The organism is Anaerotignum propionicum (assembly GCF_024461735.1).
Taxonomy (GTDB): Bacteria; Bacillota; Clostridia; order Lachnospirales; family Anaerotignaceae; genus Chakrabartyella.
Genome location: NZ_JANGAD010000001.1, coordinates 403,008 through 507,397, shown reverse-complemented (window position 1 = coordinate 507,397; position 104,390 = coordinate 403,008). Strand labels below are relative to the sequence as shown.

Annotated in this window: 95 protein-coding genes, 1 tRNA gene, 1 pseudogene, 1 riboswitch and 1 other annotated feature (1 of these 99 only partly in view); of the genes and pseudogenes, 26 read left to right on the top strand and 71 right to left on the bottom strand. The window is 37.5% G+C overall.

Going from position 1 to position 104,390, the window contains the following annotated elements:
• Nucleotides 1-2,248 (bottom strand): S-layer homology domain-containing protein (locus tag NE558_RS02580; protein ID WP_256148347.1); only part of this gene is annotated, 2,248 nt, incomplete at its 3' end.
• A gap of 609 nt (nucleotides 2,249-2,857) precedes the next feature.
• Nucleotides 2,858-4,222, bottom strand: coding sequence for a class II fumarate hydratase (gene fumC / locus NE558_RS02575; protein ID WP_256148346.1), 1,365 nt, complete (start codon nucleotides 4,220-4,222; stop codon nucleotides 2,858-2,860).
• Nucleotides 4,223-4,380: 158 nt separating this feature from the next.
• Between fumC and NE558_RS02570 the strand changes: the two genes are divergently transcribed.
• Nucleotides 4,381-4,674 carry a thiamine-binding protein gene (locus tag NE558_RS02570; RefSeq protein ID WP_256148345.1) on the top strand — a complete coding sequence of 98 codons (294 nt, stop codon included), beginning with the start codon at nucleotides 4,381-4,383 and terminating at the stop codon, nucleotides 4,672-4,674.
• Between the two features lie 13 nt (nucleotides 4,675-4,687).
• On the top strand, nucleotides 4,688-5,320 hold the full coding sequence (locus NE558_RS02565; RefSeq protein WP_256148344.1) for an HAD family hydrolase: 633 nt from the start codon (nucleotides 4,688-4,690) through the stop codon (nucleotides 5,318-5,320).
• A gap of 154 nt (nucleotides 5,321-5,474) precedes the next feature.
• Here NE558_RS02565 and NE558_RS02560 read toward each other — a convergent pair whose 3' ends face one another.
• Complete coding sequence (locus NE558_RS02560; RefSeq protein WP_256148343.1) at nucleotides 5,475-6,389, bottom strand: hypothetical protein; 915 nt, start codon at nucleotides 6,387-6,389, stop codon at nucleotides 5,475-5,477.
• Nucleotides 6,390-6,570: 181 nt separating this feature from the next.
• Between NE558_RS02560 and NE558_RS02555 the strand changes: the two genes are divergently transcribed.
• From NE558_RS02555 to NE558_RS02545, 3 genes are read left to right on the top strand one after another with little or no spacing between them, the layout of a single operon-like run.
• Complete coding sequence (locus NE558_RS02555) at nucleotides 6,571-6,786, top strand: helix-turn-helix domain-containing protein (RefSeq protein ID WP_256148342.1); 216 nt, start codon at nucleotides 6,571-6,573, stop codon at nucleotides 6,784-6,786.
• A 56-nt stretch (nucleotides 6,787-6,842) separates the two neighbouring features.
• Entirely contained in the window at nucleotides 6,843-7,184 is a 342-nt protein-coding gene (locus NE558_RS02550) for a GIY-YIG nuclease family protein (RefSeq protein ID WP_256148341.1), read from the top strand.
• 2 nt (nucleotides 7,185-7,186) lie between these two features.
• Nucleotides 7,187-7,474, top strand: coding sequence for a DUF2087 domain-containing protein (locus tag NE558_RS02545; RefSeq protein ID WP_256148340.1), 288 nt, complete (start codon nucleotides 7,187-7,189; stop codon nucleotides 7,472-7,474).
• Nucleotides 7,475-7,918: 444 nt separating this feature from the next.
• Here the strand turns inward: NE558_RS02545 and NE558_RS02540 are convergent, their stop codons facing one another.
• The 7 genes from NE558_RS02540 to prdC all read right to left on the bottom strand — a co-directional run bounded on the left by NE558_RS02540 (nucleotide 7,919) and on the right by prdC (nucleotide 15,844).
• Nucleotides 7,919-8,818, bottom strand: a complete 900-nt coding sequence (locus tag NE558_RS02540; RefSeq protein WP_256148339.1) for a TSUP family transporter — start codon at nucleotides 8,816-8,818, stop codon at nucleotides 7,919-7,921.
• 72 nt (nucleotides 8,819-8,890) lie between these two features.
• Entirely contained in the window at nucleotides 8,891-9,898 is a 1,008-nt protein-coding gene (locus tag NE558_RS02535) for a proline racemase (RefSeq protein WP_256148338.1), read from the bottom strand.
• A 212-nt stretch (nucleotides 9,899-10,110) separates the two neighbouring features.
• Nucleotides 10,111-11,355, bottom strand: a complete 1,245-nt coding sequence (locus NE558_RS02530; RefSeq protein WP_256148337.1) for a glycine/sarcosine/betaine reductase component B subunit — start codon at nucleotides 11,353-11,355, stop codon at nucleotides 10,111-10,113.
• Nucleotides 11,356-11,440: 85 nt separating this feature from the next.
• Complete coding sequence (gene prdB, locus NE558_RS02525; protein ID WP_256148336.1) at nucleotides 11,441-12,166, bottom strand: D-proline reductase (dithiol) protein PrdB; 726 nt, start codon at nucleotides 12,164-12,166, stop codon at nucleotides 11,441-11,443.
• A 54-nt stretch (nucleotides 12,167-12,220) separates the two neighbouring features.
• Complete coding sequence (locus NE558_RS02520) at nucleotides 12,221-12,670, bottom strand: CBO2463/CBO2479 domain-containing protein (protein WP_256148335.1); 450 nt, start codon at nucleotides 12,668-12,670, stop codon at nucleotides 12,221-12,223.
• The gene (prdA, locus tag NE558_RS02515) at nucleotides 12,670-14,445 is read right to left on the bottom strand and encodes a D-proline reductase (dithiol) proprotein PrdA (RefSeq protein WP_256148334.1); all 1,776 of its coding nucleotides are present in this window, start codon (nucleotides 14,443-14,445) and stop codon (nucleotides 12,670-12,672) included. The genes NE558_RS02520 and prdA overlap by 1 nt, the downstream gene beginning before the upstream one ends.
• Nucleotides 14,446-14,548: 103 nt before the next feature.
• Nucleotides 14,549-15,844 (bottom strand): proline reductase-associated electron transfer protein PrdC, encoded by a 1,296-nt coding sequence (prdC, locus tag NE558_RS02510; protein ID WP_256148333.1) that lies wholly within the window; start codon nucleotides 15,842-15,844, stop codon nucleotides 14,549-14,551.
• A gap of 836 nt (nucleotides 15,845-16,680) precedes the next feature.
• On the opposite strand from prdC, the gene NE558_RS02505 reads away from it, so the two are divergent.
• Entirely contained in the window at nucleotides 16,681-17,568 is an 888-nt protein-coding gene (locus tag NE558_RS02505) for a LysR family transcriptional regulator (RefSeq protein ID WP_256148332.1), read from the top strand.
• 107 nt (nucleotides 17,569-17,675) lie between these two features.
• Here the strand turns inward: NE558_RS02505 and lpdA (NE558_RS02500) are convergent, their stop codons facing one another.
• The 17 genes from lpdA (NE558_RS02500) to NE558_RS02420 form a co-directional block, all read right to left on the bottom strand.
• Complete coding sequence (gene lpdA / locus NE558_RS02500; RefSeq protein ID WP_256148331.1) at nucleotides 17,676-19,085, bottom strand: dihydrolipoyl dehydrogenase; 1,410 nt, start codon at nucleotides 19,083-19,085, stop codon at nucleotides 17,676-17,678.
• A 71-nt stretch (nucleotides 19,086-19,156) separates the two neighbouring features.
• On the bottom strand, nucleotides 19,157-20,605 hold the full coding sequence (gcvPB, locus tag NE558_RS02495; protein ID WP_256148330.1) for an aminomethyl-transferring glycine dehydrogenase subunit GcvPB: 1,449 nt from the start codon (nucleotides 20,603-20,605) through the stop codon (nucleotides 19,157-19,159).
• A 3-nt stretch (nucleotides 20,606-20,608) separates the two neighbouring features.
• Nucleotides 20,609-21,928: an aminomethyl-transferring glycine dehydrogenase subunit GcvPA gene (gcvPA, locus tag NE558_RS02490; RefSeq protein WP_256148329.1), complete on the bottom strand. Its 1,320-nt coding sequence runs from the start codon at nucleotides 21,926-21,928 to the stop codon at nucleotides 20,609-20,611.
• Nucleotides 21,929-21,943: 15 nt separating this feature from the next.
• Nucleotides 21,944-22,330, bottom strand: coding sequence for a glycine cleavage system protein GcvH (gene gcvH / locus NE558_RS02485; protein WP_256148328.1), 387 nt, complete (start codon nucleotides 22,328-22,330; stop codon nucleotides 21,944-21,946).
• Between the two features lie 15 nt (nucleotides 22,331-22,345).
• On the bottom strand, nucleotides 22,346-23,434 hold the full coding sequence (gene gcvT, locus NE558_RS02480; RefSeq protein ID WP_256148327.1) for a glycine cleavage system aminomethyltransferase GcvT: 1,089 nt from the start codon (nucleotides 23,432-23,434) through the stop codon (nucleotides 22,346-22,348).
• Between the two features lie 208 nt (nucleotides 23,435-23,642).
• Nucleotides 23,643-23,717: riboswitch (glycine riboswitch) on the bottom strand.
• Between the two features lie 140 nt (nucleotides 23,718-23,857).
• Nucleotides 23,858-24,577: an SAM-dependent methyltransferase gene (locus NE558_RS02475; protein ID WP_256148326.1), complete on the bottom strand. Its 720-nt coding sequence runs from the start codon at nucleotides 24,575-24,577 to the stop codon at nucleotides 23,858-23,860.
• A 138-nt stretch (nucleotides 24,578-24,715) separates the two neighbouring features.
• Complete coding sequence (locus NE558_RS02470) at nucleotides 24,716-24,991, bottom strand: CD3324 family protein (protein WP_256148325.1); 276 nt, start codon at nucleotides 24,989-24,991, stop codon at nucleotides 24,716-24,718.
• 353 nt (nucleotides 24,992-25,344) lie between these two features.
• On the bottom strand, nucleotides 25,345-26,076 hold the full coding sequence (locus tag NE558_RS02465; RefSeq protein ID WP_334303596.1) for a M15 family metallopeptidase: 732 nt from the start codon (nucleotides 26,074-26,076) through the stop codon (nucleotides 25,345-25,347).
• 136 nt (nucleotides 26,077-26,212) lie between these two features.
• Entirely contained in the window at nucleotides 26,213-27,328 is a 1,116-nt protein-coding gene (locus tag NE558_RS14720; protein WP_420314580.1) for a sensor histidine kinase, read from the bottom strand.
• The gene (gene vanR, locus NE558_RS02455) at nucleotides 27,309-28,010 is read right to left on the bottom strand and encodes a VanR-ABDEGLN family response regulator transcription factor (protein WP_256148324.1); all 702 of its coding nucleotides are present in this window, start codon (nucleotides 28,008-28,010) and stop codon (nucleotides 27,309-27,311) included. The genes NE558_RS14720 and vanR overlap by 20 nt, the downstream gene beginning before the upstream one ends.
• A gap of 186 nt (nucleotides 28,011-28,196) precedes the next feature.
• Entirely contained in the window at nucleotides 28,197-30,173 is a 1,977-nt protein-coding gene (locus tag NE558_RS02450) for an ABC transporter permease (RefSeq protein WP_256148323.1), read from the bottom strand.
• Entirely contained in the window at nucleotides 30,166-30,936 is a 771-nt protein-coding gene (locus tag NE558_RS02445) for an ABC transporter ATP-binding protein (protein WP_256148322.1), read from the bottom strand. The genes NE558_RS02450 and NE558_RS02445 overlap by 8 nt, the downstream gene beginning before the upstream one ends.
• A 137-nt stretch (nucleotides 30,937-31,073) precedes the next feature.
• Entirely contained in the window at nucleotides 31,074-32,159 is a 1,086-nt protein-coding gene (locus NE558_RS02440; protein ID WP_256148321.1) for a sensor histidine kinase, read from the bottom strand.
• 5 nt (nucleotides 32,160-32,164) lie between these two features.
• Nucleotides 32,165-32,842 carry a response regulator transcription factor gene (locus NE558_RS02435; protein ID WP_330643372.1) on the bottom strand — a complete coding sequence of 226 codons (678 nt, stop codon included), beginning with the start codon at nucleotides 32,840-32,842 and terminating at the stop codon, nucleotides 32,165-32,167.
• A 393-nt stretch (nucleotides 32,843-33,235) separates the two neighbouring features.
• Nucleotides 33,236-34,930, bottom strand: coding sequence for a DUF2207 family protein (locus NE558_RS02430; RefSeq protein ID WP_256148319.1), 1,695 nt, complete (start codon nucleotides 34,928-34,930; stop codon nucleotides 33,236-33,238).
• 8 nt (nucleotides 34,931-34,938) lie between these two features.
• Entirely contained in the window at nucleotides 34,939-35,493 is a 555-nt protein-coding gene (locus NE558_RS02425; protein ID WP_256148318.1) for a LemA family protein, read from the bottom strand.
• A 507-nt stretch (nucleotides 35,494-36,000) separates the two neighbouring features.
• A complete protein-coding gene (locus NE558_RS02420; protein WP_256148317.1) occupies nucleotides 36,001-36,618 on the bottom strand; it encodes a cyclic nucleotide-binding domain-containing protein in 618 nt (205 codons plus the stop codon).
• A gap of 107 nt (nucleotides 36,619-36,725) precedes the next feature.
• Between NE558_RS02420 and NE558_RS02415 the strand changes: the two genes are divergently transcribed.
• Both NE558_RS02415 and NE558_RS02410 read left to right on the top strand, forming a co-directional pair.
• On the top strand, nucleotides 36,726-37,358 hold the full coding sequence (locus NE558_RS02415) for a YczE/YyaS/YitT family protein (protein WP_256148316.1): 633 nt from the start codon (nucleotides 36,726-36,728) through the stop codon (nucleotides 37,356-37,358).
• Nucleotides 37,359-37,361: 3 nt separating this feature from the next.
• A complete protein-coding gene (locus NE558_RS02410; protein ID WP_256148315.1) occupies nucleotides 37,362-38,036 on the top strand; it encodes a YjjG family noncanonical pyrimidine nucleotidase in 675 nt (224 codons plus the stop codon).
• A 93-nt stretch (nucleotides 38,037-38,129) separates the two neighbouring features.
• On the opposite strand, the gene NE558_RS02405 is transcribed toward NE558_RS02410, so the two are convergent.
• The 6 genes from NE558_RS02405 to NE558_RS02380 all read right to left on the bottom strand — a co-directional run bounded on the left by NE558_RS02405 (nucleotide 38,130) and on the right by NE558_RS02380 (nucleotide 45,351).
• Nucleotides 38,130-39,965: an ABC transporter ATP-binding protein gene (locus tag NE558_RS02405; protein ID WP_256148314.1), complete on the bottom strand. Its 1,836-nt coding sequence runs from the start codon at nucleotides 39,963-39,965 to the stop codon at nucleotides 38,130-38,132.
• Nucleotides 39,958-41,688: an ABC transporter ATP-binding protein gene (locus NE558_RS02400; protein ID WP_256148313.1), complete on the bottom strand. Its 1,731-nt coding sequence runs from the start codon at nucleotides 41,686-41,688 to the stop codon at nucleotides 39,958-39,960. The genes NE558_RS02405 and NE558_RS02400 overlap by 8 nt, the downstream gene beginning before the upstream one ends.
• Entirely contained in the window at nucleotides 41,672-42,142 is a 471-nt protein-coding gene (locus NE558_RS02395; protein ID WP_256148312.1) for a MarR family winged helix-turn-helix transcriptional regulator, read from the bottom strand. Before NE558_RS02395 ends, NE558_RS02400 begins: the two co-directional genes overlap by 17 nt.
• A 184-nt stretch (nucleotides 42,143-42,326) precedes the next feature.
• Nucleotides 42,327-43,211 carry a hypothetical protein gene (locus NE558_RS02390; protein ID WP_256148311.1) on the bottom strand — a complete coding sequence of 295 codons (885 nt, stop codon included), beginning with the start codon at nucleotides 43,209-43,211 and terminating at the stop codon, nucleotides 42,327-42,329.
• A 95-nt stretch (nucleotides 43,212-43,306) separates the two neighbouring features.
• Nucleotides 43,307-44,701 (bottom strand): sensor histidine kinase, encoded by a 1,395-nt coding sequence (locus tag NE558_RS02385; RefSeq protein ID WP_256148310.1) that lies wholly within the window; start codon nucleotides 44,699-44,701, stop codon nucleotides 43,307-43,309.
• The gene (locus NE558_RS02380) at nucleotides 44,698-45,351 is read right to left on the bottom strand and encodes a response regulator transcription factor (protein ID WP_256148309.1); all 654 of its coding nucleotides are present in this window, start codon (nucleotides 45,349-45,351) and stop codon (nucleotides 44,698-44,700) included. The genes NE558_RS02385 and NE558_RS02380 overlap by 4 nt, the downstream gene beginning before the upstream one ends.
• Nucleotides 45,352-45,950: 599 nt before the next feature.
• Here NE558_RS02380 and NE558_RS02375 point away from each other — a divergent pair.
• Nucleotides 45,951-46,598 (top strand): hypothetical protein, encoded by a 648-nt coding sequence (locus tag NE558_RS02375; protein WP_256148308.1) that lies wholly within the window; start codon nucleotides 45,951-45,953, stop codon nucleotides 46,596-46,598.
• Nucleotides 46,599-46,639: 41 nt separating this feature from the next.
• On the opposite strand, the gene NE558_RS02370 is transcribed toward NE558_RS02375, so the two are convergent.
• The 9 genes and pseudogenes from NE558_RS02370 to NE558_RS02330 form a co-directional block, all read right to left on the bottom strand.
• Entirely contained in the window at nucleotides 46,640-47,284 is a 645-nt protein-coding gene (locus tag NE558_RS02370) for a flavodoxin family protein (protein ID WP_256148307.1), read from the bottom strand.
• Between the two features lie 102 nt (nucleotides 47,285-47,386).
• A complete protein-coding gene (locus tag NE558_RS02365; protein WP_330643371.1) occupies nucleotides 47,387-47,767 on the bottom strand; it encodes a hypothetical protein in 381 nt (126 codons plus the stop codon).
• A 22-nt stretch (nucleotides 47,768-47,789) separates the two neighbouring features.
• A complete protein-coding gene (locus NE558_RS02360; RefSeq protein ID WP_256148306.1) occupies nucleotides 47,790-48,260 on the bottom strand; it encodes a putative immunity protein in 471 nt (156 codons plus the stop codon).
• Between the two features lie 376 nt (nucleotides 48,261-48,636).
• On the bottom strand, nucleotides 48,637-49,521 hold the full coding sequence (locus tag NE558_RS02355; protein WP_256148305.1) for an AraC family transcriptional regulator: 885 nt from the start codon (nucleotides 49,519-49,521) through the stop codon (nucleotides 48,637-48,639).
• A gap of 87 nt (nucleotides 49,522-49,608) precedes the next feature.
• Complete coding sequence (gene arr / locus NE558_RS02350; protein ID WP_256148356.1) at nucleotides 49,609-50,019, bottom strand: NAD(+)--rifampin ADP-ribosyltransferase; 411 nt, start codon at nucleotides 50,017-50,019, stop codon at nucleotides 49,609-49,611.
• A gap of 21 nt (nucleotides 50,020-50,040) precedes the next feature.
• Nucleotides 50,041-50,649 (bottom strand): annotated as a pseudogene (locus tag NE558_RS02345) (Vat family streptogramin A O-acetyltransferase); the annotation flags it as partial.
• Between the two features lie 238 nt (nucleotides 50,650-50,887).
• Nucleotides 50,888-51,718, bottom strand: a complete 831-nt coding sequence (locus NE558_RS02340) for a class I SAM-dependent DNA methyltransferase (RefSeq protein WP_256148304.1) — start codon at nucleotides 51,716-51,718, stop codon at nucleotides 50,888-50,890.
• A gap of 337 nt (nucleotides 51,719-52,055) precedes the next feature.
• Nucleotides 52,056-52,418, bottom strand: coding sequence for a DUF4180 domain-containing protein (locus tag NE558_RS02335; RefSeq protein ID WP_256148303.1), 363 nt, complete (start codon nucleotides 52,416-52,418; stop codon nucleotides 52,056-52,058).
• A gap of 230 nt (nucleotides 52,419-52,648) precedes the next feature.
• Nucleotides 52,649-53,149 (bottom strand): helix-turn-helix domain-containing protein, encoded by a 501-nt coding sequence (locus tag NE558_RS02330; protein WP_256148355.1) that lies wholly within the window; start codon nucleotides 53,147-53,149, stop codon nucleotides 52,649-52,651.
• Nucleotides 53,150-53,372: 223 nt separating this feature from the next.
• Between NE558_RS02330 and NE558_RS02325 the strand changes: the two genes are divergently transcribed.
• The 7 genes from NE558_RS02325 to NE558_RS02295 all read left to right on the top strand — a co-directional run bounded on the left by NE558_RS02325 (nucleotide 53,373) and on the right by NE558_RS02295 (nucleotide 58,322).
• Nucleotides 53,373-53,690 carry a hypothetical protein gene (locus NE558_RS02325; protein ID WP_330643370.1) on the top strand — a complete coding sequence of 106 codons (318 nt, stop codon included), beginning with the start codon at nucleotides 53,373-53,375 and terminating at the stop codon, nucleotides 53,688-53,690.
• 218 nt (nucleotides 53,691-53,908) lie between these two features.
• Nucleotides 53,909-54,778 carry an AraC family transcriptional regulator gene (locus NE558_RS02320; RefSeq protein WP_256148302.1) on the top strand — a complete coding sequence of 290 codons (870 nt, stop codon included), beginning with the start codon at nucleotides 53,909-53,911 and terminating at the stop codon, nucleotides 54,776-54,778.
• Nucleotides 54,779-54,921: 143 nt separating this feature from the next.
• Nucleotides 54,922-55,461 (top strand): DUF1697 domain-containing protein, encoded by a 540-nt coding sequence (locus NE558_RS02315; RefSeq protein WP_256148301.1) that lies wholly within the window; start codon nucleotides 54,922-54,924, stop codon nucleotides 55,459-55,461.
• A gap of 183 nt (nucleotides 55,462-55,644) precedes the next feature.
• Entirely contained in the window at nucleotides 55,645-56,118 is a 474-nt protein-coding gene (locus tag NE558_RS02310; protein ID WP_256148300.1) for a GNAT family N-acetyltransferase, read from the top strand.
• 174 nt (nucleotides 56,119-56,292) lie between these two features.
• Complete coding sequence (locus tag NE558_RS02305; protein WP_256148299.1) at nucleotides 56,293-56,703, top strand: 3'-5' exonuclease; 411 nt, start codon at nucleotides 56,293-56,295, stop codon at nucleotides 56,701-56,703.
• Nucleotides 56,704-56,999: 296 nt separating this feature from the next.
• The gene (locus tag NE558_RS02300) at nucleotides 57,000-57,671 is read left to right on the top strand and encodes a flavodoxin family protein (RefSeq protein ID WP_256148298.1); all 672 of its coding nucleotides are present in this window, start codon (nucleotides 57,000-57,002) and stop codon (nucleotides 57,669-57,671) included.
• A gap of 300 nt (nucleotides 57,672-57,971) precedes the next feature.
• Complete coding sequence (locus tag NE558_RS02295) at nucleotides 57,972-58,322, top strand: VOC family protein (RefSeq protein WP_256148297.1); 351 nt, start codon at nucleotides 57,972-57,974, stop codon at nucleotides 58,320-58,322.
• Between the two features lie 252 nt (nucleotides 58,323-58,574).
• On the opposite strand, the gene NE558_RS02290 is transcribed toward NE558_RS02295, so the two are convergent.
• From NE558_RS02290 to NE558_RS02255, 8 genes are all read right to left on the bottom strand, one after another.
• The gene (locus NE558_RS02290; RefSeq protein WP_256148296.1) at nucleotides 58,575-58,790 is read right to left on the bottom strand and encodes a hypothetical protein; all 216 of its coding nucleotides are present in this window, start codon (nucleotides 58,788-58,790) and stop codon (nucleotides 58,575-58,577) included.
• Nucleotides 58,791-58,933: 143 nt separating this feature from the next.
• Nucleotides 58,934-59,902, bottom strand: a complete 969-nt coding sequence (locus NE558_RS02285; protein WP_256148295.1) for a lipoate--protein ligase — start codon at nucleotides 59,900-59,902, stop codon at nucleotides 58,934-58,936.
• The gene (lpdA, locus tag NE558_RS02280; RefSeq protein WP_256148294.1) at nucleotides 59,895-61,586 is read right to left on the bottom strand and encodes a dihydrolipoyl dehydrogenase; all 1,692 of its coding nucleotides are present in this window, start codon (nucleotides 61,584-61,586) and stop codon (nucleotides 59,895-59,897) included. Before lpdA (NE558_RS02280) ends, NE558_RS02285 begins: the two co-directional genes overlap by 8 nt.
• 59 nt (nucleotides 61,587-61,645) lie before the next feature.
• Nucleotides 61,646-61,999: a carboxymuconolactone decarboxylase family protein gene (locus NE558_RS02275; protein ID WP_256148293.1), complete on the bottom strand. Its 354-nt coding sequence runs from the start codon at nucleotides 61,997-61,999 to the stop codon at nucleotides 61,646-61,648.
• Nucleotides 62,000-62,213: 214 nt separating this feature from the next.
• Nucleotides 62,214-62,651 (bottom strand): MarR family winged helix-turn-helix transcriptional regulator, encoded by a 438-nt coding sequence (locus NE558_RS02270; RefSeq protein WP_256148292.1) that lies wholly within the window; start codon nucleotides 62,649-62,651, stop codon nucleotides 62,214-62,216.
• Nucleotides 62,652-63,314: 663 nt separating this feature from the next.
• Nucleotides 63,315-63,506 (bottom strand): hypothetical protein, encoded by a 192-nt coding sequence (locus NE558_RS02265; protein ID WP_256148291.1) that lies wholly within the window; start codon nucleotides 63,504-63,506, stop codon nucleotides 63,315-63,317.
• Between the two features lie 24 nt (nucleotides 63,507-63,530).
• Entirely contained in the window at nucleotides 63,531-63,788 is a 258-nt protein-coding gene (locus NE558_RS02260) for a YdeI/OmpD-associated family protein (protein WP_256148290.1), read from the bottom strand.
• 336 nt (nucleotides 63,789-64,124) lie between these two features.
• Nucleotides 64,125-64,820: an MBL fold metallo-hydrolase gene (locus tag NE558_RS02255; protein WP_256148289.1), complete on the bottom strand. Its 696-nt coding sequence runs from the start codon at nucleotides 64,818-64,820 to the stop codon at nucleotides 64,125-64,127.
• A 186-nt stretch (nucleotides 64,821-65,006) separates the two neighbouring features.
• Here NE558_RS02255 and NE558_RS02250 point away from each other — a divergent pair, with 186 nt between their 5' ends.
• A complete protein-coding gene (locus tag NE558_RS02250; protein WP_256148288.1) occupies nucleotides 65,007-65,441 on the top strand; it encodes a MarR family winged helix-turn-helix transcriptional regulator in 435 nt (144 codons plus the stop codon).
• Between the two features lie 468 nt (nucleotides 65,442-65,909).
• Here the strand turns inward: NE558_RS02250 and NE558_RS02245 are convergent, their stop codons facing one another.
• The 6 genes from NE558_RS02245 to NE558_RS02220 all read right to left on the bottom strand — a co-directional run bounded on the left by NE558_RS02245 (nucleotide 65,910) and on the right by NE558_RS02220 (nucleotide 70,240).
• Nucleotides 65,910-67,196 carry an ATP-binding protein gene (locus tag NE558_RS02245; RefSeq protein ID WP_256148287.1) on the bottom strand — a complete coding sequence of 429 codons (1,287 nt, stop codon included), beginning with the start codon at nucleotides 67,194-67,196 and terminating at the stop codon, nucleotides 65,910-65,912.
• Nucleotides 67,193-67,930: a LytR/AlgR family response regulator transcription factor gene (locus NE558_RS02240; protein WP_256148286.1), complete on the bottom strand. Its 738-nt coding sequence runs from the start codon at nucleotides 67,928-67,930 to the stop codon at nucleotides 67,193-67,195. The genes NE558_RS02245 and NE558_RS02240 overlap by 4 nt, the downstream gene beginning before the upstream one ends.
• 246 nt (nucleotides 67,931-68,176) lie before the next feature.
• Nucleotides 68,177-68,698, bottom strand: a complete 522-nt coding sequence (locus NE558_RS02235; RefSeq protein WP_256148285.1) for a YbhB/YbcL family Raf kinase inhibitor-like protein — start codon at nucleotides 68,696-68,698, stop codon at nucleotides 68,177-68,179.
• 228 nt (nucleotides 68,699-68,926) lie between these two features.
• A complete protein-coding gene (locus NE558_RS02230) occupies nucleotides 68,927-69,376 on the bottom strand; it encodes a hypothetical protein (protein WP_256148284.1) in 450 nt (149 codons plus the stop codon).
• 251 nt (nucleotides 69,377-69,627) lie between these two features.
• Entirely contained in the window at nucleotides 69,628-70,041 is a 414-nt protein-coding gene (locus NE558_RS02225; protein WP_256148283.1) for a hypothetical protein, read from the bottom strand.
• A gap of 108 nt (nucleotides 70,042-70,149) precedes the next feature.
• Nucleotides 70,150-70,240, bottom strand: a tRNA-Ser gene (locus NE558_RS02220).
• A 291-nt stretch (nucleotides 70,241-70,531) separates the two neighbouring features.
• Here NE558_RS02220 and NE558_RS02215 point away from each other — a divergent pair.
• A complete protein-coding gene (locus NE558_RS02215; protein WP_256148282.1) occupies nucleotides 70,532-72,508 on the top strand; it encodes a DNA gyrase/topoisomerase IV subunit B in 1,977 nt (658 codons plus the stop codon).
• A 17-nt stretch (nucleotides 72,509-72,525) separates the two neighbouring features.
• Entirely contained in the window at nucleotides 72,526-74,757 is a 2,232-nt protein-coding gene (locus NE558_RS02210; RefSeq protein ID WP_256148281.1) for a DNA gyrase subunit A, read from the top strand.
• A gap of 163 nt (nucleotides 74,758-74,920) precedes the next feature.
• Here the strand turns inward: NE558_RS02210 and NE558_RS02205 are convergent, their stop codons facing one another.
• The 9 genes from NE558_RS02205 to NE558_RS02165 form a co-directional block, all read right to left on the bottom strand.
• Nucleotides 74,921-76,396, bottom strand: a complete 1,476-nt coding sequence (locus NE558_RS02205; protein ID WP_256148280.1) for an RDD family protein — start codon at nucleotides 76,394-76,396, stop codon at nucleotides 74,921-74,923.
• A 622-nt stretch (nucleotides 76,397-77,018) separates the two neighbouring features.
• Nucleotides 77,019-78,293 carry a serine dehydratase subunit alpha family protein gene (locus NE558_RS02200; RefSeq protein WP_256148279.1) on the bottom strand — a complete coding sequence of 425 codons (1,275 nt, stop codon included), beginning with the start codon at nucleotides 78,291-78,293 and terminating at the stop codon, nucleotides 77,019-77,021.
• A 392-nt stretch (nucleotides 78,294-78,685) separates the two neighbouring features.
• Nucleotides 78,686-80,110: a sigma 54-interacting transcriptional regulator gene (locus NE558_RS02195; protein WP_256148278.1), complete on the bottom strand. Its 1,425-nt coding sequence runs from the start codon at nucleotides 80,108-80,110 to the stop codon at nucleotides 78,686-78,688.
• Between the two features lie 306 nt (nucleotides 80,111-80,416).
• Nucleotides 80,417-81,757 (bottom strand): TolC family protein, encoded by a 1,341-nt coding sequence (locus NE558_RS02190; protein WP_256148277.1) that lies wholly within the window; start codon nucleotides 81,755-81,757, stop codon nucleotides 80,417-80,419.
• A 21-nt stretch (nucleotides 81,758-81,778) separates the two neighbouring features.
• A complete protein-coding gene (locus tag NE558_RS02185; RefSeq protein ID WP_256148276.1) occupies nucleotides 81,779-82,984 on the bottom strand; it encodes an ABC transporter permease in 1,206 nt (401 codons plus the stop codon).
• Nucleotides 82,981-84,183, bottom strand: a complete 1,203-nt coding sequence (locus tag NE558_RS02180) for an ABC transporter permease (protein ID WP_256148275.1) — start codon at nucleotides 84,181-84,183, stop codon at nucleotides 82,981-82,983. The genes NE558_RS02185 and NE558_RS02180 overlap by 4 nt, the downstream gene beginning before the upstream one ends.
• The gene (locus NE558_RS02175) at nucleotides 84,180-85,082 is read right to left on the bottom strand and encodes an HlyD family secretion protein (protein WP_256148274.1); all 903 of its coding nucleotides are present in this window, start codon (nucleotides 85,080-85,082) and stop codon (nucleotides 84,180-84,182) included. The genes NE558_RS02180 and NE558_RS02175 overlap by 4 nt, the downstream gene beginning before the upstream one ends.
• Before the next feature lie 54 nt (nucleotides 85,083-85,136).
• A complete protein-coding gene (locus NE558_RS02170) occupies nucleotides 85,137-85,718 on the bottom strand; it encodes a TetR/AcrR family transcriptional regulator (protein ID WP_256148273.1) in 582 nt (193 codons plus the stop codon).
• 307 nt (nucleotides 85,719-86,025) lie between these two features.
• Nucleotides 86,026-88,791, bottom strand: a complete 2,766-nt coding sequence (locus tag NE558_RS02165) for a transporter substrate-binding domain-containing protein (protein WP_256148272.1) — start codon at nucleotides 88,789-88,791, stop codon at nucleotides 86,026-86,028.
• Between the two features lie 515 nt (nucleotides 88,792-89,306).
• Here NE558_RS02165 and NE558_RS02160 point away from each other — a divergent pair.
• On the top strand, nucleotides 89,307-89,864 hold the full coding sequence (locus NE558_RS02160) for an N-acetylmuramoyl-L-alanine amidase family protein (RefSeq protein ID WP_256148271.1): 558 nt from the start codon (nucleotides 89,307-89,309) through the stop codon (nucleotides 89,862-89,864).
• Between the two features lie 201 nt (nucleotides 89,865-90,065).
• Nucleotides 90,066-91,082 carry a hypothetical protein gene (locus NE558_RS02155; RefSeq protein ID WP_256148270.1) on the top strand — a complete coding sequence of 339 codons (1,017 nt, stop codon included), beginning with the start codon at nucleotides 90,066-90,068 and terminating at the stop codon, nucleotides 91,080-91,082.
• Nucleotides 91,083-91,196: 114 nt separating this feature from the next.
• On the opposite strand, the gene NE558_RS02150 is transcribed toward NE558_RS02155, so the two are convergent.
• The 4 genes from NE558_RS02150 to ilvD form a co-directional block, all read right to left on the bottom strand.
• A complete protein-coding gene (locus tag NE558_RS02150) occupies nucleotides 91,197-92,459 on the bottom strand; it encodes a TRAP transporter large permease (RefSeq protein ID WP_256148269.1) in 1,263 nt (420 codons plus the stop codon).
• Nucleotides 92,456-92,950 carry a TRAP transporter small permease gene (locus tag NE558_RS02145; protein ID WP_256148268.1) on the bottom strand — a complete coding sequence of 165 codons (495 nt, stop codon included), beginning with the start codon at nucleotides 92,948-92,950 and terminating at the stop codon, nucleotides 92,456-92,458. Before NE558_RS02145 ends, NE558_RS02150 begins: the two co-directional genes overlap by 4 nt.
• 32 nt (nucleotides 92,951-92,982) lie before the next feature.
• Complete coding sequence (locus NE558_RS02140; RefSeq protein WP_256148267.1) at nucleotides 92,983-94,008, bottom strand: TRAP transporter substrate-binding protein; 1,026 nt, start codon at nucleotides 94,006-94,008, stop codon at nucleotides 92,983-92,985.
• 135 nt (nucleotides 94,009-94,143) lie between these two features.
• Nucleotides 94,144-95,805 (bottom strand): dihydroxy-acid dehydratase, encoded by a 1,662-nt coding sequence (gene ilvD, locus NE558_RS02135; RefSeq protein ID WP_256148266.1) that lies wholly within the window; start codon nucleotides 95,803-95,805, stop codon nucleotides 94,144-94,146.
• 474 nt (nucleotides 95,806-96,279) lie between these two features.
• Between ilvD and NE558_RS02130 the strand changes: the two genes are divergently transcribed.
• The 5 genes from NE558_RS02130 (at nucleotide 96,280) to leuB (ending at nucleotide 102,299) form a co-directional block, all read left to right on the top strand.
• Complete coding sequence (locus tag NE558_RS02130; RefSeq protein ID WP_256148265.1) at nucleotides 96,280-96,987, top strand: FadR/GntR family transcriptional regulator; 708 nt, start codon at nucleotides 96,280-96,282, stop codon at nucleotides 96,985-96,987.
• Nucleotides 96,988-97,166: 179 nt separating this feature from the next.
• Nucleotides 97,167-97,411: a binding site (T-box leader), on the top strand.
• A 139-nt stretch (nucleotides 97,412-97,550) separates the two neighbouring features.
• On the top strand, nucleotides 97,551-99,215 hold the full coding sequence (gene leuA / locus NE558_RS02125) for a 2-isopropylmalate synthase (RefSeq protein ID WP_256148264.1): 1,665 nt from the start codon (nucleotides 97,551-97,553) through the stop codon (nucleotides 99,213-99,215).
• 239 nt (nucleotides 99,216-99,454) lie between these two features.
• Nucleotides 99,455-100,729, top strand: coding sequence for a 3-isopropylmalate dehydratase large subunit (leuC, locus tag NE558_RS02120; protein WP_256148263.1), 1,275 nt, complete (start codon nucleotides 99,455-99,457; stop codon nucleotides 100,727-100,729).
• Nucleotides 100,726-101,220 carry a 3-isopropylmalate dehydratase small subunit gene (leuD, locus tag NE558_RS02115; protein ID WP_256148262.1) on the top strand — a complete coding sequence of 165 codons (495 nt, stop codon included), beginning with the start codon at nucleotides 100,726-100,728 and terminating at the stop codon, nucleotides 101,218-101,220. The genes leuC and leuD overlap by 4 nt, the downstream gene beginning before the upstream one ends.
• Before the next feature lie 5 nt (nucleotides 101,221-101,225).
• A complete protein-coding gene (gene leuB, locus NE558_RS02110) occupies nucleotides 101,226-102,299 on the top strand; it encodes a 3-isopropylmalate dehydrogenase (RefSeq protein WP_256148261.1) in 1,074 nt (357 codons plus the stop codon).
• A 94-nt stretch (nucleotides 102,300-102,393) separates the two neighbouring features.
• On the opposite strand, the gene NE558_RS02105 is transcribed toward leuB, so the two are convergent.
• Both NE558_RS02105 and NE558_RS02100 read right to left on the bottom strand, forming a co-directional pair.
• The gene (locus NE558_RS02105; protein ID WP_256148260.1) at nucleotides 102,394-103,992 is read right to left on the bottom strand and encodes a potassium/proton antiporter; all 1,599 of its coding nucleotides are present in this window, start codon (nucleotides 103,990-103,992) and stop codon (nucleotides 102,394-102,396) included.
• A gap of 336 nt (nucleotides 103,993-104,328) precedes the next feature.
• A protein-coding gene (locus NE558_RS02100) for a hypothetical protein (RefSeq protein WP_256148259.1) crosses the window boundary here: on the bottom strand, nucleotides 104,329-104,390 show its end. The gene runs 325 nt beyond the window's last position; the window shows 62 of its 387 coding nt (coding positions 326-387); its start codon lies off the right edge, out of view; the stop codon is at nucleotides 104,329-104,331.

Genomic DNA, 104,390 nt, shown 5'->3' with positions numbered 1-104,390 from the left:
TTGATGTAAACTTCACTGTTGCTGCTGTGTCACTTGTTCTGTTCGCAACACCTGGAGTTACTACAGGTGCTGTGGTATCAGGTGCTGCTGTCTGAACTACATCAACATCAACTGCGATAGTTACGCTAATTGGTGCTACTGCATCTACATATCCTGCTGGCATTGTCCACACTGCTGTTAATGTCTTTGGTCCTGTTGCTGTTCCATCAAATGTTCCTGTCCAGTCTGTAATTGTTGCATCAACCGGTGTTGTCCCATCTGTTACAGTTACTTTTGTTGGAAGCTTCCCGCTTGCTTTTAATACTGCCAAGTTAACCAAATGCTCATCTGCATCAAGTGTTACTTTTGTTAATGCTGTAAATCCTGTGATTTCTTTTGGTGCTACATATGCTGCAACTGCAATTTTCACTGGAGTGCTTACATTGCCTGCCGCATCCTTAACAACTACGTATACGTCTTTATCTCCTGCTGTCAAAGTCACACTTACTGTTGTTTCTGCTGTAGTGCAGGCTGTTCCAACTCCTGTTGTATTAATCGTAGGTGCTGTTGCATCTTTATCCACTACTGCTGTGTAATACTTACCAGCTTCGTTTGATGTAAACTTCACTGTTGCTGCTGTGTCACTTGTTCTGTTCGCAACACCTAGGGTTACTACAGGTGCTGTTGTGTCAACTACAATCTTAGCTGTTGCTGTACTGATTTGTGTTCCCTTATATTTACCTGAAGCAGAGAAAACAACTCTTAAATACTTACCTCCATCGCCACTTGCAATTGTGTATGTGCTTGCTGTGGCACCAGTAATATTTGTGTATGTTCCGTTTACTGTATCACATCTTTGCCACTGATATGTGCCAGTAGCTGCTGTTGGTGTTGTTGTTGCAGTTAGTTTTGCGCCAACTACCGCAGTACCAGTAACCACAATTGCACTTACACTCTTTTTGCTAGAAGAGGAAGAATCAGAAGATGACCCACCACCAGTTCCGTTTTTGTTTGTTTTTTCAGGTTTATCAACACCCTTGGCTGTTTCTGTTTTGGTAATTGTAATGTCTGAAGCATATGTAATACCATCAACATTAGCCTCCAATGTGGAAACCTTACCTTTACCGTTCAATGAAATTTTTCCATCTGCCGCAAGGGTTGATACTTTACTGTTGCTGCCAACCTCAATTTTTGTTCCGGCAGCATCTTTTTCAACAACTACTTGGTCAATGTCTTTTGTAATATAGAGATCTGCTTTGCTTTCAACGTACAGCTTCTCTGCTGCCACACCAATTGTTGTTTTATCAGAAATGGAAGATGTAATGCTAATTCTTTTTACTTCTCCGGAGAAATTGCTAGCAGTTAGGTTACATGCTTTTTTAATTTCTACATTAGGAAGCTTTGTTTTTCCGGAAAGCTCAAGACGAACATTCTTTTTATCCATAACTGTCTTACCTTCAACAGTTGTGTTGTCTAAGTAAACGGAGTTTTCTCCGCCACCTTGGATAATCAAATCACCCTTAATTTCGACATTGCTTAAAGTAACTTTACCATTACCAACTTTATCAGAAATGGTTAAGTTTCCTTCAATAGTCTGGTCTTTCAGCTTTGTACCGCTCTGATCAATTACAACGTCTTTCTCTACTTTCTTTGTTTCTTCCTCTACAGGTTTTACACCCATAATTCTATTTAAGGTAGAAACAGCCTCTGCTCTGGTTAAAACAGCATTTGGTCTGAATGTTCCATCAGGATAGCCGCTCATATAACCTTTTTCAACAATTCCGCCAACTGCACCCTGTGCCCACGCTGGGATACTGGATGCGTCATTAAAGGATGCCAAGGAACCTCCAGATGCTCCAAGCGCCTTTGCAATGAAAACTGCTGCCTGTGCTCTGGTTATAATTTCATTGGGTTTAAAGGTACCGTCGGGATAACCCGCTGTATACTGCTCTCCCATTGCAATGGCTACATCATTATAGTACCAATCACTGCTGGAAACATCGGAAAAAGATACATTTCCTTTATGATTCAAGCCCAATGCTTGGTTCATAATACGAGCAAACTCAGCTCTTGTCGCAGGCTTATCCGGCTTAAAGGTACCATCTTGGTAGCCACCGATTAACCCTTTATCTTTCCATTGTGTAATTGTTCTCTCAGCCCAATGACCACGAACGTCATTTGAAGCAGCGAAGGCGTTTACAGGCGCAATCGCCAAAGCCGCAGCTAACGCCATAGATAAAGCCTTTTTGTTTTGTACTAAATGTTTCACGTTATGTATTCCCCCTTTTCATTACGTTACTCTAAAATGTATGAATCAAACGTTTCAGATTTTCTTAATCACACCCCCGATTCCTTTCATTTCATAGGGCATTTCAACTCTTAATAACATACCCATGATATCATTATAGCATTGTTCGTTAATTATTACATGGATTCAATTGGAAAATATTGTATAGAAATTGACAGTTTTAATATACATCTTTCACTATACATTTGTTTTTGTATACACAGTTTTTAATCAAAATTGTGGCTTTTACACAATAATCCCAAAAGAAAAAATAACAATTATTGTAAGTTACATTCATTGGTTACATTTTTCTATCTCGTTTTATAACTATTTTAATTAAGAGAAAAAGGAATTTAATTGTAATTTTTGAGGGAAAATCAGTTTTGTAGTTTTAACAATAAAGCAGACTACTGAAATTTCCCTAGATTTTACATTTGTTAAAAAATCCTTCAGACCCAGTAAAATAATCTTACATCAGTTTGAAGGATTATATTTTAAAAATTACTTAAATTAAAGGAACTTTTTCTTAAATTTTATTCTCAACCAGCAAAAAGAGCACTTTGGAGCTATGGCAATTCAAATATTCAATGATTAAACCATACTTTCAGGGCGGAACACCTCATCAAATTTTTCTTCTGTTAAAAACCCTAAGGCTACACAAGCTTCTCGTAAAGAGATATTTTCACCGTAAGCTTTCTTCGCTGTCTTTGCTGCATTTTCATATCCGATATAAGGATTTAAACAAGTAACCAACATCAGGGAGCGGTGCAGATTTTCATGCATCTTTTCCTTATCCGCCTGAATGCCTGAAACACAATTGATGCGGAAGGATTCCAAACCATCTGCCAAAAGCCGAACAGACTGCAAAAAATTATAAATACAGACAGGCATGTAAACATTCAGCTCAAAATTTCCTTGAGATGCACAAATACCAACGGCAGTATCATTAGCCATAACCTGAACAGCCACCATTGTAATGGCCTCACATTGGGTTGGATTTACCTTTCCAGGCATAATAGAACTTCCCGGTTCATTTTCAGGTATTAATATTTCACCTAAACCGCATCGGGGTCCGCTAGAAAGCCAGCGCACGTCATTGGCAATTTTCATTAAATTCGCTGCCAATGCTTTCAATGCCCCATGGGCAAAAACTAACTCATCCTTTGCAGTTAAAGCGTGAAACTTATTTTCCGCAGTAATAAAATGTGTACCTGTTAAATTGGATACTTCTTCTGCTGCAGCCTCTGCAAAACCTTTTGGCGCATTCAATCCTGTTCCTACCGCCGTGCCACCTAATGCCAGCTCCTGCACCCCTGAAAGGCTAGTTTCAATCATTGCCTTTGTTTTTTCCAGCATATTCCGCCAACCGCTGATTTCTTGAGAAAAGGTAATTGGTGTTGCATCCTGCAAATGGGTTCTGCCTGTTTTCACAATTCCCAAATTATCTCTTTCCAAGCGTTCCAGCTCAGAAATCATCCTCTCAACGGCAGGAAGAAGCTGTTTTTTCGTTTCCAAAACTGCCGCAATATGCATTGCCGTGGGAAAGGTATCATTTGAACTTTGAGACATATTCACATGATCATTGGGATGCAAAAGTTTTTCCCCTGCAATTTCATTTCCACGATTGGCAATCACCTCATTAACGTTCATATTGGACTGTGTACCACTGCCTGTTTGCCACACAGCCAATGGAAACTGATCATCAAGCTTCTTTTCCAGAATTTCATCACAAACCTGACCAATCAATGCACATCTTTTATCATCCAACTTACCCAAACGGTTATTTGCTTTGGCAACTGCTTTTTTCAGAATTGCAAAAGCATAGATTATCTCCATAGGGATTTTTTCGGTGCTGATTTTAAAATTTTCAAAGCTTCTTTGGGTTTGGGCTCCCCAGTACACGCCAACCGGAACCTTAACTTCACCCATAGAGTCTCTTTCAATACGATATTCCATGACAAATCTCCTTATATGCTTAAATTTACTTAGATTGTTCTAGCATAGATTATAGCAAAAATTTACCTAAAAATATATCGCTTCATGAGAAAAAATCCGGAACAATTCTTGAGTTTTTATATAAAAAATGGTACACTGCTCAAAAAGGGGGAATGAAAATGTATACAACAAGCATTGCTATTCAAGTATTGCCCGATATTACAGAAATCGATAAAATCTGTGCCATTGTGGATCATGTGATTGAATACATCGACTCCACAGGCTGCAATTATATGGTCGGCCCATTTGAAACCACTATAGAAGGTGATTTTGAGACCTTAATGTCTATTATAAAGCGTTGTCAGGAAATCCCTGTGGAGCTAGGCGCACCATCCACCAAGTCCTATGTGAAAATTTTTCATAATCCCAGTGGCGTTTTAACTATCGCTGAAAAAACAGATAAATTTAAATAACAAAGGAGTACTTATGAAGCGTATTATTTTTGACCTTGACGGAACTTTAATTGATTCTATGCCAATATGGAAAGACACAGGGCGTAATTTCTTATTAAAGCATGGTTTTGCTGTCCCCGAAAATTTACATAGTGTTGTAAAAGCGCAAACAATTGGCCAAACAGCTGAATATTTTCGTTCTCATTTAGGCGTAACCCATAGTCAGGAAGAAATCATTCAGGAGATTATTTATTATGTAGAAGATGCATATAAGAATACAATTCCTCTTAAGCCATATGCCAGAGATTTTTTAGATAGAGAATTGGCCAATGGCACTAAAATGTGCGTTTTAACTGCATCAGAGGCAAGTTATATTCGTCCAGCTTTAGAGCGCCTTGATCTCTTAAAATATTTTCAATTTATTTTAACATGCAGTGAAACCGGGCACTTTAAAAGCGAGCCTGATGTCTTTCGCATTGCCATGGAAAAACTGGGTGGCTCTTTGGAAAATACCATTGTTTTTGAGGATGCCCTTTATGCTGTGCAGGGTGCAAAAAAAGGTGGATTTACCGTTTATGCCATTGCTGACCCCGTTACAGAAGCGGACAGCAGTGAAATATGCTCTTATGCTGATAAATACATAAAAAGCTATAAAGAGTTATTATAATTAATAAAATCCGCTATAACAACTGTTTATTTCTTATAAAAAGGAGATACGTTGTATTATGCTGACTACGTATCTCCTTACTTTTATTATCAGGGGTTTGCCTTTGATTATGTATTGCTTCAAGAGTTTTCCCAGCGCAATCGCTAATATAATATCAGTCAACTGCAAAGACTTGAATATTTAAGTTTATCTCGTAATTTTTGCCGCCATAGCTATCAAAAATCAATTCACTTGTACCCTTTGGTAAATCAATTTCTTGAGTAAAACTATTCTTCCATCGATAGCCACCCATGGCAAATTCATTTGTCTTATATTTCAAAACATCGATTGTATTATCCTCTTCTGTTTTATATTTTAAACTAAAACCACTAAAGGATAAATTATCTTTATTATCTATATTATTGACACCAGCATCAACTAAAACTTTGATTTTTGTATCTTTATCAAGAGAAGTATTTAATATAGTAGAACTGTCATCTTTATCTGTGAAAGATACTGTAATCTCATCTAGCAATTTATCACTGTCCTTTTTATTGTTATCTTTATCTTCAAAATCAAGACTCTCCATTTCATCATCAATAAAATTTTCTTCTTCTAACTCATCTTCTTCTTTTTCAGCACTGAAATACTCAATTTTATCCTTATCTATGTTGAAAAACGACAGGTTAAATTTAAAAGTGGATTTCTTCCCTCTAAATTCAATGCGGCTATCCCCTTTCTCCAAGCTAATAGTCGTATTCAGTTGCAATTTGCCCTTTTTCCCATTTTTATTGCTGTCAGATATAACCGTCTCCTTATTATCCGAATTGATATAAACTATCTTAACATCATCGGATATTCCCTTTAATTCACCAGACAAATCCACAGTATTATCCTCAAAAGAAGAAATATATACAATATTCAAAGTATTCACAACCAGACATTTTCCCGATATTTCGTAATTATCGTTTTTTTCCATGGCTGTATAATTACTATAGAAGCTGGTTGAGCTATTAGCAAAGTCACTTCCACAAGCCACAAGAACTAAACTTAGAATCAAACAGCACATACCAATTAGTGTTTGTTTCAAAACAAATTCCTCCTTTACTTTTCTCTTTTTTATTCTTATCTAAGTATTTTAACACTTTTTATAATTTTTTCCATTCAATTAAGGAAATCTTTATAAATAGACATTAAACCATTGGACTCTACGGAGCGTTTATTTTAAAATTTTATGTTATGCGTTACAATTGGTTTATGGAGGGGAAATCATGCAAAATAAACAAATCGGCTCTATCATTCGTAAAGCACGCTTGGAACAGAAAATGACCCAAAAACAACTTGCTGACAAAATAGACATCAGCGATAAAGCAATCTCAAAATGGGAATGCGGATTGGGTAAGCCAGATATCCGCCTCATTCTAAAGCTTTCAAATATCTTAGAAATTGATGTTCGAGATTTGTTAAAGCTATATGAAAAACCATGATAACTCTTTTCTTTGCAATATAGACAAACAGATAAATGATAAGGATGGTGAAACAAATGGATAAGCTTTCGAAAAAAGCTTTAAAGGAGCAATATAAAAATCGAATACTCGTGGGAGGCGTCTTCCGCATTTTGTGTAGTGGAAATGGGGCATTTTGGGTTCGAGCAGCAACAGATTTACAAGGCTCGAAAAACCGATTTCAATTTTCTTTATCCATGGATTCCAGCCCAGAACCATGTATGGCTGAAGCATGGAATCAATTTGGAAAATCCTCTTTTTCCTATGAAATTTTAGAGGAACTTGAAAAAAAAGAACTGCAAACAGAAAGTGAATTTACAGAGGATATCAACACTCTGTTAGAAATATGGATTGATAAATTATCGGAAGGAGGACAATAATTTTGGAACAAAAAAATATTATAAATAGGTTTCTAGATGAAACGGGAAAAATCAAACAATTGCCGGAGAAGAATACCTATAGAATTGAAGTTTTAGGCTATTTGGCGGAAAAATTTGAATCCAATCGCAATTATACCGAGAAAGAGGTAAATAGCCTTTGCGATGAATGGCACACTTTTTCTGATTATTTCATTCTCAGGCGAGAGCTTGTTGATAACGGATTATTATGCCGCGAACCAAGTGGTTCTCGTTATTGGAAACCATTGCAGGCAGAGAGCAACCACTTGTAAATTGTGATTTATTATTTAAACTTAAAATATAGGGGTAGGGCAGAGCTGATTTTATTGCTTCTGTCCTTTCCTGTATTTTTATCTTTATAAAACACCATTGCAAAATCAAAACAGTTATTGCCTTTTTAATCATAACATGGTAAGTGTTCAAAACTCATCCAAGTTATAAAGTTCATAATTAAAGATTCATTCGCTTACTGCACAATAAAAAAAGCCCCTATGATTATATATCTTATCACAGAAGACCTACCGACAACTTTTTATAGAAAACTTAAATAGCTTATGAGGAAACTCTCTAATTAGGTTTTAGAATGCAAACATGAGCAAGAACCAAATAGGGTCTTGCCCAAAATAACTATATTTTTTAAGTTATATTTTGAGTTTACAAGAAGATATAAACTTTATTTTTTCGTTGCTTGTTACCATGTCTTAATATGTAACATCCTATAACTCTTCATTCGTTGTGATATCCTCTGGAATTTCCGTTTTCTTCACGGCAGATTTAAACATAACAAATGATGTGTATAGAATTACCCCGATTACCAGCCATTTTAGTGTGTTTAATGGCATTGACTTCACAATATATGCCGCTACTAACACACCAACTGCACCAAAAACCGTTATAGCTATGGATGCTTTTTTATCATAAGCTCCTTCTTTTACAAATTTCACAGCAGCTGCCGGCATAAGGAACGCACAAGACCCCATCATAATGGGAAAAGCAACTTTAGGGCTAAGTCCTAACGCATACACAAGTGCCATACAAGGTGCATATAATCCAATACCCAAAGTCATAAGTGCACCTAAAATGAAATTTGCAACAATGCCGATGATTAATTTTGCCCCTGTAAGGCCAATAGCCTCTCCACCCACAGGAAAAATACCCGCTTGGCTAAACAACATAATCACCGCAACAATCAACAGTGCGACTCCCATACCCATCTGAACCTTTTTCTCATCAAGTTTTGATACAACCCCTGCCCCAAGAACAGCTCCAATTGCCGCTGCACCAAGCATACTAAATAAGGTAACCGCCTCCACTTGGATCACCGTAAGAAAAATAAAAGCTTCAAGCACAACAGGAATTGTCATGGATACATTTAAAGTTCCCGGTAAATTCTTATCCTTTGATAAATGAAAAAACTTAAATAATGCTGTTGTTGGTGCAAAGCTTCCTATCCCTAATGTGTCAAAAAAATTCGTAACAAACCCAACGGCTCCGAGGGCAAAAAAATTCGTTTTTTCAAGTTCCCCCGCTTTTTTTACTTTCAAAAAATCTTTCATAAAGACTATTGTAAAATACAATGTAATCGCAAAGAGCAGTCCTAGAACGATTTGCAGCACGTTTTATTCCTCCCTCATTTTTAGTAATGAAAATAGCGCTTCCCCTCCAGTAATCACAACAAAACGATTAAATCAATCCACCACAAAGCCATATTTTAATGGGTCATCGGGGTCAATCAGAAACTCGTTAATACCCGTTATAAAGGCTTTACCACTAATTTCGGGAATCACCGCTTTAAATTCCCCTACTTGTGTTTCCCCTATAATTCTTGCTTGAAACATCGTTCCAGTGATGCTTTCATAAACAAATTCTTCATTGACACCAATGCGTCCTTTGCTATATAGTGTTGCAATTTTTGCACTGGTTCCTGTTCCACATGGTGATCGGTCAAACTGTCCATCCCCAAAAACAACAACATTTTGTGCGGAAGCGCCCTCACTTTTTGCAGGTCCATAAAATTCAACTAAGTCTGCGGAATGAATATGCGTCAGTGTTGGGTGTTTAATTTCTATGGTTTTATTTACAATATCTCTAATCAACATTCCCAAGGCGCAGATTTTCTGAGCATTGGATGGACTGATTTCAATATTCACATCCTCTGCTTTCACAAGAATGAAGAAGCTCCCCCCAAAAGCAATATCAATGGCAACTTTTCCAATCTGAGGAACATCAATTTCTACATTCTCTTTATATAAAAACGATGGAACATTTGTAATTGTTGTTTCTTGGGCCCTCCCATCCTCCACTCTTACCTTCGCCTTAATTAAACCGGCGGGAGCTTCAAGGGTTACGTAGGTATAAGGTTCTTCAATAGGAACCATGCCCGTTTCAACAGCAACTGTTGCCGCACCAATTGAGCCATGACCGCACATATTTAGGTATCCACCTGCATCCATAAAGATAATGCCTAAATCTGCATCTGCCGATATGGGCTGGGTAATGATTGAGCCAAACATATCTTTGTGTCCCCTTGGTTCATGCATAATACTTGTGCGTAAATAATCTAAGTTTTCGTCTAAATATGCCTTTTTCTCCGACATTGTTTTTCCCGGTATCACCGGAACTCCACCTATTACAATTCTTGTAGGTTCGCCCATAGTATGAGAATCAATTGCATGAATTGCTCTAATGGCTTTCATAATCCCTCTTCTTCCTCTCTTATTCTAAGTCTGGAAAAACTGCAATCTTTTTACCATTTGTTTTATTGGAATCTTCAATTGGTTTGGCCTCATCTTCATTTACGACCAGTGGGACAATAGATGCCCATTGATTTATTTGGATTTATTTGGATTAGTTCTGTCTACCATTCTTGGCAAATTCCCATTTTATACATTCATAGCTTTGCTCTACCCTAAATCAGAGAATGAATCCCTCCGTCCAAACATTGATTTGGTGTTATTACTACAGGAATGTTTCTCATATCAATCAAATTTCTGGCACCTATATATCCACAGGGCTGATTGGGAAACACTGCAGTTTCATACATATTGCCAAGACCGGAAACAATCTTTACTAGGAGCACTCTGCTGGCATTTGGCCTAATCACATCATAGAATACATCGGTTGCATAGGGCTTATCTTCAATATTGTTCATTCCCATCCTTATCTCTTCCAAAACTCTATCCGCCATTTGATGAGCCGCTCGAATTCCCGTTGTGGTACGCCCCTCTCCATTCCGAAACAAAAAATCTATGTGGAGGATAATATGATTTTCTTCTGGCGTCCCCGCCTGATTATATCGAATACAATGATCCATATAGCCTTCTGATGATCCAATATTCGATGGTTGAAAACCGCTTACTTCCTCAATTCCAGTCAGCATAGCCGTTACGCCCGTTAAAAGACGAGTTTCACCATCCCCTAAATTTCCGCTTTTCTTACAAGCTATAGGCATGAAATCCAAATTCGAATGAATAAACTGATGATGCTCATTAGGTTTAATTATTCGGATATCCATCTCTTTTATTGGAGATTCATAGTGTATGAAGTTTTCTGCAATGTCTTTTCTAATTGTCAAAACGCCCCGTGAGATTTCTGTTTTTCTGCCAAATTGAATGTCTTGGATGGGGTAATTCTTACGTATTAACCGCCCTACCCTTTTCTCTTCTATTTCTATATCCTTACGGAGCTTGCCCATTTTTTCCAACTTGCGCTTAAGTAAAGCCACTGCCTTCATAGCATCATACTCATTTAAATTGTTGTCCCCTATAATGCAGGATTCATATCCAGAAGCATTTTTGTTAAAATCAATAATGGTTTCAACAAATTGGTTGGTACACACCAGACGTCCCTGTTGCCCTATGTAACTCATACCAACTGAGGGTATCCCTCTGATTCCTAACTGTTCAATCACATTTACAAAATCAATAAGGTGATTCCCCCATCCATCTATTGCTACAATTGCCCCATCAACCTTCATACAACTGGCAATATCTGCGGTTCTCTGTGCGGTGAACACTTTATCGTCATATCCTTCAGATACACCATTGACAATGATTCCACAAAAATCCAGTTGCTTATCCCCTCGCAACTGTTTCGTTATTGGGCAGTTAAAGTGATGCAGCGTGGTCATTTTTGTACTTGGCCCTAATCCCATAACACATCCCCTTGTACTTGCATTGATTATGAATAGAGTACAAATTTCCATCCGTACTCTATTCATTCATTACAAACGCAAATCGTTATACGTTATGTCTATACTCATAAGGGAGCACTTTTAAACCGTTGTAGCTAGGGCAATCCCTTACCCACTCCAAGGATTCCTTCAAAATGGCTGTCTGCATTGGAATGTTGTTAGGTGCACCTGCATTGGAACCAATGGGAACATGAGGCGCCGTAATCCTTGGTGCACCTTGCTGACGTGCGATAGGAGGCAGTGCGGCAATTACCACACAACTCATTCCCTCTGCTTCACAACAACGGGTAATAATGGTAGCGGAACGATGGCAAGTTCCGCAGCCACCTGTGCATACCACAATATCAACACCTTGCGCCGCTAATTTTTTCGCAATTTCGGGCCCGGTTTCATTACTGAATTTTTCAACATTTCCACCACCGCCCATGAAGGTGTATGTCTCTTTGGGAAGTGAGCCGATGAAGCCTTCTTCTAACAATTCATGAAGACGATCAATAGGAAACATGGCATTTATATCCTTGTTAATATCTGAATTGTCAAACCCACCATGGGTTACCATTAATTCTGAGGATGGTGTATCAAATTCAATGGTACGATAGGAGAAATCTCCAGAGGTATTAAATGGAGTCTGACTTTTTTTATGAATTCCTCCTGCAGTGATAAATGCCACTTTGCACTCATTAATTGGTTTCTTCAATTCAGTAAAAACGGGTTTTGGTGTCACCGGAACAAAGATTTCGGATTGCATTCCTTCAAGTGTTGTTAATTTCATGAAATTCTCCTCCTGTTATAACTTAAAATATTGTGTTTGTTATCAGCCACTTTGCTATATAAACGATACAGGAAGTTCTCTTTTCCCAATTACGTCCATACAGCTGAGATAAAACTCAACATCCTGCCCCACTTGCAGAAAAAGGGGTGTAAAAAACCAACGACGTGGAACGGCTACTGTGCCAAATCCATTTGTCATCTCAACTTTTCCTGCGGTGTCATTTACTTCGATCAGTTTTCCATTTATAAAACATGGTCTAATACAGTGATTTGTATTTAAATCAGAATGGTCATACTCAAATACATCCTCAACGACTTTGATATAGCTAAAATAGAATTGTAGTTCAAGACCAGCCTCTATTTCTGTTTCTCCTACAATCATGCTTTGGGGGACTTCCAATACACCAAGCCGTCCGTGCAAATGAATTTTGACCAAATTATTAGTTACCTCTTTTACCAATCCACCCATTAATACAGGATTGATTTGATATGTAGCGCTGCCCATTAGTGTAAAGTCCCATTATCGAGTAATTCTGTTTCAGGAAGCCCCATTAACTTGTTATTACTGTTAATGACATCGTTGCTCCATTTCTTTGGAGCAGGAAGAACCTCGACCCCTGCCATTTTATTTTTGAGCATCTGAATCGCCCGTACTGCCACCTCTTTTGTTACACAAGAGCAACCAGCAACGTTGTTCTCAAATCCGCCCATGTCCATATTTTCTTCAACCATAGCTGTTGCATACTCATTACCAACCACTAACTGCCCTTGATACGCACAGAAGGATACGCCTACCACTGGAATTCCACGCTTACCCGCCTGACCAATATGCTGAATAAAGTCAATATGGTTATTGCCGAAGCCTTCAGTGGTGATAATGCATCCATCAATATCTAGGCCTTCCAATAAAGAGCCGAGCCTCTCAGATACCCATAACTTTTCATCATTAACCTGAGGGGAACCAATGCAAACAACACCAATCAAATCTAATTCTTCATCCATTGCCAAGCCTTCTACCAAAGGTTCACGGATGTAATGACGTGTCATTTCTTTTGTTGCAGGCCCGATGCAAGTAAGTGCATGAATAGATCCATCTCTTACTTGGTTTGGTGTTAAGATGATAGGAACATTCCCACAGTCAACATTTTTCTGCCCGCCTTGAACACCACATGGTTCCATAGGGCACAGTACGTTATCATGCATAGCCCCTTGACCCATAATTTCTTTCACAAGTACCACACGAGGATTCCCTTTTCTTCTTACATCTTCGCAAACTTCTTCTCTTAAAACCTCACCATCATATTTCTTTAATTCATCTCGAATGGCCTGAATGATATAATCCTGGCATTTATGAGCGGCAAACGGACCCGGTCTGGTCATACCTGAAAGTCTCTTGATTACTGCATGACAACGAATGATAATATCATTCTCATCCGCACAACCCGGATGTCCAAAGTACATCTTCTCATCAAGAAATCCTTCAGAAGAGCCGAATTCATGCACTTGAACGCCATCCTCATCAACCCCTGTAAGCATAAATACCACGCCATCTGCCACTTTTGTAATGCCTTCCCCCAGCTCTCCCTCAATCTTTGTTGCAATAGGGCACACATCCATAATTGTTTCTGTATAAATGTGACGTTCCTCTGGTCTAATTACATCCAATTTCAGGCTGACGCATAATGGATCTTCTTCTGCTGCTTTTTTCACGATATTTTCGTCAATTGTGATCTTCCCATCTTTTATCGATGTTGTATTCCCTATTTCTGCATCAACAATTTTAATATGCTTTTTAATAAGTTTTCTGATTACATGCTTTTCGCCCTTGTTCTCTTGAACTGCCACAGTTGGCGGTACCTGCACCCCACCTGCAAGTGCTACACCCACAGGAATATCCAGAGACAAACCTTCTAACTTATCAATACTTACATGAATCATATCCGTTCCTCCTACATATGTACTTGAAGTCATTGTCCGTTCCTTTTCCTCTTTCACTGTTGCTGTAGGCACAGGCACTGTTTCAACCTGATTTACCTTATCCAACACAACCTTGGTGATGGGTGTCAGCGCCTCTACATCTGTTAATAATGTGCTTCCTAAAACCTGCTCAATGGTAAGTGCATTTTCACTTAACGTGAGCAACCCTGCATCAATCATATCCTCGAATAGTCCCGGATCCTCCAAATCCGCCGCTCCGATAACCGTTCCCTTCTCCCTACGACAACAAAAGATTGCCGGATCTTTTAAATGATGTTTTAATGTTTCCTGAGTAATTGACATTTGTTATCACACCCCTTTTTTATTTTTTTATCCTCTCAACTCATTCATAGAGTTGTAAAGTATCGTCCTTTATACTTCCAATCAAACGCCTACCAATTACAGCTTATACTTTTATTTTTCGAACCAACTTCATGTTCACCGCCCGCAAGGCACCATCGGTACAATGATAAACGGGTAGTTTTAACTGTGGTGCACAGGACATAACCGTATTAGAACAATCTGTACAATTACTAATCAGCAAAGCTTGCGCTCCATCTTTTTTTAATTTCAATACTTTTTCAACCTGACCTGGACATTTTCCGGGATTTTCGCACTTTCTTGTCCCGTTTTTGATTTCTATTGCTTGTTTGCAATACGCAACACCTACAACCTTTGAACCCATGCTTGCTGCAATTTCTTCTAACCGTTCTTTATTCCCGCCGCATGCACAAACCAAGAGTCCTATTTTCTCAGGCCCCTTCCAAAATTCCTCTGTTGCAATCAAACCACCTGTGGTTTTGATTATGGGGTCTGTGAGGTTTACTCTCTTTCCTGTAAATGGGCCGCCCATGATAATTTCTCCGTATTCCAAACCAATTCCACCAGCTTTTTTGAATACATCTCCTACGGACATACCAAGGGGTATATCCAGCATGACCTGGGTTAGTGCTCCCTTCAACTTCCCCCCAACGGTCATGTCTTTGTCTATCAGTGGTTTCTTATCCTCTACTGCCTCTCGAATACGCAATACTGTTTCCGCATTTATAACAATTGCTTTCCCTGCCATAGGAAGCTGATCTACCTCCAAAAGTATTCCTAGTACCTCCCTCACGATTGCTCTTTCTTCCCCCATGGGATACATATTGGGAAGGGTTGCAACAGCAATATTTGATTCGTTGATTGACATCTTTAAATCCTCAATTTCTTCTGTGTGAATGTCTTTTATTGCGATGATTCCTTTGTTTGCATTAACTATTTCCATTACAATTTTGAGCCCTTTAATTAAGTTATCTGCTTCTGTTGCGATGCGACGCATGTTATGGTCCAAAATCGGCTCACACTCAGCCGCATTTACAATAATCGTTCCGCCATTGTCAAATGGTTTTTGAAGCTTTGCATATGTAGGAAATCCTGCTCCACCAAGTCCCACCAAACCTGATTCCCGAATCAAATCCAAAGGAGCTTTTGACGTAAGCTTTACATACTCCTTCGATTGTGTTTCATCGGCTATAATACAGATAAGCTGTTCAGTAACTTCTCTCACTACTCCTGACACACTGGTAAAAACATTTGCCCCAAGTTGGTTTTCTGCTGCCTCTGCAATCAGCTGCCCCCGCAAAACTTTGTCTCCCTTTTGTACAATCGGTTTTGAAGGACCACCAATATGTTGTTTCAGTGGATATGTGTATACCCCTTCCATCCTCATCGCTCCCCCGCTTTTTGCATTTTTAAGTCGAAATATGATATGCTTTTCCCTTTGCGTCTGAAAAGCTATTCACGTATATTTAGAGTATATTTATAAAATAAATTTTTGTATAACGATTGTTCTTTCATTCAGTTAGTACAAACTTTCATACTTGACCGGATTGAAACATCCCACTACTTTTTGGTAAAATATAACTAGCGATTACGGATATTCCTACTTATAAAGGGACGATCCCTAAGCGCCTAACGAAAAGAAAAAGTTCTCCGCCTCTATCCGGAAGAGGAATGGATAAAAAAACATACACGATGTATAACACCTAGGATAAAATACCACTGACAATTCAGGAAAAGAAAATACCATGATTTTAAAACAACTCTCAAACTCTTTAAAATCAAAGCAAAGTGAAACACTGAAAAGGACTTATCTGTAAATTCTTAGATTTAAAGTCTATATTCTTTCATCTCTAAATCCTCAAAAAAAGAAATGTAAATAACTTAAAAAGGGTACCGCATTTTCTGAATAATGAAATCAAAAAATGCAGTACCCTGACTATGAAATTGAAATATTACATTGGTAATAATCAAGATTCCTCCCTTCTTGGAGACACAAGATAACGGGAATTCTGGTACGCTACAAAATTTATACAAAACATGAGTCATATAAATGTCCATATGATATTGCCGATTCCTTTGCTCATGTTTCGAACCAGCTGGGGGAAATCTTTGCGTTGGTTTAATAGATTCAATTATGCAAAGCCTCATTCTAAATTTATATCCTAGTGTTATGATTTTATCTGATTAGGCCAACCTCTTTTAGAAAGGTGTGTATTCATGGATCTCAATACTTATAAATTATTCAATATCGTAGCCGAGCACGAAAATATTTCTTACGCTGCTAATTTAACAAAATATACACAGTCTAGTGTAAGCCATACCATGAAAAGATTAGAAGAAGAATTGGGATTAAAGCTGTTTACAAGAGATAGATACGGTGTTCATTTGACAGCAGTTGGACATGAGCTGATTCCTAAGGTCAGAGAACTGCTAGCCACCCATGCACAGCTAGAGCAAATAATAAATGATATTAAAGGAATAGAATTCGGTACCATAAACATTGGAACCTTTTCAAGCATTGCCATCCACTGGTTGCCTAAAATATTAGAGGCTTACCATAATGAACACCCACAAATACAAATTCTCATAAAAGAAGGGGGTATCGAAGAGCTGTACTCTTGGGTGACGAACCGAGATGTAGATTTCTCTTTTTATAATTATTCACCAAGCCATACTATTGATTTTATACCAATTCAAAAAGATGATTATGTAGCGATTTTTCCAAAAGATTATCCCTTAGACAAAAATCTTGAGTCTTACCCTATAGACAACTTCAATGGAAAACCGTTTATTTTGTTTGACCCAAGTATTGAGCAAAACATACAAAAACTATTGGTGGAACAAAACGTATCCCCATGCATCCTTTGCTCCTCCAGAGAAGACTTTACCATTATGTCTATGGTTGAACATCATTTAGGTTTGAGCATCCTACCACGCCTAATTGTGGAACAAAGAAAAGAGCATCTACAAATACTTCCCTTATATCCTTCCTATCAAAGAATTCTAGGAATTGGAATTAAATCGTATAAGGATGCTTCTCCAGCTACAAGGAAATTTATTGATTTTGTAATGCATTATTTTAATAAAAATATATCCTTTCAGTAATGCTAGATTAGATGATTCCCGTACCTATTCTACATAATAAAAAAGAGTGGCAAGAAAATTTGTGAAGCTAAATTCTTGTCACTCTTTTTATGATTCTTTTTGTTTCGTTATAATCGTTTTCTTTTTGGCAATACATGAATTCCTTGACCCTCTACCTCCTCCAATGCTTCCGTTATGGCCTCATTATATGTTGGATGGGGTCTCACTGTCTTAAGCATATCATTCACTGTTAGCTTATTGGTAATCGCTATTGTAAACTCCCCCACCATATCCGTTGCTCTTGCACACATAAGCTGTGCACCCAAAATGACACCACTTTCTCCATGGCTGATGACTTTTATAAAGCCTCTCTCATCTTTAGAAATAAGGGTTTTGCCATTTCCGCTCATAATAAATTTGCCCACTTTTACCGGGATTTCCCCATTCTTTGCCTCCTCCTCCGTAATTCCTACTGAGGCTATTTCAGGGTTTGTATAAATACAACTGGGAATAACACTTAAATCTTCCGTTGAATTGCCACCACCCAGCCTATTGGCAATCCGAACGCCCTGGGCAATTGCATTGTGTGCCAGTTGTATATCACTAGATAAATCTCCAATTGCATATACACCTTTTATGCTTGTTTCAAAACCATCATCAACAGCAATCTTTTTTCCTGCCATTTCAATCGAAACACCCTCACCAAATAAACCACGGGTATTTGGTTCACGTCCCACGGCAAAAAGTACATACTGAGCTGAAACTTCCTTATTTTCACCATTTTCCTCAAAAAAGCATTTTAACCCCTCTTTCTCTTTTTCAATACTTTGTAAAAGAGAGGATGTAAAAACTTCAACACCCTGCTTTTTCAGTGTCATTTTTAAACTCTGAGCTATTTCCTTATCAAATTTGGAAATCAGTCTTGGTGCCGCTTCAATCAAAGTTATCTTTGTATGAAAAGAACTAAATACCTTAGCCATCTCCACACCAATGACACCACCGCCCACAATGACAAGGCTTTGGGGAACATCCGTAAGAAGAAACAAATCCTCGCTGTTTAATAGTCCGTCAATTTGACTTCCTTTTACTGGAATTTTAGATGGAACAGCCCCAGTGGCTAATATGATGCTTTTGGCTTGATATGTTTCAACCATATCATCTTGAGTAACGGTGACAGCTTTATCTTTTTCAAGCGTAGCTTTCCCCGTTATCATCGTCACACCGTTAGCTTTCAAAAGACTTGTAATTCCTTCCCGAAGTTTGAAACAAGTCTCCTCTTTGTATTCCATGATTTTGGAATAATCAAAAGATACATTCTCAGCAAAAATTCCAAATCTTTCTGCCTCTTTGATTTCTTTGTATAGATTAGCCCCATGAAGCATCGCCTTTGTAGGAATACAGCCTCGGTTTAAACAGGTTCCACCCACCTCCTTACATTCAACTATGGCGGTACGAAGACCAAGCTTTGCCCCTTGGATTGCAGCAACATAACCGCCGGGGCCCGCACCAATTACAATTAAATCAAATGTTTTTTCCATATGCATTCACCACCTTATTTTTAGCATTCATCAAAAGGATATCAGCTTATTATTATCAATCAATTACAGGATTAAATATCGCCTTTCTCATTAGGCCAATCATACTTAAGAATTGGATTTCTCGCCGCTTCAACCTCATTCAGCCTTGCAACAGGAGTTGAAATCGGTGCGGAATGAAATTGTTCTGGAGTTGTATGGGCTTCCTCGTATAAATCCCTCAGAATTTCAATCATATCATCCATAGTTTCCTTTGATTCCGTTTCCGTGGGTTCAAACATCAAGGCTTCATGAACAATAAGAGGGAAATACATAGTGGGCGGATGAATCCCTTTGTCAATCATCCCCTTTGCAATATCCAACGCAGACACGCCTGTTTCTTTTTTTAGCTTTTCTAAGCTTAAAACAAATTCATGCATACAGGTTTTATTGTAGGCAGGTGTGTACAAATCCTTGAGCTTTTGAAGCATATAATTGGCATTTAGCACTGCATTTTCACTGGCTTGCAAAACACCTTCTTTTCCCATGGTCATAAGATAAGTAAGGGCTCTCACCACTATCAAAAAATTTCCATAAAAGCTTTTCATTTCTCCGATGGAGCTTGCTGCTTTTACCAAGCGGAATCTTCCGTCCTTTTCTTCGCTGCGCACTGATGGCAAAAATTCCGAAAGAAATTTTTTGCAGCCAACGGGGCCACTTCCCGGACCACCGCCACCATGGGGAGTGGAAAAAGTCTTATGTAAATTTACATGAATTACATCAAACCCCATATCACCGGGTCTTGCAATTCCCATAATTGCATTTAGGTTTGCACCATCATAATAATTGATTCCTCCGCAATTATGTATGATTTCAGTTATCTCTAAGATATTCTTATCGAACAAGCCCAATGTATTGGGATTTGTCAGCATAAGCCCTGCAGTATCGCTTCCCACTGCCTCTTTCAGTTTCTCGACATCAACACCGCCGTCTTTATTGGATGGAACGGTTATCGTCTCAAAGCCTGCCATTGTTGCACTTGCCGGATTTGTTCCATGGGCAGAATCGGGAACAATAATCTTGGTTCTTTTTGTATCCCCATGTTTTTGGTGATACGCCTTCATCATCAAAAGTCCCGTTAGCTCTCCATGGGCACCGGCCCCAGGCTGCATGGTAAAGTGAGTCATCCCGGTTATTTCGCAGAGATATTTCTCCAGCAAATTCATCACTTCGAGACAGCCCTGCACCGTTTCTTCTGTCTGTAACGGATGAATTTCACTAAATCCACTGAGACCTGCCATTTCCTCATTTATTTTGGGGTTATACTTCATGGTACACGAGCCCAATGGATAAGCTCCATGATTTACGCCATATGCTTTCTCCCCAAGCTCACTATAATGCCTATTTAAATCAGTCTCTGCTATTTCAGGTAGCTGCAGCGGAAGTTTTCTTTGAAATTGTGGTGAGGGTAATACTTCAGGCACGTCGCATATAGGCAAAAAACTTGTTCCTCGTCCTTCTCTGCTTTTTTCAAAAACCAACATCTCTCACACCTCCTGCAATATAGCAATTAATTCGTCAATATCTTTTTTGCTGTTCATTTCCGTACAGCACCATAGAATGTTTCCTTCATTTTCTCCCCTCAATGGATATCCTCCTAATATTCCTTTGGATTCCAGAAGCAGCATTACCTCACTGACAGGTTTTGGGGATTCCGTCACAAACTCATTGAAAAACTCCTCTTTATTGACTAATTTATATCCTAATTCACTGAGTCTTTCTGCCAGATAATCCGCCTTTGACATACTCTGAACTGCCACCTCTCGAAGGCCTTTCTTGCCCATGGCAGAAAGATATGCTCCAGCAGCAAGAGCACATAATGCCTCATTAGAACAAATATTGCTGGATGACTTTTCCCTTCTGATGTGCTGTTCCCTTGCCTGCAATGTGAGCACATATCCTATTTTTCCATTAGAATCTTTTGTCTGCCCAACAATCCTACCGGGAAGCTTTCTCTTCATAGAATCCACTGTTGCCATAAACCCGAGATATGGGCCTCCGAAGCTCAGGGGTATCCCCAAAGGCTGACCTTCTCCTACAGCAATATCTGCGCCGTATTCTCTGGGTGTTTTTGCAATTCCAAGGGAAATGGGATTTACACCCATTATGTATTTTGCTCCCGCATTATGAGCCAGTTCACCTATTTTTTCTCCATCTTCAAAGCTTCCATAAAAATTGGGCTGTTGAATATACACACATGCGGTAGATGAGTCAATTTTCTTTTCTATAAATGATATATCTGTCACGCCATTTTTTTCAGGAACAATGATTAGCTCTATTTTTTTACCGTAGCAATAGGTATGAACGGTTTCCAATACAAATGGATTTACGGTTTTTGAAATAAAGACCTTTGACCGTTTTCTTTCCTGGCACATCATGATGCTCTCGGCGGCCGCTGTAGCTCCATCATACACCGATGCATTGGAAGCATCCATCCCCGTCAAATCGCAAATCATTGTTTGATATTCAAAGATGGACTGCAAAATTCCCTGGCTGAGCTCAGGCTGATAGGGGGTATATGCCGTTAAAAGGCTCTCTTTAGAAATAACGCTTTTTACAATTGCAGGAATAAAATGTCTATATGACCCTGCCCCTCTGAAAATAGAGGTAAAAACTTTATTTTTATTTGCAAGGCCCATCATGTTTCTGCGTACTTCCAGTTCCGACATACCCTTGGGTAAACAAAGTTCCTCTTTCAGCCTTACCTGCTGGGGTATATCTTCAAAAAGCTCTTTTACAGAATGCAAGCCAAACGTCGACAGCATTTCTCGCCTTTCCAAATCTGTTGAAGGAACATAGCTTCCCATTGTTGCACCTCCATTCTACGCTTCTTCTTGAATGCTTTCCACAAATGCCTTATATTCTTCGGCACTCAAAAGCTCACCTTTTTCCGTAATTTTGTCAAATTTTACCAACCACGCATCATAAGCATCTTGGTTTATTTTCTCCGGTGCATCTAAAAGTTCTTCATTGATTGCACTTACCCTGCCACCCACAGGGGTATAAATGTCGGAGACTGCCTTGACAGATTCTACATCTGCGAAAGAGCCGTCAACCCCCACCTCATCACCAATCTCGGGCAGATTGACAAAAACAATATCCCCTAACGCTGACTGGGCGTAGTCTGTTAGCCCCACTACCGCACTTTCCCCATCAAATTTAATCCATTCATGAAATTTTGAATAAAATAAATCGTTTAATATTTTCATTCTCTCTCCTCCTTATTATGCTTCAGTGGTTCGCTTATAAAATGGCAGGGCAACAACCTCCGCTTTTATTTTTCCATTTCTTGTCATGACCTCCACAACCGTTCCAATGGCGCACTTTTGATTCAATAGTGCTATAGCACCGGAATAACCCAAAAAAGGAAAATGAGTTCCTGATGTTGTCTGCCCAATCTCCGTATCATCCAAATAAACAGAAGCATTTTCACGAATAATACCTCTGCTAATAGCCTTAAGACCTACCCGAACCCTACTGTTTTCTTCATTATGTAGCATAGCAGTTTTTCCGATAAAGTCCTCTTTCGCCATCTTAACGGCAAAACGGAGACCACATTCTAATGGCGAAGTTTCGCTGTTCAGTTCATGCCCATACAGTGGCATTGCAGCCTCAAGACGCAGTGTATCTCTCGCACCCAGTCCACAAGGAATCAACCCATCCTCCTTTCCCGTTTCCAATAACAAATTCCACAGTTTTTCTGCATCATCCCCATCAAGATAAACTTCTACACCATCTTCCCCTGTATATCCTGTTCTTGAAATAACACAATTAATACCAGAGATATTTCCATCAAACACAGCAGTATAATATTTCTCAGGAATACTTTTGCTGTCTGCCACCCTCCTTAAAATATCAATAGATTTGGGGCCTTGAAGAGCGATCTGCGCCACTTTATCCGAAATGTCAGTAAAAGCAACATCTCCAAATTGATGTGCAAGCATCCATTCATAATCCTTATCCTTATTTGCGGCATTCACCACGATAAAATAATCGTTTTCGCCTCTCTTATAGACGATTAAATCATCCACCGTCCCGCCGTTTTCGTTGCACATTGGGCTGTATCTTGCCTGACCATCAGTCATATTAGAAAAATCATTTGTAAGCATATACTGAAGATTGGCAAGGGCATCCTTGCCAGTACACAGTATTTCTCCCATGTGGGAGACATCGAAAAGACCCGCCTTTGTACGAACTGCCATGTGTTCCGCAATGACACCGCAATACTGAACAGGTAGGGTAAAGTTCGCAAAATCAACCATTTTGCCCTTTGCATTCATATGTGCATGATATAGAGGTGTTTTTTTTCCCATTTGCGATTCTCCTTTACAAATTATTTTTTACTTCTACATTTTTCTTTTTTTCTTTTTGTAAAAAAAAAAGAGACTATTGCAAATATTCCTTTTGAATACTTACATTAGTCTCTGTCCTTTTTAACCTGAAAGATTAGTACCGAAAACGCTTTCACAATCTTCGGTAATTACTTCTTCGGTACAACTCAATTGTTGTTCTCCAGAGTATCGTCAAAATTCAATCCTTTTACCTGAGAGTTTTTCCCCTTCGGTGCTGCATAACAGTCTCTCTTGAATTCATCATCCATTTTTTATTAAATTTTCTATATAATACCATTTATTTCAATATAATGCAATACTTTTTCTAAAAAGTATATGACTTTTTATTAATACATTTAAATTATTTGAATTACCTGAACTTTAAATGAAAAAGTAGCAATTACATCATTTTTTCTGCAACACAAAAGCAATAAAATTCAGATATTTACCACCGCCAGCTTCCATCGTCTTACGGTCATTCACTGCAATCGCATTTTCTTGATTCAGCCAATCTCCCCAAAGCTCATCGTTATCACCCTTCATTTCATAAATTGAAACAACATCTGCATCCTGACTATGGCTCAATATTTCCCTCCAATAAGTAATATCGTGCAGGTACGCAAGCTGCTCCGGTGTCCATGAAAGGAGCAATTCCTTTGGTAGATTATCATGACAATCCTTTTTCATGCCGGGAACACATACGTAAAGATAACCACCGCTTTTAACAAATGGTAGCAGCTTTGCATCTAAATATTCCTGGTCACGCCCCCAGAAATTGTAGGAATCTGTACTTACCACTGCATCGAAAAATTCCTTCTCAAAAGGCAAGGCAGTTGCATCAGCCTTAACAGGGGTGATTTGTTCAGGGGTTACCCCCATTTCATAAAAAAATTTACAGTTTTCATGAGGTTCACTCCACAAATCAGCAGCGTAAACCTTGAACCCATAATCCTTTGCTAACATAACGCTTGTAAGTCCTTGCCCGCTGCCCAAGTCACAAACTACACTGCCAGCAGGAATTTTATGGTCTTCCAGCATTTCTTCTTGGAGCTTAAATGGGTTAGGTCCCATGATTTTAGCCAGTAATTGTGGGGTGTTATAATTTTGGCTCTTTGGATATCCCATCGTTATCTCTCCTTCTCTACATTTCTTATAATATAATATACTTTCATTATATATCCCTATTTTTATAAAAGCTCCCTACAAAACAGTTCAGAAATAAAAAAGCGACATGGTCCATTTATACCATGTCACTTTTGCAAACTAAATATTATTTTTCATAATAGACAATATTTTATAGACGGTTTTTGGGGATAAAAAATATTTATTGGCTATCGTTTTAACCGTCATGCCACATTTATATTCTTTAAAAATATCAGCGTTTCGCTGAATATATTGTTGTTTGCTATGTTTTAGCTCTCCCCACGCCTTTTTATTCTCGTCTTTCCTTGGAATATAAAGGTATTCACCATCTATATGTTGCTGAATTGCCGCAATTAAATTTTCCGGTAATACGCAACTTGCATTTTTATAGCCCATTTATGCACCCTCCTAAATCGTTTCATAGGATTTGGCAAGGACTATCCATATTTGAATTATGCGACAGCCCTCGCTACGCACAATGCCGACTCCAATGCTCCTCTGATAAGACAATGCCCCTTTCATAATATCTATTGTTATTATCTAATATAAGTATATCAATTGCCCTATTTCCTGTCAAGACAGCGGCATCTTATATCTCTGCCATTATTGACAATTTATGCAGACTGAATTGGAATGTTTCCCTTCTAGTTGCAATCCCCGGAATTCTCAAAATATTTCCCCAAAAATAGTAATGAGAATCTTTAAATAAAGGCATCGTCTTTTTTCTATTCATAATTAATTTTTGTTATTTAACCATTATCTTTATTCATATAACTAATGTATTCTTCAAGACAGATGTTTTGATTATATATTTCAGTTGCCACCTTTTCACCCACATAGCGATAGTGCCATGGTTCTTGGGATACTCCTGTTATATCAGTTTTCTTTGCAGGATAACGCTGAATAAATCCGTAACGATGGGCATTCTTGGCAAGCCAATCATAAACATCACTGCCCTTTGAATAAATACCATCTGCATTAATATCCACTGCAATTCCCAATTCATGCTCACTGGTACCGGGTATGGCCACCCAAAGCTCTGCTTCTTTTTTGGCTTCTTTGGAGGATAGCCCCTGTGCCTTAAAGACTGAAATTTTTTCATTATAGATACTTTGTTGCGCCTCTTGGGTTCGATATCCCGATGCAACAATGGGATATATTCCTTTTTTTCTTGCATCATCAAACATTGCTTGCAAATATGGATATATGCGTTCATCTACAAACTGTCCCTTTCCAACTTCAGTAAGTTCCATCTTCGGTTGCTTGAGAATAGGATTCCATTTGTTAACCAAAACCAAGCTCCAAGCTTCCTCAGTTCTGTTTACCGCTTCAACTTGAAATAGCCTATGGTAGGTATTTACTACATTTCGTCTGTTGAATTCCGTGTGGCCGATTAGGCCAATATAAATAAAAAATAAGAGCATAAAAATGAGCCTTAGCCTATTCTTTCTCTTTTGATTTCGTCTTGATTTTCTTTTCACAGAAATCCCTCCTTGATTTATTACAAAATAAAGCACTCCTGTTTAACACAAAAATTGTATCTTAAACAAGGGTGCTGATTTTTTGTTCTATCAAAAGAATTTCTGATTTTTATATACGTAAATCCTTACAAATTACCTACGAAAGAGGCAGTGTAACTACAAATTCCACTAATTCATCTTTACTATATGCAGTAATTGATCCTCGATGTAGGGAAATAATTTCTTTTGCAATAGCCAGTCCCAAACCTGCACCTCCATTATTGGTGCCTCTGGCTGTATCAAGCCGATAAAACTGTTCAAAAACCCTATCAAGCTTTTCTTTTTCAATGGTATTTCCATGATTCAAAAACGCAATCATTGTTTCGGTGCTGTTCTGAGTTACAGTAATTTCAATTGTAGTATTGGCAAAACTATAAAACACAGCATTTCTAAGCAAATTATCAAATACTCGTTGTAGTTTGTTTGCATCACATTTTGTATGAACAGTTGTAGAGACGTTTAATTTGCATTCCAAATTCTTATCCGAAAGCATTGGCTTAAATTCAAATACAAGTTGCTCTAGCAATCGAGTCAAATTCACATTGCTATATTGTAGTTCAATATTGGAAAGGTTAAATCTTGTGATTTCAAAAAATTCATTGATTAATTCCTCCAAGCGCTCTGCTTTATTCAAAGAAATTGACAGATATTTTTCTCTAAGCTTATCAGAAATTTGATTTTCATCAAGAAGCAGTGTAAGGTAACCAATGACTGAGGTAAGGGGTGTTTTCAAATCATGGGCTAAATAAACAATCAAGTCATTTTTTCTTTGCTCTGCTTCTTTTGCAAGCTGTGCATTACGCAGTGCCATTTCTCTCACCTGATTCAGCTCATCTTGAACACTTTTTAAGTCATTGGGTAGAATTATTTGCTGGTCGGTGGGTGAAGCTAGTTTTTCGGATGCTGCAATCATATGATCCAGATAGTAAAGTGGTTTTTTCACAAAGTGATAGGTGATAAAAACCCAGCTTGCAATAATGGGTATTCCCAAAAAAATATAGCGGTAGCTTTCTATGAATTTTAAAAAAATATAAAGAGGGTCATCTTGAACCCATAGAAAGCCTTTAAGCAGATCATAAGCGATAAATGCAACAAAAAGAAAACCGATCACAATTGCGGCAAATGATACAAAACATTGGAATGCAATTTTTCTACTAAGTTGGCTTTTATAATTTGATTGTGAACTTGGCGTATTATTCAATGGTGTAGCCAACCCCCCATACAGTTTTAATGAATTTTGGATTTTTAGCAGGTTCTTTTAATTTTTCTCTTAGTCTTCCAATATGCGCCATGACCGTATTGTTATTATCCAGATATTTTTCTCCCCAGACTGCTTCAAAAAGTTCCTCAGAAGAGATCACCTTGCCTCGATTTTCACATAGATACCAAAGAATAGAAAACTCAATTGGAGTTAAAGAAACTTCTTTATTAAACAACCTACACCTATGGGTACTTTTATTAATCATCAATCCGTTAAAATCAAACTCATCATTTACTATATCCGAATTCCCTTTGGTGTTACCATTATATTTGACGTAACGGCGTAACTGTGTTTTTACCCTTGCTACAACCTCCAACGGATTAAATGGCTTTGTGATATAATCATCCGCCCCTATGGTAAGCCCCATAATTTTATCAGTATCTTCAACCTTTGCTGTCAGCATAATAATTGGATAAAAATATTTTTGTCTTATTTTCTGGCATATACGAAATCCATCTATATCAGGAAGCATAACATCCAAAACAGCTAAGTCAAGTTTTGTAGCCTCAATACACTTCAGAGCTTCTAGCCCATTATAATATTTATATACGGTATAACCATCATTTTTAAGATAAACCTCAAGCAAGTCAGCTATTTCCTTTTCATCATCTACAATTAAAATTGTTTCTTTCATATAAGTTTTTATACCCCCTTCATAACTAGACGCTGCCTGCATCATATTTTAAAACCATAGTTATGTTTCGTCAATTTATGTAGTTACTTTTCAGCCGGTAGATGAATGCAGTCCGAACCTATAATCACTTGTTCCAAGAAATAAAGGTGCGGACTGCTTATTCTGCTGAAATCTTTTTCGAGAAAATCAACTTTTCCCTTTCACAATTTTATAATACGTACTTGCTGTTACAAAGTAACTTAGGATATAAAACACTGTAAAAACAGCAATGATACCAAGGGCACATAACAAAATCAAATTCGTATTATAAAGGTTTAATGCATAAAGCAACCGAATGGTGATTTTCAACCCCATCATCGTATGAAGTATTGCAACAACCAAAGGTAAGCCAAAAACCAGCATAATCTGTCTGTGAATTGTAGACTTTACATCATCATCACTCAAACCTACTTGCTGCATAATGATAAAATTCTGCTTATCTTCTATTCCTTCTGAAATTTGTTTATAATACATAATCAATAATAAACAAATGGTAAAAATCAGCCCAAAAAACACACCAATAAATAATAAGCCTCCATCCATAGACTTTACATCATAGCCCCAATCAATGATATTCTTACTGGTATAAAATCCTGGCATCTGCGCACAAGCTTTATCTAAATCATCCAAAAGTGCTTCTTTGTTACTTATTTCCCCATCCATGTTAAACCATACAGAATAATATGGATTTGCGGTATCTCCATGAAAGGTTTTTGCCATTTCCTCCATGCTCTTATAATCCTTTAATACAAAATACACTTTACCAGAAGAATAATTGTTTCTCTCTTTTGTATCAAAGCGGAGGGAATTCAATTCTTTTTTCACACGATATTCCTTACCATTCACAATGGCTGAATCATATTTAAAATCATCTGTATTTGAATAGACTAGTATTTCATTATCCTCTAATGTCATATTTTGAGATTCAATACTATTAAAATCTGATAGCGACAATAATCTAATGGAGCTTTCATTATCTCCTGTGTCTTCTCTTAAAATCGAAAATATATTTTCTCTTTCATCTAGTGTAACAACAAAATAGGGAAACTCAATTTTATCTGCTATTTTAACCTGATTCTCCTCTGCAAGCCTTGATAATTCTGAATTAAAATGGTTTTCATCAGCCATTTTATCATATTCAAAAATATAATTGGCATCAAGAGGGTAATTAAATCGAATAGCAGATTTTTCACCTAGGGTCAATGAAACTGTACACAGCAAAGTAATAATCACCATGGTACTGAAAATACAAATATTTACTAGACTTGCGGCACTTTTTTTCATTCGATAAATCATGCCCGAAACCGTAATATAATTACTTTTTTTATAGTAGAATTTTTTATTCTTTCTAAGGGTTCTTAACAGCACAATACTTCCTGATGTAAACAAAAAATAGGTGCCAATGACAACCAACAAAACTGCTAAGAAAAAGTTAACAAAAATCATGCTGTTGATCTCAGAAACAACCGCAATATAATATCCGCTGCCTAAGAATACTATTCCAAGTAAAGCAAGAATCCAGATATGCTTGGGTTCTTTCTCACCTTTTTGGGGATCCCTAAGCAAATCACTAGGATTCGCCCGTGTCACTTGAAATAAATTCGTTCCCAAATTAAGAAATGACACCACTCCAAAAAAAGCAAAGGTTAATAGAAAACTTTCAACTGGCATAGTAAATGTAATATCTATGGGCAGCCCACTGGCATTAAGCAATATTAAAAACGATAGCTTTGCGAACACCACTGCCGTTATTAACCCAATTATCATAGAAATCATATAGATAAAAAAAGTTTCTAAAAACATCATAATGGCAATATGCTTTTTTTCCAACCCTAAAATGCTATAAAGCCCAATTTCCTTTTTACGTCTCTTAATTAAAAAACTGTTTGTATAGAATAAAAATGGAATTAAAATGAAACCCAATAACACATTGCCTATTTGTAAAAGCAGCCAAACATATTCTGCGTGGGGTACATTTTTAAGAAACTCATTATTAATTATGCAGTTAAAGATAAAGAAAATACAAACGGAAAAAGCTGATGTTAATATATAAGGAAAGTAGACAATACCATTTTTTCTTATTCCTGTAAATGCCATCTTCGGCAAGATAATCCCTTTATTCATGCTCTTCAACTCCTTCAGTCTGAAGTACTGTTAAAGTGTCAGAAATCTTATGATACATTTCATCATCCGAGGAATTCCCTCGATAGACTTGATGAAACAAATTTCCGTCTTTTATAAAAATCACTCTTCCAGCGCATTTGGCCGCTTGCATGCTATGGGTAACCATTACAATTGTCTGCCCAAGCTTATTAATATCTGAAAACATATTTAAAAGGCTGGTTGCTGATTTGGAATCCAAGGCCCCCGTGGGCTCATCAGCAAGTATAAGCTTCGGCTGTGTGATTAATGCTCTGGCAACTGCTGCTCTTTGCTTCTGCCCCCCTGAAACTTCATAAGGATATTTTTGTAATAATGCAGTAATTTCCAATTGCTTTGCCAAGGGACTTAGACGTTCCTCCATTTCACCAAATGATTTTCCTTGTAGTACCAAAGGTAAAAATATATTATCCTGCAAAGAAAAAGTATCTAATAGGTTAAAATCTTGAAATACAAAACCAAGGTTATCTCTTCGAAATGCACATAGCTCTTTGTTTTTAATTTTGGAGAAAGATTTCTTATCCAGTAATATCTCACCCTCTGTAGGCTTATCCAGAGATGCCAATAAATTAAGCAAAGTTGTCTTACCGGATCCAGATTCCCCCATGATTGCAACGTATTCTCCTTTTTCCACGGAAAAACTAACGTTCTCTAATGCTTTCACTTGATTTCCACCAAATCTTGTGGTATATACTTTTTTAAGATTTTTAACTTCTAAAAATGCCATGAAATAAATCATCTCTTCTCTTTTAAATTTTTATAACTTATCTTTACATATACATTTTAACAAAAAAAGAAATGATCTGCCTTTATTCTGGCTTACATTTCTTATTCGTATCTTTCAATATTGTAAGGTTGATTGCCTTAATCAAACTCTTGCCACTTTCCTTTGCCTTTTTGCTTACCAAAATAAATTTGAAACATAGTGCCCTTTCCAACCTCTGAGGATACACTAATGTCAAAACCTAATTTATTTAAAACTTGCTTGCATAAATACAAACCAATTCCCGTTGATTTTTTGTCCATTCTTCCATTGTATCCTGTAAACCCTTTTTCAAAAATACGGGGTAAATCCTCTTCTTTTATACCAATTCCGGTATCTGAGATACATAATACCGAATCTGCTGAGGTAACTTCATATGCATGTTTCAACTTATCATTGAACTGAGTAGTATGGGTTGAATCCATATATTCAATGGAAATGCTGCCTTTTGCAGTATATTTGATACAGTTAGATAGAATTTGCTCAATTACAAACCCCAACCATTTTTCATCACTAACGACAACGCCATCAAAGGCTTCCAAGTGCAAAGAGATCTTTTTTTCGATAAAACTGATGGAGTATTTTTTTACTGACTGTTTTACAATTTCATATAGATTGCATTCTTTTAGCAAAATGTCATAGGACATATGCTGTAATCGAAGATAGTAAAGCGCCATCTCCGCATATTGCTCAACCTTAAACAATTCTTGTTTCATCAGCATACTATTTTTCTGAATATCTTCTGCCTGTAGCAAAAGATATAAAGCAGCAATGGGTGTTTTTATTTGATGAATCCAAATAGTATAATAATCTTTGCTTTCCACTTCCTGCTTCTTCATTTTTGAGTATAAGTCACTCCGGCTTTCAAATAAATCTGCCAATAATGCTCCATATAGTCCTTCTATATAATTGCTTGGTTTCGGAATAGTACTTATTGTTGTTTCCATATTTAAATGAGCTTCATATAACCCATGATACTTTTTTTTATATTGAATAAAATTCTGAATCAAAAAGCAACTACCTAAAAATGTGCAGATTAACAGACTATACAAAATGGGTTCTAAGTCAATTTTATATTCCAATGCTACAATGATAAAAACAGCTGCAAAAACAAGAAAAAGGCCCATAAAAATTAGACGGTCCATAAACCACTTTCCAAACAGTTTTCCAGTTGATAAATGTTCCATGAAAGTTAATCCTCCAACAAATACCCCATACCCTTTTTTGTAGTAATGAAATCATTGAGCGAAATGCCTTCGAGCTTCTTTCTAAGTCTTGTAAGATTAACTGCCAGAGTATTATCGTCAATAAAGCAATCTCCATCCCATAGGTGTTTCATAATTGCTTCTCTGGTTACCGTCTCTCCCTTATGTTCAAATAATATTTGTAGTATTCTAAGTTCATTCTTTGTGAGTTCTACTTTCTTTCCGCTTACCTCCAGTGATGCATTTGATAAGTTTAGTATAACCCCTTTATACTCAAGAATATGGGAATTTCCTTGAAAAGAATATGCTCGGCGAATCATTGCCTGAACCTTGGCTGATAAAACAGCTAAATCAAATGGTTTTGCAACAAAATCGTCGCCACCCATATTCATCGCCATAATAATATTCATGTTATCGCTGGTGGAGGATAAAAAGATAATTGGAATTTTAGAAACCTTTCGGATTTCAGTGCACCAATAATATCCATTATAAAACGGCAATGAAATATCTAATATCACCAAATGCGGTTCAAACATAGCAAATTGTGAAAATACAGCTTCAAAATTACAGACAGTTTGAACTTCAAACCCCCATGCAATGAAATGCTTTTGTATTTCTGCAGAAATGATGGAATCGTCTTCAACGACTAATATTTTATATTTCATTTTAATACCAACCTGTCCTTTAGCACTTTGCATACTAAAACTATTTTTTACATATTCTTCATAAACGATTTTATATCATATAAAAATTTATTTCAACACGAAAACTATATTTGGGTTATGATTCTAAGAAAGTTGAAAGAAATACCTGACAGCTTACGACAAAAATACTGTTCATTTCAGTTATAGCCAGAAAGAACCCGCCCTCAAAATTGGAGAGCAGGCTCTTTGCAGTTGTTTGCAGCAAGAAGATTATAAAATAAAGCGCAATAATCCATTCCTTATGGTTTAAGCTTAAACCGCCATCCTTACGGTGAAAATAAAACATTTTAATGCAGAATAGCCAGTTTCACTAATAATATTTTGAAATTGAATCCATACATTATCTGAATTCTATTATCTTGTTCCGCCTCCAGATCCTCCGCCAATGAAGCCTCCGCCTCCACCTAAAGAAGCAAATCCACCTCCGCCTCCACTACGTTTCTCTTGTTCCCGCTGTTGTTCGGCATGTATCATATTCCGATAAAGCAAATAGTGATAGGCATATGCCGTAGACATGCTCTGGGTGTAATCATTCAGCTGAGGAGAAAGCTCAGGATACAACTCTCTCATTTGCTCTGCTACCTGATCAGCAATACCAAACAACATAGCATAGGTGAGAAGCTCTCGCCAAATGGGTATTTCCTTAACTCCACGTTCTGCAATCAATGAAAAGTCTTGCAGATACCGTTTAAGTCCCATCATTTCACCCAATTCTTGTTCACCTGACGGCGTTAAGTCGGTGAGCTTTGCAGGTATATGCCATCGTTTCAAGCAGTGCTTTTCGCTCAAATATGTTGTACCTGCATTATCGCATTTTTTTAAAAAGCTACGTAGGAACTTGTCATTCTGCCTTGCGTAGCGCTCCAGCTCTCTTTCTTGTAAGACACCATCGGAGCCTGCTGCACCTTCTAGTATCGTATACAGATACTCATCATACTCGTTCATCTTATCTGGTTGCTTTCCCATAAGCCGTAAGTTAACCATCTCTTTTGTTTTGCCCATAAAGCCGACTTCCTGTGTTTCCTCCGGAGATAGGCACCCCAACTGAATCAATCGAAGCATGCCTGACGCTAAAATTGCCCCATCCTCACACATGTTAAACATTTTTCCCAAGGTATAAGTGGCATTTAGATTGCCATCATTGGGAATATCTCTAAAATAACCAAACTCTTCTGAAAATTTTTTCAGTCTTTGCTCCGCTCTTTTCTTTTTTATCCTGAGAATCCAGAAAATCACCCCTAGAGGGACAACTAAAGAGAGTAGCATTGTTACCATTGCCGTAATAATTGATACATCATTGCCTTCTGAGCCAATATTATCATAATCACTGCCTTCAAATGCAGTTTTCTTTACCTCTTCAAAGGTACCATCTTCTTGTCGAGAGGGTGTCAGAATACCTTTATCTAAAGCAAACAGGACTGTCACATGGTTTTCTTTAGAGATAGGGTTGTTTGTATAGGCAAGGATACTTCCATTCTCGAAACCCACCTGTCCTGAGAATCCAAATCCCCACACATCGGCATTTTCATCGGATATAGGGGTACCGTCTGCAAGGCGTATCTCAACCTTCACATCTGTAGGTGTAGTATTCATTTCATCGTTTACGAAGCGGAAATTTACGCCGTCCTTATCGGAATATCCACCCACAACATTGTCCAGTGTATATTCAATGGCATAGCTGTTTTGTCCATATTCACTGATGCCAAAGCAGATTTCATAACCACTATCGGTAGGATGGATGCCGCACTTTCTAGCTTTTTCTTCAAAGCTCCAATTGATGTTCCAATCATCCACAGTCTCATAGCTGCCGTTTTCATCTGAAACTACAAGATTATGAATGGTCAGATAATCAGGGGCTTTCATGGGAATATAAATTTCCGTTCCCTCATCAAAGCGCCCTTCCCAATTCTGTGTAATATTCATAGAACCATCTTCTTGAATGACAGCTTGAATATCTATGGTATTGACTTGATTTGCACCGAAAACGAGAAACTGAGGTACAAATAACAGAGCCACACATAAAATTATACTGCTGAGTTTTTTTCCCATAGTGCACCTCATTTCATGCTTGGCATATTCGCCTTATCTGCTTGCTCCACAAGGTATTCTCTCTGGCGAAAGCCCAGCATTGAGGCAATGAGAGAAGCCGGGAACATTCGGATTTGACGATTTAACTTTGTCACACTATCGTTATATATCAATCGGCTGGTACGAACCATATTTTCAAAGGTTTGCACGGCATCCATAGTTTTGATATAAGTTTCATTTGCTTTTAATTCTGGATAACGCTCTGCTACCATATTAATCCTACCTAATGCTTCAGAAATAATACCTTCTTGTTGTTGCACATCATCGGGTGTGGATTTTGCTGTAATCACACTTCTTCTTAATTGAATGGTTTCAATAATTGTTTCACTTTCGTGCTTGGCATAGCCCTTTGTCAAATCCAAAAGAGCCGTCAGCGCATCAAAGCGGCTTGAAAGCTGAACTCCAATCTGACTCATAGCATTGTTGATATTCTCATCAAGTATTACCAGTTTGCGCTGGGCTGAGATAATCCATAAAATAAGTACCCCGATAATTACGATTATTGTAATGAGAGTTGGTAACATAAAATGATTCCTCCTTGTTTATGAATGAACAGACAGACTTATTTTTCTCTGCCAGCTCATTCTTTGCTTATTTGCTTTTACGCCAATCAGATGTTAAGAGATTGTCTTTAAAATTAATTTAAGAGGGATTTCGCCCTGATTAAAAGTAAAGACAAAGACAACAGAGCATCTGCAATTTCTTTTTCTATTTTATCATCTTTAGTATCCCATGAAAACAAAAGAATACTCTAATTCAAAATTTAACTTTTTCAGCTTTACAAATTGTTTTAAGGATTCCAACTAATATTTATTAGTCATTTATTTTACTTATGAATCTATGCAAAGCATAACACTGCTTTTTCAAACGGTTTTGCGAAAATTTTCCACCTTGGCAAAAAAAACGCATATACTTCAAATATTGTAAATAACCGTAAACTTGCGCTATAACAGTTAATTAGCGGAACAAAGCCTCTAATCAACAAGGAGATATTTTTTAATCTATACCAAGTCCCCTTCCTTTTCGTTCTTTCACTTATCCTGTAATTCCTTCAACTTTTCAATATTCACAGTGACATAGCCTTTTCCTCTATCTTTTTCTATGATTCCCCACTCTCGAAATTGCTTCATAACATATAACACATGACGATAACTAACATTTAGATACTCAGAAACATCAGTATGCGGAATCTCATATCTGCCATTGTGTTGATATTGAAGGATAAACGTCGCAAGCCTCTTATTCAAAGAATAGTTTAAGCTTTCACTCATTCGATAACTCCTTGATAAAAGTTTATTAGAAATATACGAAGCAAAATAAAATGAAACACTGGCATCTTCTTTGCATAATTTCTGCAATACATTCAAGTCAAATTCCAGACATTTGATTTCTTGAAGGACTTTATTTTCTTTTATATTCGCCTCATCAGAAAACAAGGAGAGCTCCCCTAGCCAATCATTTTGCCCAGCAAAATCCAGAATAGAACGCCTCCCATTGCTATGATCAATATAAATTTTAGCAACCCCTGATAAAATAAAATAGCAGTATGTTACTCGACTATTCATTTTATAAATGTTTTCCTCTTTTGAAAAACACTTTTCTACTCCATTTTCAAATATCATCGAAGGTATTTCATTTTTTAGAACCATTCGGTTTCTCCTTAAAATTATCTTACTCATATGAGATTTCTCATATCTTCTTTTTTTCTTTTATTTTATCATTGTACGTACAAAAATAAAATATTCGAGGTGAAAAAATGTTTCCACAATATAAAAAAATACTAAATTCTGCATTTGCTTTCTTATTACTTGGCCTCGGCATTTCACTGCAAATTAAAGCAGGTATTGGTCAGAGTATGTTTAATGCATTCTCTATGCTCTTATCCAATCTCATTCATATTGAGATTGGAACAATGATAAATTTTTTAAATTTACTATTTTTCATAATTTATGTCATTATCAAGTCATCCCCTTTGCGTTTGCAAGATTTTATACAAATCATAGCAACAATGGTTAATGGCTATGTAATCAATTTATTTACTTATACTATTTTTAACCATATCACAATTCAATATTATTATTTAAAAGTATTTATCTTTTTGTTGGGACTTCTTTTAGCCTCCATTAGCCTTGGTGCAATTCTAGCCATGGGTATGATCAGATTCCCCCTAGAAAATCTTTGTATCCTATTAAGTGAGAAGTTAAAATGTAGTCTAACTAGGGTTCGTATGTGCTTTGATTTTTTCTTTTTCATCAGTACCCTAACCGTCACCATAATAAATAATCAAACCCTTTATATAAGAGAAGGTACCATAATCAGTTTTTTTCTGCTTTCCAAATTAATGGGCTTGTCATATGAATTCTGTAAAAATGATTTTAAAGGAGTGTAACTAATGTATAATATTATATTAATGGATTTAGATAATACTATCTTAGATTTTGACGCTGCAGAAAGAAGTAGTTTCATAAAGATAATCGAAAAATCAGGATTAGTCTATTCTGACGATCTACTGGAAAAATACAAACAAATTAATAATATTTTATGGCGTAACCTTGAACAGGGTAAAATCTCTAAAGAGGATGTTTTAAATACACGTTTTCATGAGTTTTTTCAACTTTATGGGATTGCAGTTAATGGAAAAGTATATGAAGAGGAATACAGATTTCACCTAAATAACTCCAGCGGACTAATTCCCCATGCACATTATACTTTAAAAGAGCTTAAAAAAAGAGGAAAGAAAGTATGCTCGGCTTCCAATGGGGTTTATACCACACAAATCAAACGTTTAAAAAATGCTGACATTATTAACCTATTTGATGGACATTTTATTTCTGACAGAATAAAATATGAAAAACCATCTCCATGTTTTTTCGAATTCTGTATCAAAAACATAGAGATGGCTCCCAATAGCTCCTTACTCATGGTAGGTGATAGTCCCACTTCCGATATAATGGGAGCAGTAAACGCAGGAATTGATTCTTGTTTCTATCACCATAACAAAGATATTACTTGTACCAATGCTACATATACCATTAACGACATTGCTGAGCTTTTAGATATTGTTTAATTTTTAAACTTTTTTCAAAATTTCAGACTAAAAACAGCAGATGCGTAAGCTAACATTACATTGATACAGAAAAATGCAATAGTCAGTTAGTCATCAGGCAAACTGGCTATTGTAAAGTTCAGCATAAGCTCCGCCTGCTTGTAATAATGTGCTATGACTGCCTTGTTCAATGATATTACCGTTTTGCATAAGCAAAATCAAATCGGCATCTACAATTGTAGAAAGACGATGGGCGATTACAAAACTTGTGCGCTTTTTCATCAGTTTCCCCATGGCCTTACCAATCTCAATTTCGGTGCGAGTATCAACACTGGAAGTGGCTTCATCAAGAATCAACACCGCCGGGTTACAGAGAAAAACTCTGGCTATTGTTAAAAGCTGACGCTGTCCAATGGATAAATTCTCCCCATCGTTGCTAAGAACCGTATCATATCCATGGGGCATGGTGTGGACAAAGAAATCAACCCGTGCCGCTTTTGCCGCTGCCACAATTTCTTCTCTAGTAGCATCTGGTTTACCATAGGCAATATTCTCGGCGATGGTTCCCTCAAACAGCCAAGTATCCTGCAACACCATACCAAAATTCTTCCGCAGATTTGCATGGGTCAGCGTTTGAATGTCTTTTCCATCCAACAAAATCTGTCCACTATTTAATTCATAAAACCGCATTAAAAGATTAATAAGGGTTGTCTTTCCTGCCCCCGTACTGCCCACAATGGCAATCTTCTCACCGGGCTTTGCAGAGAAGCTTACATCCTGCATCAATGTTTTTTCAGGTGTATAACCAAAACGCACATGGCTAAAATCCACATATCCTTCAGCTCGTTCAATTGTTTCGGGCGAAACTGGCCCGGATGAAATCTCTTCCTCATCAAGAAGAGAATAAACCCGCTCCAAGGATGCCAATGAGGACTGCATGGAGTTCACCATAAAAGCAAGTTCCGTTAGAGGCTCCGCTGATTGATTAACGTATTGGAAAAACGCCTGAAATACACCAATGCTCATGGTCCCATTCAAAAGCATATTACCACCAAGGACTGCAATGGCAATTTGCCCTAAGCGGTTGATAAAGCGAATGCCTGGATTAATGGCGTTAATCATAAAATCCGCTTTTTGAGAAGCCTCTGCCAAATCCTCCGTTGCTTTATGCATACGACGAGAACTATTCTCTTCCTGATTGAAGGCTTTTATAATCATGCGACCACTGAAGTTTTCTTCTACCATTGCGGTTACCTCACTGACACATTCTTGCCGCTTTAATGCGGATTTCAACGTTTTGGCAGAAACAGCCCTTGTCACCAGCAAAGAGATAGCCATAAAAAGCAAAAAAACCACTGTCAGCAAAATATTAAATCGAAACATCATAACCAGAGAACCGATAATCATTCCTAAAGTAGTAAAGAGCTTTAGTATACCCGTCTGGAAAGCTTCAGACATTTTATCCAAATCGTTTGTCATTCGGCTTAAAATTGCTCCCGGCTTATTCCTGTCAAAGTAAGATAGCGGCAGCCTGTTAAGCTTACTACTGATTTCATTACGCAAGCGAAAACTCAAATTTTCCGCAAAGCTTGCCATGAGAAAAGACTGAAGGAAGTAAAAAAAACCTGTTAACAGATAAATAAGTAATAAAAAGAAAATATCACTGCCTCCATCTACCCACGTAATAGAAAAAAGCATGTCATTGGCAAAGGCCTCCTTGATTTTGCCCCACATCAAATCTACAATATAAGCGCTGTATAAGGGTGCAACAACGGAAAGGAAGGTATAAAATACAACAGAAACCAAAACGATTCCCAACCGCTTATGCTGATCATTAACAGACTTCCACAGCCGTTTTATTGTGTTTTTTGCATCATCAGGGGCGGCTACACCAAAGAATTCATTATCTATATCGTTTTGTGCGCCCTCTTTCATTTCAAAATCAGCCACGGACTTCCTCTCCTTTCATTTGAGATTTCGCAATGTCTTGATACACCGGGCATTGCTTCATTAAAGATTGATGTGTGCCCATTCCCGCGATTCTTCCATTCTCTAATACTATAATTTGATCTGCATTCATAATTGTGCTAATGCGTTGTGCAATGATTAAAACTGCAGAATCCCTTGTCTGCTTTTTTAATGCCTTTCGAAGTGCTGCATCCGTCTTGAAGTCAAGTGCAGAAAAGCTATCGTCGAAGACATACAAATCTGCTTTTTTCATTAGGGCACGGGCAATGGAAAGCCTTTGTTTTTGTCCACCGGAAAAATTGGTACCTCCTTGGGCTACATGAGCCGTTAGTCCATCTGGCAACTCAGTTACAAATTCAGACTGTGCTACTGAAAGAATATGCTGCATTTCTTCCCCAGAAGCATCCTTGTTCCCAAACTCAAGATTATGTGCAATGGTACCGGAGAAAAGCCAAGCTTTCTGGGGTACATAAGAAATATGCTCGCGCAGTTGAGACTGCTTCATATTCCCAATGTCCATGTCATTCAGCTTAATAGAACCCTGTGAAACATCGTGAAAGCGTAGAATCAACTTAGCAATGGTAGATTTTCCACTGCCCGTACTGCCTATGATTGCAGTGGTTTGTCCTCGTTTACATATAAAACTCAGTTCACTCAGCGTATTTTCATCAGCATCAGAAAAACAGAAGCTTACATTTTCAAAACGAATAACATCTGTACCGCCGGCTATCATGGGCACAGTTGCGCCTCCATCCTTGATTTCAGGCTCCAAGTCAAGGACTTCCTGAATTCTGCCAATGCAGACAAGAGCTCTGGGTAACATAACCATTACCATTTGTGCCATAATGAGATAAAACATAATCAGAATGGCATACTCACTCAGTGCTATAATGTCACCAATTTTCATGAAGCCTGCCCCTGTACGATTACCTCCCACATAAAGTATTCCGACAATTATAAGATTGATTACCAGCAACGCTGTGCTTTCCAATCCCGCAAACAAGCGATTTACTTTAACAGAAACCTCTCTGTAATTTCCAAAAACACCGCTCATGCGCTTTTCCTCAAAGGGCTCTTTGTTAAAAGCACGGATGACTCTAACGCCGGTAATGTTTTCTCGAATTACAATATTCATGCGATCAAGAAACCGCTGCAGGCGGCGAAAAAGAGGTGCAGCCTTTTTAATTACACATAATGCCATAATCAGAATTGCAAGGGTCACTCCGCTCAGAATCCATCCCATCATTAAATCAATATGAAAGGCCATTACAATCCCCATGACACAGACAACAGGCACAGGCAAAATCATCTGTATCACCATAATCACTGACTGTTGAACAACATTCACATCATTTAATGTTCGAGTAATCATTGAACCCGTTCCAAACTTCTCCATATCCGAAGAGGAAAAGGTCAGGGATTTATCATAGAGAGCATTGCGGATATCCCGCCCAAGCTTCGCGGAAAGGCTGGCACTTAGATAGCTTCCCGCCAAAGCGCCAAAGCTAGTTAAAAGAGAAACAGCAATCATAAATAGCCCTTGCCGCAGGATATAGTCCAGACTGCCGCCACCAATACCATAATTGATAATATCTGCTGTAATGGTTGGAATCAGCAGGCCACCAGCCACATCCAACACCATTACAAGTAAAACAAAGACCATTAGCTTTCGATATGGCTTTATAAATTTAAGAATTAGTTTCATTGTTTTTCTCCATCAAAGCCGCCTTAATCTCTTGCTCCAACAGTTGACACTGTTTTGCAGACAAGGCAAAAAATTGATTCCTTTCATCCTCTGACATCTTATAAAAAATGCGATTTTCCATTTCATAAAATGGATCAATTACTCTTTGGCAAAATTCAACGCCTTGTTCTGTCAGACGTAGAGCCTTATTATTGCGTGCTATGGAAAGCTTTTCTAAAAAAACATACCCTGCTTTTACTAAGGAGCTGACAGCAGAGTTTACGCTTTGCCTAGGAAAATGCCATAAATCTGCAATCTGATTTTGCGTGTAGATTTCGTCTTCCCCACATAGGGTATAGAGAATCCAGAAAGCAGTATCGGAGAGCCCATAATAAGAAGCGTACTCGTGGTATAAATCTCCCTGTTTTCTGTAAAGCCGATCTAGTGCTGTGCTAATTTCTTTCACCTTATCCATAAAAAGTCTCCTTTATAAATCTGATTTCGGATTTTATTATATATCCGACTTCGGATTTTGTCAATCCTTAGATTAAAAGTATTTGTTCCACACAGCACAGCTAAAATTATCTATTTTTCAATACTTTTTCAATAAAAATTTAAGGCTGTCACATTATAATTGTGACAGCCTTATCCTTATATCTTTATTTTTGTTCAAATACTACTAACGAAGGCGTTTGGTTTCCATTGGAAGAAGATGCCGCTTTCTTAATCTGTAAATCCATTTCCTGCATTTTCTGATCCAATTTTTCAATGGTTTTCAGCGTATATTGGAATCCCGCATGATAGCTGATTGAGAGTAAGGCTTTATCATATCTTGAAAAAGTCATAGAAGCAACTTCGCCATTTTCGCCCTTGAGATTGAAAGTGATATTGGGGTCATCGTTTGCGAAACCCTGACAGTTGTAATCAACTGCAGCAACAGCTCCGTGAACAACATTAAACTTCTCAGCAGTTTTCTTTGCCAGCTCCGCATATGCACTGTTGTTCCCAGCAAGGGATGAATCATAACCTACTGAAACCTTTTTGTTTAACGTTCTGCTATGAATTACAGAGAATATCTCGCCTGTTACTGAATCGACTTCAAAACCGTAACTGATTACACCGTTAATGAGAACATCTCCGCACCATGTTGAGCGTGGGATATTTTCGGTTGCGGGCTGATAACCCATTTCAATTACCTGCCCCTCTAAACTTAGTCCATAAATGCTCCATAAAGCCTGCGCTCCGATTTCGGCAGCATCTTTCTTGGTTATATCCTTACTTGTTGGGGTTTGACTACGGTAAAACGGAAGGTCAATATCTTTTACGGTATAGTTTGACTTTTTATAGCCTTCAGGCAAACTATTGTTATTGGTATAAGATAATTGTTTTTCATAACTCGTGGGTACCGTATTTGTTTTATTATATTCTGCCGCTGTGGCTACCTGTGTAAATCCCTGAAACATCATTGTGCTGGCTCCCATAATCATGAAAGCTGCAATCACGGAATTTTTGAAACGCTTACCTTCTAATCTATTTTTTTTCATGTGAGTCTCTCCTTTAATATTTTTTTATTTTGTGGTTTGTGATCACATGAACCAGTATAAGAGGTCTGAATTATAGAATCGTAATCAAGTTATTATTAAGTTGTAAAAGTTATTTTTGCCGTCGTCCCTTCGTTAGGACAACTGCTAAAGCTCAATTCTCCATCATGGCTTGTGGCTATCTGCTTACAAAGAGCAAGTCCCAACCCTGCACCTCCATCTTTCCGATTCCTTGATTTTTCTTCCCGATAGAAAGGTTCTGTTATTAGTGCCAGCACTTCGGGAGACATTCCTTTTCCATCGTCCTGAACACAAATGGATTTACTTTCGGCATCCTTATACGCCCTCACATAAATATGTCCACCTTTATCGCATGCCTTAATTGCGTTGTCAATCAGATTGATAAGCATGCTTTCCATCAAGCAAAAGTCACCTGAAATTGTTTCAATCTCACTGCTAAATTCTATCAGAATATCTTTTTCCACAAGCTTGCTGTTTAGCGTCTGATGAACCGTCTCGAATAAGCTAGATACCTTCAGCTCTTCAAGGTTAATTCGGTTATTCTGCAAATTTGCCATTTCCAGCAATTGAAACGCCACCGTCTGCAGGCGGCGACTTTCCGCCATGATATAATTCAATGCTGAAAGTCTGTCATCCTCAGATAATACAGCCTTTTGCATATATTCAGCATATCCATAAATAGCAGTCAGCGGCGTACGAAGTTCATGAGCGAAATTATCTACAAATTGTTGCTTTTTATCTGCAGCATTTTTTAGTTCCGTCATCTGACGCTGAATTTCTTCCGCCATATGATTGAAACTCTTGGACATTTCAGTCAACTCGTCGTTTCCCGATACAGGAAGTCTTGTATCATATGCCCCATTGGCAATATCCTTAGACGTACGTGATATCTGCTTAAGGGGATCGAATATTCGATTCAAAACAAAAAGTAGTCCAAAGGCAAATAGAACTGAGAGTACAAAACCAGCAAAGAATAAAATATTTTTCAGACGGCTCCATGAATTCACGGCCTCCGTGGTATCATATAAATAGACCAGTGTATAAGAATTGTAAGGAGCAGGTAATTTTCCTGAAACAATAATATAAGTTTTTTCATCAACCTTCCGAATGGTGGCCAAACGGCTTCCGTTATCCGGCGGCTCTATGAAATTACTCTGTATCACAGCATTGCTTTTACCGGAAAAGACCATTTGATTATTTTTGTAAAATGCAAGACCTGCATCATTATCTCCCGATAGGTAGCCATAAGGCTGAAGCAGTGCATTCAAAGAACCGTCTATGTCCCCGCCACGCCCTTCAACGGCTTGCATATCCTTTATCAAGGCGGATGCAATAAAATAGTGTTGGCTGAGACTTCGCTCTTCCCCACGATTTAATGTATCTTTAAACATTGCCACAGAAACAATAAAAATCCCTAGGTTAAAGAAAAAAAGGAAAAGTGCTAAAGTCGTCAAAAAAGTACGCTGCTTCATCGGCCTGCCTCCAAACGGTAACCTAACTTATATACCGTTTTTATCCGTTCTTCCCAACCTAGTTTTTTCCGCAATTTTTGTATATGCACATCCACAGTTCTGGTGTCTCCTTCAAAATCGTAACCCCAAACCAATTCCAGCAGTCTTTCTCTTGAAAGTGCAATATTGCGGTTATTCACAAGAACCTCCAGCAATTCATATTCCTTTGGCGTACACTCTACAAGCTGTCCGCTATGGAATACCTGACGACTACTAAAATCAATTTTTACATTTCCTGATTCAAAATAATTTGCCGTTTTCATCGTTCGCCTTAAAACCGCTTCTACACGTGCCAGCAGTTCCAACATCTCGAAAGGTTTGGTCAAATAATCGTCTGCTCCCAACGAAAAACCCTTGACCCGATCAGGCAGACTATTCTTGGCAGTTAGGAAAATGGTAGGAATCTCATTTGCTTGCTTTATTACTTCAAACCCATCAATGCCAGGCAGCATAATATCCAAAATCATCAAATCATAAGACTGATGTTTCATTTGTGAAAGGGCGGTTTTGCCATCAAAAACAGAATGGCATCGATGCCCCACCAGCTGTAAGTTCCTTTTTACAAGTTCATTGATTGCCTCTTCATCCTCAACAATTAATATAAATGCCAATTGATCACCTCCAAATTTCAATTATAATAGCATCGTTTTATTATGGAGTTGTAAAAACTCAAAATTTTTGTCTTAGTTATTACTATTTCTTCCATATCTCCTCAAAGGATTTACATACAACAATTTTGTATTATATGAGATTGCTACTTAGAACAGCTAGGTCTTAAGTCCATTTTATAGTAAAAACACAGTCTATTACAAAAGGCTACATTGAATTTAAAAAGACAACAAAGTCATATTACCACCTTCGTAATCGATTTTTCCAAATGAAGTTTCTTTGTAATAAAATCTAAAGATGTTTGTAAATCTTTTGAAATTGAAACTGATTCCTTTTTGTGGTAAAGTTTAGAATAAATGAAAAGATGGGGTGAATAAAAGAGTTTAAGTAAAAGTAATTGTTCTCCGTTATTTTTGTTTAATGTCAAAATGAAAAATTCAAATTATAATCTAATACTCAAATTCGAAAACCTAATGAGCAATTGACAGCCGAGGTGTTTTAGGCTGTCATCTTTATTATTCCATGGTATTAGTTTTATTCAAAGCCTAATGATTTTTTGATTTACCGGAGATATCTGTAATAACAGCTTAAGGAGGATTTCATGAAGACAATAAAAACAAAAGGAATTGACTATATTGAGCCATTAGATGGAACGATTGAATGGTATTGGGGAATGAATTTTACACATGGCGATCTTTATGAGGCTGAGGAAATCTTTAGGCAAGGAAGCTTTACAAAGAAGCACAAACTCTTATTTATCCATTACCCAGATGGTAGAGTCATTCAACCTGTGGTTGCCAAAGAAGGCCAATATTTCGGAAAACCTATTTATTATAACAATCATATAGTGATATTAATTGCCGATTTTCAAGCAGGTGAAATAAATATATTGGAGCTTGATGATTTATTACAGCAAACTTCAATATTGGCAACCCTATCTCTTTCAAATATAAAAGATTGCTATAATTTGATGTTGAAAACATCACCTTTGATGCTTACCAGACAATCAAGCAATAAAGAGTTTCAAATTTTATGGCCAGAAAAAACAGAATTTAATATAGATAATAGAGAAAGCTTCTGCTGTAGAGACAAAGATAAACTATACTTTTCTATGTGGTATGAAGAACCCGATTACTATGAAGAAATTGTCATACGAAAAATTGATACAGGAGAAATATTAGATAGAATACCAGGATCCCTTATGATTATGCCAGATGGACAAAAGTGGATTTTGAAATCCCATCTTTAGGTTATCAATGATGGCAATAACTTAACTACATATAGCAATTATTAAGTCTTTGCCAAACGGAATCCCAGATCAAAAGCCTTCTGACAATCAATGGGAAACTGTTCTGCCTTTACTCGGGCTTTGCGAACTTCATCAAATTTAGATGCATCATACATAGAATAATCCTTAAACTGGTAGGTATCATTGCAAATAAATATTTCTGATTGTCCATGAAATAGCTCCAGCATTGCCTGATTTTGATTAAAGATTGCTTCATAATTCATCTGTTTCATTTGCTCTTGCGTAACATTCATCGTATAAACAAATGCTGAATCAATTTCCCCCTGAAAAACAGATCTATCTCCTGTATTATAAGATAAACTGGGAAATATCAAACGCTCAAGGAAAGAGCGCATTTCACCAGTAACGTTTCCGAAATATATGGGAGAACCTAACAAAAGCAAATCACAATTCATAATCTTCTCAAGAACTTCTCTAAGCCCATCCTGAATGGCACAAATTCCATTACAAAGGCTTCCTTTTCTTTTGCAAGCAAAACAACTATAACAACCTCTGAAATCTAATTCATAAAGATTAATTAGCTCTGTTTCAGCCCCCTTTGTTTCTGCACCCTTAAGGGCACTTTGAAGCAATATGGCGGTATTTCCACTCTTTCTTGGACTCCCATTAACAGCAATAACTTTCATAACTACCTCCACTCTAAATGAATTTTAAGCCATCAATCATGATAAAAGTCAGATTCCTTATTATCTGAAGGACTTTGTTTTTCACGGTATTATTTTTAAATTCTATTTTAACCTCTTACTAATTTCATCAGTAATCAATGATCTGGAAATACACATTGCCTCTATTATTTTTTTGAAGCGAGTATGATGAAAGGTTCCCTCCTTAAATTTCAACTGTGCCTTTTCACATTTACTGATAATTGAAGATATGGGTTTTAGTGCTTCTGTTAATTCTTCCTTTGAATATCTATTCAAAACATCATCATGCAGTATGAAAGATTTTGCAATATATAATGCTTTTATCCTATTCTTAAGAAGTGTATGCTGAGAAGAACCCTCAATAAATTTCGGATGAATTTTTTCACATTTGCTAATGGTTGATTCAATTATTTGTAGGGCTTCTTCGAGCTCTTCCATTGGATAACAGTCCATAACATCCTCCATAAGTATTTCCTTTAAGGTATCGTCAACATTTCCAATTGATTTTAGCAGGGCTTTCCTCACCTTCCACAGCAACAGCACGTAAAGCCCCTTCCATACGTCCGCACTCCTGGGCGGCAAATTGTTCGATTTCTGCGAAAGGTGCATCCGTTCCAAGCTGTTCATATGCAACTGCAATGGCTCCATAAAAGGCGAGCCCAATGCAATGCTGGGCAGAATGAATAGTCGATGCACAATGACCTATAGCTCTTGCAGAAGCCTGAGCAACAGGATTTCCTTCTGCTTCACGAGCGGCAGCATGGCACTCAAGGATTATCGGTTTTGCTTGGGTTAGTTTAATTGCCCCCGTCAGCCATTCTCTGGCGCCATTCAGCGCATTTTGAGGGCGCTGGTCATAGGGATAATACTTGCACCATAGGGGAACTATAACCTGCTGGCAATAATCAATTTCCCAGCGGGAAAGGGTTTCCTTACTTTGCGTTTCTATTAATCTCATGAGGGACTGATATATGGTGCTTTCCAATTACTTAGCATTTTTCTGGCTTTTGGCATACTTGTCCTCCTTGTTGGCGAAGTTCTTGTTTCATTCACCTATGGATAGCACTTTATAAAGAATGATAGCTATATGAAGTAACAATGGCTTTATTACTTATAACAATAATTGCCTTTTAATTGAATTCATTTATTACTATTTTATAAATCATATCAATAGGTACAGAAGCCGTCAACATAATATCATTTTAATCTCTAGGTTCACTTTTGATTGCTGTTTTGTTCCTTTGTTTTTTAATTCACGAAGATTCAAAATCAAGAGGCAGCATGTTTCAATATGGGCACCTCCTTTCAGGAAGTGCCCTACATTAAAATGGTTCCTACATTCCCCTATCTCTTTTCTTCACTGGTATCCATATTTCACTTTTATACTGGGGGTTTGCTGTATCAGGACTTTCATTCCACAAAATTTCCGGACCTTTAGCCGCCTCATATCCCGAGGATGGAAACCATTCAGAATATATCCTGCCCCAGACATTTTGAATTGTTTCTGGGAACGGTCCAATGGATTCAAATACTGCCCAAGTACCAGCATCAATTTCTAATACATCAAACTTGGTAATTTCATTATTCGATGTTGCTACGCCAATGTAATGATCCAGCTCTCCTGTTTCTTCCATTCTTTCTTCCGAGAAATTAGTTGATGCGCTAATAATACCTAATGGTTCTACATTTGATATTGTTTTTAATTGTTTCACAACATCTGGAGTCAAAAATTCACTCATTTTTGCTATTTCAGGATTTACGCCTTCAAAAATAATTGGAACTCTCTTCTTAAATCCAATTAAATTAAATTTTTCTTTCTCAACAATTCGGTAATTCATTTCACAGCCTCCTTTGATTGATAATTGAAAGGTCATTTTTGGATACGCTTTTAGTTGAATATTCTCATTTCTTGCTTCTGAAGGTAGAATACCATGGATAGAATAAAAAGCGCGGGTAAATGAATCAGCAGAACCATAACCATACTTTACCGCAACATCAATAATGCGCAAATTTCTATCTTTCAAATCAAGAGCAGCAAATGTTAATCTTCTTCTTCTAATATATTCTGACAAGCTGATACCCGATAAAAAAGAAAACATACGCTTAAAATGATATTCTGAACAGTAAGCAATTCTTGAAATCTCACTATAATCAATTTCCTCAGTCAAATGCTCTTCAATATATGCCATTGCATAATTCATATAAATTATAGAATCCATTCAATAACCTCCTTTCTTATCAATCATATCAAAGGATGTAGCTGTCCATCCGACAATCTGTGCACAATATCATCGACTGTCCTTCGACTAGTCATTGATTGCTTCGATACCTTGCCGTTTCAGTTCTTCAAGATTATCTAGCATATTGCGAAGCACTTCCGGGGCATGTCCCTTCCAATCCAGAACTTCCCCTACTATTCTTAGTGATGACTTAGTGCGATAGGATCTGGTAGGATTACCAGGGAATTTTTTATTTGTTAAATTGGGGTCATTCTCCATGACACCTAAGGGTTCTACAATATAAATTCGTCCTCGTCCATCCCCTGTCGCCAATTCAGCTCCCCAAACTGCCGCATCCATTGTCCCTGTCAGGTAGACATAGTTTGCTTTCTTTCGCTCCCCATAATTTGAGTTATAACCGGGATCCAACAAGTCCCCAACCTTCAAATCAGCTTTTGTTCCATGATAAAAAGGCCCTTCGTCCAGTAACTGATTCATGAATTGCACTAGACCGCTTTCCGATGTAAGCTTTTCAAGATTACGAAATATCTCCTCTTCTTCCCAGTTCCACCATTGAAGCTTAAGCAAAAATTCCACCATCTCATCACCAAATCTTTTTTTGATTAATTTAGCTGGATTCCCACCGTATATTGCATATGGCTCAATATCTTTTACTACGGTTGAATTGGCGGAAATAATGGCACCATCTCCAATTTGAATACCTGGCATAATGGTTACATTTTGGCCTATCCAAACATCATTGCCAATCACAGTGTCACCCTTAAACGGTAGTTGTTCTATTGTGGGTGTCACCTTCTCCCAGCCACAACCAAAAATATTAAAAGGATAAGTTGTGATTCCATCCATCCGATGGTTCGCACCATTCATAATAAACTTAACACCCTCTGCAATTGCACAGAACCTGCCTATAATCAGCTTATCTCCCAAAAATTCGTAGTGGTGCTCTATATTGTCATAAAAATTCTCCGGAGACTTTTTGTTATCACTGTAATAAGTGTATTCACCAATCTCAACATTGGGTCTTTTGGGGAGATTGCTAATATAGCAAACTGTTTTTATATTATTATTGGGATAAAGCTTTTTCTTATCTGGCCCTATCATATTCATACACCTTCCCTATTCAAGTTATTTTATTACATAAATATTCGCCAAAAAGACGCACTTATATTGTTTGATGATATTATATGGCTATCATTTAAAAACAAACAGTCTATATTTCATAAATATTTTGTGTTATAATTAATATAGAAAAAAGAAGAAAGATATTAAAGGTCTTTTTTCTTAATATGTCTCAAAAAAATTTTGGTTATGTTTAATATCTTGATTAAATAGACATTTTAACATGCTACTTTTCAGCAATAACACATAAAGTTTTACTATCATTTCTTAATTCCGCTCCTGCCACATCTCCGAAATATCTTAAGTTCCTGAATCCAGCCTGAAACAACACTTTTTCTAATTCCCCTATGGTAAAAGTATGTTCCCAAAGATTGTAGCAAGTGGTTAGGCTGTCTGTTGCTACAATATATTGATTAAGGAATGTATTGCATTCATCATAGCGATAAAGGGATTGCAACAGCAAATATGGATGTGCACTCCAAAAACCACTATCCTCATAACTCCACTTTTTGATTTCTTCTCTGCCAACATACTCAAATGGAGTAAACACATCAAATATAAAGTAACCGCCATGAGTTAGTATATCATAAACTTTAGTCAGTAATAACTGACGTTCACTACTGGATAGTACTCCAAAATCACAATAAATCATAGTAATTAAATCATATTTACCTGAAAGTGGAGACTGAATATAGTCACTGTTTAAATATAAAATATCTAAGCCTTTTTCTCTCGCATTTTTCTTTGCATATTGAATTGAATTTTGTGACAAATCCACCCCCGTCACTTGATAGCCTTTATTAAGAAACATCTCTGCATAGATACCAGGTCCACAGCCCAAGTCTAATAATCTATTATGCTGTGCAGGTGGTACTTTATTGGAAATCCAGTGGGCAGATTTACGAACAAAATCCAGTTTACGTGTTGCAGATTCTAAATGGGAATCTAAATGCGCTTTCAACATGCCTTGAGATATATGAGGATCATCCCAAAATTTTGCATCAGTTCTATCATACAGCGGAGGTCTATGGGCAAACTGCTTCATAGCTTTTAACATAATTCATTCATCCTCTCTTTTTGCAAATTAAAAAAAGCTGCAGAAAATTTCCCACAGCTAAAAATTTGCATTCCTATTCTGTGTGGAAAATAAATAATCAGCTGGGCATAAAAACAAAACCTGCTTGAATTCACAGGAAAATGATTTATGCAATTCAAGATTATTTTAGTTTCCACGTTTCACTTATACTGCCGATTTAGCAATATGAAAGTGCGCCGGACTGAACCAACCCCTTCTGTAATATTACTTTTTATTATACAGGGATTCCGTTGTTTTTGCAAGAAAGTATAACTCCACCTAGCCTTAAAAAAGAAATGCTTGTAAAATCTATTTTTCTTTAAATAGAATGAACGATTCGTGAAATTGCTTCCTCCTCATTTTTCACAAAAAATATATCTTTACCTTTATTACATTCATAAATATAGTCTTTTAACGCCTTACTGCTATAAGCAGCGAAGTCACCAATGATGGCAATCTTCATTCCATAGTTCACATATTTTTGAACAATTTCTCCTGCAAGGCGAGTACTCAAATCAAAGAAATCTTCAATGATCGCTTCTTTATGAATAATAATAGCATTACAATGATATTCATACCAAATGGTAGCCATCAAATCCAACGCTGATTGCACATTACTGATAATTAGTGACTTTTCTTGCACATATGCTATACCATTTTTCTGATTAATATCAATTTTCATTTGGAACCTCCTTTCATAATTCATTTTGAATTAAAACATCGCACATTTGCCAGTGCATTCTCGTCTCTTTTTGAAAAAATCCCCTGAGATGTTGGTAACAATTGTTCCATTCTCTTTATAGTGTCATGGGAAGAACAAGGCATTGAAAAACTTCTAATCATTATCATCTGTAAATAAAAATATTCACTGTTTCTATATTGAAATCCATTTCGAATACCCTTTTGATTACTTTAGCAATCCGCCTTATCTAACAGCGTTATAATTGATAACATCTCATTGATATATTCAGTATTTCCCCACAAAAAAACTTTACAAACCAAAGCAACATCATCATATTTTATATGAATGGTTGCACCCTCCATCTTTACATCTTTGTTGTTCATAACAGCGATTAAAGTATTTGAAATCCGCTCAAATTTCGTCTTATAAACTTCTTTTATATCCACAACTGCAGAAATACTAATTCTATTGTTTACATAACTTTTAATATGATTATTTGTATATAGAATTTCACTATCTTTAAAATCAATGCTAGTACTCTCTGTGTCTTGCTTCTTCTCTAAAGATGAATTCCTTCCTACGAAAACGTCCAAGTCCTCTCTAGTAATTCGCCATTGCTTACCTACTTTTACGGCTTTCAATTTACCACTGTTGATAAAGCCACGAATTGTTTTATGGTGTAAGCCTAGAGCATCTGCAACCTCATATATTGTCAAGAAATGATGATCCATTAAATCCACACGCCCCTCTATCGTTTAAACAATAATTTACACCAAAATATTATTAAAGTCAAATTATTTTTCTATTTGTTTAACTTTATTGCAATTTAATATAAATAAAAAACGAAATTATCTTCACATGTACTATCAGAAAATTTCTACATATAATAGCCTCGTCTTTTTTTTATGCTATACTATACATATATATTGGTGAAAACAAAAAGGAGTGGTCAAGATGACAAATATTCAAGAGTACCTTGAAAACTTGGAAAATGGCGACGATAAAAAAGCTTACCAATGCATGAAAAAATTAGAGAGTGAAAGTGCTATTTCTCCACATGTCTATCCATTCTTTCATATATTTGAAGAAATGCTCAGCAATACAAATTCATATATCAGAGTAAGAGCACTGATTCTGATTGCTGCCAATGCAAAATGGGATCATGATAATAAAATTGATGAAATCATTGACTCCTATTTAAAGCATATCACCGATGAGAAACCCATTACTGCAAGGCAGCATCAAGGTATTGCCATCCATTGCAAAATATAAACCCGACTTAAAAAACCTTATTGAAAACGCATTATATAAAGCAGACCTGACAAAATACAAAGAAAGTATGCGCCCCCTTGTGGAAAAAGATATACAAAAGGCCTTGTTTGATATAAGAAATTCTTAAAACTGAAATCACCATGAAATCATAATGGCAAAAAAGGTCGAGAGTTTTCCAAATGCCAAATGCTAAAATTTGTTTATAAGGAGGTGCAAATATGGAGGAGCACAGAGAAGCTGTACAGCGTATGCAAGACTATATTGCAGAGCATTTATGCGAGAATATTACCCTTGGGGATTTATCACGAGTATCCTTGTTCTCCCCTTGGTATTCCCATCGTCTTTTCACCCAGTTTACAAATTTAACACCTGCCGATTATATTCGGCGTTTTCGACTATCAAGGTCGGCACTAAAGCTGCGTGATGAATCCTGCAAAATTCTTGATGTTGCATTAGAACTTGGTTTTGGCAGTGTGGATGGATATCAACGTGCTTTTTTTCGTGAATTTGGCTGCAATCCGCGGGAATATGCCGTTTCCCCTATTCCTCTTTATCTTTTCACCCCTTATGGCGTAAAGTATAAAGCTATCCGAAAGGAGAATAAAATGGAAAACGTAAAAAATGTATTTATTCAAGTTATTGAGAAACCAGCAAGAAAAGTTCTTATCAAACGAGGAATCAAGGCAGCCGATTATTTTGCCTACTGCGAAGAGGTTGGCTGTGATGTATGGGGGCTGCTTTTAAGTATGAAATCCATTAGCAAAGAGCCCGTTTCCCTTTGGCTTCCTGCAAGCTATATCAAACCCGGCACCTCAGAATATGTACAGGGTGTTGAGGTTTCAACAGATTATGCAGATGTTATTCCGGAAGGATTTGACGTAATTGACCTTCCCCCTGCAAAATATTTAATGTTCCAAGGGGAACCTTTTCACGAAGAAGACTATTGCAAGGCTATTGAACAGGTTTGGGAAGCAATTAAAAAATATGACCCATCTGTAATTGGCTACGCTTGGGATAAAGATAACCCACGCATACAACTGGAACCAATTGGTACAAGAGGCTATATTGAATTTGTAGCAATTAAATAAGTAGAAAACAATTTTTTCAAGTAGCATGGGCTGACAAACAACCCGTGCTACTTTGTGAACTGTGCATACTAGTTCAAAAGATAGATAAGACAACCCATGGTAAAATAAAGAAATTTCTAATAAGCAATGGAGATGATTTATTAATGCAAAAATATATTGCGCTATTACGAGGGATCAATGTAGGGGGTAAAAACAAAATCTCAATGCCAGAGCTAAAAAAGACTTTAGAAGACATTGGCTTTCAGGATGTAATTACCTATATTAATAGTGGAAATGTCATTTTTTCCAGCACCATTGATGATGGGGAAAAAATTAAAAAGTGCTGTGAATTGGCAATAAGTAATACGTTTCAATTAAATATTGCTGTTACAATCATATCTGCCCAAGAATTGACTGTTGCTCTGCAAAATGCTCCTTCTTGGTGGGATAATGATTCGCTCTCAAAACATAATGCAATTTTTGTGATACCTCCTGCCACTGCAATAGAAATTCTGGAGCAAATTGGCATTGAGAAACCGGAATATGAAAAAGTAAGCTTTTATGGACAAGTTATCTTTTGGTCTGCACCAATCAAAACTTTTTCCAGAACAAGATTGTCAAAAATTGTAGGAAAGTCTTCATATAATAGCATCACCGTAAGAAATGCAAATACAACAAAAAAACTACGACAGCTTTTGGAGTAATGCTTTAAAATATGCAAAGACAAGGCCATCCTGCTTTCGTAAAAATTGTGTTGAGGTAATGGCATGTCCCTACAAACTTTCCTATGGAAAAAGGAAATAAAATGAGATTCTGCATTCGTTATGAACCAGCTACTGTTTCAGCTGCCGCCACCATTGATTAACTTAAAAAAGGAGTGAAGGAAAATGATAACTGTGAGACCAATGAAAACAGCTGATTTAACTGTTTTTCAGCAGTGGCTATATACTCCCCATGTGGCAAAATGGTATCAAGACCCTCTTAGTTGGATTGCAGAGGTAGAACAGCAAGATGCTTTTTTCAACTGGATACATCATTATATTGCTGAGCAGGATGAAAGGCAAATCGGCTTTTGTCAGTATTACGCTTGTTTAGATAGTGAGGAGCCTTGGGGAGGCTATACAGAAATGGGTGGCTCATATAGTATAGATTATATGATTGGTGAAATCGATTATATTGGTAAAGGCATTGGTAAGGAAATAGTACTTCTTCTAATTGAAAAAATAAAACAGCACAATGATGCAAAGCGCATAGTTGTACAGCCTGAATCAGAAAATAAGGCATCTTGTGGCGTATTGCTATCTTGTGGCTTTCAATATGACAAAGAGAAAGATATTTATGTTCTTCCGCTAGAATTCTAAAGATTAACATTGGCTAAAATAGTCATCCTTGAAAACTTACTCTATTTCAAATCAAGCTGTTCTTATCTGACATGATGCAACGGCTACCGCTCCACTTATGAAATCATAGCCTTTGCTAAAAGTATTGGCCAGGTAGAAAAACTAGAGCCCATTGAGAGGCATGGAGATGTACCCATGATTGTTTCCTGTTTGAACAGAAATGAGGAACTTGAACAAATTAAAGCAAAATTGGATAGCTTTTTAAAGAGTGGGGCCGTTTCCCTTGGCATTATTCTAAAAACAAATAGTGCGGCAAAAGAAATATACGAACTTTTAAAACATGATTATGATATTCAGCATATTTCCATGGATAGCACTCATTTCGGAAATGGTATCTCAGTTGCTTCTGTTCAAATGTCAAAAGGGCTGGAATTTGATGAAGTAATTATTCCAAATGTGAATGAGGATGTCTACTGTAGCAATTATGACAGAGGTTTACTCTATGTCGCCTGTACGAGGGCTATGCATAAATTAACATTGCTTTATAGCAAAAAACCCTCCTATTTTCTTTTTTCACATTTGAAAGAGAGCTCTGATAGTAACTGAGATTTTAAATAATGAAGGAATGGAAAGAATATTGTTTTTTTAACCCTTATAATTAAAAATATCTGGAATGCTTTTCTTTTAATTCATTGTATTATTGAATCTTAAATGAAAGAATGCAGGTTTAACAAAAAAGGTTTTACGACTCTACGGAGCGTTTATTGAAAATTCGTCTTGCAATCTCTACAATGAAGCCAAGGTTGCAGAATACATGATTAAGACTAACAACCTGTATCCCCCACTTAAATTTAATTATTCCCCTGCAAATGTAGCGAGGTTTAAAAGGAGAACAAAATACAATGAAATTTATAATATTTAACGGTAGCCCTGCTGGGGCAAACAGCAACACAAACGTTATTTCAGAGGCTTTTTTGAATGGTGCGAAAAAAGCCGGTGCTGAAACAGAAAATATATTTTTAATAAACAAAAAGATTGGGCACTGCAAGGGATGTTTTGCCTGTTGGTTTCAGACACCAGGCAAATGTGTGATGCAAGATGATATGGCAGAGCTCTTAGACAAATATAATTCCGCTGATGTGGTTTGTTTTGCAACTCCTGTTTATACCTGGAACATGACAGCAGCCTTGAAAAATTTTGTTGACAGGCTTGCACCTTTGAAAAGCCCACTAATTGTAAATACCAACGATAGTTTTGACCTTGCTGATTCTAAAACAAAGACACAGCAATTTATGGTGATTTCAAACTGCGGTTTCCCGGGAAATAATAATTTCGAAACCATGAAAGCTGTGTTTGCAGCCTGTAATCCTGTACTCGAAATCTATCGAAATTGCGGTAAGCTTTTAATGAGTCAAAAGAAAGAAATCAAAAAAACGGTGAATGTGTATTTGCAAGCTGTGGAACAGGCAGGTTTTGAAATGGCAACACAAAATTATGTTTCTGATGAAACAAAGACAAAACTGGAAATGCAGCTCATGTCCATACCAGATTATGTGAAATATATCGGGATGTAATCAAGAAAAAGCAGACCTTTGGAATGCCAATCGTAAGAAACCGTACTACACCGTATTCTACGGTGTAGTATTTTCTTTGAACCATAAGAACATTTCAAAATTTGAATACAGATACAGGAAAGGATTAAAATAGAATAGAGTGGGATTATTTTAGGTAAATTATCCATGAATAATGCAATAAAAAATCGGTGAGTTTCCACTAAACAATTTAGAAAAAGTCCGTTTAATTTGACATACTGCTGTCATATTATATATGCTATATTATATTCAAATAAAATATGAAATGGAGAGATTATTACTTTGAAAAACTATGACAATTTTTTTCTTCCAGTAGATGATTTAGAAAGTGCGATAAAATATTACTCCGAAACCCTTGGTCTAAAGATAAAATTTAATTTTTCTGATAAAGGCATGGTAGCCTTTCATGTAGGAAACGAAGAGCCCGCTATTATCTTAAAAGACAAAAAAAAGTTCCCTGACGTGAAACCAACAATATGGTTTGTGGTGGACAATGTGCCATCTGAGTATGAAAAACTGAAATCCAAAGGAGTAACATTCTTAACAGAACCCTTTCCAATTGGTACTGGTACAGCTGTAGAATTTGATGATGCATTTGGAAATCGTTTAGGGATTACAGATTATACAAAATGAATATCCTATACAATTATTTCCCCATCAAGTTTGGGCATCTAACCATTTTTATGGCTAAATGCCCTCTTATTATCTAAAGAAGCGAGAAAAAGCTAATGTAAATCATACAACATCAGCGCACCCCTGCTTTGAATGTATTTCTAAGATAAAGCACTTAAAGAAACTGAGTGGGTATTTAAAAACAGGTCAAAATGAAATACACCTGTTTTATAGTACAATATACTCATGTGAATCCCCTCTTACCAGCATTCTTTACTTAGATATTTTATTTGGCCAGTAGCAAACACCTACATCCAGCGCCCGAGGTTTGTCCAGATGAAAGTCGGCATATCGGCAATACCAGCACTGCTTCAAGCCTTCAGGGGCACCAGTTCTTGCCTCAAAAGTCGGGCAAACCTGCTTTGGCCATACGTTGCCCTCAGCATTCGGGACTTCTAAGGCCATATCCTCACGCCTGCGTTTTTCCATTCCATCATGCTCCTTTGCACTCAAAATATGTGGATTTTCTTCAAGTATTGTGAAGATGATACGATGAAGAACAGAAAAAATGAGTCTTTACACTTAAAAGACTCATTTTTACACTTAGAAATTATATTACCTCGCAGTCTCAATTACTTAACAGTATGAAGTGAAATATTTGACACCACACTGTCAGATTCAAGCAATGATACAATTTCATCATAATCATATTTTTTGTTTTTTATGGCAGCTTTTATTTTATGAGGTAAAGCTATATCCAAAGCATCCGTAGTAATTTCGGCATCAACAATATAACCATCCTTCACTATGAGAAATAAATCAACCTCTCCCCAGGAAAACCGCTTCGAAACATGAAGATCAAATTCAGGTGAGGAACCAAAATTCCAATCCCAGCTTTCAAACCCCCTCATTCTCTCCTGTAAATCCTTGCTTTTTTCATGTTCCACGAAATCCTCATTGACCCACTCTATAACGGAATCCTCTCCCTCTGGCACAAATTTACCAGTTAAGGAATGTATAAGGTTTTCAACTTTAATTTCTGGGTTTAGTTCCTTAAGATTTTTCACTCTGGCTTTCACAGAATCTATCCCTTTGGATCGTAACTTTTGCTCAGAAACAGTTAGAAAGCTGTTTAGCTTTTCTAAATTAGAATCAATCAGCAAAGTCCCGTGGTGACAAAGTATATTGCCTTCTACAAAAAATGCATTACCTGATACCTTGTTTCCCTGCACCAGAATGTCATTTTTTCCGCTGAAAACAGCATCAATTCCAGTTGAGGCCAAAGCATTTATTATAACACTGATATTTTGTTCAACTTTTTTTTCAGAAAAAGGGGATATAAAAGTGAAATTTAAATTACCCAAATCATGATAGACAGCTCCACCGCCTGACAATCGTCTGACTAGTTTTCCCTGTTGAAAACTTAATTCCTGTAAATTACATTCTTTCCAAGGATTCTGGTTTCTTCCTATCACAACTGTATTCTGATTTTGCCACAAGTAGAGAATCTGTTCATTTTTTTCAGCATTACGAACAAGATATTCCTCAAAAGCAAGATTGAAATATGGATTATGGCTTTGTGAAAGAAAAACCTTATACAAAATGGATAGCCTCCCCGGTGATTCCTAATATGGCCTCATGCACAGATTCTGCCGTAGTTGGATGAGCAAAAACAAGATGACTGAGGGTTCTATAATCCGTCTTATTCTGAATATAGTAGGTAAAATTCGAAACCAAGTCCGTTGCTCCAGGCCCAATTATGGCTGCACCTAAAATCCGGTGGTCTTCCTCATGAGAAAGAACTTTTACAAATCCATTCTGTTCTCCTTGGCTTAATGCCTTTCCGTTTGCGGCAAAAGGAAACTTACTTATTTTATAGGGTATTCCCAGACGGTTCGCATCCTTTTCAGAAAGACCAACCATACCAATCTCCGGAGATAAAAAGACAGCACTTGGAATAGCAGAATAATCCATAACACTCGTTTTTCCCATGCAATTTTCAGCAGCAATAATGCCTTGATGGCTGGCAACGTGAGCAAGTTGTATTTTATTGGTAATATCTCCAATTGCATAGATTCCATCCTTAGATGTAAGCATATGCTCATTCACTTCTATACCATTCTGCTTTGCGTTTAATGCAACCCCAAGCTCTGCAAGATTAATGGAGGATAAATTCGCTCTTCTGCCAACCGACATTAGAACGGTTTCCCCAACAACAAAATGTTTTTCTCCTTGTGAGAACATAGTGATTGCTTGTCCGTCTTCTGCCACAGAAATTTCCTCAACTTTAGCTTTTGTGTATATCTTTATTCCTCTTTGCCTGCATTCTTCTGTAATCACTTCAATGATATCTGCATCAAAATTTGCTAGAATATCATCAAGAAACTCTATAACTGTCACCTTACTGCCAAAGGAATTAAATATAAACGCAAACTCCATTCCAATGACTCCGCCACCAACAATGGTGAGTGACGTAGGAATCTTATTAATATTTAGAATTTCTTCATTTGTAAAAACCATTGGCAAATCTGCTCCGGGAATATTCAATTTTGAAGGAGATGAGCCTGTTGCAATAATCGTGTTCTTTGCTTGGATGGAGGCTTCAATCTTATGGTTTTTCACGGAAATCATATCTTTTGTAACCGTAGCCTCTCCTTCAATGAAACGTATTTTCCAGTAGTCCAAAAGAGAATGAATCCCGGTGGATAAGGTTGATACCACAGCATTCTTTCTGCTGACAATCCTCTGAATATCAATGGTCATCTCTCCAGCTTTTATTCCAAATTCATTACTTCTATGCATTTCATCATAAAGATGTGCTGATTTTACAAAGCTTTTTGTGGGAATACAACCGGAGTTCAAGCAAGTGCCACCGATTTTATTTTTTTCTATCACTACAACACTTGCCCCTAATTGTGCTGCCCTGATGGCCGCAACATAACCACCAGGACCACCGCCAATCACGGCAACATCGCAAGTGATTTCTTCTTTTCTAGGTTTTGCAAGACCGAAACTATAGCCTTTCTTTGTCGCATCAGGTGCTATATTGGCTTTTTCTCCATCAATTTCTGCAACGGCTTCGCCAATTTTAACCTGCTGACCTTCTTCAATCAATATGTTTTGTATTGTTCCTTCATATTCAGACTTTACCAAAAAATTACCTTTCTTGGATTCTGTATTGAATAAACCATCACCTACTTGTATTTTTTGACCAGCTTTCATTAAAATTTTACCCACTTTTGCACTTTTATCTTCACCTGATAATTTATTCAGTATGATTTTCATCATCTTACCCTCCTTGAAAAAAAAGGAGCGATTTATTTAAAAACGCTCCCTGTTTATGTTTATTTAAATTCGTTTTCAAATTCTGCAATGCTCTCTTTTAACAAAGTAACGGAGTATGCCATGGATGGACCACCGCCAAAAGCAACAGCAACCATAGCAGATTCTAAGATTTCTTCCTTTGTTGCACCGGCTTCAAAAGCTTTATAGGTATGGTATACAATACAATATTCACATCTGGTATAGCATGCAATTCCTACACTCATCAATTCTTTTGTTTTCACATCCAACGCCTTTGGTTCATAAGCAGCGCCAAGCAACCCCATAAAAGCATTCACCATTTCGCCGTTTGTTTCTCCAAGGCTTCCAAGACCGCCAACAAAATTATTTAATGTTTCTCTCACATTACTTGCCATTTCAATTCCTCCTTTAATTTGTTTTAACTAATTAGTATACTTATTATTAGTATATTTATCGTTAGTATAGCAACTTATTATTTGCTTGTCAATCTTAAAGTAAAAAGATTTTTCTTCCAACAAACTTCCCTTATCGTATGTTTACAATGGTGATTACTTCATCTTTAGAAATAAAAAATGACCTTTTTCAAGGTCATCGTTTATATATATTATTTTATTGTTTTTTCTCTATATTATTAAGCATTTTATCTAAAACTTTATGGAAAATTTCTACGTCCTCATCGGAGATATCTTCTAGCAAAAGATCACTAAATTCCTGTCCGCAGTGCATTAGCGACTCTGCCTTCAGCCGTCCAGCTTCCGTAAGCTCCAGAATCTTCATTCGTTTGTCTTTTTGGTTTTCAATCCTTCGAATCAAACCATCTCTTTCCATTCTATCTATCAGTCTTGCCAGAGAAGGATCCTGTATATTCATCAGTGAAGCCAATTCCTTCTGGCTCATTTCTTTATCTGTATTTAGCAAAAAATACAGAGCAATCCATTGTATTCTGGTTGATCCGTATTTTATCATGCGTCTGTTGAAATCCTCGGTGACAATTTTAATTGCTGATGTAGTTACAAAGCCAATACATTTTGATAAATCAAAGTCCACTTGTTTGATTACCTCCTTTGATGATAGAAGAAGTTCTAATTAAGACATTCTATCAAAAGAACGAAAAAGGTGCAAGTTTAAAATCAGTATTTCTTAGAACACCAAAAGAATACGGTTAGATTATCCAATAAAAAAAGGCATTTCCTTATTAATAAAGAAATGCCTTTCTTTCATCTTTATCCGTACAAGAGGTTAAAGAGTATTTCATTCATTCAGACATTACTAACCATACAACACCATTACCACCACAGAAAAAATGATTCCGTAACTTGCTAAAATTGCTCAAAATAGCTATTCCATTGATAATGAAGAATTTTATATTGGTTTAATTTGCGTTGCTGTTCCTGTTGTATGATTATAGCGGTAAAATCGTGCGGGCATAAGTATCAGCGGGCCATCGGAACGAATGGTTCAAAAAAAGATCGATGATGTTTTACCCAAGTTAAAAAATCATGCGAAAAGCTATCTCTTCATTTTGGGTTCAGATAAAAAACTAATTGTATGTCACAGGATATCCCTTTAATAAGCCGTAAATTAACTGCAAAAATAAAATAACGAAGGGAGCCTTTTTTTGCCTCATACCATGGCTTTTTAGAACTACTTATCTAACATACTTTCTAAAAAAAAAAGCCTGCTTACATATGAAACGTAAGCAGACTTCTTTTATTTTCCATGCACAAGAGCCTCTACATAGGCTAACATTTGTTTTTTAGATTGTATCATATGGGTATGATTTATTATTTGCTGTTGCGCCTGTGTTGATAAGGAAAAAAAATAATCCATTGCATTATATTCTTCAAGAGCCAAACTGAGACCTACCGGTATTTCCGTACCACTCGTAAATTTGCCCATCATCTCTCCTTTTCTCCATATGGAATTCTAAAACCCATTGGTGAAACCTAAATTGTTGTTTTTAAGACTGTTTATGGCAATATTAATCTTTTCTTTTGCCTCATAACCTGACTCATTGTTGCTTTGGATGTAGCAAATCACCTTTGCCTTTTGCATATCATTTAATGTTTCATAACGGTCTCTGGCATCTGGTTCTTGTAAAAGAGCCATAGCAAAACCCTCGGGTAAATCAGGAACGTTTGGATTGGGATTATGACCCATTCCAACAAAATTTTTATCATTCATCGTTATTCTCCTTTCGCCTAATGTCTATTTTTTTCCTGTTGCATGATTAATTTTTAGAATTGATAAATTTGCTGTTCTTACCCACACAAGACCCTTCCCTATATGGAGAACATTAAATTGTGATTATATCATGTTAATACATCAGCGATAGATTTTAATAGCAGTAATGCATTCTGCTTTCAGCCTTAAAGTTTCTCCAATATCATATTAACCTTCTTATTTTTAAGCAAAGGGCCTTAAAATATACCCATCTTTCTGTCATTATGAACAAACTCTTTTATATTTGGACTGTATACTAAAAAAGTCATTAATTTAAAAACTTGCTAATTAAAAAACTTATCCTTTTAGTATCCCACCATGATAACAAATATACTTTTTACAGTTATAGCTCAAAATCTTTACAAGGGATTTTTTCGCATCTTCAAGGTTAAGACTGTATTCAGGATTTGCAATAACTAACTCATTTCCCTCTAATACAGCAGCATCTCCTGTAATTAAAAAATCATTATGCAATGACCGAATTGAAATATGCCCAGGCGTATGTCCCGGTGTTTCAATAATTTCACAACCCCCACCCCAATCAAACACTTCCCCAGAATAAAGCTTTCTACTAATGCTTAAAGGTTGAAGATTTCTAAACCTTTCACAAAACTGTTCTCCCCACGCCTTCTGTTCTTCTGGCAGAAGTTTTTGCATTTCTTCTGCCTGTTGAAGTCGAAGATTTTTTGCTTTCCCTGAAAGATAAGGTTCCTCAATATGGGAGGCAAGAATTTGTGTTGCGGGATACTTTGCTTTCCATTCAGCAGCAGCACCAATATGATCATCATCCTGATGGGTTAATACGATTTTGGTGAGGGTACTGGGTTCAACATCATGATAACGCAGCTGATCTTCTAACTGTTTTAACGAGCCCGCATATCCACAATCAACTAAAACAATATCCTCTATTCCAAAAAGAACAACCGGAAAGACAAGTTGCTCTATTTCATTAAAAGTGTAGCTTAATTTTAATACGATATATTTTTCATTCATAACGTTCCCTCATTGTAATTTATTTTATTGGTTTATATTTAACAGCCTTAACAATTCGGGCATAATTCTGTAAAGGTTGTTTTTATTTTTTCTATCTAAAATAGTATTTTGTTTAGAAATAGATTGACAATATGATACGATTAACGTACTATATTAATACGATAATCGTATCATATGGAGGTATTCATGTCAAGCTTAGATAAAGTAAAAGAATTAAACTATTTATGGCATATCGTTGGTAATCAGCTAAGAGAAGAAATGTATAAACCTGATTATAATAATATAAATGGCCTAACAATGGTGGATTTAAGTATTCTACAAACCATTGAGGAGCATTCAGATATTATTTTCAAAGATATTTGCAAAATACTTAAAATACCCAAAAGCACCTTGACTAGTGCCGTGAATCGTCTGGAAAAAAAGAACTTGGTGAAACGAAAAGTCTCACAAAAAGATAAACGGGAATACTATTTGGAGCTTACTGAACTGGGAAGCCAAGCCCAGCGTGAACATATTATGACTGAATATACAGTCTTTAATCAGCTTTTAAGCGGACTAAGTGAGACTGAGTCAAAAAGGTTTATATCGTTATTCTCAAAAGCATTAAAGAACAATTTATAATAAGATCAATAAACCAACTAACCAGAATTGAAATCTTAAGATCACTGAGGTCTAACTTTGTGTCTTTCAAATATATCAATAATGCTCTCACAATAGTAATGTAGATGATAATCATTTAAAACTCTGAATGAAAGTATATCTGTTGTAGTGCATATAAAAAAATGCTAAGTTGCGGTGATAATAAACCTGCGACCTAGCATTCTCTCGATTTTCTATCAGATATATTTAAAAACTTATGAATCAACGTCAACTCCAAATAGCTTGAAGAATTAATTAAGAATTATAAATACCCATGAAAATTACTGTGTGTTAATCTTCACGGGTATGATTAAATTTAGCAAATACGGATATTTGTTGAAATTGTTATTGTATGGCATAGCCGCTAATTAAAGAATAAAAAATGAGCCTTTACACTTAAAAAGCTTATTTTTACACTTAATTAGCTTTTAAAAACTTAAAAGATCAGTTTTATAATAGAAGTCGTACCCGAAAAATCTCATTTTCAATTTGATACATCAGCTCTCCATCATATTTTTTTGCAAAAGCAATTACACTTTTACTTCCTATGCCATGACCATCTTCCCATGTGACAGGGTGACCTTGGTCATCCAGAACAGAGTCGGAAGTACAAGGATTCTCCATTTCCAACAGCAACCGTCCAACACTACGACAGACAAACCGTAGATATGAAGGATGATTTTTTGGTAATGTAACACAGGCTTGAATCGCATTTTCCATCAAATTTGAAACCACCATAGAAAGCTCTAAAGAATCCACGGTCAAATTCCTGGGTATATCAAGCTCAAGCTCTGTTATAATGCCAGACTGTTTGGCTAGCGCAACATAGTGGCAAATAGCGGCATTGACAGCAGGATTATCACAGTATACCTTACTAATTGTATATGTGGTTTGATTTTGCTTTTTTAATAAAGCAGTGGCCTCATCGACTTTTTCTTGCTCCAAAAGCTCCAAAAGTACATTATTAAAATGACGACGGTCATGGGCGGCACGAGTGTTTTGTGCGGTCACTTCCTCCATTAGCATAAGACGCTGTGTCATATTTCCTGCAGCTAATTGTAGATATTCCTGCTCTGCCTGCAATTTTTGGTTTTCTTCTTTCACTCGAAACTCCCGTTGCAGATTTTTGAGGGAGAGAAAAATGGAGGTGTAAGACGCAAGTCCAATAAAAATCACCAACATCAATGGTACCGCCTGCTGCGTCAGCATCTCAACAACGTCATCGGCAGTCATCACATAGTAATTGAATGTGATGTAAAGCCCCAGTGCCACAGCGAAATAGGCTGTCCAACGCTCCACTGCCTGCCGATACAGTGGACGCACATAGCGCCATAAAATCACCAGAAAGGCGCAAAACAGGAAAAGACGCAAAAAAGAATTTGTATATTGAGGATAAGGTAAATGCCTTGAGCCAATAAAGCTTAAAATAATCACAGTGTCACTTATATTTTGAACGGTGATATAAGAAAATAACCACTGCATAAAGTTATCCTTAAACATAGGTCGAACAGCAAAACATAACACCGCAAATAAGATAATGTCCAGCTTTGAGAGTAATGTTAAGTTTCCGCTGAGATAGCAGTAAATAGCAGTGCCTAAATCTGCAGCAAGAACGACAAACATGGTCAATAGTGTGACTTTTTTTGAATACTTAGGCTGCAAAAGGGAGATCATCAACAAAACATTAGCAGTGGTGGAAATCACCGCCCGCAATAAATCAGGGAAAAGAGCGCTCATCGCTGTACCCCCTTTGCCATTAAGTAATCCATAAAGGTATCTCGTACCAAAGCGTATTGTTTTGCCGCGATGGGAACAGTTCTACCACCGCAAAGGGTAAAACTATCTTTGGTAAAGCGCTCCACCCAACGCAGATTAACCACAAAGGATGTATGGCATTGCAAAAAATGTCTATCCTTCAAAATGCGTGCAGTATATTCCGAAAAATTCTCTCGAATCGTGCGGCTCAATACATTCTCTCCGTTCTTTAATCTGAACATAACGGCATGATTGCAGTATTCACAGCAGGCAATATCCGAGAGTTTTATTACCCTCAAACTATCCGCAGTTTTAACAGCAAAAGTTTGTTCCTGCCCAAGGTCTATTTTGGAAATTGCAAGGCTCAAGGTATCAAACAGTTGTGCCTTTTTGATTGGCTTCACAAGGTAATTGATAGGGCTTACAGCATAAGCCTGCAACGCAAACTGAGGCTCAGTAGTGGCATAAATTATTTGCGCCTCACGATCAAGACGGCGAATTTCTTTTCCAAGCTCAATTCCGCTGACCATAGGCATGACAATATCCAAGAGATAAAGATGAAAGCATTCGGATTCAATGGAATTCAACAGCCTATCCGGATGGGTGAATTCCTTAACATCTGCATCAATTCTATTGGTTTCAAGGTATTCTTTTATGTAGTTATTTATGATGACAAGCTCTGCTGGCTGGTCATCACATAATGCAATATTCAACATGGCGGTCACTTCCTCATGTTATGTTATTTCTTTTCATGTATAGCGTAAGGGTGCTCCCCATGCTAAGATATATGTAGATATAAAAAGATACAATAATTATATAAGAACATTGTAAGAGTTTCAACGGCTTATACAAAAGTTCTTATCTAAAGATGGATTAAGGACATTTCTCAAAGCAAACCGACTACAGCGTCGCTGCAAACAGGCTCACTCCAGCCCGCTGTATGTACTAAGATGTCTACCCCACTATTTAGTAGTGAAATTGAACTGTCCACCTGCCACGGTTTCTGGTTGTTTTCTACGGCTTTGAAACTTCCCTGTATAAGCTGCTCTTTGCAAAATGTGCCCCTCCCCTGCTCGGAAGAAGTCTTCACGTGTGGATTTTGTAGGTAACACTAATTTGGTATCTAATATAAAAACTGTAAAAGTATAGTAGTGTATCATTTTAAATGGTGGTTTAGGTCCTTTGTAGCAATGCCTTCCATACCCTAAGCCTTGCTTTGCACCAAAAAGGCTTCCAGTTGGTTCACCCTTTGGTATAGCTTTGGGAATAATCGCTAGGATTGGTAAGTTCCAAATAAGCCAATGATTATAGTTTTTGAAGAAAGGATGTGACACATCATCTAGCGTAATTGCTATAGAAATAGCACGTTCATTCACTTCTGCCAAATGAATCTCAGGGGAAATGTCCATTCCTCTTGCGGTATATTCCACTGGAATCCAATCTCCCTCTTTGAAAGCTGGAAAAACAATTTCTAATTGTTTCATACTTCTTCACCTCACATTGTTCTCATTTTCCTTGTGTCAAAAATCACATAATAGGCGCAGTGGGTTCAAACCCTCATACATGACTTTAATTTGCAAGCAACGTCAAATCTGGATATCCTCTTATTTTCGGATATGGATTTGAACTATCACTTCGTAAACAATATACTCAAGAATTCAAAATTATAGTGCTTTGGGTTATGCTCAAACTCTTCTGTTACTTGGAAAGGGTTATTTGCCCGTTTTATCAATGTAATATTTAAAAGAATTACAGTAAATATACAAACCGAAAGTTATCAACAATATAAAGACATCAAAGTATGCCACTTTTGCTCCCAGCACTTGTAATCGGTTTCTGAATATAGAAGTAAGGATGATTAACAACAGATCGGAGACAGCAGAAATAAATGCAAAAATTGTTGCAGTTTTCACACGGATCAACAGCAGTATGGGTGCAATAAACCCACAGATTAAGTTCGTTACCCATAAGCCCCCAAAAAATAAGGGATAGTTTGTAAAATACTTTATAACCTGACTGCCGTATCCATGGGATAAGTAGTAGCCTTCATTATGGCTGAGCATCATAAACAAATCATATATTCCCATAAGATACATAAAAAGAAAAAATATTGCAATAAGCCATAAATGCCAAGGATTTTGTTTAATCATTTTATTATTCATAGTCAACCTTCCTCTTTCCTGAAATATAAATAATGTGTATTACCCCTGATTTTAGCATAGAGAAAGCAAAAAGTCATATATGCGCTCATATCCTCATACATGACTTTAATTTGCGAGCCACGTTAATTCTGGATATCCTCTTATTTTCGAACTATCACTCCTTCAAACAATCTACCAGCAAAATAACTATGGTTCTTCAGGAGATGCTTATTCGTTTGTAGGACTATACATGAGAATCTTCCTTCACACCATTACAGTTTCTCTGGATTAGTTGGCATTAACCCGTATTTTTTTGTAATAGCCAAGAATAAAAATGCTACTACTATACCCATTGTACCGTAGATGGCATCTATAATGTCGGGCGTATTCATAAACCCCATTAACGTTTCGCAAATAAAGTTTCCCGCAATCATAGCCATTCCCAAAATTTCAATGAAACGAAATTTCACGTCCAATAAAAGCCAGGAGTAACCTATGCCCAAATAAGCAATCAAGCTTAAAGATAAATTTGATATGTGTGAATGAATTTCAGAGTTTATTATTACAAAATCATTATTAAAAACACTGTACCATCTTGCAAGAGTCAACAGAAAACCTATACAAATTAAAACTGCAAATCCTATGGAAAATGATTTTGTTGAACTATATTTATACGTAATTTTCACACTTTTCTCCTTTCGCATATTTATATTAATAATGTGTATTTCCTTTGATTTTAGCATAGAGAAAGAAAAAAGTCATATATGAGCAAATTCTCATACATGACTTTAATTTGGCGGAAGCGGTGGGATTCGAACCCACGAGCCCATTGCTGGACTACCTGATTTCGAGTCAGGGCCGTTATGACCACTTCGATACGCTTCCATAATAAAAAAGGATATACAGTTTTTTTAATAACGATTTTGATTCCAAGCTTTTAATATCAGCTTATATACTGTTTCAAAATCATTGTAAATTTATAACAAATTTCAGTGGAAAGCTTACTTATTATAACAACCCCAGCATAAAAAATCAAGTTTTTTGTCAACAATAAAGCGATATCCTTTTTCCACCGCCTTGACACTATAGGCAAACTAATGTTACCCTATATACATTGGGATAATTTTACTTCCTAACTATATATAGAGTCAGATAACAAAAGAAGCAGGTGTTTTCATGAAATCACAACAAAAATCAAATTATACCAACGAAAGTATCACCTCATTAAAGGGTGCGGATCGTGTTCGCCTTCGCCCTGGTGTTATTTTTGGTTCCGATGGCTTAGATGGCTGCGAACACGCAGTTTTTGAAATCCTATCTAACTCTATCGATGAGGCAAGAGAAGGCTTCGGAAATAAAATTGAAGTCGTTCGATATAAAGACCATTCCATTATGGTTAAAGATTATGGCCGAGGGATTCCCGTTGATTATAACTCCAAAGAAGATCGCTTCAACTGGGAATTGGTGTTCTGTGAGCTTTACGCAGGTGGTAAATATCAAAATAACACCGGTGAGAACTACGAATTCAGCTTGGGCCTTAACGGTCTTGGTACCTGTGCAACCCAGTATGCTTCGGAATATATGGATGCAGTGATTTATCGAGATGGAATCTGCCATAGCCTTCACTTTGAAAAAGGCGAAAATGTAGGCGGTCTCATAAAAGAAGGGGCTGAAAAACATCCCTCTGGTACACAAATAAAATGGCGTCCCGATCGGGATGTATTTACAGATATTAATATCCCCCTTACCTACTTTCAGGATATTTTAAAAAAACAGGCTGTGGTTAACGCAGGCTTGACCTTTGAATTGTTTGATGAGGAAAGTGGAGAAAAATATATTTATTGTTATAAAAACGGCATTAAGGACTATCTGCTGGAACTTTCCGGAGCAGACAACCTTACGGATGTTCATTATTTGCAAACAGAAACAAAGGGTCGTGACCGAGAGGATAAGCCAGAATATAAATTGAAATTTGAGGCGGCTTTTTGCTTTAATAATCAAGTGAATATTCTTGAATACTACCATAATTCCAGCTTTTTGGAGTACGGTGGATCCCCTGATAAAGCGGTTAAAAACGCTTTTGTTTTCGCCATAGATAAATACCTAAAAAGCAATAATTTATACAAAAAGGATGAGAAAAAAATTACCTTTACTGATATTGAGGACAGCTTAATTCTAGTCATCAACTCCTTTTCAACTGTAACCAGCTACGAGAACCAAACGAAAAAATCCATCACAAATAAATTTATACAAGATGCCATGACGGATTACTTTAGAGAGCAGCTGGAAATCTATTTTATCGAAAATAAAATGGAAGCAGAAAAAATTGCGGCGCAAGTTTTGGCAAACAAACGTAGTCGGGAAACAGCGGAGAAAACCAGAATTTCTATCAGAAAAAAACTGACAGGCTCCTTAGATATGAATAATCGTGTGGAAAAATTCGTAAACTGCCGCACAAAAGACATCAATCGTCGGGAAATATATATCGTAGAGGGTGATTCCGCCTTAGGTGCCTGTAAATTGGGCAGAGATGCCGAATTCCAGGCAATCATTCCTATCCGTGGAAAAATCTTAAACTGTCTAAAAGCAGATTACAACAAAATTTTTGCCAACGATATTATAACGGATTTATTAAAGGTTTTAGGCTGTGGTGTTGAAATCAAAACCAAGCATACTTCTGACTTAAATTCCTTTGATTTAAGCCAACTGCGTTGGAACAAAATCATTCTTTGCACCGATGCGGATGTGGATGGTTTTCAGATTCGTACTTTGCTTTTGACCATGCTTTACCGTTTGGTGCCAACTTTAATACATGAAAAAAAGGTTTACATTGCAGAATCTCCCCTTTATGAGATTACAAATGGGAAACAAACTTATTTTGCCTATTCTGATAATGAAAAATCAGAAATTCTTGGCAAGTTAAAAGGTAAAACAAAAATCAGTCGTTCTAAGGGGCTTGGTGAAAATCAGCCTGAGATGATGTGGGAAACTACTATGAACCCTGAAACTAGGCGATTGGTATTGGTTACTCCTGATGATGCAAAACGTACCCAAGAAATGTTCGAGCTTTTATTGGGGGAAAATTTAAGTGGCAGAAAAGAATTTATTGCCGAAGAAGGCTACAAATATCTGGAATTGACAGACATTAGTTAAGAAAGCGGTGTACCAAAATGGCAAAAAAGAAAACAACAAACACTGAAGTGAGTGAAATCTTTATACAAGAACAACCCATTACCCAAACTTTGGAATTAAACTATATGCCCTATGCCATGAGTGTCATTGTTTCCCGTGCAATTCCCGAAATTGATGGATTTAAGCCCTCACACCGGAAGCTTTTATATACCATGTATCTCATGAATTTATTGAAGGGGGATAGAACCAAATCCTCCAATGTAGTGGGTCAGACCATGAAATTAAACCCCCACGGGGATGGAGCAATATACGAAACACTAGTACGTTTAACAGAAGGAAACGGTGCCCTTTTGGTGCCTTTTGTGGATTCCAAAGGGAACTTTGGTAAACAATATTCCAAAGATATGGCATACGCTGCCCCCCGTTATACCGAGGTGAAGCTCGGTACAATTTGTGCCGAGGTTTTTGGAGATATCGAAAAAAATACCGTAGACTTTGTGGATAATTACGATGGTACCATTAAGGAGCCAACACTTTTGCCCACAACCTTTCCTAATATTTTGGCTAACCCAAACCTAGGAATTGCCGTGGGTATGGCTAGCTCCATCTGCAGCTTTAATCTATCTGAGCTATGCGAAGCGACCATACAATATATCAAGGATAATACCATTAACCTTTGCGACCATCTTCCTGCTCCAGATTTCTCAACAGGGGGAGAACTGATTTATAACCGCAAAGATTTGGAACAAATTTATCAAACGGGTCGTGGCAGCTTTAAGCTTCGGGCAAAATACCGTTTTGACAAGAATAACAGCTGTATTGAAGTTTATGAAATACCCTATACCACTAACATTGAAAGCATTATTGATAAAATCCTTTCGTTAGTGAAAAGCGGAAAAATCAGAGATATAACTGACATTCGGGATGAAACGGACTTGAGTGGTCTAAAAATCACTTTAGACATCAAAAGAAACACCAATCCAGAGCTTTTGATGCATAAACTTTTTACGTTGACCCCCCTTTCGGACAGCTTTAGCTGCAATTTCAATATTCTCATTCAAGGCAGACCAATGACCTTAGGTGTGGGAGATATTTTGAAATATTGGGTGGACTTTCGTGTAGAGTCTATTCGACGTCAACTAGCCTTTGATATTAATAAAAAAGAGGAAAAATATCATTTATTAATGGGTCTTTCTAAAATTCTCATGGATATTGACAAAGCAATTGCCATTATCCGTAATACAGAGCAAGAAAGCATGGTTGTTCCAAATTTAATGAGTGGGTTTGAAATTGACCAGATCCAAGGGGAATATATAGCAGAAATCAAATTGAGAAATATCAATAAAGAATATATATTAAAGCGTATTGAAGAATTGAAAACCTTAGCAGAGGAAATTCAAGATCTAAAAGATACCTTAAAAAGCGATGGAAAAATCAAAGCTATCATTTGCAAACAGCTGAAAAATGTCCAAAAGAAATTCGGAAAACCCAGAAAAACAGAAATCGTCCAGGAAGACGCAGTTGTAACCATTACGAAGGACGACTTAATCGAAGATTATGGCATCCGTTTGTTCCTTACCGAAGAGAACTATTTCAAAAAGATCCCTCTTGCTTCTTTACGTTCTGCGGGAGAACAAAAGCTAAAAGATGAGGATAAAATTCTTTATGAATTGGAAACTACCAACCGTAGCGAAATTTTATTTTTCTCTGACCGAAATAATGTTTATAAAATGAAAGCCAGTGATATTTCTGACACAAAAGCTAGTGTTTTGGGAGATTATTTGCCAAATCTTTTGGGTATGGAGTCAGAGGAACGTATTATTTTTATGACTGCAACTGGGGATTATTCGGGCTTTGTGGTATTCTTCTTTGAAAACGGAAAAGCTGCGAAAGTTCAGCTATCCGCATATGCTACAAAAATGAACCGTCGCAAGCTGGTCAATGCCTATTCATCCCGTGCGAAACTGGTTTATATGGAGAAGCTGGAGGAAGATACAGATTTTGTTTTAATGCGTAATCGTGACAAGGCTACCTTATTAAACACAGATATGATTCCCATCAATGCCTCAAAAAGTGCCTCTGGGATTCAGGTTTATACCTTAAAGAAAAACAGCGTGATTACTGCTGTAATCAAACCGGAAGCCTTTCTTTCCGAAGATATTGAATATTACCGCACAAAAAAAGTACCCTCCACAGGGCATTTCATTCAAGAAAAAGATAAGGCTGCCAACGGATTGCAAGAGCAGCTGCGCTTAGATGAAGAAAAGTAATCATCAGCATAAAAATCTTAATTCGCCCTTTTTTGTCGATGGGCAAAGCTCATTGTAGATTTTATTCAATGCGTTGCTAGACAAACTAAAGCGGTAATTTCCATATCCGGAAACTACCGCTTTTTTTATTGCTTCCATTTCTTTATAACTTCAATATTTTTGTTTAATTAATCTCCTCTTTTTCCTTCGTAACAGAAAAATTCATTTTGTAATAAGATCTTTGGCCATTCTCCAAGGGGGTAATAAAATCATTACCTTCGTAACCCATCTTTTCCACATTGCAGAAGTATCTGGTGTTTCCACTGGTGAAATTAAAATTATCTACGTATCTCATTTTTGATAAAATAACTTCCGAGGTATTAGGAAATAATATTTTAACTTCTTTATCAGTACCACCAAAAGCCATGCCAATCAAATATTGCTGTATTTTTTCCTTATCTGTCCAATGCTCTTTATTTTCCACACCATAAACAAAGGATACTTCTTTTAAATATGCATTTTCAATTCTATAGTTATAATTTGGCAGTTCCTCAGTTGGATCATATGCAAAAACTGTTCTAAGCGTGCTAATATGTATCATATTATCTCTGTCCACTACTCCATCAGTATATTTGTCTACCAACTGACCATTCTGATCCATGTATAACCAATCATTCACATCATAATATTTGCAGAAGTAATTATAGTTTTCAGCAAACTGTTCAAGGGTAATATCCCCACGGTTAGGAGGTAATTGCTGTACCTGCAACATTACAGATGAGATAAATACTATAACAACATTTAAAAGGATACAAGCAACCACTCGGAACCCTTTCGTGTCCTTTATGGTATAGGAAACGCCTTCATCCCAAGGCTGAACCTCTTTTTGTTTACATAATTTATAGCTCTTGTATAAGCGCACTAAGTTATAAATTGGAACCTCATAACCTTGACCCTTGCCAATCATCCCCCATGTACGGCGCAAACCGTCTTTATAAGAGAGTGGATTACCATCAGTCTTCTCCACCCTTAAACCAAATACCCATTTACCAAAGGTGGTACCAAAACGATTTAATAACAAAGGCTCAATCAAAAGCATTATAATCACTGCAACTATGGCTTCTACGATTCGCACCAACCATCCTTCATTCATTAAATTCACATGTAAAATAAAACCAAGGATAGCATTGAAAATTAATGCATAGATGGATGCATCCAACCCCCTGGCAAAATACCTACGCCATGGCCGAAAAACCTGATTTCGATAATTTGGGCCATATATGAGGATTTTCTCAGGTTCATGCTCGTAGGCTTTTAATCGTTCCAGATATTTTAGGGCATCAAAACTTTTTAAATCCCCCTCTTCCTCCAGAATATCTTTGCAAATCGCCTTAGCCAAGCAGCCATCCTCCAGCCGCCACATTTGTCTTTGTAATAACAACTTTAGTGTTGTTTCCTTACTCCGCAATTCTACAAAATCATTTTCCGAAACTCCCACAATATCTAACAATACCAACCTTTGAAACATTTCTCCGTCTGCCTCACTATATACCAGAGACCCATCTTCCAGCCTTCTTGGCGTAACTAAGCCGTTGCTACGAAAACGCTCTATGGAGCTTATTTCCACACCATAAACAGCACGAATTTCTTCCTTCGTCATACATTTCCCCCTTTTATCACTTTCTTACCCCTAATTGCACTCTCATGACGCACGCCCCCCAAAAGCACCCGCCCCTTGCAAGAAACATTAATTGTATTATTTTACCTGTAATAGTCTACCAATCATTAAGAAAGACCGCAATGCTTTCATAGAAACTTAAGACTATTGTAAGATATGTTTTAAAAACCTGATAAATCAAGCTTTTAAGGCACGTTGTTACTAGTGCATTACTTATACATAAATGTTCACAAGCTTATGCAAGTCGTTAAATTATTGTAAAACCACTGTTTGTGGCATTTTATATGCTTAAAGTCTAAGAATATTGAAGATATGAAAAAACTCCTTAAAAATAAGGAGTCTTTTCGGGGGAATTTATATTGAAATAATTGATTTCCTTATTTCCCCCTTTTGGCACGCCATTGTGCAAAACGGGGGGTGTGAAGAAACAAAAAATTCTGAATTAGCATTTCATAAAAAAGATTTACGTTTAAAATATAGAGGTGTCCTAAGAAGTATTATCTCCCATTTATAAAATTTTAAACGCACTTATTCTTTATCAATGATTTCCTAAATACTTTTAATGGTCTCTTAAAAAAGCTAAATCAGAAATGGCAATTACTCTTTATTTTGCCATCATAATTTCAATTACCTTCATATCAACATCTGCCAAGCCTTCATGGGAAAGTCTAGCCAAATTTTTTGCTGTATCTTCCACTTTTTCACTGATAAACCCATCAGTTGCCTGAATAATGCTGTCATCCATAGCTAGCATTGCTGAGTAAACCGCCTCACCTGCACAAACAGATAGCTTTAAGGAGCAACCGCCCTTTGCGCCATCACAGAACATACCGGCAACACCACCCATCATATTTTGCACTGCGCCAGAAATCTGATTTAAATTGCCTCCCATCATATATGTCATGCCTGCGGCACCACCTGATGCCGCCAAGGTAGCCCCACAAATTGGGGATAGACGGCCAACATGATACTTCATATACATGATTACCAACATACCCAAAAACTCAGCTCTTAAAAGCGTCTCTTCGGGAACATTTCTATGTTTCGCAAAAATCGCCATGGGTACCATGGTTTCAATCCCTTGATTACCACTACCCAAAAACGTCATAACTGAACCATTACCGCCACTCATACGAAAATCACTGGCAGCTGCGGTAAGTTGCTTAATCTCCGTCAGCATATCATTGGCAATCAGACCTTTTCCCACTAAGTTCTTCAATGCAGGCCCAACGCCGATGGCATACTTTTTCTGCATCCCAATCTGGGCTACTGCCAAATTCATATCAATACCTTCTTTGATAAAAGCCAAATCCCTCGCATCAATGGTATTCGCCCATTCATAAAAATCAGCAAAGGAATACTTGGTTATATCAAAACCATTGATTGTGCTCTCTGATGCAGAAAGAGTCCGTTTATCAATAATCACTTCGCCATTAACTTCCGATAAAATTAAATTGTCATGAGCCTTTTCGGTTATGGTATGTGCCCTTTCTTCCTCATTGATTGCAAAGCACTCAATATAAAACTCACTGCTGGGAAGAACTTTTACAGAAACAAATCCATCCTTCACCAATTTTTTTGCTCTCTCAACCTGCTCAGGAAGAATTTCAGCAAAAATCTCCATGGTATTTCCTGGCTTGCTTAGAACAAAACCTAATGTACAGGAAAGCTCAATCCCATTGGTTCCTGCATTGGGAATTTGTACGCTATAAGCATTTTTGAAAATATTAGAGCTAATAATCATGTCTAAATGGGTTGCAGGTTTTTTCAACATCTCACAGGTTCTGGAAACTGCCAATCCAATTGCAACAGGCTCTGTGCACCCCATACTTGGCTTCATCTCAGCCTTTATTTTATCCAATACTAGATTCATATCCATCGTCACTTCCTCCTTGAACATTACAACCGTCTCTTCTTTACACAGTTATATAGAGCAAAATAAATGCCAAAAGGAAATCACATATTTTCCGCTACCGTTTGCCGGCATTTTTCTCAACATTGAGAATGTATTAGAAAACCATTTTTTTATTTTTACAGAGGGAAACTGAAACAAAAAAAGGATTGCTATTTTAAGGATTAGATATTTTTTACTCACTTAAATATTTAAATACAGAAACGTATTTCAAGGGATATCATTTTATCTCTACTGTTTCATAAATAAAAAAAGCCCTTGCATTTCCCACAAGAATGTGCTTTGCAAAAGGGCACTTTTTTATATGATTTTTTATATGATTTCTTTCTCATTCATGAGATAGTTTCTCAAAAATGAGATTACAGTAAATTGTGTTTTTTTAATTTCCGATAGAGGGTTGCACGGCTAATTTGCAGAGTCTCTGCCAACTTTTCTTTCTCCTCTACAGAGTCATCCTCTTTAATTAAATTAGAGAGCACTCGTTTTTCATATTCTTCCATTATTTTATCCAATGACCAAGCATCATAGCCCTTTGTAGATCGTAATACAATATGGTCAGGCAAGTCAGAAAGCTGTACTTCTTCAGATTCTACAATGTTTGCTAAATACTCCATAATATTTTTTAATTCTCTAACATTTCCAGGCCAATTGTAGTTAACTAAAGTCTGCATTACTTCTGCTGTCACACCTTTAATATGTTTGCTCAACTTCTGATTATAATACTCAATATAGTGATCCACCAACGGGGGAATATCCTCTTTTCTGGTGCGCAAAGGAGGTAACTCAATGGGGATTATATTTAAGCGGTAATATAAATCCTCCCGAAAGGTTCCTTCTTGCACCATTTGCTCAATGTTTTTATTGGTGGCACAAATCACCCGAATATCAATGGGAATCTGCTTGTGTCCACCAATGCGCTCAAGCTTATTTTCTTGTAAAACACGCAAAAGCTTTGTTTGCACATGTAGGGGCATATCTCCGATTTCATCCAAAAAGATAGTGCTTTTATCCGCCAACTCAAACTTTCCGATTGCACCCTTTTTCTTTGCACCGGTAAAAGCACCTTCTTCGTAACCAAAGAGCTCACTTTCCACCAAGTTTTCAGGAATTGCTGCGCAGTTAATGGAAATCATAAGTTTATCACATCTTTGGCTCAGTCCATGAATCATCTTGGCCATAATTTCCTTCCCTGTTCCACTTTCGCCACGCAAAAAAACAGTGGAACCGGATTTGGCAACCTTGCAGCCAATGGCAATGGCTTCTTGCATTTTTTGACTTTTTCCCACAAAAGACCATCCCTTTTTATCATCGTGAACCACCTGTAACTGCTGCTCTAAGCGATCCCGTGCTTCAGCGGTATACAGCTTGCTTTCCAAAAGCATGGTCATATATTTTAAAAACTCCTCTAATTTTCCTCGATTTTTCAGCAGGCTTTCCCGCTGTCCTTCTTCAAAGGCAACAATGGAAATTACCCCTACTACAATCTCATCTTTGAAAATTGGATATGCTAAGTCTGCCAATTCCTTACAGTAAGCACGCTTTTCACAGCCAATACAACTAGGGTCCTCCGCCGCATTGGTGATAATGCCGCATTTCCCTGATTTCAAAATTTCATGAAAAAACTTAGCATGGGCAATGGTATTTCCCACTTCGAAGGCATAATTTCCCGTTCCTGCCACTCGTATTAATTGGTTATCCACCACCGTTACATCACATTCTAAAATAGACGAAATTGCTTGGGCATAGGCTTGAATAAAGGTCTGAATTTTCATCAAAGCAGTCACATTGGTCACCTCTTTCTCTTTTCAGTATAGCTGAAAATTAATTGGGACTCAATAAAAATGATATCCCTTTTCCATTGCTTTTTTAAGGAAGTCTCGTATGATTTTTATTCAGCCTAAAGACACAGACATTGCGTATCATTTTCTAGCCGAGTATCATGTAGATATCTAACAGAGAAAAATACCCTCAAATAGTAACTATAAGAAATATTAAAATAGTTTTTGGGAATAAGATAAAATAAAACCTACAATGCAATGCATATTATTTTTTGCAAGCAATGTAGGTTTTTTGATTGTTCTTAAATAAAATTAGCCGCTGATTCTTGCTTTATAATTACTATAGATATCCAAAGAGGTTCCTTTCATTAACAAGCGATATTCCTCCCAAGCCAAATCATAATCATAAGCGGCTTGCATGAGAGCAAGATCATTTTGTTCAAATTGAAGTTGTAGCCCTTGAATCTCTACTGAAGAAATCAAACCTAATTTGGCAGATTTCTGCTGTTGTTCCCACTGAATTTTGGCTTTTTCAGAGGTATCTTTTTGAAGTTGATAAGCCGTAGCAGCCTTATTGATGCTATCCAGCTTTTTCTTTAAATCATTGGCAATATTGGTTTTTTGTGTTTCCACGGATACCTTGGCAATATCCATATCTACCTCATGAGCCTTTATTTGTCCCGAATATAGCGTATAATCCTTAGTCTTCTTCTCTGCCTGCTGATAGTCTCTTTGCAAGGTTTTCAACTGATAATTATTGTCAATGGCTTCCTTTAGCAATTCCTCGCTGTATTCAGGTGCATATTCTATTATTCTAGCACGATCAGGCGCAACCACTTCCAAGGTATCATCAATGGGTCTGCCCATCAAATCGTTTAGCTGACGCTTTATGAGTATCAAACCATCCTTAGCATCTTGAATATCCTTACTATTTTGTTGTACAGTAAGCTTAGCTTGCTTTAAATCCACATCAATGCTTAAGCCTAATGCCGCCTTTTTCTCTGTTATTTGATATACTCGCTCCAATAATTGTTGCTTTTCTTCAAGAAGGCGGATGCCGCTTTCTATCTGCACAGTCTTTTCCACCAAAAGCTGAGAAACCAACAAGGCTTGATTGCTCCAATCCTCTTGAGTCTTATTTAAGTCCTGCTTTTTATTTTTTAAATCCTGTTGCTGATCTTCCAAGTCGTCTCTTTTGCTATCTGCAATGCTATCCGTCATATCCTCCATGGCACTAGCCATCTTTGCACTACCTGAAAGCAAGCCACTGCTTACACCACCTAAAACCTGATCGGATGCTGGGGAAGTTGGGGAAATCACACTGCCAATGGTACCTTTTCCTGCCGCCGCCGCGTCACCTGCCGCTCGCCTTGCATGGGCCGCACTATCTTGCGCATCTTTTAAATCACTCAAACCGTCATCAATGGCATCCAACCCCGCAAGAATTTTTTTATAATTCAATTCCATTGTGGTTTTAATACGATTGTTTTTCAATACTTCCTTTTGAATTTGCTCTAAAGTCATAGGGCCTGTTATGGTTTCCTCTGCCTCAGTTGCAACCCGAACTTTCGCAAAAGCCGGCGCTGTCATGCTAAAAGTCAGAATGCCTGCCAAAAACAAAGCACTTCCCTTTTGATATTTGATATTCATCATACTTCACTCTCCTTTATAGAATTACTGTGCCACTGCCGGTAATTCATCTTTTTCCATCGCAATTTCTAATTTTTCTTCCTTTTTCAGAATGAATTTTACTCGTATAAACCATATCAAACAGCTCAAAATAAAACAAATACCACTGATACAGCCCAAAACAATCATTTCTTGATGTATAGCTTCAAATCCCGTTCCCATCAGTGCCATGTCTCGATAGCCCACGGCAAAATGGGTTAAAGGAAATACTTGTGCCAACTTTTGATAAAAACTGGTTAATGCCATCGTCGGCCAAGTATATCCGCTAAGCACCAGAGATGGCGATGTTAATACTAAAGGAAGAGAAGTTGCAAATACAGGGTTTGGCAATATGGAGGAAAAAAATTGTCCCATGGTAATAATGGCTAACACAAAAAGGGAGCTATATGTAAACCAAACATCCCAGCTTGCTTTCATGGGAATTCCATATCTATTGATCATAAGCCAAGTACAAGCCGCCCATGTGCCCATGGAGATGATATAATACACTACTGTTTTTGCAAATACTTGTATAATGGGATTCATGGCTCTTAGCTCCTTCAGATTCCCACTTTCCTTTTCACGAATCAAAGAAATTGCTGCAAAATAAATCAAAACTTGCTGTAGTGTTGCTATAATAAAGCCAAACGATAAGAAATATCCAAAATTATTCGTTGGATTATACCACTGGCGGGTATAGAAACCTACCGGATTCATCTTTGCTAACGCATCATCCACAGTGGCACCTTTTGCAACAAGGCTTTTTACTGCAATTTGTGCTGAAACAGTACCTAAAACTTCAGAACCTCTTGCGTTTATGGTACTGCCATAGCTCATATTTACTGCATTGGAACCAAGAAGCACCTGTGCCTGCCTGCCCTGCTGCAAATTCATGGTAAAATTCTCAGGAAAAATAAGACAGCCAACAATTTCACCATTCTTCATTGCTGATTCCAGCTGTTCCTCATTTTCATAATAACCAACAACATCAAAATAGGGAGACTCACGGAAAGCTTCCACGACTTCTCTGGTCTTTGCACTATAGCTGTAATCAACAACACCCATTTTCAAATCTGAAAAGTACCCCTTTCCATAGCAGCTGCCACAAAGGCAGGTGACAAAAATGGGAATGATTATCATGATAACTAAAGTACGAGGTCTCTTCAGCAAATAAAGCCACTCTCTAAAAAACAAACGAAATGCAGATATCACGCTTGAACGACCTCCTTTTTTCCATGTTTTGGCTGTTGCCTTCTCTTTCCCAAATAAGCCTGAATTACAAAGGTAATTATACTAAGAAGGAAAATTCCCAGTGCTAAATGCAAGAGCATTTCTCTGCTATGGGCAACCGTGGTGGTTTCAAAGCCCACACCCATTAATACAATATCCCTTGCAGGGGTAAGAAAATGGGTAGATGGTAAATATTGAGCCGCTGTTACCCAAGCAGTCGGCATTTCACTGTGAGGCCACGAAAATCCAGACAAAATGAAGAAGGGATATGTCAAGGCCATTAGCCATTGAATAGCATGGATTGTGTTTTTACTAAGAATGCCCAGCAAAGCTCCAAGCCCTAACAAACAAAGAATAAAATAACCACAAAGAATGGCGAAGTCTTCCGTACTCCCTCTCATAGGGAAATTGAATATTTTTATCACAGCGTAATAGGTCATGAGAATATTCCCATATCCCGTTACTCCATAAAAAATAAATTTATTGATAAAATGGATTGCAATTTGCTTCCAAGTCATCTTTCCCGAAAGGATACCTTCTTTTTTTTCTTCAGCAAAGGCTGTGGCAACGGTCATTAAAAACAACTGATGAAATATCATCCCTGTTAAGCCTAATCCCAAATAGGTTAAGTAGCTAAACTGGGGATTAAACCATGGACGTAATACTGTTGCAACAGGCATAACCTTTGCTGTACCGTCTGCGATGCTGCTTCCCGTTGCTACGAAACTCTTTACTGCAATCTGAGAAGAAATGGTTTTTACTACCTGCATGATAGAAACCACAGCACTGTTACCAATAATATTATTGGCGCTATTCACACCAATTAAGACCTCTGCTTGCTGCCCCAGCTGTAAAGATCGAGTATAATCCGTAGGAATTACTATAATACCAAGAACTTCCCCCGATTCCATTAACTTAAGGGCATCCTCCTGATTTGTTACCACATAAGGCACATTAAAACGGTCAGATTGATCAAATGCCTGGATTAATTCTCTGGTTTTTTGGGATGAATTTTCGTCCACTGCTGCTAAGGGAATGTTATTTACAATTTGATTGCTAAAGGCACCGCAAACCACAATGCTTAGAGCCACCGGGGCAATCAAAAACATAAATAGCATTCGCTTGTCATTCCAAAGCATCTTTATTTCTCTAAAGAAGCCTGTGAAAAACAGCTTTATCATTCTGCCTCACCCACCTCATCCAGGTTAACGCTTACCAACATACCAGGGTAAAGCATGATATCGTCTTCCCCGGAGAGGGCAATTTTCACTTTATATGTAACAACATCCTGATCATTCAATTCATTGGTAGATTTTTTGATAGCAAAATCGGGGTTTTTACTTACATTCACAATTTTGCCGTGAAAAATCGTATCTGGATAGGTTTTACTGGTCAAAGGTACTGTCTGCCCGATTGCAAGCTTGCCAACTTCATATTCATCCACATTGGCATTAATCCAGCGGTCGTCATAATCTGTTAAGGTTACAATGGTTGTACCACTGCCTACCAATTCACCTACTGAAGAGGACACCATAGTGACTGTTCCGTTGCAGGGCGCATATTGTGCAGTCTGGCTCAAGTTCAAGTTTACCTCTGAGATTACACCCTGTGCCGCTTGATATTGAGAGGATGCCGCTTGAACATCCAATTTTGCAGCATCCAGCTGGGTTTTCAGCTTATCCATAGTATCCTCTGCAACCGCCTCTAATTCATACAACTCCTGATACTTTGCATATTCCGTTTCCAAAAGACTAACATTGGCCTGTGCCTTCTCCATGACTGCTTTTGCAGCATTCAAGGTTCCGGTAGCTTGTGTTTGCTTTACTAAAATATCCCTTTGATCCGATGAAAACAGTAAATTCCCTTTTGAAATTTCCTGTCCCTCAACAACAGGAATATTTGTTAAATAACCAGGGATTTTCGCACGAATGTATACCTCCTTGCATTCAACGGTTCCAGTTACAATATTGGGTTTTACTTCTTCCACTGTTGTTGCATCAGCTTTTACTGCTTCGCAACCACTTGTGAAGAAACATCCAGCTAATACTAAAGCAAGTAAAATTTTATTCTTGTTCCGCATATTTTCTAACTCCTTTTCTCACTCTGCTCGTTAAAATATGGTTTAAAATTTCATTTATTCAGGTAATAAAATATTAAAAATAGGACGTATGATTAACATTACAAAATCGGTCATTTCATCTTTTGATATGGGCATTCCCTCTATCAGCCATTGCTTCATCATACCCATCGCGCCAGAAGCAATAAATTGGTGAATATATCCTTCTTGCACAGGATCAAACCTTACCCCCAACTCCTCCTTTACCTGTAAACCTTTACGTTTCATAATCTCCGTCAGTTTTCTTGCAAAATGATCACTCCTGGGATTTAGCAAAAGACAACGGCATAACTTCTGATTCTCCACAATAAAGCTGCAAATGTGGCCTACAATAGGATATTCCCATTCCTCACCCTGCCGAATAGATATTTTTTCTACCATCTGAGAGAAGCTTGTTGCGATTTCATCTTCTAATTCATCCAACAGCTCAAACACATTATTATAATGTAGATAAAATGTAGCTCTATTTAAATCTGCACGGCTGGTAATATCTTTTGCTGTAATCTCACCAAAAGGCATTTCACTCATTAAATCCACTAATGCATCTCGCATCATTGTCTTTGTTCTTTTAATCCTTCGATCGATCTTTCCATTTTCCATGGTGTTCATCCTTTCTAATAGCCTTTCGCCTATCAAGACCATCTCCTTTTCTACCATGTGTTTCCTGAAAGGTATTATATCACTACAAAAAAAGATAATCAACAATTTTTGTTTAATTAAAAATTTTTAATTTTACTTACATAGTAATTGTTATAAAGATATTTCTCATCTTGAAATGACAAGAACCTTAATATTTTAACAAAAGAATCCATAATGGTTTTCCATGATGTGCAACTCTTAAATATTATTTTTCATAAAGGTGCAAACAAAAAGCCATTGGTATAGTTTAACCAATAGCTCATTTTATTTAACTTGATTTCATTTTTATCACTTCTTCAAGGGTATCAAAAAGCTCCATGGCATCTACAGGCTTTGAAAGGTGTGCATCCATCCCCACCTCAAGGCTTAGATTGATATCCTCCTGAAAAGCATTTGCACTCATTGCAATTATAGGAACTTTTGTTGCATCCTCTCGCTCCAATGCACGAATGATAGCCACCGCCTCAAGACCATTTAGCAAAGGCATTCTTACATCCATTAAAATTGCATGGTAATAACCTATGGGAGAATTTTTAAACAAATTGACTCCCACCTCCCCATTTTCTCCATGCTCCACAATGAATCCTCGTTTTTGCAATAGGGCTATGACTATCTGGGCATTCACAGGATGATCCTCACACAATAAAATTCTTTTACCCCTTGAAAAAAACTCCTGCTGAGAGACCTTTTCACGGCAATGAAGCTCAGAGACATCCTCCCATCTCTGGGTTTCTATTTTTACAATAAACTCTGTACCCCCTCCTGGCTGGCTAATACACTGAATGGTTCCTCCCATTAAATCCACCAGCTGTCTCACAATTGCCAAGCCTAAACCTGTTCCGGATTCTAAAAAAGGAATTCTATCCTCTTCCTGCTCGAAGGGCTCAAACATTCTTTTTTGGAACTCTGCACTCATGCCAATTCCTGTATCTCGAATGGTAAACACCACCATAATTTTATTATCTTCTAATTCCATAGTCTCGATAATAAAACTGACATTCCCTCCCGGTGGTGTAAACTTAATTGCATTATTGATGAGATTAATAAATATCTGTTGAAGGCGGAGCTCATCAAACAACACGGCCTGCTTATAATCGGTATTCATCTGTGTTTGGAATTGAATTCCCTTCTCCATTGCTCTTTCATGTATGATTATTTCAATCTCCCTTAAAAAATCACTAAAATAACAGGGCTTTGGATGCAATCTCATTTTATTATTATCAAGTACACTCATATCCAAAGTATCATTAATCAGTCTAAGCAGATACCCACTGGTCTGATTGATATTTTCATGATAACCCTTGGATTTTTCCAATTCTTCACTTGACATTCCCAAAGAAGAAAGACCAATAATTGCATTGATTGGTGTACGCATATCATGACTCACATGAGAAAGAAACTCTGATTTTGCTTTGTTTGTCATTTGTAAAATCTCGTTTTCTCGATTTTTATGCTTATACAACACATAAACTATAAGATACGCCGTTAGAATAAACCCAATAATTGATAATATGCTCACAAAATGAACAGGATTTGTATACATCATATCAAAAAAACTACTTTGTTGAGGATGATTTAAGTGGGTACGAATGATTTCCCTAAGCTCTTCTTGTGAGATGGTGGCCAAACCTTTACTAATAATAGAATATAAAAGTGGGTCAGTTTTCTTTGAAATGCCCACACTTAACTGCTGAGAAAGACCCTGTACCGTTCGAAATTGCAATAATCTGTATTTCGGAATTGTTAAATAATATTCCGCTTCATATGTATTCACATAAGTGCAATCCGCCAGACCATCCTTCACCGCTTCCATACAATCTTCCACAGTATCATAGGTTTCAATCACTGCTTCTCGAGGAAGTATCTTTTGCACAATTTCCGAAATATAAAAACCCTTTGGGAGGGCAACACGGTGTATGGTTTTTTTGATATCTTTATAAACTCCAAGATAGTCAACACTAAGATAAGGTTGCGTGATATAGACATCATTTTTATCAGCCCATTGATAGCAATAGGTCATGGCAGACAATACATCATATCCTCCACTGTTAAACAATTCTGTTTTCACCATTTGCTTATCTACACTGGTATATTGAAAATCAACGTTCACCGCTTCTGATACTTTCTCAAGCACGTCAATGGCAATTCCATGAGGTGTACCGTCTCTTTGTGTAAATTCATAAGGTTCCCATGCTGAATCATACAATACTTTCACAGTTGGATGTTTCGCCAAATAAGCAGATTCCTCTTTTGATAAAACCGCCATCTGTCCGTTGGAAAAATCAAAATATTTATTATCTAAATCGTTATCAAAGTTTGGTGATGTAATTTTAATTTTTTCAAGGGCGTAGTTTAACCCATCTAAAACCTTTTTATTTCCTTTTGTCGTGGCATAGTAAACATTATTTGTATCAAATTTCGCAATTGCTCGATACTCTGGAGAGTTCTGATTGCTTCGAATCAGCGCAGCATCCACTTCTCCTCTGGACATTGCATCAAGCATCTCTTTCTGATTATCATAAACAATTGTTTGTACAGAGAAATTTTTTTTCTTACAATACTCCTGCAATCCTTCGTTTCTCACAAATCCTTTCTGAAGGCCTACAGTGATTCCATTAAAAGCCGCATAATCCTCATAAGCAAGGGTACGATTTTGTTTCCCTGTTACCAAAATAGACATGCAAACTCCCGAGGGAAGATCAGGAAAATCAAACATTTCCTCTCGCTCCGGTGTTTTAAGCATTACACCCACAATATCAATTTCACCATTTTTCAGTAATTCCAAGCACTCACTGAATGTGGTTGTCTTAACAAACTCATAGTCCCACCCCGTATATTGAGAAATTGCTTGAAGATAGTCATAGCTATAGCCTGATAAGCTTCCATCTTTCTCAATTGTTTGAAAATAAGGGGATTCATAAAACCCAACCCGAATTTTTTTCTGCCTTTCCTCACCTGAAACAGGTACCATATAACAAATAAAAAGGGTGATAGAAATTAAAATCGTCATGAAACTTTTCCCTTTGAGTTTCACTTGTATGCCCCCATTCCCATATTGATTTCAACACGTGTATCATCTGGAAATTTCTTAACCTATAATTCCTTTATCCTAAGAAACCATTACTTTTTTATAAAATCAAATGTTATGGCAAATTGTGTTCCTTTAAAGCCTTGATAAAGTCAAAATCCCCCACTCATTATCAAAACAACATTTTCACAAAGAATAATATAACCATATTATTCTATTTATTTACAAAAATCAACCATTTATGTAATGCATTTTATAACTCCATAAAGCAGCATATATACTTCATGTTTCTTGATTATTTCCTTCATTTATTCTAGTGTCATAATTTCAAAACAGCTTCTGCGTATATTTTTTTAATGACTCTTCCGAATTATTTCTGTCTTAATAATTATGCAAAAAAACAAAAGTATGAAACAATCTTGTACTTTTTGGTTACACCTGTACTATTTTCCTTTTTTATTCACTATCACTCCACTGAGCAATATTATGTAATATATAAATCTGATTAGGGTGGTGGCTCTATGGCAATTAAAATATATATAGATCAAGGACATAGCCGTTCCGTAAATCAAGGAGCAGTAGGATTCGGCTTATATGAGCAAGATGTGGTTTGGCAAGTGGGCATGTATCTGGCTGATCTGTTAAATAATACACCGGGGTACGAGGCTAGAGTCTCCCGTCCAACAATTGACACATCTTTGGGCTACAACAATTCTACCAGCCTTGCCGCTAGAGTTGCAGATGCAACCGCATGGGGGGCAGATTACTTCATCAGTATTCACGCCAACGCTTCAACCAATCCCAGCTATAATGGCAGTGAAGTTTATATTTACAGTGAGCTCTCTCAGGCATATCCTCTGGCTCAGTCCATATTAAATCAAATTGTGGCAGAGGTGGGCACAAAAAACAACGGCATCTTTATAAGACCTTCCCTTTATGTTTTACGAAGAAGCTCTATGCCTTCTCTTTTGGTGGAGCTGGCTTATATTACGAATCCAGAGGATGCAGAAAAACTGCGCAACAATCAATTTGATTTTGCTCAGGCAATTTATGATGGAATTCGTATTGAACTTGGCTAATCCTCGTTAGATACCTGAATGACATCTCTTTTTAGCAATAATCGCAATCTTGTGGTTATTGCTTTTTCATTCAAATGCTCTATTTTTGGTATCTGGCTTATGTAATAGAAACAAACTTATTCTCCAAAAAAGCTAAATAGTACTATATTGTTGTAGGGTTGGAATATAATTAAGGTAAATTGCTAAAAGGAATGAATAAGATTGAAAAATTGGCTACCTCCAAGCATTAAGCTTGCACTACGTAAAAAAAGAATTCCCATATTCATCTTTATACTCTGCGCAGTTCTTTCCTGCGTTTTATCATTTCACAAGAACCATGAAACTGCAGTCATGGTCATGGGTGGTCTATTGGAATCCCAATGTATTGATTGCGAAGAGTTTTTAGGAAGCAATGCTGTGGATTTTGAAACCTACTTTCGGCCTTCCAAATTGCCAGTTTTAAACAACAAAATATTGTCTCAAGAATTCCTCAACGAAAATTATGATAAGAAACCCGAAGAAGTTTCTTTGCCCGATTCCCTGACAGATAGTCCGGAGAATACAATTTTAAACTATTTCAGTATCTTGCGTGATGCAGCCAACCCAGCGGTGGGAAGATCCGCAGGCTGTGGTACAATTGGCGATGCAACGGCACCTTATCCTATTTCTTATCAACTTCTTTCTACTCAATTTCAAAAGAAATTACCATATAGTGACTATGTAAAGACCTATGAAAATATTTTGCATATTAATCTCCTTAAATATCATCAGGTGCCTATGGAAGCTCCACAAGAAAACATGGTGCGGTATTTTGTTGAAATTGAAACTATAGAAGGAAGTACAAAAGAAACAGGTGTTTTTGCCTATTATTATGGTTTTGTTGATTTAGAAAAGGAAGGAAATCAATATAAAATTAGTGACATTCATTATTTTGGAGAAAATTTTTTATGTGCACCCTATCATGGATGGCAGTGGGAAGCTGAAGGAAATGTTCAAATAAGATATGGTGACTGGTGTAAATTGATAAAAGGAGACATCAGAAAATCTCAAAAGGATTATACCATCCGCATTGAGTTTGACGGAACCGATGGTTATCAATACTGTATTGTATTTTTCCGATTAATAAATGGCACTGATTTAGAGGTTGCCCAATACAGAAAATTTCCAGGAGGTTCTTGGCAACCAATTTTCATTGATTTAGAGGAATGCTTAGAGAACAACAAAAAAACTTTGCAATAATATTTGCATTCCTTAAAACTACTAGTCTAATAAAAAACATTATGAATGAACAAACCAAAGCCCTGATTTGGTATTTAACCAAAATCAGGGCTTTAACTTTCTGAGACGAATAAACTAGAATATGACACCGGGTATGAAAACAGGAATATACACAATCAAGAAGAAAATAGCAATCAGTCCAAGCAAATACGGAAGGACAGCCTTGGCAATTCGCTCTATTGGCATTCCCGTTATACTAGATGCCACAAAAAGATTGATGGCAACAGGGGGTGTAATCATACCAATGGCAATACCTACGGTAAATAGTATGCCAAAATGAATTAAGTTTACATCCAATGCCTTCATGAGGGGCAAAAATACAGGTGTTAAAATGATAACTGCCGATGATGTTTCCATAAATACCCCTGCTACCAGAATAATTAATGAAACTAGAAACAAAATTATAAATTTATTGCCGGAAACAGATAATACTGCCGTTGCAATGGCTTCTGGAATCTTCCAGTTAGCCAAAACCCAACCAAAAACACCACTGCAGCCAATAATGATCATAATAATTGCGGAAGTTTTTACGCTCCCCACCATGATTTTATATAAGGACTGTAAAGTTAAATCCTTATATACAAATGCGGAAACAATCAGTGAATACACTACGGCAACCACTGCAGCCTCCGAAGGCGTAAAATATCCTGAAAAGATACCTCCCAAAATAATCAAAGGCATTAATAGACCCCAGATAGATCTTTTCAAGGTCGCAAAAACATTTCCAAAAGAAAAAGGAGTTCCCTTTTGATAATCAAACTTATATGCCTGCCACAATGAAATGACAATCAGCACAAGCCCCATTAAAACACCGGGTAAAAAACCATTTTGAAACAACTTTGTTACACTTTGTTCTGCTACAACAGCATATAAAACCATGGGCACCGAAGGAGGAATTACAACACCAATTGTTCCTGCCGAGGCAATTAAAGCCGCTGAAGATTCTGCTTGATAACCCCTATCTTTTAATTCCGGAATTAAAGTCGCACCGACTGCCGCAGTGGTTGCGGCACCGGAGCCTGAAATTGCGGCAAAAAACATACCTGCAACAACAGAAACAATGGAAAGACCTCCTCGAATGCCTCCTACCAGAGATTCAGCAAAAGCAACCAAACGCTTGCTGATTGCCCCACTTGCCAACAGGTCTCCAGCAAAGATAAAAAAGGGAATTGCAATCAAAGAAAAGGAATCGGAAGCCGCAAACATTCGTTGTACAACCACCAGCCTGTCAACGCCACCGGCAAAGAGAACTGCAACCGCCGCCAAACCAATAGAAAATGCAACGGGCACACCTATGATTAAGCATAGAATAAATACACCAAACAGCACAATGCTCATGATTCTTTTCCCTCCTTCCCAAATATTTCACCTATTATTGCATCAATTACGTGGAATTCCATAATGCCACACCCCAACGGGATGGCTAAATACATAAATTTCATAGGGATATGTAAAGCCGCTGATTTTTGTATGCCCATCATCCCCATATAGCGTATGCCATGGTAAATTGCAAGGGCAAAAAAGAATCCGCACAATATATGTACAAGAATTTTTGCAAATTTTTTTAAACCTTCAGGCAATAAGTCCTGAACAAACAACACCGCAATATTGCTTCCCGATTTATAAACGCAACCTGCTCCCAGCAAGGATGTCCAAATCAAAAAATATCTGGCAAGCTCTTCGCTCCATGAGATTGCTGTAAAAAATACACGGCAAATGATTTGTACGGATGTTGTTACTACCATTGCGCCCAGAAGGGCTACACAAATTGTCAAACACACTTTGTTAATGGTATCGCTTAGCTTTCTAAAAAATGTTATGACTGACATAAGTAGCCCTCCCTCAACCAAAGCAAATATTATTATTTGCTCAATACATCTTGAATCTGCGCAATTAACTCTGAATACTTCGCACCATATTTATCATAAGTAGGTTTCACCGCAGTTTTAAAGGATTCAATATCGGGATTTTCTACTACTTCAACGCCATTTGCTTTGATATCTTCCAACTGGCTTGCCTCGTTGTCTGCCACCCACTGGCGCTCATATTCAGCTGCTTCCTGAGCGGCTTCCTTAAATGCAACCTGCACATCCTCAGGCAATGCATTAAATTTCTGCAAACTCATAGTAATAATTGCAGATGCATAAGCATGACGGGTCATTGTTAAGTATTTCTGAGATTCCCATAATTTAAAGGAGTGGATAACGTTTACAGGGTTTTCCTGACCATCAATGGTATGCTGTTGTAAAGCGGTCAAAGCCTCTGACCATGCCATTGGTACAGCATTTACCCCCAAGGAACCAAAAGTGGAAATGTAAACTTCATTTTCCATGACACGAATCTTCAATCCGTTTACGTCTGCGGCAGAATTTACAGGCCTAACATTGTTTGTCAAGTTTCTGAAACCTCTTTCTGCATAAGCTAAGCCTTTCAGGTTTGCACCCTCAAACTTATCTAACAAACCCTGACCTATTTCACCGTCTAAAACCTTATAAGCTGACGCATTATCAGGGAATAAGAATGGCATGTCCAATACACCCATTTCAGGAATAAAGTTTACAAAAGGACCGCTGGTGATAATCCCCATATCCAAAGTACCCATCTGCATACCTTCCAGCATGGTTCTCTCATCGCCCAAAGAACCATTTGGATAAATTTCAATTGTGTATGCCCCATTTGTTTTTTCTGCAACCAACTCTTTAAACTTCTCAGCTGCAACCTGAAAGCTATCCTGTTCATTTACTGTTGTCCCAAGCTTGATCACAACAGGCTGTGTGGATGAAGCATCACTTCCCTCCGTTGCGGGTTTAGCAGAATTACCACCACAAGCGGTCAAGGATACAACAAGTGCGGTTGTCATGGCAACCATTGACATAAAACGTTTCATACAAATTCCCCTTCCTAGCTAAAAAATTATTTTGACTGAAGCCCTGCTTTTATATCTCCATCAAAAATCAGAATATGAAAGCAAAGAGCCTGAAACCCTAACTGATATACCTGTAAAAAGGTCTTTTCAGTTTATTTATTTAAATATAGCTCCTGTATTTGCACTGGTTACCAGCTCTCTGTATCTTCTCAAGTAGCCATCGGGCACTTCTTTCAAAACCGGCTTAAATTCGCCTCTTCTTCTTTCGATTTCCTCGTCAGCAACCTGAAGCTCCAGCTTGTTGTTCAGCATATCGATGCTAATCATATCGCCATCTTGAATTAGCCCAATGACACCCCCTGCTGCTGCCTCGGGAGAAACATGACCAATGGACGCCCCCTTGGATGCACCGGAAAATCTGCCATCAGTAATCAGTGCGACGCTGTTATCCAAGCCTTTTCCAGCCAGGGATGCTGTGGGAGCAAGCATTTCTCTCATGCCAGGGCCGCCCTTTGGACCTTCATAGCGAATAACAACAACATCTCCCGCAACAACCTTGTCATTTAAGATTGCTTCAATGGATTCCTCTTCGCTGTTAAATACCTTTGCAGGACCTTCATGCACCAACATTTCAGGCAGTACAGCTCCCTTCTTTACAACGGCACCATCAGGAGCAATATTTCCCCATAAAATTGCTAAACCACCATCTGGAGAATAAGCCGTTTCCTTGGAGCGTATTACATTTGCATCCAGAACTCTTGCCTTTTCAATATTTTCCTTCACCGTTTTCCCTGTACAGGTAATTACATCCGTATCAAACAAACCATACTCTGCCAATTCCTTAATTACAGCACTGATGCCCCCTGCATAATCCAAATCCACCAAACAATCCGTGCCTGCAGGACTTAATTTTACAAGATGAGGTGTTTCCTTGCTTATTTTATTGATTTCTTCAAAGTCAACCTTTAATCCAGCGGCGTGGGCAATGGCAGGCAAGTGAAGAATGGTATTTGTTGAACAACCCAAAGCCATATCTGCATGCAAAGCATTTCTTAAGGTTTTCTCCGTAACAATATCTTTCGGGCAGATGTTCCTATCCAACAGTTCCATAATCTTCATGCCGGCTTCCTTTGCTAAGCGAATTCTAGCGGCACTAATTGCTGGAATGGTTCCGTTTCCGGGTAACCCTAAGCCAACCACTTCTGTCATGCAGTTCATAGAGTTTGCAGTAAACATACCCGCACAAGAACCACATCCAGGACAGGCGTTGTTTTCAACATCATCCAAAACTTCCTGTGTTACCCCCGCTTTGCCAATGGCACCAACCACTTCAAAGGCATTGGAGAGAGTAATCTGCTTGCCATCTATGGTTCTGCCGGGCATCATAGGGCCACCACTGACAAAAATACTGGGCACATTCAGTCTCAGTGCTGCCATAAGCATACCGGGCACGATTTTATCGCAATTCGGAATAAAAACCAATGCATCAAAGGGATGTGCCATTGCCATAATTTCTACCGAATCTGCAATATGTTCTCTGCTAATGAGAGAGTACTTCATGCCACTATGCCCCATAGCAATCCCGTCACAAACACCAATTGCAGGAAAAACAAAAGGAGTTCCCCCTGCTATGCGGATACCTGCCTGTACCGCCTCTGCAATTTTATCCAAATGAATATGGCCAGGAATAATATCATTTTTGGCACAAACAACACCAATCATTGGTCGTCTGATTTCCTCATCAGTAAGCCCAAGTGCTTTAAACAAAGATCTGTGGGGAATTTTAGTTGACCCCGTTTTCATTGCATCACTTCTCATGTTACAATCCTCCTTTATGTTTAAAAATAAACACAGCTTCGCATTAGATTACTTTTCATCGACCAAATTGGTCAGACATCTTTTCTTGTTATGAAAAATTATATGCATTTTATTTCGATTGTCAATAAGAAATTTACCCATTTCTCAAATTTGTGCAAACATACATAGACATGTACATATTGCGATGCTATAATTGGTCATACAACTTTGGCACCTAAAATCCCATAGGGCTCTCTGTTTTCTAGTTTCGGTGCCGTTTGAAATCATTGTCTGTATTTGTTATAATTACAAAAAGTACTTTATGCTGTGTCACTTTACGAAAGAGTAGTGCTATATGCAAAAGAAACAATTACTTTTTATCTTTACATCAAAAAAATAAAAAGTAATTCTAAATTTTCAGGATTATTTGCCGTTGAAATACATCACAATAATAAGATTTATCTAAAAAAGTAAAAAAGAACAAGGAGGAAAAATGTGAAGAATGAATTTATTCCTGCCTCACAAGTCGCAGCAAACGAGCTAAGTGATATGATTTTTTTACAAAAGATATATAAACCTAACGAGAAATTGCCAAACGAACATGAGCTTTCCGCTCAGTTGGGCATAAGCCGTGCCACTTTGCGTGAGGCCATTAAACTACTGGCAGCAAAGGGTATTTTAACCATCAAACGGGGCAGTGGCACTTTTGTTTCTCCTTTGGAAGATCAGGCCGCAGATGTTTTTGGCGTGACTTATTTGAAGGACAAGGTGAAGCTAATCAACAGTTGGTTTGAATTTCGTTTGATTTTAGAACCCTCCTGCATCCGCCTTGCCATACAAAACGGTACCCCCCAAGAACTCCAAGCAATTATCGATTCGGCAAAACGCATGGAAGCTCTGAATACTTTGGATAAAGATGTTCAGAAGGAGACAATCATTAAAGAGGATCAACTTTTTCATATTGCCATTGCTACCGCCACCCATAATGACATCATTCAACTCATTATGCCTTCCTTGGCAGCGGCTGTTAAGGATTCCATCATCACCGCAACCCAAATTGGAACGGATATAAAATCAATTGATAATGCCATGACCTATCACGCAAAAATTGCAGAGTTCATCGAAATGAAAGATGCTGACGGGGCAGCAATGGCTATGCACTATCATCTAGCAAAAGGCATTCGGGATTTAAACACGCCTTAAAAATTAAGCCATGGGAATTGAAGTTCACTTTTCCTCAAAGGAATCCATTTTTGAACAATGACCCCAATACCATAATAACAGGGTATGTATTCTATGATTTCATAGCATGAATTTTTTTATATAAAAAGTATTGACACAAGAACAATTTTCTGCTAGAGTACTCATTAAATTGTATCTATAAAAATGCAACGAAAAGGAATAGTAGATTCTTGGATATCTTCAGAGAGCTGCCGGTTGGTGCGAGGCAGTGTTACGAAAAGAGCCGAACTCGCCTTGGAGCAGGACACTGAAAAGACTTTGGTCAGTAGGTGTTCCCGGAATTTCCGCCGTTACACGGAAAAGGATATGCTTGTATCCTAAAAGTGCGCCTAATGATTTAGGCGAATAAGAGTGGTACCGTGGAAGTTAGCCTTTCACCTCTTTGCGAATTTGCAAACAGGTGAAAGGCTTTTTTTATTTTCTATTGTATCAGTTTTATATACCACTTTCGTGGGGCAGAATTCTTTTCTTGTTGCAGCATCAATGAAAAAAGAGAGAAAAGAAGAGTTTAAGGAGGAAGAGAAATGAAAAATTATCAAAAATACAAATCCTATGAAACCGTTGATATGTCTGATAGAACTTGGCCCAATAAAAGAACCACAGAGGCGCCTTATTGGTGCAGCGTTGACCTTAGAGATGGCAATCAGGCATTGGAGACACCCATGGGTCTTGAACAGAAATTAGAATTTTTCGATTTTCTTGTAAAAATGGGGTTCAAAGAAATTGAAATCGGATTTCCCGCGGCTTCCGAAACAGAATATGAATTTACAAGAACCTTGATTGAAAATAATTTAATCCCCGAGGATGTTACGGTTCAGGTTTTAACCCAATCTCGCGGGCATATTATTCAAAAAACTTTTGAAGCATTAAAGGGTGCAAAAAACGCCATAGTTCATTTATATAATTCTACCTCTACTTTGCAAAGAGATGTGGTTTTCGGAAATTCTAAGGAGGAAACCATTGAATTAGCAGTTTATGGTGCAACCCTCATTCGAGAGATTGCAGAAAGCTATCCCGAAACAAATTTCCGTTTTGAGTACTCCCCTGAAAGCTTCACAGGGACAGAGATGGATTTTGCGGCAGAAATCTGCAATGCTGTTATTGATGTTTGGGAACCAACGCCAGATCATAAGGTAATCATTAACCTCCCCGCAACCGTGGAGATGGCGACCCCTAACCTGTATGCAGATCAGATTGAGTATATGTGCAGAAGCATAAGAAACAGAGAGAATGTTTTGGTAAGCCTACATGCCCATAACGACCGTGGCTGTGCTGTTGCGGCAACAGAATTAGGTCTGCTGGCAGGAGCTGACCGTGTAGAAGGCACTCTGTTTGGCAACGGAGAGCGCACAGGCAATGCTGATATTATGACCATTGCGATGAATCTGTTCACCCAAGGTGTTGACCCCATGCTGGACTTTACGAAAATTGATGAAGTAGTAGAAATTTACGAAAGCACCACAAAAATGAGCGTTCATTCCCGCCATCCTTATGCAGGGCATTTGGTATATACCGCCTTCTCCGGCAGTCATCAGGATGCCATCCGTAAGGGCATGGAGGGGATGAAAAACCATCCTGAACATTGGGAAGTGCCCTATCTGCCCATTGATCCTATGGATGTGGGTAGAAATTATGATCCTATCATCCGCATCAACAGCCAATCGGGCAAGGGCGGCGTTACATTCATTTTGGAGCAGTATTATTCTTTACATATGCCTAAAGCGTTTCAGAAAGATGTGGGTGCAGTCGTTACTCGAGTCTCGGACGAAATGCAATGCGAGCTGAGTCCTGACAAGATTTTTGAAATTTTCAATCAAGAATATGTTGATATCCGCAGTCCATTAAAGCTGATTCAATATCGTACTGAAACTATGGATCCAGAGCGAGATGTTCTTGCCATTGAAGCAGAGATTGAATACCATGGGGAACGGCATTTCATTCAAGGCGAGGGTAACGGTGTTGTTTCCGCATTCTGCCATGCCATAGATGATTTTATCCATATGCCCATTGACATCGTCAATTTCCGAGGGCACTCCATGGAATTGGGTACGAACTCTAGGGCAATTTCCTACATCGAAACCAAGGATGCGCAAGGAAACCGATATTATGGCGCAGGCACCTCCTCCAGTGTAGGCAAGTCCTCTCTGCGGGCGGTGGTAAGCACCATCAACAAAATGCTGTCCGTTTAAAGAGCAAGACCTTGGGACGTTGCCCCAATACCCCACAATCCTTGTAAAGGCTTGATGGAAACTTTACGTATTGTCCAAGGCACACGCCTTGGACGAAGGAAATTCTAAGCCATCTTTTCCTTCAGGGTACATTTCTTGTCTATACCAAATAAAAGGGTCAAGGTGATTATCCCCTTGTGGGTTTGGGCAAAGCCCAAGGTATTCAACGTTTAAATAATTATTGAAAGGAAGTATTTCATATGGGAATGACAATGACACAAAAAATACTTGCAAAACATGCAGGGTTAGATAACGTAGTTCCAGGCCAGTTAATCCAAGCCAAATTAGATATTGTAATGGGCAACGACATTACAACGGCAGTTGCACTGAATGAATTTAAAAAAACCGGTGCCACAGAGGTTTTTGATACAGATAAGGTAGTTATCGTACTGGATCACTTCACACCTAATAAGGATATTAAAGCGGCAGAACAGTGTAAAAGCTGTCGTACCTTCGCTTACGATATGAACATAAAAAACTTCTTCGACGTTGGAAAAGCAGGTATCGAGCATGCATTGTTACCTGAACAAGGAATTGTAGTTCCTGGTCAAGTCATTATCGGCGCCGACAGCCATACCTGTACCTATGGTGCATTGGGTGCTTTCTCCACCGGTATCGGCTCTACTGATATGGCCATCGGTATGGCTACAGGAGAATGTTGGTTTAAGGTGCCCTCAGCAATTAAGTTTGAGATTGTGGGCAAAAAACCCCCCTATGTTAGTGGCAAGGATGTTATTTTACATATCATCGGTAAAATTGGCGTTGACGGGGCTTTATACCGTTCTATGGAATTTACTGGAGAAGGCATTAAAGAATTGTCTATGGATGACCGTTTTACCATTGCCAACATGGCGATCGAAGCGGGAGCAAAAAATGGTATTTTTCCTGTTGATGAGGCATGCATTGCCTATGCAAAGGAGCATTCTAGAAAGACCTTTGACATTTTTGAAGGGGATGTAGACGCTGAATATGATGAAGAAATCACCATCGACCTTTCTTCCTTAGAGCCAACGGTTTCCTTCCCCCACTTACCTGATAACACCAGAACCATCGATCAGGTTGGTGATGTAAAAATTGATCAAGTGGTGATTGGTTCCTGTACAAATGGCAGAATTGAAGATATGGCCATCGCCGCAGATATTCTTCGTGGCAAAAAAGTCTCAGATCACGTTCGTACCATTATTATCCCTGCTACTCAGGAGATTTATTTGGAATGTATTCGTCGGGAATATGTAACTGACTTTATAGAGGCGGGTGCCATCTTCTCCATGCCTACATGTGGTCCTTGCCTTGGAGGTCATATGGGCATTTTGGCGGCAGGAGAACGTTGTGTTTCCACCACAAACAGAAATTTTGTGGGACGTATGGGTCATGTGGAAAGCGAAGTTTATTTGGCAAGTCCTGCTGTAGCCGCGGCATCGGCCATTGCCGGTAAAATTGCAGATCCCAGAAAAATTGGAGGTAATGCTGAATGAACGCAAAAGGAAAAGTTTTAAAATATGGTGATAATGTGGATACCGACGTAATTATTCCCGCGAGGTATCTAAACGTATCCAATGGTGAGGAATTGGCAAAATATTGCATGATTGATATTGACCCTGATTTTACAAACAAAGCAAAAAAAGGTGATATCATTATAGGGTTGAAAAACTTCGGCTGTGGCTCTTCCAGGGAGCATGCCCCTTTGGCAATCAAGTGTGCAGGTATTAGTTGTGTTATTGCCTCCACCTTCGCTCGCATTTTCTACCGCAATGCCATAAACATTGGTCTGCCTATTCTGGAATGCGATGAAGCAGCAAACGATATCGACAACGGTAATGTGGTAAGCATAGATTTTGATAGCGGCATCATCACCAACCATACAAAAAATCGTACCTATCAGGCACAGCCCTTTCCTCCTTTTATTAAGGAAATAATGGCATCCGGTGGCTTGGTAGAGCAGACAAAGGAAAAAATAAAGGGGTAATGTTTATGGGAGAATATAAAATAGCAGTCATTCAAGGGGATGGAATTGGCCCAGAGGTCACACAGGAGGCCGTCAAAATTTTAAAAATCGTAGGCGAAAAATTTCGTCATAATTTTACTTTTGAATATGCAATGGCTGGGGGCTCAGCCATTGATACATACGGCGAATGTTTGCCGAAAGCTACCTTAAACATTTGCAAATCCGCAGACAGCGTTATGCTTGGTGCTGTGGGCGGTCAAAAATGGGATAATGTGCCCAATGCCCAGCGTCCTGAAAAAGCATTGTTAGGCTTGCGCTCAGAGTTAGGGTTGTTTTCTAACTTACGGCCTGCAAAAATTTATGACGCTTTGGCAGATGCTTGCCCTTTAAAAGATGAAATCGTTGCCGGTGGACTGGATATCCTTATTGTAAGAGAATTAACAGGGGGAATTTATTTTGGCGAGCGTGGCTATCGAGAAGGAAAATATGGTGAGGAAGCATACGATGTAGAAACTTATAGCGAAGTTGAAATTAAGCGAATTTTAAAAAATGCTTTTGAAGTTGCAATGCAAAGGGGAAAAAAAGTTTGCTGTGTAGATAAAGCTAATGTTTTGGAAACCTCACGCCTTTGGAGAAAGGTGGCAGAGGAAATAAAAAATGAGTATCCCCAGGTAGTTCTTTCCTATATGTATGTAGATAACGCCGCAATGCAGTTGGTACGCAATCCCAAGCAATTCGACGTGATTGTTACCTCCAATATGTTTGGAGACATTTTATCCGATGAGGCAAGCATGATTACAGGCTCTATCGGCCTGCTTCCTTCAGCAAGTTTAGGAGACGGAACTCTGGGAATGTATGAACCCATTCATGGCTCTGCTCCTGACATTGCAGGACAAAACAAAGCGAACCCTATTGCCGCTATTCTGTCTGCTGGGATGATGTTGAAATATTCTTTCCATTTGGAAAAAGAAGCTGAATCCATTGAGAACGCAGTCAAGAAAGTTCTGGAGCAGGGTTTCCGCACTCCTGATATCTATTCCCAAGGTACCACCCTCTTAGGTACAAAGGAAATGGGGAACGCAATTGCCACACACATATAAGTCACATCGGTAAATATAAGCAATTTATAAAAGAATATTATTTTAGGGCGTCATGTATTTACCACGACGCCCTTTTTTAGTGCAAATTTTGGTTTCATTTATAAATTTCTGAAAAAACAAGAATATCATCTTCTTGTAATATGGTATCCCCTTTTGGAATTACAATACTTTCTCCCCGCCGAATCACAACAACCCGCTCATCCCCACTGATGGCATCTGCTATTGTTTTTCCATACCAGCGTGTTTCTTTTTTTACCTTCATTTCATATAACGTCAGGCCTTCAATTCTATTAGGTGATTTCCCACTTAAAATAAAAATATCATCGGCCAAAATTTCTGTATCCCCATTAGGCATAACATTCTCTTTCTCTCTCACAATCAAGAGTAAAAAGGAATCTGGAGGCAACAGAATATCTTTCACTTTCTGATGAACCCATATATGATCGGAAGGAATTGCGAGCTGCAAAAACTGAACAGGCAGTTCATCCATGTAATCGTTAAAGGTACTCATAACGTCTATATCGTTGTCCGTCATATTTAGCTTTTTCGATACAAAGGGAATCAAAGTTCCTTGAATCAAAATCGAAAAAAGTACGATGAAAAACACAATATGAAAAATATCGATATTCATTTCATTTACCCTGATTGTTGCCATTATTGCAAAAACAATGGATGCCGCCCCTCTCAGTCCAGCCCAAGAGACCAAGCGTTTTTGACCTTTTGAACTTTTAAAAGGCGTCAGAATTGCATAAACAGCCACAGGCCGAGCCACAAAAGTTAGAAAAAGTGAGATTGCCAAAGCAGGAAATGCTACCTTTGGCAGTTGAGATGGAAAAGCTAGAAGTCCGAGGAGGAAAAAGAGTAGTATCTGCATTAATCCCGTCAACCCATCAAAAAAGTGAACAAGCTCAGATTTATCCTCTATTTTGCTATTCCCAAGAATGATTCCTGTAATATAGGCACTGAGATAGCCATTGCCGTCAAAAAATGTTGGTGCCGCATAGGAGATAATGGCGATTGCCATAATAAAAATGGAATAAAACCCTGAACTGGAAAGCTTGAATTTTTTGAAATATAAGAGAGTAATTGCGGCAATTCCTATACCAAAAACACCGCCAAAAATAAGTTGTTTAAAGATTAAGAATACAAACTCTTGAGGAGAATTATGTCCATTCATAAATGAAAGTACGATTATGGTAAGCATATAAGCAAAGGGGTCGTTACTCCCACTTTCAATTTCAAGAAGTGATGCCGTATGATCTCGAAGGTTCAACCTTTTTGAACGAAGAATTGAAAAAACGGAAGCTGCGTCAGTTGAACTTACAACTGCACCGATTAAAAAACTTTCTAAAAGTGTAATACCCATGACGTAAAAACAAAATATTCCTACAAAAATCGCCGTAAAAATTGTTCCCATGGATGAAAGTAAAATTGCTTTAACCGCAATCGGTTTAGCCTCATCCCACTTTGTACCAAATCCACCGTAAAACATTATAAATAGAAGTGCGATAGAGCAGACCTGTTCTGCGAAGTAATAATTATCAAATTTAATTTTTACTATACCATCAGAACCAAAAAACATACCTAATAGAATAAATACCAAAAGAACCGGCATGCCTATCCTATTTGAAATTTTATTCCCCAGTACACATACGATTATTATTGTTGCTACTAATAGTAAATTTAAAACCATTTTTGCCTCCCTTCAAGAGTGGTGCTCAAATTTCAAAGTTCTAGCGCTAGTTTTTTTGAAACTTTTAACACAATTTTATTTACCTTAAATAATTATATCAAAAAATGATTATTATGTAAATCTTACTTTCCTTTGAATTTGCCAACTTTTTCTCATAAACGGCAACTCTTAACAAGAATTTTATACAACAAACTCAAATTGTATTAATATTTATGCATTTTTATTAATCCAATCAACTTCTGTGCCATCCCAAGGATTTTTGAATATCTAATCTTTTTTAAATTTAAATGCCCCAATGCTCTTTTTTATTATCAAGCATTGAGGCTCACTCTGTCATTATCTTTTTTTATCCAATATACTGAAAAATCTTTTTCTAAGTACATAAAACCCAGATCTGC

What these genes read in the sequence shown, in the direction of transcription:
- fumC (WP_256148346.1), bottom strand. Translation starts at nt 4,222, where the DNA reads ATGGAATATCGTATTGAAAGAGACTCTATGGGTGAAGTTAAGGTTCCG.
- NE558_RS02570 (WP_256148345.1), top strand. Translation starts at nt 4,381, where the DNA reads ATGTATACAACAAGCATTGCTATTCAAGTATTGCCCGATATTACAGAA.
- NE558_RS02565 (WP_256148344.1), top strand. Translation starts at nt 4,688, where the DNA reads ATGAAGCGTATTATTTTTGACCTTGACGGAACTTTAATTGATTCTATG.
- NE558_RS02555 (WP_256148342.1), top strand. Translation starts at nt 6,571, where the DNA reads ATGCAAAATAAACAAATCGGCTCTATCATTCGTAAAGCACGCTTGGAA.
- NE558_RS02550 (WP_256148341.1), top strand. Translation starts at nt 6,843, where the DNA reads ATGGATAAGCTTTCGAAAAAAGCTTTAAAGGAGCAATATAAAAATCGA.
- NE558_RS02535 (WP_256148338.1), bottom strand. Translation starts at nt 9,898, where the DNA reads ATGAAAGCCATTAGAGCAATTCATGCAATTGATTCTCATACTATGGGC.
- NE558_RS02530 (WP_256148337.1), bottom strand. Translation starts at nt 11,355, where the DNA reads ATGGGATTAGGGCCAAGTACAAAAATGACCACGCTGCATCACTTTAAC.
- prdB (WP_256148336.1), bottom strand. Translation starts at nt 12,166, where the DNA reads ATGAAATTAACAACACTTGAAGGAATGCAATCCGAAATCTTTGTTCCG.
- NE558_RS02520 (WP_256148335.1), bottom strand. Translation starts at nt 12,670, where the DNA reads ATGGGCAGCGCTACATATCAAATCAATCCTGTATTAATGGGTGGATTG.
- prdA (WP_256148334.1), bottom strand. Translation starts at nt 14,445, where the DNA reads ATGTCAATTACTCAGGAAACATTAAAACATCATTTAAAAGATCCGGCA.
- prdC (WP_256148333.1), bottom strand. Translation starts at nt 15,844, where the DNA reads ATGGAAGGGGTATACACATATCCACTGAAACAACATATTGGTGGTCCT.
- NE558_RS02505 (WP_256148332.1), top strand. Translation starts at nt 16,681, where the DNA reads ATGGATCTCAATACTTATAAATTATTCAATATCGTAGCCGAGCACGAA.
- lpdA (WP_256148331.1), bottom strand. Translation starts at nt 19,085, where the DNA reads ATGGAAAAAACATTTGATTTAATTGTAATTGGTGCGGGCCCCGGCGGT.
- gcvPB (WP_256148330.1), bottom strand. Translation starts at nt 20,605, where the DNA reads ATGTTGGTTTTTGAAAAAAGCAGAGAAGGACGAGGAACAAGTTTTTTG.
- gcvPA (WP_256148329.1), bottom strand. Translation starts at nt 21,928, where the DNA reads ATGGGAAGCTATGTTCCTTCAACAGATTTGGAAAGGCGAGAAATGCTG.
- gcvH (WP_256148328.1), bottom strand. Translation starts at nt 22,330, where the DNA reads ATGAAAATATTAAACGATTTATTTTATTCAAAATTTCATGAATGGATT.
- gcvT (WP_256148327.1), bottom strand. Translation starts at nt 23,434, where the DNA reads ATGGGAAAAAAAACACCTCTATATCATGCACATATGAATGCAAAGGGC.
- NE558_RS02475 (WP_256148326.1), bottom strand. Translation starts at nt 24,577, where the DNA reads ATGGGATATCCAAAGAGCCAAAATTATAACACCCCACAATTACTGGCT.
- NE558_RS02470 (WP_256148325.1), bottom strand. Translation starts at nt 24,991, where the DNA reads ATGGGCTATAAAAATGCAAGTTGCGTATTACCGGAAAATTTAATTGCG.
- vanR (WP_256148324.1), bottom strand. Translation starts at nt 28,010, where the DNA reads ATGAAAGAAACAATTTTAATTGTAGATGATGAAAAGGAAATAGCTGAC.
- NE558_RS02450 (WP_256148323.1), bottom strand. Translation starts at nt 30,173, where the DNA reads ATGAATAAAGGGATTATCTTGCCGAAGATGGCATTTACAGGAATAAGA.
- NE558_RS02445 (WP_256148322.1), bottom strand. Translation starts at nt 30,936, where the DNA reads ATGGCATTTTTAGAAGTTAAAAATCTTAAAAAAGTATATACCACAAGA.
- NE558_RS02440 (WP_256148321.1), bottom strand. Translation starts at nt 32,159, where the DNA reads ATGGAACATTTATCAACTGGAAAACTGTTTGGAAAGTGGTTTATGGAC.
- NE558_RS02435 (WP_330643372.1), bottom strand. Translation starts at nt 32,842, where the DNA reads ATGAAATATAAAATATTAGTCGTTGAAGACGATTCCATCATTTCTGCA.
- NE558_RS02430 (WP_256148319.1), bottom strand. Translation starts at nt 34,930, where the DNA reads ATGGGAAAAAAACTCAGCAGTATAATTTTATGTGTGGCTCTGTTATTT.
- NE558_RS02425 (WP_256148318.1), bottom strand. Translation starts at nt 35,493, where the DNA reads ATGTTACCAACTCTCATTACAATAATCGTAATTATCGGGGTACTTATT.
- NE558_RS02420 (WP_256148317.1), bottom strand. Translation starts at nt 36,618, where the DNA reads ATGGTTCTAAAAAATGAAATACCTTCGATGATATTTGAAAATGGAGTA.
- NE558_RS02415 (WP_256148316.1), top strand. Translation starts at nt 36,726, where the DNA reads ATGTTTCCACAATATAAAAAAATACTAAATTCTGCATTTGCTTTCTTA.
- NE558_RS02410 (WP_256148315.1), top strand. Translation starts at nt 37,362, where the DNA reads ATGTATAATATTATATTAATGGATTTAGATAATACTATCTTAGATTTT.
- NE558_RS02400 (WP_256148313.1), bottom strand. Translation starts at nt 41,688, where the DNA reads ATGAAACTAATTCTTAAATTTATAAAGCCATATCGAAAGCTAATGGTC.
- NE558_RS02395 (WP_256148312.1), bottom strand. Translation starts at nt 42,142, where the DNA reads ATGGATAAGGTGAAAGAAATTAGCACAGCACTAGATCGGCTTTACAGA.
- NE558_RS02390 (WP_256148311.1), bottom strand. Translation starts at nt 43,211, where the DNA reads ATGAAAAAAAATAGATTAGAAGGTAAGCGTTTCAAAAATTCCGTGATT.
- NE558_RS02385 (WP_256148310.1), bottom strand. Translation starts at nt 44,701, where the DNA reads ATGAAGCAGCGTACTTTTTTGACGACTTTAGCACTTTTCCTTTTTTTC.
- NE558_RS02375 (WP_256148308.1), top strand. Translation starts at nt 45,951, where the DNA reads ATGAAGACAATAAAAACAAAAGGAATTGACTATATTGAGCCATTAGAT.
- NE558_RS02370 (WP_256148307.1), bottom strand. Translation starts at nt 47,284, where the DNA reads ATGAAAGTTATTGCTGTTAATGGGAGTCCAAGAAAGAGTGGAAATACC.
- NE558_RS02365 (WP_330643371.1), bottom strand. Translation starts at nt 47,767, where the DNA reads ATGGAGGATGTTATGGACTGTTATCCAATGGAAGAGCTCGAAGAAGCC.
- NE558_RS02360 (WP_256148306.1), bottom strand. Translation starts at nt 48,260, where the DNA reads ATGAGATTAATAGAAACGCAAAGTAAGGAAACCCTTTCCCGCTGGGAA.
- NE558_RS02355 (WP_256148305.1), bottom strand. Translation starts at nt 49,521, where the DNA reads ATGGATTCTATAATTTATATGAATTATGCAATGGCATATATTGAAGAG.
- arr (WP_256148356.1), bottom strand. Translation starts at nt 50,019, where the DNA reads ATGAATCAGTTACTGGACGAAGGGCCTTTTTATCATGGAACAAAAGCT.
- NE558_RS02340 (WP_256148304.1), bottom strand. Translation starts at nt 51,718, where the DNA reads ATGTTAAAAGCTATGAAGCAGTTTGCCCATAGACCTCCGCTGTATGAT.
- NE558_RS02335 (WP_256148303.1), bottom strand. Translation starts at nt 52,418, where the DNA reads ATGAAAATTGATATTAATCAGAAAAATGGTATAGCATATGTGCAAGAA.
- NE558_RS02330 (WP_256148355.1), bottom strand. Translation starts at nt 53,149, where the DNA reads ATGGATCATCATTTCTTGACAATATATGAGGTTGCAGATGCTCTAGGC.
- NE558_RS02325 (WP_330643370.1), top strand. Translation starts at nt 53,373, where the DNA reads ATGACAAATATTCAAGAGTACCTTGAAAACTTGGAAAATGGCGACGAT.
- NE558_RS02320 (WP_256148302.1), top strand. Translation starts at nt 53,909, where the DNA reads ATGGAGGAGCACAGAGAAGCTGTACAGCGTATGCAAGACTATATTGCA.
- NE558_RS02315 (WP_256148301.1), top strand. Translation starts at nt 54,922, where the DNA reads ATGCAAAAATATATTGCGCTATTACGAGGGATCAATGTAGGGGGTAAA.
- NE558_RS02310 (WP_256148300.1), top strand. Translation starts at nt 55,645, where the DNA reads ATGATAACTGTGAGACCAATGAAAACAGCTGATTTAACTGTTTTTCAG.
- NE558_RS02305 (WP_256148299.1), top strand. Translation starts at nt 56,293, where the DNA reads ATGATTGTTTCCTGTTTGAACAGAAATGAGGAACTTGAACAAATTAAA.
- NE558_RS02300 (WP_256148298.1), top strand. Translation starts at nt 57,000, where the DNA reads ATGAAATTTATAATATTTAACGGTAGCCCTGCTGGGGCAAACAGCAAC.
- NE558_RS02290 (WP_256148296.1), bottom strand. Translation starts at nt 58,790, where the DNA reads ATGGAAAAACGCAGGCGTGAGGATATGGCCTTAGAAGTCCCGAATGCT.
- lpdA (WP_256148294.1), bottom strand. Translation starts at nt 61,586, where the DNA reads ATGAAAATCATACTGAATAAATTATCAGGTGAAGATAAAAGTGCAAAA.
- NE558_RS02275 (WP_256148293.1), bottom strand. Translation starts at nt 61,999, where the DNA reads ATGGCAAGTAATGTGAGAGAAACATTAAATAATTTTGTTGGCGGTCTT.
- NE558_RS02265 (WP_256148291.1), bottom strand. Translation starts at nt 63,506, where the DNA reads ATGATGGGCAAATTTACGAGTGGTACGGAAATACCGGTAGGTCTCAGT.
- NE558_RS02260 (WP_256148290.1), bottom strand. Translation starts at nt 63,788, where the DNA reads ATGAATGATAAAAATTTTGTTGGAATGGGTCATAATCCCAATCCAAAC.
- NE558_RS02255 (WP_256148289.1), bottom strand. Translation starts at nt 64,820, where the DNA reads ATGAATGAAAAATATATCGTATTAAAATTAAGCTACACTTTTAATGAA.
- NE558_RS02250 (WP_256148288.1), top strand. Translation starts at nt 65,007, where the DNA reads ATGTCAAGCTTAGATAAAGTAAAAGAATTAAACTATTTATGGCATATC.
- NE558_RS02245 (WP_256148287.1), bottom strand. Translation starts at nt 67,196, where the DNA reads ATGAGCGCTCTTTTCCCTGATTTATTGCGGGCGGTGATTTCCACCACT.
- NE558_RS02240 (WP_256148286.1), bottom strand. Translation starts at nt 67,930, where the DNA reads ATGTTGAATATTGCATTATGTGATGACCAGCCAGCAGAGCTTGTCATC.
- NE558_RS02235 (WP_256148285.1), bottom strand. Translation starts at nt 68,698, where the DNA reads ATGAAACAATTAGAAATTGTTTTTCCAGCTTTCAAAGAGGGAGATTGG.
- NE558_RS02230 (WP_256148284.1), bottom strand. Translation starts at nt 69,376, where the DNA reads ATGAATAATAAAATGATTAAACAAAATCCTTGGCATTTATGGCTTATT.
- NE558_RS02215 (WP_256148282.1), top strand. Translation starts at nt 70,532, where the DNA reads ATGAAATCACAACAAAAATCAAATTATACCAACGAAAGTATCACCTCA.
- NE558_RS02210 (WP_256148281.1), top strand. Translation starts at nt 72,526, where the DNA reads ATGGCAAAAAAGAAAACAACAAACACTGAAGTGAGTGAAATCTTTATA.
- NE558_RS02205 (WP_256148280.1), bottom strand. Translation starts at nt 76,396, where the DNA reads ATGACGAAGGAAGAAATTCGTGCTGTTTATGGTGTGGAAATAAGCTCC.
- NE558_RS02200 (WP_256148279.1), bottom strand. Translation starts at nt 78,293, where the DNA reads ATGGATATGAATCTAGTATTGGATAAAATAAAGGCTGAGATGAAGCCA.
- NE558_RS02190 (WP_256148277.1), bottom strand. Translation starts at nt 81,757, where the DNA reads ATGATGAATATCAAATATCAAAAGGGAAGTGCTTTGTTTTTGGCAGGC.
- NE558_RS02180 (WP_256148275.1), bottom strand. Translation starts at nt 84,183, where the DNA reads ATGATAAAGCTGTTTTTCACAGGCTTCTTTAGAGAAATAAAGATGCTT.
- NE558_RS02175 (WP_256148274.1), bottom strand. Translation starts at nt 85,082, where the DNA reads ATGCGGAACAAGAATAAAATTTTACTTGCTTTAGTATTAGCTGGATGT.
- NE558_RS02170 (WP_256148273.1), bottom strand. Translation starts at nt 85,718, where the DNA reads ATGGAAAATGGAAAGATCGATCGAAGGATTAAAAGAACAAAGACAATG.
- NE558_RS02160 (WP_256148271.1), top strand. Translation starts at nt 89,307, where the DNA reads ATGGCAATTAAAATATATATAGATCAAGGACATAGCCGTTCCGTAAAT.
- NE558_RS02150 (WP_256148269.1), bottom strand. Translation starts at nt 92,459, where the DNA reads ATGAGCATTGTGCTGTTTGGTGTATTTATTCTATGCTTAATCATAGGT.
- NE558_RS02145 (WP_256148268.1), bottom strand. Translation starts at nt 92,950, where the DNA reads ATGTCAGTCATAACATTTTTTAGAAAGCTAAGCGATACCATTAACAAA.
- NE558_RS02140 (WP_256148267.1), bottom strand. Translation starts at nt 94,008, where the DNA reads ATGAAACGTTTTATGTCAATGGTTGCCATGACAACCGCACTTGTTGTA.
- ilvD (WP_256148266.1), bottom strand. Translation starts at nt 95,805, where the DNA reads ATGAGAAGTGATGCAATGAAAACGGGGTCAACTAAAATTCCCCACAGA.
- leuA (WP_256148264.1), top strand. Translation starts at nt 97,551, where the DNA reads ATGAAAAATTATCAAAAATACAAATCCTATGAAACCGTTGATATGTCT.
- leuC (WP_256148263.1), top strand. Translation starts at nt 99,455, where the DNA reads ATGGGAATGACAATGACACAAAAAATACTTGCAAAACATGCAGGGTTA.
- leuD (WP_256148262.1), top strand. Translation starts at nt 100,726, where the DNA reads ATGAACGCAAAAGGAAAAGTTTTAAAATATGGTGATAATGTGGATACC.
- leuB (WP_256148261.1), top strand. Translation starts at nt 101,226, where the DNA reads ATGGGAGAATATAAAATAGCAGTCATTCAAGGGGATGGAATTGGCCCA.
- NE558_RS02105 (WP_256148260.1), bottom strand. Translation starts at nt 103,992, where the DNA reads ATGGTTTTAAATTTACTATTAGTAGCAACAATAATAATCGTATGTGTA.